At 64.7% G+C, this 112,605-nt stretch carries 112 protein-coding genes, 2 other RNA genes and 1 pseudogene (1 of these 115 only partly in view); 71 read left to right on the top strand and 44 right to left on the bottom strand.

The genetic code is table 11. From position 1 onward, the window contains the following. Together parC and C556_RS0100565 are read left to right on the top strand one after the other, a co-directional pair. A protein-coding gene (gene parC / locus C556_RS0100570) for a DNA topoisomerase IV subunit A (protein WP_018746273.1) crosses the window boundary here: on the top strand, positions 1-323 show its 3' portion. 2,050 nt of this gene lie to the left of the window's left edge; only the last 323 of its 2,373 coding nucleotides appear in the window; the start codon falls outside the window, past its left edge; it ends in the stop codon at positions 321-323. A gap of 16 nt (positions 324-339) precedes the next feature. After that, positions 340-867, top strand: coding sequence for a M15 family metallopeptidase (locus C556_RS0100565; protein ID WP_018746272.1), 528 nt, complete (start codon positions 340-342; stop codon positions 865-867). Positions 868-886: 19 nt separating this feature from the next. On the opposite strand, the gene C556_RS0100560 is transcribed toward C556_RS0100565, so the two are convergent. The 4 genes from C556_RS0100560 to thiD all read right to left on the bottom strand — a co-directional run bounded on the left by C556_RS0100560 (position 887) and on the right by thiD (position 4,074). Next, on the bottom strand, positions 887-1,399 hold the full coding sequence (locus C556_RS0100560) for a DUF1993 domain-containing protein (protein ID WP_018746271.1): 513 nt from the start codon (positions 1,397-1,399) through the stop codon (positions 887-889). A gap of 158 nt (positions 1,400-1,557) precedes the next feature. After that, a complete protein-coding gene (locus tag C556_RS0100555) occupies positions 1,558-2,133 on the bottom strand; it encodes a chloramphenicol phosphotransferase CPT family protein (protein WP_018746270.1) in 576 nt (191 codons plus the stop codon). 41 nt (positions 2,134-2,174) lie between these two features. Then, positions 2,175-3,017: an AraC family transcriptional regulator gene (locus tag C556_RS0100550; RefSeq protein WP_018746269.1), complete on the bottom strand. Its 843-nt coding sequence runs from the start codon at positions 3,015-3,017 to the stop codon at positions 2,175-2,177. A 229-nt stretch (positions 3,018-3,246) separates the two neighbouring features. Then, positions 3,247-4,074, bottom strand: a complete 828-nt coding sequence (thiD, locus tag C556_RS0100545) for a bifunctional hydroxymethylpyrimidine kinase/phosphomethylpyrimidine kinase (RefSeq protein WP_018746268.1) — start codon at positions 4,072-4,074, stop codon at positions 3,247-3,249. Positions 4,075-4,136: 62 nt separating this feature from the next. On the opposite strand from thiD, the gene C556_RS0100540 reads away from it, so the two are divergent. The 11 genes from C556_RS0100540 to C556_RS24005 all read left to right on the top strand — a co-directional run bounded on the left by C556_RS0100540 (position 4,137) and on the right by C556_RS24005 (position 15,119). Then, entirely contained in the window at positions 4,137-4,301 is a 165-nt protein-coding gene (locus C556_RS0100540) for a rubredoxin (RefSeq protein WP_026262689.1), read from the top strand. A gap of 22 nt (positions 4,302-4,323) precedes the next feature. After that, the gene (locus C556_RS0100535; protein ID WP_018746266.1) at positions 4,324-5,166 is read left to right on the top strand and encodes a M48 family metallopeptidase; all 843 of its coding nucleotides are present in this window, start codon (positions 4,324-4,326) and stop codon (positions 5,164-5,166) included. Positions 5,167-5,175: 9 nt separating this feature from the next. Continuing rightward, positions 5,176-5,598 carry a CopD family protein gene (locus C556_RS0100530; protein ID WP_018746265.1) on the top strand — a complete coding sequence of 141 codons (423 nt, stop codon included), beginning with the start codon at positions 5,176-5,178 and terminating at the stop codon, positions 5,596-5,598. Between the two features lie 9 nt (positions 5,599-5,607). Continuing rightward, positions 5,608-6,087 (top strand): CYTH domain-containing protein, encoded by a 480-nt coding sequence (locus tag C556_RS0100525; protein WP_018746264.1) that lies wholly within the window; start codon positions 5,608-5,610, stop codon positions 6,085-6,087. Then, a complete protein-coding gene (gene hemL / locus C556_RS0100520) occupies positions 6,084-7,376 on the top strand; it encodes a glutamate-1-semialdehyde 2,1-aminomutase (protein ID WP_018746263.1) in 1,293 nt (430 codons plus the stop codon). The genes C556_RS0100525 and hemL overlap by 4 nt, the downstream gene beginning before the upstream one ends. A 215-nt stretch (positions 7,377-7,591) precedes the next feature. Then, entirely contained in the window at positions 7,592-8,089 is a 498-nt protein-coding gene (locus tag C556_RS21245) for a GspH/FimT family pseudopilin (RefSeq protein WP_018746262.1), read from the top strand. Further along, positions 8,077-8,811 carry a type IV pilus modification protein PilV gene (pilV, locus tag C556_RS21240; RefSeq protein WP_018746261.1) on the top strand — a complete coding sequence of 245 codons (735 nt, stop codon included), beginning with the start codon at positions 8,077-8,079 and terminating at the stop codon, positions 8,809-8,811. The genes C556_RS21245 and pilV overlap by 13 nt, the downstream gene beginning before the upstream one ends. After that, positions 8,808-9,581, top strand: a complete 774-nt coding sequence (locus tag C556_RS0100505; RefSeq protein ID WP_018746260.1) for a PilW family protein — start codon at positions 8,808-8,810, stop codon at positions 9,579-9,581. The genes pilV and C556_RS0100505 overlap by 4 nt, the downstream gene beginning before the upstream one ends. Before the next feature lie 10 nt (positions 9,582-9,591). Next, positions 9,592-10,074, top strand: a complete 483-nt coding sequence (locus C556_RS0100500) for a pilus assembly PilX family protein (protein ID WP_018746259.1) — start codon at positions 9,592-9,594, stop codon at positions 10,072-10,074. Positions 10,075-10,163: 89 nt separating this feature from the next. Continuing rightward, a complete protein-coding gene (locus C556_RS18695) occupies positions 10,164-14,657 on the top strand; it encodes a pilus assembly protein (RefSeq protein WP_018746258.1) in 4,494 nt (1,497 codons plus the stop codon). Positions 14,658-14,675: 18 nt separating this feature from the next. After that, entirely contained in the window at positions 14,676-15,119 is a 444-nt protein-coding gene (locus tag C556_RS24005) for a type IV pilin protein (RefSeq protein WP_018746257.1), read from the top strand. Positions 15,120-15,125: 6 nt separating this feature from the next. On the opposite strand, the gene C556_RS22670 is transcribed toward C556_RS24005, so the two are convergent. Both C556_RS22670 and C556_RS0100480 read right to left on the bottom strand, forming a co-directional pair. Further along, positions 15,126-15,671: an energy transducer TonB gene (locus tag C556_RS22670; protein WP_157235668.1), complete on the bottom strand. Its 546-nt coding sequence runs from the start codon at positions 15,669-15,671 to the stop codon at positions 15,126-15,128. Between the two features lie 86 nt (positions 15,672-15,757). Beyond that, positions 15,758-16,225, bottom strand: a complete 468-nt coding sequence (locus C556_RS0100480) for a TlpA family protein disulfide reductase (protein WP_018746255.1) — start codon at positions 16,223-16,225, stop codon at positions 15,758-15,760. A 320-nt stretch (positions 16,226-16,545) separates the two neighbouring features. On the opposite strand from C556_RS0100480, the gene ylqF reads away from it, so the two are divergent. The 8 genes from ylqF (at position 16,546) to ptsG (ending at position 24,161) form a co-directional block, all read left to right on the top strand. Beyond that, positions 16,546-17,460 carry a ribosome biogenesis GTPase YlqF gene (ylqF, locus tag C556_RS0100475; RefSeq protein ID WP_018746254.1) on the top strand — a complete coding sequence of 305 codons (915 nt, stop codon included), beginning with the start codon at positions 16,546-16,548 and terminating at the stop codon, positions 17,458-17,460. Further along, entirely contained in the window at positions 17,457-18,326 is an 870-nt protein-coding gene (locus C556_RS0100470) for a helical backbone metal receptor (RefSeq protein ID WP_018746253.1), read from the top strand. Before ylqF ends, C556_RS0100470 begins: the two co-directional genes overlap by 4 nt. A 29-nt stretch (positions 18,327-18,355) precedes the next feature. Then, complete coding sequence (locus tag C556_RS0100465; protein ID WP_018746252.1) at positions 18,356-18,571, top strand: coiled-coil domain-containing protein; 216 nt, start codon at positions 18,356-18,358, stop codon at positions 18,569-18,571. Further along, entirely contained in the window at positions 18,568-18,873 is a 306-nt protein-coding gene (locus C556_RS0100460) for a cell division protein ZapA (protein ID WP_018746251.1), read from the top strand. Before C556_RS0100465 ends, C556_RS0100460 begins: the two co-directional genes overlap by 4 nt. A 26-nt stretch (positions 18,874-18,899) precedes the next feature. Then, a non-coding RNA gene (gene ssrS / locus C556_RS21975) (6S RNA) lies at positions 18,900-19,081 on the top strand. Positions 19,082-19,088: 7 nt separating this feature from the next. Next, entirely contained in the window at positions 19,089-19,688 is a 600-nt protein-coding gene (locus tag C556_RS0100455) for a 5-formyltetrahydrofolate cyclo-ligase (protein ID WP_245559199.1), read from the top strand. A gap of 245 nt (positions 19,689-19,933) precedes the next feature. Continuing rightward, the gene (gene ptsP / locus C556_RS0100450; RefSeq protein WP_040430017.1) at positions 19,934-22,456 is read left to right on the top strand and encodes a phosphoenolpyruvate--protein phosphotransferase; all 2,523 of its coding nucleotides are present in this window, start codon (positions 19,934-19,936) and stop codon (positions 22,454-22,456) included. A 256-nt stretch (positions 22,457-22,712) separates the two neighbouring features. Further along, positions 22,713-24,161, top strand: coding sequence for a PTS glucose transporter subunit IIBC (gene ptsG / locus C556_RS18690; RefSeq protein WP_018746248.1), 1,449 nt, complete (start codon positions 22,713-22,715; stop codon positions 24,159-24,161). A 58-nt stretch (positions 24,162-24,219) separates the two neighbouring features. On the opposite strand, the gene C556_RS0100440 is transcribed toward ptsG, so the two are convergent. Together C556_RS0100440 and C556_RS0100435 are read right to left on the bottom strand one after the other, a co-directional pair. Then, positions 24,220-25,470, bottom strand: a complete 1,251-nt coding sequence (locus tag C556_RS0100440) for an AmpG family muropeptide MFS transporter (protein ID WP_018746247.1) — start codon at positions 25,468-25,470, stop codon at positions 24,220-24,222. Positions 25,471-25,556: 86 nt separating this feature from the next. Continuing rightward, positions 25,557-26,330 (bottom strand): exodeoxyribonuclease III, encoded by a 774-nt coding sequence (locus tag C556_RS0100435; protein ID WP_018746246.1) that lies wholly within the window; start codon positions 26,328-26,330, stop codon positions 25,557-25,559. Positions 26,331-26,489: 159 nt separating this feature from the next. On the opposite strand from C556_RS0100435, the gene pyrE reads away from it, so the two are divergent. From pyrE to C556_RS0100325, 21 genes are all read left to right on the top strand, one after another. Continuing rightward, the gene (gene pyrE / locus C556_RS0100430) at positions 26,490-27,137 is read left to right on the top strand and encodes an orotate phosphoribosyltransferase (protein ID WP_018746245.1); all 648 of its coding nucleotides are present in this window, start codon (positions 26,490-26,492) and stop codon (positions 27,135-27,137) included. Positions 27,138-27,177: 40 nt separating this feature from the next. Beyond that, complete coding sequence (locus tag C556_RS0100425) at positions 27,178-27,771, top strand: DUF4124 domain-containing protein (protein WP_018746244.1); 594 nt, start codon at positions 27,178-27,180, stop codon at positions 27,769-27,771. Between the two features lie 213 nt (positions 27,772-27,984). After that, complete coding sequence (gene ppgK / locus C556_RS0100420; protein ID WP_018746243.1) at positions 27,985-28,761, top strand: polyphosphate--glucose phosphotransferase; 777 nt, start codon at positions 27,985-27,987, stop codon at positions 28,759-28,761. Between the two features lie 162 nt (positions 28,762-28,923). Beyond that, complete coding sequence (mnmG, locus tag C556_RS0100415; protein WP_018746242.1) at positions 28,924-30,831, top strand: tRNA uridine-5-carboxymethylaminomethyl(34) synthesis enzyme MnmG; 1,908 nt, start codon at positions 28,924-28,926, stop codon at positions 30,829-30,831. Further along, a complete protein-coding gene (gene rsmG, locus C556_RS0100410; RefSeq protein WP_018746241.1) occupies positions 30,831-31,493 on the top strand; it encodes a 16S rRNA (guanine(527)-N(7))-methyltransferase RsmG in 663 nt (220 codons plus the stop codon). The genes mnmG and rsmG overlap by 1 nt, the downstream gene beginning before the upstream one ends. Further along, complete coding sequence (locus C556_RS0100405; protein ID WP_018746240.1) at positions 31,490-32,275, top strand: ParA family protein; 786 nt, start codon at positions 31,490-31,492, stop codon at positions 32,273-32,275. The genes rsmG and C556_RS0100405 overlap by 4 nt, the downstream gene beginning before the upstream one ends. A gap of 3 nt (positions 32,276-32,278) precedes the next feature. Further along, a complete protein-coding gene (locus C556_RS0100400; protein ID WP_018746239.1) occupies positions 32,279-33,136 on the top strand; it encodes a ParB/RepB/Spo0J family partition protein in 858 nt (285 codons plus the stop codon). Positions 33,137-33,385: 249 nt separating this feature from the next. Beyond that, positions 33,386-33,751, top strand: coding sequence for an ATP synthase subunit I (locus C556_RS0100395; RefSeq protein ID WP_018746238.1), 366 nt, complete (start codon positions 33,386-33,388; stop codon positions 33,749-33,751). Positions 33,752-33,755: 4 nt separating this feature from the next. Then, on the top strand, positions 33,756-34,574 hold the full coding sequence (gene atpB / locus C556_RS0100390; protein ID WP_018746237.1) for a F0F1 ATP synthase subunit A: 819 nt from the start codon (positions 33,756-33,758) through the stop codon (positions 34,572-34,574). 81 nt (positions 34,575-34,655) lie between these two features. Further along, a complete protein-coding gene (gene atpE / locus C556_RS0100385; RefSeq protein ID WP_018746236.1) occupies positions 34,656-34,928 on the top strand; it encodes a F0F1 ATP synthase subunit C in 273 nt (90 codons plus the stop codon). Between the two features lie 44 nt (positions 34,929-34,972). Then, positions 34,973-35,443, top strand: a complete 471-nt coding sequence (locus tag C556_RS0100380) for a F0F1 ATP synthase subunit B (protein WP_018746235.1) — start codon at positions 34,973-34,975, stop codon at positions 35,441-35,443. Between the two features lie 7 nt (positions 35,444-35,450). After that, positions 35,451-35,987, top strand: a complete 537-nt coding sequence (locus C556_RS0100375; protein ID WP_018746234.1) for a F0F1 ATP synthase subunit delta — start codon at positions 35,451-35,453, stop codon at positions 35,985-35,987. Positions 35,988-35,998: 11 nt separating this feature from the next. Continuing rightward, positions 35,999-37,540, top strand: a complete 1,542-nt coding sequence (gene atpA / locus C556_RS0100370) for a F0F1 ATP synthase subunit alpha (RefSeq protein WP_018746233.1) — start codon at positions 35,999-36,001, stop codon at positions 37,538-37,540. Positions 37,541-37,570: 30 nt separating this feature from the next. Beyond that, on the top strand, positions 37,571-38,440 hold the full coding sequence (atpG, locus tag C556_RS0100365) for a F0F1 ATP synthase subunit gamma (protein WP_018746232.1): 870 nt from the start codon (positions 37,571-37,573) through the stop codon (positions 38,438-38,440). A 41-nt stretch (positions 38,441-38,481) separates the two neighbouring features. Beyond that, the gene (atpD, locus tag C556_RS0100360; RefSeq protein ID WP_018746231.1) at positions 38,482-39,861 is read left to right on the top strand and encodes a F0F1 ATP synthase subunit beta; all 1,380 of its coding nucleotides are present in this window, start codon (positions 38,482-38,484) and stop codon (positions 39,859-39,861) included. Between the two features lie 17 nt (positions 39,862-39,878). Beyond that, positions 39,879-40,301: a F0F1 ATP synthase subunit epsilon gene (locus C556_RS0100355; protein WP_245559198.1), complete on the top strand. Its 423-nt coding sequence runs from the start codon at positions 39,879-39,881 to the stop codon at positions 40,299-40,301. A 283-nt stretch (positions 40,302-40,584) separates the two neighbouring features. Next, positions 40,585-41,961, top strand: coding sequence for a bifunctional UDP-N-acetylglucosamine diphosphorylase/glucosamine-1-phosphate N-acetyltransferase GlmU (glmU, locus tag C556_RS0100350; RefSeq protein WP_018746229.1), 1,377 nt, complete (start codon positions 40,585-40,587; stop codon positions 41,959-41,961). A 189-nt stretch (positions 41,962-42,150) separates the two neighbouring features. Continuing rightward, entirely contained in the window at positions 42,151-43,239 is a 1,089-nt protein-coding gene (gcvT, locus tag C556_RS0100345; RefSeq protein ID WP_018746228.1) for a glycine cleavage system aminomethyltransferase GcvT, read from the top strand. A gap of 141 nt (positions 43,240-43,380) precedes the next feature. Then, positions 43,381-43,767, top strand: a complete 387-nt coding sequence (gene gcvH / locus C556_RS0100335; protein ID WP_018746226.1) for a glycine cleavage system protein GcvH — start codon at positions 43,381-43,383, stop codon at positions 43,765-43,767. 140 nt (positions 43,768-43,907) lie between these two features. Beyond that, positions 43,908-46,763, top strand: coding sequence for an aminomethyl-transferring glycine dehydrogenase (gcvP, locus tag C556_RS0100330; protein ID WP_018746225.1), 2,856 nt, complete (start codon positions 43,908-43,910; stop codon positions 46,761-46,763). A gap of 50 nt (positions 46,764-46,813) precedes the next feature. Continuing rightward, positions 46,814-47,317: a glycine cleavage system transcriptional repressor gene (locus C556_RS0100325; RefSeq protein WP_018746224.1), complete on the top strand. Its 504-nt coding sequence runs from the start codon at positions 46,814-46,816 to the stop codon at positions 47,315-47,317. A 53-nt stretch (positions 47,318-47,370) separates the two neighbouring features. Here C556_RS0100325 and C556_RS18685 read toward each other — a convergent pair whose 3' ends face one another. Beyond that, positions 47,371-49,140, bottom strand: coding sequence for a tetratricopeptide repeat protein (locus C556_RS18685; RefSeq protein ID WP_018746223.1), 1,770 nt, complete (start codon positions 49,138-49,140; stop codon positions 47,371-47,373). Between the two features lie 158 nt (positions 49,141-49,298). On the opposite strand from C556_RS18685, the gene ychF reads away from it, so the two are divergent. From ychF to C556_RS0100280, 8 genes and pseudogenes are all read left to right on the top strand, one after another. Further along, positions 49,299-50,390 carry a redox-regulated ATPase YchF gene (ychF, locus tag C556_RS0100315; protein WP_018746222.1) on the top strand — a complete coding sequence of 364 codons (1,092 nt, stop codon included), beginning with the start codon at positions 49,299-49,301 and terminating at the stop codon, positions 50,388-50,390. A 260-nt stretch (positions 50,391-50,650) separates the two neighbouring features. Next, positions 50,651-51,196: pseudogene (locus tag C556_RS24225) on the top strand (tyrosine-type recombinase/integrase); the annotation flags it as partial. Positions 51,197-51,241: 45 nt separating this feature from the next. Beyond that, positions 51,242-51,826 carry a tyrosine-type recombinase/integrase gene (locus C556_RS23995; protein WP_281164957.1) on the top strand — a complete coding sequence of 195 codons (585 nt, stop codon included), beginning with the start codon at positions 51,242-51,244 and terminating at the stop codon, positions 51,824-51,826. Then, entirely contained in the window at positions 51,813-52,226 is a 414-nt protein-coding gene (locus tag C556_RS22665) for a hypothetical protein (RefSeq protein ID WP_157235666.1), read from the top strand. The genes C556_RS23995 and C556_RS22665 overlap by 14 nt, the downstream gene beginning before the upstream one ends. 49 nt (positions 52,227-52,275) lie before the next feature. Beyond that, positions 52,276-52,623, top strand: coding sequence for a hypothetical protein (locus tag C556_RS0100305; protein WP_018746220.1), 348 nt, complete (start codon positions 52,276-52,278; stop codon positions 52,621-52,623). 108 nt (positions 52,624-52,731) lie between these two features. After that, entirely contained in the window at positions 52,732-52,953 is a 222-nt protein-coding gene (locus tag C556_RS0100300) for an AlpA family phage regulatory protein (RefSeq protein ID WP_026262681.1), read from the top strand. A gap of 293 nt (positions 52,954-53,246) precedes the next feature. Next, a complete protein-coding gene (locus C556_RS0100295) occupies positions 53,247-54,206 on the top strand; it encodes a replication protein (RefSeq protein WP_169338577.1) in 960 nt (319 codons plus the stop codon). 1,328 nt (positions 54,207-55,534) lie between these two features. After that, entirely contained in the window at positions 55,535-56,194 is a 660-nt protein-coding gene (locus C556_RS0100280) for a DNA-binding protein (protein ID WP_018746215.1), read from the top strand. Between the two features lie 115 nt (positions 56,195-56,309). Here C556_RS0100280 and C556_RS0100275 read toward each other — a convergent pair whose 3' ends face one another. The 11 genes from C556_RS0100275 to C556_RS0100220 all read right to left on the bottom strand — a co-directional run bounded on the left by C556_RS0100275 (position 56,310) and on the right by C556_RS0100220 (position 65,663). Then, positions 56,310-56,903, bottom strand: a complete 594-nt coding sequence (locus tag C556_RS0100275) for a hypothetical protein (protein WP_018746214.1) — start codon at positions 56,901-56,903, stop codon at positions 56,310-56,312. Further along, positions 56,897-57,388: a hypothetical protein gene (locus C556_RS0100270; RefSeq protein ID WP_018746213.1), complete on the bottom strand. Its 492-nt coding sequence runs from the start codon at positions 57,386-57,388 to the stop codon at positions 56,897-56,899. Before C556_RS0100270 ends, C556_RS0100275 begins: the two co-directional genes overlap by 7 nt. Positions 57,389-57,404: 16 nt before the next feature. Continuing rightward, positions 57,405-58,526, bottom strand: coding sequence for a M23 family metallopeptidase (locus C556_RS0100265; RefSeq protein ID WP_018746212.1), 1,122 nt, complete (start codon positions 58,524-58,526; stop codon positions 57,405-57,407). Between the two features lie 14 nt (positions 58,527-58,540). Then, positions 58,541-59,344: a hypothetical protein gene (locus C556_RS0100260; RefSeq protein ID WP_018746211.1), complete on the bottom strand. Its 804-nt coding sequence runs from the start codon at positions 59,342-59,344 to the stop codon at positions 58,541-58,543. Beyond that, complete coding sequence (locus C556_RS0100255) at positions 59,337-59,822, bottom strand: hypothetical protein (protein ID WP_018746210.1); 486 nt, start codon at positions 59,820-59,822, stop codon at positions 59,337-59,339. The genes C556_RS0100260 and C556_RS0100255 overlap by 8 nt, the downstream gene beginning before the upstream one ends. Positions 59,823-59,836: 14 nt before the next feature. Then, on the bottom strand, positions 59,837-60,106 hold the full coding sequence (locus C556_RS0100250; RefSeq protein WP_018746209.1) for a hypothetical protein: 270 nt from the start codon (positions 60,104-60,106) through the stop codon (positions 59,837-59,839). A gap of 11 nt (positions 60,107-60,117) precedes the next feature. Continuing rightward, complete coding sequence (locus tag C556_RS0100245; protein WP_018746208.1) at positions 60,118-60,552, bottom strand: FliH/SctL family protein; 435 nt, start codon at positions 60,550-60,552, stop codon at positions 60,118-60,120. After that, positions 60,549-63,374 carry a DotA/TraY family protein gene (locus C556_RS18680; RefSeq protein WP_018746207.1) on the bottom strand — a complete coding sequence of 942 codons (2,826 nt, stop codon included), beginning with the start codon at positions 63,372-63,374 and terminating at the stop codon, positions 60,549-60,551. Before C556_RS18680 ends, C556_RS0100245 begins: the two co-directional genes overlap by 4 nt. 517 nt (positions 63,375-63,891) lie before the next feature. Continuing rightward, a complete protein-coding gene (locus C556_RS0100230) occupies positions 63,892-64,524 on the bottom strand; it encodes a hypothetical protein (protein ID WP_018746205.1) in 633 nt (210 codons plus the stop codon). Continuing rightward, positions 64,524-65,207, bottom strand: coding sequence for a nucleotide-binding protein (locus C556_RS0100225; RefSeq protein ID WP_018746204.1), 684 nt, complete (start codon positions 65,205-65,207; stop codon positions 64,524-64,526). The genes C556_RS0100230 and C556_RS0100225 overlap by 1 nt, the downstream gene beginning before the upstream one ends. Before the next feature lie 12 nt (positions 65,208-65,219). After that, entirely contained in the window at positions 65,220-65,663 is a 444-nt protein-coding gene (locus C556_RS0100220) for a hypothetical protein (RefSeq protein WP_040430038.1), read from the bottom strand. 347 nt (positions 65,664-66,010) lie between these two features. Here C556_RS0100220 and C556_RS0100215 point away from each other — a divergent pair, with 347 nt between their 5' ends. The 3 genes from C556_RS0100215 (at position 66,011) to C556_RS0100205 (ending at position 69,475) form a co-directional block, all read left to right on the top strand. After that, positions 66,011-66,331, top strand: coding sequence for a plasmid mobilization protein (locus tag C556_RS0100215; protein WP_018746202.1), 321 nt, complete (start codon positions 66,011-66,013; stop codon positions 66,329-66,331). Beyond that, positions 66,328-69,021 (top strand): TraI/MobA(P) family conjugative relaxase, encoded by a 2,694-nt coding sequence (gene traI, locus C556_RS0100210; RefSeq protein ID WP_018746201.1) that lies wholly within the window; start codon positions 66,328-66,330, stop codon positions 69,019-69,021. The genes C556_RS0100215 and traI overlap by 4 nt, the downstream gene beginning before the upstream one ends. 202 nt (positions 69,022-69,223) lie before the next feature. Next, the gene (locus C556_RS0100205; RefSeq protein WP_157235662.1) at positions 69,224-69,475 is read left to right on the top strand and encodes a hypothetical protein; all 252 of its coding nucleotides are present in this window, start codon (positions 69,224-69,226) and stop codon (positions 69,473-69,475) included. Positions 69,476-69,524: 49 nt separating this feature from the next. Here the strand turns inward: C556_RS0100205 and C556_RS18675 are convergent, their stop codons facing one another. Both C556_RS18675 and C556_RS0100195 read right to left on the bottom strand, forming a co-directional pair. Beyond that, positions 69,525-69,863 (bottom strand): hypothetical protein, encoded by a 339-nt coding sequence (locus C556_RS18675; protein ID WP_018746199.1) that lies wholly within the window; start codon positions 69,861-69,863, stop codon positions 69,525-69,527. Between the two features lie 82 nt (positions 69,864-69,945). Continuing rightward, on the bottom strand, positions 69,946-70,380 hold the full coding sequence (locus tag C556_RS0100195; protein WP_018746198.1) for a hypothetical protein: 435 nt from the start codon (positions 70,378-70,380) through the stop codon (positions 69,946-69,948). 243 nt (positions 70,381-70,623) lie between these two features. Here C556_RS0100195 and C556_RS0100190 point away from each other — a divergent pair, with 243 nt between their 5' ends. From C556_RS0100190 to C556_RS0100175, 4 genes are all read left to right on the top strand, one after another. Beyond that, positions 70,624-71,211: a recombinase family protein gene (locus tag C556_RS0100190; RefSeq protein ID WP_018746197.1), complete on the top strand. Its 588-nt coding sequence runs from the start codon at positions 70,624-70,626 to the stop codon at positions 71,209-71,211. 16 nt (positions 71,212-71,227) lie between these two features. Beyond that, positions 71,228-74,482: an Eco57I restriction-modification methylase domain-containing protein gene (locus tag C556_RS0100185; RefSeq protein WP_018746196.1), complete on the top strand. Its 3,255-nt coding sequence runs from the start codon at positions 71,228-71,230 to the stop codon at positions 74,480-74,482. Between the two features lie 91 nt (positions 74,483-74,573). Then, positions 74,574-77,228, top strand: coding sequence for a TrlF family AAA-like ATPase (locus tag C556_RS0100180; RefSeq protein WP_018746195.1), 2,655 nt, complete (start codon positions 74,574-74,576; stop codon positions 77,226-77,228). Between the two features lie 81 nt (positions 77,229-77,309). Further along, positions 77,310-77,885, top strand: a complete 576-nt coding sequence (locus C556_RS0100175; protein ID WP_018746194.1) for a hypothetical protein — start codon at positions 77,310-77,312, stop codon at positions 77,883-77,885. A 140-nt stretch (positions 77,886-78,025) separates the two neighbouring features. On the opposite strand, the gene C556_RS0100170 is transcribed toward C556_RS0100175, so the two are convergent. From C556_RS0100170 to C556_RS0100150, 5 genes are read right to left on the bottom strand one after another with little or no spacing between them, the layout of a single operon-like run. Continuing rightward, positions 78,026-78,586, bottom strand: coding sequence for a 3'-5' exonuclease (locus C556_RS0100170; protein WP_018746193.1), 561 nt, complete (start codon positions 78,584-78,586; stop codon positions 78,026-78,028). Continuing rightward, complete coding sequence (locus tag C556_RS18670) at positions 78,583-79,080, bottom strand: HAD domain-containing protein (RefSeq protein ID WP_018746192.1); 498 nt, start codon at positions 79,078-79,080, stop codon at positions 78,583-78,585. The genes C556_RS0100170 and C556_RS18670 overlap by 4 nt, the downstream gene beginning before the upstream one ends. Then, entirely contained in the window at positions 79,077-79,646 is a 570-nt protein-coding gene (locus C556_RS0100160; protein ID WP_018746191.1) for an HAD family hydrolase, read from the bottom strand. The genes C556_RS18670 and C556_RS0100160 overlap by 4 nt, the downstream gene beginning before the upstream one ends. Before the next feature lie 10 nt (positions 79,647-79,656). Further along, the gene (locus C556_RS0100155) at positions 79,657-79,860 is read right to left on the bottom strand and encodes a hypothetical protein (protein ID WP_018746190.1); all 204 of its coding nucleotides are present in this window, start codon (positions 79,858-79,860) and stop codon (positions 79,657-79,659) included. A gap of 1 nt (position 79,861) precedes the next feature. Then, positions 79,862-80,422 (bottom strand): hypothetical protein, encoded by a 561-nt coding sequence (locus C556_RS0100150; protein WP_018746189.1) that lies wholly within the window; start codon positions 80,420-80,422, stop codon positions 79,862-79,864. 30 nt (positions 80,423-80,452) lie between these two features. Between C556_RS0100150 and C556_RS21235 the strand changes: the two genes are divergently transcribed. Further along, on the top strand, positions 80,453-80,866 hold the full coding sequence (locus C556_RS21235) for a CppA family protein (protein ID WP_018746188.1): 414 nt from the start codon (positions 80,453-80,455) through the stop codon (positions 80,864-80,866). A 412-nt stretch (positions 80,867-81,278) separates the two neighbouring features. Here C556_RS21235 and C556_RS21230 read toward each other — a convergent pair whose 3' ends face one another. Continuing rightward, positions 81,279-83,837 carry a sensor domain-containing diguanylate cyclase gene (locus C556_RS21230; RefSeq protein ID WP_018746187.1) on the bottom strand — a complete coding sequence of 853 codons (2,559 nt, stop codon included), beginning with the start codon at positions 83,835-83,837 and terminating at the stop codon, positions 81,279-81,281. 703 nt (positions 83,838-84,540) lie between these two features. Here C556_RS21230 and C556_RS0100135 point away from each other — a divergent pair. The 5 genes from C556_RS0100135 (at position 84,541) to C556_RS22660 (ending at position 88,722) form a co-directional block, all read left to right on the top strand. Beyond that, positions 84,541-85,215 (top strand): YiaD family glycine zipper/OmpA-like lipoprotein, encoded by a 675-nt coding sequence (locus tag C556_RS0100135; protein WP_018746186.1) that lies wholly within the window; start codon positions 84,541-84,543, stop codon positions 85,213-85,215. 259 nt (positions 85,216-85,474) lie between these two features. Continuing rightward, entirely contained in the window at positions 85,475-85,747 is a 273-nt protein-coding gene (locus tag C556_RS0100130; protein ID WP_018746185.1) for an oxidative damage protection protein, read from the top strand. 210 nt (positions 85,748-85,957) lie between these two features. Beyond that, complete coding sequence (gene ppk1, locus C556_RS0100125; protein WP_018746184.1) at positions 85,958-88,036, top strand: polyphosphate kinase 1; 2,079 nt, start codon at positions 85,958-85,960, stop codon at positions 88,034-88,036. Positions 88,037-88,091: 55 nt separating this feature from the next. After that, entirely contained in the window at positions 88,092-88,532 is a 441-nt protein-coding gene (locus C556_RS0100120; protein ID WP_018746183.1) for a SixA phosphatase family protein, read from the top strand. 43 nt (positions 88,533-88,575) lie between these two features. After that, on the top strand, positions 88,576-88,722 hold the full coding sequence (locus tag C556_RS22660; RefSeq protein WP_157235658.1) for a hypothetical protein: 147 nt from the start codon (positions 88,576-88,578) through the stop codon (positions 88,720-88,722). A 329-nt stretch (positions 88,723-89,051) separates the two neighbouring features. On the opposite strand, the gene C556_RS0100115 is transcribed toward C556_RS22660, so the two are convergent. The 5 genes from C556_RS0100115 to C556_RS0100095 all read right to left on the bottom strand — a co-directional run bounded on the left by C556_RS0100115 (position 89,052) and on the right by C556_RS0100095 (position 94,598). Further along, entirely contained in the window at positions 89,052-90,251 is a 1,200-nt protein-coding gene (locus C556_RS0100115) for a heme biosynthesis HemY N-terminal domain-containing protein (RefSeq protein WP_018746182.1), read from the bottom strand. Then, the gene (locus C556_RS0100110; RefSeq protein ID WP_018746181.1) at positions 90,248-91,294 is read right to left on the bottom strand and encodes a uroporphyrinogen-III C-methyltransferase; all 1,047 of its coding nucleotides are present in this window, start codon (positions 91,292-91,294) and stop codon (positions 90,248-90,250) included. Before C556_RS0100110 ends, C556_RS0100115 begins: the two co-directional genes overlap by 4 nt. Beyond that, positions 91,291-92,058 carry a uroporphyrinogen-III synthase gene (locus C556_RS18660; protein ID WP_018746180.1) on the bottom strand — a complete coding sequence of 256 codons (768 nt, stop codon included), beginning with the start codon at positions 92,056-92,058 and terminating at the stop codon, positions 91,291-91,293. The genes C556_RS0100110 and C556_RS18660 overlap by 4 nt, the downstream gene beginning before the upstream one ends. Beyond that, entirely contained in the window at positions 92,055-92,987 is a 933-nt protein-coding gene (hemC, locus tag C556_RS0100100) for a hydroxymethylbilane synthase (RefSeq protein WP_018746179.1), read from the bottom strand. The genes C556_RS18660 and hemC overlap by 4 nt, the downstream gene beginning before the upstream one ends. 144 nt (positions 92,988-93,131) lie before the next feature. After that, entirely contained in the window at positions 93,132-94,598 is a 1,467-nt protein-coding gene (locus C556_RS0100095) for a catalase (protein ID WP_018746178.1), read from the bottom strand. Between the two features lie 449 nt (positions 94,599-95,047). Here C556_RS0100095 and C556_RS18655 point away from each other — a divergent pair, with 449 nt between their 5' ends. Next, entirely contained in the window at positions 95,048-96,739 is a 1,692-nt protein-coding gene (locus C556_RS18655) for a SulP family inorganic anion transporter (protein WP_051083186.1), read from the top strand. A 179-nt stretch (positions 96,740-96,918) separates the two neighbouring features. On the opposite strand, the gene C556_RS0100085 is transcribed toward C556_RS18655, so the two are convergent. The 6 genes from C556_RS0100085 to msrQ form a co-directional block, all read right to left on the bottom strand. Beyond that, a complete protein-coding gene (locus C556_RS0100085) occupies positions 96,919-97,638 on the bottom strand; it encodes an anaerobic ribonucleoside-triphosphate reductase activating protein (protein ID WP_018746177.1) in 720 nt (239 codons plus the stop codon). A 23-nt stretch (positions 97,639-97,661) separates the two neighbouring features. Further along, positions 97,662-97,841 (bottom strand): anaerobic ribonucleoside-triphosphate reductase, encoded by a 180-nt coding sequence (gene nrdD, locus C556_RS0100080; RefSeq protein WP_018746176.1) that lies wholly within the window; start codon positions 97,839-97,841, stop codon positions 97,662-97,664. Positions 97,842-97,941: 100 nt separating this feature from the next. Beyond that, positions 97,942-99,939, bottom strand: a complete 1,998-nt coding sequence (locus C556_RS0100075; protein ID WP_018746175.1) for a ribonucleoside triphosphate reductase — start codon at positions 99,937-99,939, stop codon at positions 97,942-97,944. 177 nt (positions 99,940-100,116) lie between these two features. Then, positions 100,117-100,572, bottom strand: coding sequence for a threonine/serine exporter family protein (locus C556_RS0100070; RefSeq protein ID WP_018746174.1), 456 nt, complete (start codon positions 100,570-100,572; stop codon positions 100,117-100,119). Continuing rightward, on the bottom strand, positions 100,569-101,327 hold the full coding sequence (locus C556_RS21225; RefSeq protein ID WP_018746173.1) for a threonine/serine exporter family protein: 759 nt from the start codon (positions 101,325-101,327) through the stop codon (positions 100,569-100,571). Before C556_RS21225 ends, C556_RS0100070 begins: the two co-directional genes overlap by 4 nt. Before the next feature lie 9 nt (positions 101,328-101,336). Beyond that, positions 101,337-101,912 carry a protein-methionine-sulfoxide reductase heme-binding subunit MsrQ gene (msrQ, locus tag C556_RS18645; RefSeq protein ID WP_018746172.1) on the bottom strand — a complete coding sequence of 192 codons (576 nt, stop codon included), beginning with the start codon at positions 101,910-101,912 and terminating at the stop codon, positions 101,337-101,339. Positions 101,913-102,004: 92 nt separating this feature from the next. Between msrQ and proB the strand changes: the two genes are divergently transcribed. Then, entirely contained in the window at positions 102,005-103,123 is a 1,119-nt protein-coding gene (proB, locus tag C556_RS0100055) for a glutamate 5-kinase (protein ID WP_018746171.1), read from the top strand. 273 nt (positions 103,124-103,396) lie between these two features. Here proB and C556_RS0100050 read toward each other — a convergent pair whose 3' ends face one another. The 3 genes from C556_RS0100050 to C556_RS0100040 form a co-directional block, all read right to left on the bottom strand. After that, positions 103,397-104,548 (bottom strand): glycerate kinase, encoded by a 1,152-nt coding sequence (locus C556_RS0100050; protein ID WP_018746170.1) that lies wholly within the window; start codon positions 104,546-104,548, stop codon positions 103,397-103,399. A gap of 411 nt (positions 104,549-104,959) precedes the next feature. Then, positions 104,960-105,562 (bottom strand): CNP1-like family protein, encoded by a 603-nt coding sequence (locus C556_RS0100045; RefSeq protein ID WP_018746169.1) that lies wholly within the window; start codon positions 105,560-105,562, stop codon positions 104,960-104,962. Positions 105,563-105,605: 43 nt separating this feature from the next. Beyond that, positions 105,606-106,655 (bottom strand): cation diffusion facilitator family transporter, encoded by a 1,050-nt coding sequence (locus tag C556_RS0100040; protein ID WP_018746168.1) that lies wholly within the window; start codon positions 106,653-106,655, stop codon positions 105,606-105,608. Positions 106,656-106,835: 180 nt separating this feature from the next. Between C556_RS0100040 and C556_RS24220 the strand changes: the two genes are divergently transcribed. The 4 genes from C556_RS24220 (at position 106,836) to rnpB (ending at position 109,062) form a co-directional block, all read left to right on the top strand. After that, entirely contained in the window at positions 106,836-107,063 is a 228-nt protein-coding gene (locus C556_RS24220; protein WP_018746167.1) for a sulfurtransferase TusA family protein, read from the top strand. 1 nt (position 107,064) lies between these two features. Next, a complete protein-coding gene (pyrC, locus tag C556_RS0100030) occupies positions 107,065-108,099 on the top strand; it encodes a dihydroorotase (protein WP_018746166.1) in 1,035 nt (344 codons plus the stop codon). A 5-nt stretch (positions 108,100-108,104) separates the two neighbouring features. Next, entirely contained in the window at positions 108,105-108,575 is a 471-nt protein-coding gene (locus C556_RS0100025) for a hypothetical protein (RefSeq protein ID WP_018746165.1), read from the top strand. 10 nt (positions 108,576-108,585) lie between these two features. Further along, positions 108,586-109,062: RNase P RNA component class A (gene rnpB / locus C556_RS21350), an RNA gene on the top strand. 326 nt (positions 109,063-109,388) lie between these two features. Here rnpB and C556_RS0100020 read toward each other — a convergent pair. Both C556_RS0100020 and C556_RS0100015 read right to left on the bottom strand, forming a co-directional pair. Further along, entirely contained in the window at positions 109,389-109,838 is a 450-nt protein-coding gene (locus C556_RS0100020; RefSeq protein ID WP_018746164.1) for a GNAT family N-acetyltransferase, read from the bottom strand. Between the two features lie 111 nt (positions 109,839-109,949). Continuing rightward, entirely contained in the window at positions 109,950-110,210 is a 261-nt protein-coding gene (locus C556_RS0100015) for an accessory factor UbiK family protein (protein WP_018746163.1), read from the bottom strand. A 257-nt stretch (positions 110,211-110,467) separates the two neighbouring features. Between C556_RS0100015 and glnK the strand changes: the two genes are divergently transcribed. Together glnK and amt are read left to right on the top strand one after the other, a co-directional pair. Continuing rightward, the gene (gene glnK / locus C556_RS0100010) at positions 110,468-110,806 is read left to right on the top strand and encodes a P-II family nitrogen regulator (protein ID WP_018746162.1); all 339 of its coding nucleotides are present in this window, start codon (positions 110,468-110,470) and stop codon (positions 110,804-110,806) included. Between the two features lie 23 nt (positions 110,807-110,829). After that, a complete protein-coding gene (amt, locus tag C556_RS0100005; protein WP_018746161.1) occupies positions 110,830-112,335 on the top strand; it encodes an ammonium transporter in 1,506 nt (501 codons plus the stop codon). The last annotated feature ends 270 nt before the right edge of the window (positions 112,336-112,605 follow it).

Raw genomic sequence — 112,605 nt, 5'->3', positions numbered from 1 at the left:
TGCGCGTCACCACCTTTGTTCCACGTGAAACGTCGGTGGTGGCCTGTCTGTCGAAGGCCGGCAAGCTGCACCTGTTCCCGTACGCCGAGTTCAAACAACTGGCCGGCGGTGGGCGTGGAGTGATCACCATGGCGCTCGACGACAAGGACCAGCTGGCCGCGATCACCGTCTCCGATGGCGACACCCTGCGCCTGACCGGCACCGGCCGCGGCGGCAAGCCGACCGAGCTGATCCTGGATGCCAACGAAATGGCGCCCTACGTCGGCAAGCGGGCGCGCAAGGGCAAACCCATCAATGCGGGATTGAAGTTCCCCGGTTTCTGATCGTGGAGGAATGCCGATGAACGAAGCACTGCGCGCAAGCTGGGCGACGCTCGGCATTCCCGAATCGGTACTGGTGGAAAAACGTCTCACCCTCTACGACGAGGCGGAAGCGCTGGTCGACGCCGAGATCGGCGAGGACGGCCGCGTCTGGCAACTGACCCCCGCGGCCGCGCTGGCGTGGCACGCCATGCGCGATGCCGCGGCCGAGGACGGCATCGTGTTGCGCATCGCATCGGCGTATCGCGGCACCAGCCGCCAGGTGGCGCTGATCCAGCGCAAGCTGAACGCAGGCCAGCCGATCGACGCCATCCTCCAGGTGCTGGCCCCGCCAGGATGCAGCGAACACCACACCGGCCGCGCCATCGACGTCTACACCCCCGGCGGCCCGGTGGTCGAGGAGGCATTCGAAACCATGCCGGCATTTGCCTGGTTGCAGGCCAATGCCGGCCGTTTCGGCTTTACGCTATCGTTCCCGCGCGACAATCCATATGGCTACGTCTACGAGCCATGGCACTGGTGCTTCCAGCCCACCTTGCTCGCCTGAACTGCGCGCGGGCATCCGCTCAGGGGCGCTCGATGCCGCCGATGTAGTCGGTCTTGCCCAGCGCCACGCCGTTGTGCCGGAGAATGGCGTAGGCCGTGGTCACGTGGAAATACACATTGGGCAGCACGAAGTGCAGCAGGTAGAAATCGCCCCGCATCGGGTGATCGGGCATCCACGGCATGGTGATGATCTTGTCCGCGGCATCGTCGAGCGCACTCGGGGCGATGGTATTCAGGTAGGAAACCGCCGTGGCGATGCGTTCCTTCAACTCGTCGATGCGGGTTTCTTTGTCGTCCAGCTTCAACGGCTCCAGCCCCGCCAGGCGCGGCCCCACGCCCTTGGCCTGATCGGTGGCGATCTGCACCTGCTTCACCAGCGGAAACATGTCCGGCGCCAGCCGGGCGTTGAGCAGCACGCTCTCGTCGACGTTGCGGTCGGCACAGAAGGCGGCGGCCTTGTCGAGCAACGCGGACAGATTGCCGAGCATGCGCACGAAGACGGGAATGGAAACCTGGTAGTAGGACAAGCTCATGGATGACTCCGTGAAGGTCGTCCGAAGGCAGCCGGCTCGACGAGCAGCCCGGCCCGTCGGACGAGATGGGGGAAACGGTTTCGTCATCCTAGCCGAAGCCTGCAACCATCCAGCGCGTTGTCAGGAAAGTTAATCCGCCGATACCCAGGCCGTGCGGTTCAGACGGCGTCCAGCTTCAGCAGCGTCTCGGCCACGCCATGCAGCGACACCGCCTGCATCAACGCCTCGCGCAACGCCGATGCGGCCTGTTCCGGCATCTGGCCGCCGGTATCCACCTCAAGGTCGTAGCTCATCCACGCGTGCACCCGTGGCAACTCCCAGGCCGCCAGCCCGGCGGCGCGATCGCCACGCCGGGCCTCGCGCTGGGCCAGCAGCGCCGGGTCGCAATGCACGCCGACCAACGCCACCGAGTAACCGGCAAGTTCGGTCAGCAACTCACGGATTTCGCCGGGTTCGCACCAGGCATTGTCGACGATCAGTTTGACCCCGGCCTGCAACAACGACGGCAAGGCATAGTGGTAGGCGCGCACCAACGCATCCCAGTCGTAGCCGGGCCGGGAAATCGGCTCGCCCCGCTGCATGCGCGCCAGGTCGCTGGGGGGCAGCGCGTAGAGCACGCTGTCGATGGAGAAGTTGAGGTATTGCTCGGGCAGGCATTCCTGCAAGGCGCGCGCCAGCGAGCTTTTGCCGGAACTGCTGGTGCCGTTGAGCACGATGACTTGGGGCAGGTTCATCCGGCGATGGTAACGCGGCGCCGCAGCGCCGCGTCAAAGGATCACGCAATCAGCGGCAGGCAGAGATCGTAGCGCTCGTCGTGGAAGTAATGTTCCAGCCGGGGGCGGGACGGATCGGGCACCAGCCCGGTCTGCGGCAGCCAGGTCAGCATCAGGTCGCGCCAGCGCGGGCCGATGTCGTCCCCTGTGCCGCCATGATGGAACACCGCCCAGCGTCCGGCGGGCAGGCGGTACTCGCCCATGCCGCGCGGAATGCGTACTTGCGGGTTGATCTCGGTGGCCGCGTCGTAACGACGGCGGCCGGCCGGCGTGGTCGCCGGGTCGCTCCAGATCAGGCCGAAGCGTCGATCCGGATTGAACTCGATCTGGTGCAGGCGGCACTGCGCGTCCAATTGTTCGTACAAGCGGCTCAGGTGAATGCCGTAGTCGCCCACTTCGCGCACCGTCAACATCCGTGCGGCGGGCCAATCCTCGATCGAGATGCGCGTCGCCACCTCGGCGAACGACCATTGGTAATCGGCATCGGTGCCGGCAATTTCCTGACCAGGGGTATAAGAAATCGGGCCGAGATTGGTGCGCAGCCACTCGCGCGCCGGCGGCGTGCCCTTACGCCAGGCGCTGGGCGTGAAGCCGAAGGTGCGGTTGAAGGCGCGGCTGAACGTGGCGGCGGAGGAGAAGCCGACCGCCAGCGCGACGTCGCCGATCGGCATGCGTGGCGCCCAGTGCAGCAAGGACGCGGCGACTTCCAGCCGCAAGCGCCACAGGAAGGCCTGGGGCGTGGTCTGGTAGTGGAGCTGGAAGCGTCGGACCAGGTACCACGGCGAATAATGAGCGGCTTCTGCCAGATCAGCCAGAGTCAGCGGGGCGGCAAGATCGCGCACCATCCGGTTGATCGCACGTTCCAAGCGGGGGCAAGGGGCGGGGGCGAGGATAGATCTGGGGGCATTCATGATCGTATTCCACAACCGCCAAGGGCGGTAATCGATCGATAGACCGTCAATCTTGGATCAAGCAGAGAACGAAATGGGTGGCAACCCTAAAGATACGCAACATGAGCAAAAAATTATGTAAGCCCGAGGGGAAATTTGGCTTTTGCCTCAAGCTGATACGCCACTATTCTTCGGCTTTTGTATCTTCCGGTCGCGCCCAGAACATGCGGTCGGGTACCAGTTGTCCCATGCCCGGACGGTACGCGTTCACCAGCGTCTGCCACACGTATTCCTGGGCATCGTGCACCGCGGTGTTGAGCTCGACGCCGCTGGCCAGCGCCCCGGCCAGCGCCGCCGACAGCGTGGCGCCGGAACCGTGGTAACGGCCGGGCAGGCGATCCCACATGTCGCTGCGCACGCGGCCATTGCGCGAATACAGCACATTGCTCACCTTGCTGGTGTGCTCCTGCGCCCCGGTGATCAGCACGTATTCGCAGCCGCAATCGATCAGCCGGCTCGCGGCGGCGTCCAGCGGCAGGTCGTCCTGTTCCTCGGCATCATCCGACCCCAGGCGCCGCGCTTTGCTGCTATTGGTACAGACGATGAACGAGTTGGGCAGCAGCAGCTCGCGGATCGCGGCGGCGAACTCGTCGGTCGAGTATTCGTCGCGCTGGCTGTGTTCCAGCACCGGATCCAGCACCAGCGGCACATTGGGATAGTCGGCGACGATCTCGGCGATGACGGTGAGGTTCTCGATGCTGCCGGCCAGGCCCACCTTGATCGCATCCACCTGCATGTCTTCCAGCACGTACCGCGCCTGCTCGTTCACCCAATCCGCCTCGATGGCCTGAACTTCCAGCAGCCCGGCGGTGTCCTGCACGGTGAGCGCGGTCACCACCGGCAAGGCATGACAGCCCAGCGATGCCAGCGTGGTCAGATCGGCGGCCAGGCCGGTGCCGGCGGTGGGGTCGTTAGCGGCAAAAACCAGAACCAGAGGTGGGGTGGGGCGCATCGCGAGGGGTGTAAGGGATGGGGTAGAATCCGATTCTAAACCAGCCCCCTGAAGGTCATCGGATGAAAAAATACATGTGCTTGATTTGCGGTTTCATTTACGACGAAGCGGAGGGCCGCCCGGAAGACGGCGTTGCTCCCGGCACCTCGTGGGATCTGGTCCCGATGAATTGGACCTGCCCCGATTGCGGCGCCCGCAAGGACGATTTCGAAATGGTGGAAATCTGATCCATCCGCCAGGAGTCTCGCGATGAAAAAACTGTTGATCACGGGTCTGGTGGCCCTGGCCGTCGCCGGTTGCCAGCAAGTGAGCACCACCAGCGGCGGCGCGGTCGGCGTCAGCCGCAAGCAGACCATGAGCTCGCTGCTGTCCGAACAACAGGTCGAGGAGATGTCCGCCCAGTCGTACCAGGAAGCGCTGGCCAAGGCCCGCGCCAAGGGTACGCTGAACACCGATGCCAGGATGGTGTCGCGGGTGCGCGTCATCGCCGATCGCATCATCCCGCAGACGGCGGTCTACCGCGCCGATGCCGCGCGCTGGCAGTGGGAGGTGAACGTCGAGAAAAGCGAACAGCTCAACGCCTACTGCATGGCGGGCGGCAAGATCATGTTCTACTCGGGCATCATCGACAAACTGAAGCTCACCGATGACGAGATCGCCCAGATCATGGGTCACGAGATCGCCCACGCCCTGCGCGAGCATGCGCGCGAACGGATGAGCCAGGCGTATACCAAGCAACTGGCGCTGCAAGGACTGTCGATCTTCACCGGCGGCAAGTACGACGACTACCTCGGCATGGCCGACCAGCTGACCGAGGTCGCCTACTCGCTGCCCAACAGCCGCGAGCATGAATCCGAAGCCGACACCATCGGCCTGGAACTGGCCGCCCGCGCCGGCTACAACCCGCAGGCCGCCGTCACCTTGTGGCAGAAGATGGCCGCCGCCAGCAGCGGCGCGCCACCGCAGTTCCTGTCCACCCACCCGTCGAACCAGACCCGCATCGCCGACCTGCAGGCGCGCATTCCCACCGTGGAACCGCTCTACCAGGCCGCGCTGGCACGCAATCCCGCCCCCAAACCCAAGAAAAAGTGAGTCGGCCACGTGCTCTGGGCCAAGTCCTTTCACCTGATCTTCGTGATCTGCTGGTTCGCCGGCCTGTTCTATCTGCCGCGGCTCTACGTCAACCACGCCCAGGCCGAGGATGCCGTCACCGCGTCGCGCCTGTTGCAGATGGAGCGCAAACTGCTGCGCTTCATGACGGTGCTGGGCGTGCTGGCGCTGGGCTTCGGCGTGCTGACCTGGTCGTTCTACGACTTCTACGCCGGGCGTGGCTGGTACTGGATGCACGCCAAGCTCACCCTGGTGGCCGCGCTGGTGGTCTATCACGGCTGGTGCTGGAAGCTGTACCGCGATTTCGCGCGCGGCGAGCGGCGGCACGGCCATGTCTGGTATCGCTGGTTCAATGAATTCCCGGTGCTGATCCTGTTCGCGGTGGTGATCCTGGCCATCGTCAAACCCTTCTAGGCAACGTCGATGGCCACCGAAATCGAACGCAAATTCCTGCTGCGCCACGATGGCTGGCGCGGGCAGGTCAGTCGGTCCGTCCGCATCGCCCAGGGTTATCTGTGCACCGATCCCGAGCGCACGGTAAGGGTTCGCCTCAAGGGCGAGCAGGGCTTCCTGACGATCAAGGGTCGCAACGAGGGCATCGCCCGCGCCGAATTCGAATACCCGATCCCGCACGACGACGCCGAAGCGCTGCTGCGGCTGTGTCCGCAGGTGCTCGACAAGACCCGCCACCTGCTGCAAGCCGATCCCCACACCTGGGAGATCGACGAATTCCACGGCGGCAACGCCGGGCTGATCGTCGCCGAGATCGAGTTGCCCGCGGTCGATGCCGCCTTCGCGCGGCCGGACTGGCTGGGCGACGAGGTGTCGCACGATCCCCGCTACTTCAACAGCAATCTTTCCCGGCATCCCTACAGCCGCTGGAATACGGAGTCCCCACGATGAGCCACAACAACGCCCTGTTCGCGCGCGCCCGGCATCACATTCCCGGCGGCGTCAACTCGCCGGTACGCGCCTTCGGCTCGGTCGGGGGCACGCCGCGCTTCTTCGCCCGCGGCGAAGGTGCACATGTCTGGGATGTCGATGGGCGGCGCTATATCGATTACGTCGGCTCATGGGGGCCGCTGATCCTGGGCCATGCCCACCCCGCCGTGCTGGAAGCCGTGATGCGCGCGGCGCGCGACGGGCTGTCGTTCGGCGCGCCGACCGCGGCCGAGGTCGACCTGGCCGACCTGCTATGCGAACGGGTACCCAGCATGCAACAGGTGCGGCTGGTTTCCAGCGGCACCGAGGCTACCATGAGCGCCATCCGCCTGGCGCGCGGCTTCACCGGCCGCGATAAACTGGTGAAATTCGAAGGCTGCTATCACGGCCACGCGGATTCGCTGCTGGTGAAGGCGGGCTCCGGCCTGCTCACCTTCGGCAACCCATCGTCGGCCGGGGTGCCGGCCGCCGTCGCCGCGGATACCATCGTGCTGCCCTACAACGACGTGGCCGCGCTGGAGGCCGTGTTCAGCGAGCAGGGCGACCGCATCGCCGCCCTCATCGTCGAGCCCATCGCCGGCAACATGAACCTGATTCAACCCAGCCCCGCATTCGTTACGGCAATGCGCGCGCTGACCGAAGCCCACGGCGCGGTGTTGATCTACGACGAAGTGATGACGGGTTTCCGTGTGGGGCCGCAATGCGCGCAGGGCCTGCACGGTATCAAGCCGGATCTGACCTGCCTGGGCAAGGTGGTCGGCGGCGGCATGCCGCTCGCCGCCTTCGGCGGCCGCGCGGACATCATGGCCAGACTGGCGCCGCTGGGCCCGGTCTACCAGGCCGGCACGCTGTCGGGAAACCCGGTGGCTGTCGCCGCAGGGCTGGCCACATTGCAGGAAATCGACCGCCCCGGCTTCTTCGAAGCCTTGGGACAACGTACGACGGAACTGGTGGAAGGCTTGAGCAAGGAAGCCGCAAATCAGGGGCTTGCGTTCAGTGCCCAAGCAGTTGGCGGGATGTTTGGCATCTACTTCAGCGCCACCGTGCCGCAAGGTTTTGCCGATGTCATGGCCAGCGACCGTGATAACTTCAATTTATTCTTCCACGCCATGCTGGAGCAAGGTGTCTACCTGGCCCCGTCAGCGTTCGAGGCCGGCTTCGTATCCGCCTGCCATGGCACCGAGGAACTGGAAATGACGTTCGTCGCGGCGAAACGCGCGTTTGACCAAATCAGGAGAAAACCGCAATAAGTAGTTGCATATACAGGGTTTTCTCCTAGCCTGACTTCGTCGGCCAGCGAGGAACCGAAGCCCCGACCACTCGACATGTCATCTCGGCACGCCTGTCAGAGGCGCTTGCCAAGCGTATCAGTCACTGCTGATATCATTAGCGCATACTGATAAATAGTGTTTAGCTGAAACCGGCTGAACCTCGAGATGAACAGCACATGTAGGGGAGTGGCATCATGCGTCAAGGGGGCTTCACACTGATCGAGGTGATGGTGGTCATCGCCATCATCGGCGTGGTGTTGGGCATTGCCGCGCCCAACTACCAATCCCTGGTCCGTAACAGCCGGCTGTCCTCCGCGTCCGAGGAACTGCTCACGCACCTGATGCTGGCGCGCACCGAGGCCATCAAACGCAACGCCAGCGTCGAAGTCTGTGCGTCCGCGAATCCGGCCGCCAGCGAACCGGAATGCGACGGCAGCGACTGGAAAGACGGGTGGATCGTGCGCGTGGTGGGCGAAACCCAGCCGCTGCGCGTCGGCACCGCGCTGGAGGGCGTCGATTCGCTCAGCGTTTCGGGCGCGTCCTCCAACAAACTCACCTTCCGCTCGTTCACCAACGCCAGCAACCAGGTCGCCACCTTCACCTTCTGCATTCCGGGCATCCAGGCCCGCGAGGTAGTGGTGGAACGTTCCGGCCGGGTTTCCCGCCTGTTGGGTGACACATGCGACAGCTGAGCCACCATCGCGCCCAACACGGCATCATCATGATCGAGGTGCTGGTGGCCTTGATCGTGCTGGCGCTGGGCATCCTGGGCCTGGCGGGCTTGCAGGTGTATTCGCTGAAGAACAGCCAGAGTGCCTACGCGCGCTCGATCGCCTCGGATCTGGCCAACGATCTGGCCGAGCGCGTCCGCGCCAATCGCACTCCTGAACTGGCCGGCAACCCGCAGATCAAGGTCGCCAGCGAAGCGTCGATGGCACAGGCGGCGTTGCCGCCCGACTATCCGGCGTTCAATTGCGGCGACAACGCCAGCGGCGTGTTGTCCTGCACCGCGCCCAGCGACGGGCATCCCGGCAATACGCTGGCCAGCAAAGAACTGGCATCGTGGATGCGCCTGGTGCGTGCGTCGCTGCCGGTCGGCGACGAGGGCGGCGGCCTCATCTGCCGGGACGACGACATCACCAACGGCGTCGACGTGCCCGATGCGGCAGACCATGGCGGTCCGATTTACGACAGCAGCGACAGCGAATACGAAGCCAAGACCGGCTGCCTGGCGCCCACCAACGCCAGATACGCGCAGGCGCCGCTGGTCATCAAGATCTGGTGGCAGGATCTGGACCAGAGCGGCAAGCGGGTCGCCGGCGCGCCATTGCAGCTGTTCAGCACGCCGCTCGGCGACAACCTGGCGGCCCTGGTGGTGCCCACCGCGGCCCCGGCCTCGGGAGGCGCGCCATGATCCGTCAACGCGGTTTCACCATCGTCGAGCTGATGGTCGGGCTGGCCCTGGCGCTGATTCTGGCGCTCGCCATCGCCAATGTGTACGTGCAGACGCGCCAGACCTTCCGGGTCCAGGCCGCGCAAAGCCGGGTGTCCGACGATGGCCACTACGTGCTCGACATCTTCAAGCGCATCCTGTCGCAGGCGGGCTATCGGCCGCTGGCCAAGGCCAACGCCGATTTCAAGAGCAGCTTCCCCGCCGCCACCCCGTTTGCCGCCGGCCAGGTGATCAGCGAAACCGCCGGTGCATTGTCGGTGCGGTTCTACGGCGAAAACCTCGACGCCTCGGCTCCGGGCGACGGCAACATCATCGGCTGCGACGCCGCCGGCGACCCGTTCCTCAAGGACAACTCGCTCTATACCTTCCGGCTGAGCCACGACGGCACCACCGAACAGTTGAAATGCAACGACACGGTGTTGGTCGACAACGTGCTCGACTACAGCCTGCGCTTCGGCGTCTACGACAGTTCCAATCTCCAGGCGGTCAAGGACAAGGGACGCATCGTCACGCAGTACATCGCCACGCCGACCAACTGGCAGGACGTACTCGCCGTGCGCATGTGCGTGGTCCTGGTATCCGGCGCGGCCAGCGGCAACAACCTGGCCCCCGAGCCGATGACCTACCAGGACTGTTCGGGCAACACCGTGACCGCGAGCGACCGCCGGATCTATCGCAACTTCACCTCGACGTTCCAGCTGCGCAATCTGGCGTCGAACCTGCCGAGCTGAGGTGGACGACATGACACGGCACAACCGATCGCAAACAGGGTTCATCCTCATCACCAGCATCATCTTCATGCTGGTGCTGACCGTGGTGGTGGTCTACGCGGTGCGTTCCGCCACCGTCTACGAACGGGTAGCGGGCAACAACCGCAATCGCAGCATGGCGGTGCAATCGGCGGAATTCGCCTTGCGCGAATCGCAGGCCCGCCTGCTCTCCGAGCTGTACGTCGCCGGCAACGTCGCCAATCCGGTCGCCAAGACGATCACCAACAGCGAGTACGCCAACTTCGACGATCCGGCGCACTGGAGCAACTCGAATTCCCACGAAGTCACCGGGCAGATCACCGGCATCGCGACCCGGCCCCGTTACGTGGTGCGCAACGAGAACGTGTCGGCGGAAGAAGGATGCAGCTATTACGGCGTCAAGTCGCTGGGCAGAGGCGGTAGCAGCACCAGCGTCGTCGTCCTCGATGCAGTCGTCAAACGCTGCATGCGATAAGGGTTGAAACCATGAAGAACAATGCGCTTTGGGCTGTCGCCCTGACTCTCCTGCTCGGCCACCCCTCCGCGGCGATCGCCGGGAAGATAATGCAGAGCAATCTCGACCCGTTTCGCCCGCTGGCGATCCAGAGCACCTCGGCACCGCTGAACATGCTGGTGCTGGGGCGCGACCACAAGCTGTGGTACGAGGCCTACAACGACGCGTCGGACCTGATGGAAACCGGCGTCTACGACGTCGGCTACAAAGGCTGGAAGCTGCTGAATGCCACAGAAGGCGCCAAGCAGGGCAACTTCTACATCGACTATTACGGCTATTTCGATTCCTACACCTGCTACACCTACAACGCCACCAACCACCGTTTCGAACCCAGCGAAAAGACCGCCACCAAGAAGTGCACCAGCAAGTGGAGCGGTGACTTCCTCAACTACCTGACCACCTCGCGCATGGATGCGCTGCGCAAGGTACTGTACGGCGGTACCCGCTCCACCGACACCGCGACGGAAACAGTACTGCGCCGGGCCTACATTCCGCAGGACGCCCATAGCTGGGGCAAGGAATACACCAGCCAGGCGGTGGATGGTTACCTGATCTCCGACTACACCCCGCTGGCCGCGCCCAGCGCCAACAAACGCCACCTGTTCGCCAACACCACCGCCAACGGCACCAATGGCGGTATCGCCAACCTGCCGCTGCTGCGCTTCCTGCCCAACCGCGCCGAGCGCGTGTGGAACTGGGTCAGCAAGAACGCCCCGGTATCGGGCACCACCATCACCACCGCCACTGGCGAAGACACCGTCAGCTTCACCGAAAACCGCACCACCTTGACCGACTCGCTCAAGGGCGGTTTCTGGAACGTACAGGTCCAGGTCTGCAAGAGCGCGACGCTGAAGGAAGACAACTGCAAGCAGTACGGCACCAGCTGGAAACCGACCGGCCTGTTGCAGCAGTACGGCGACAGCGACGCCATGCGCTTCGGCCTGTTGACCGGCAGTTACAGCAAGAACCTGGCCGGCGGGGTGCTGCGCAAGAACATCGGCCAGTTCTCCGACGAAGTCGATGCAAGCAACGGCGTGTTCCTCAAGCCGGCCAAGGGCATCGTCACCGCGCTGGACGCACTGCGCATCCATGGCTTCGGCAGCGGCAACTCCTACGATTGCGGTTGGAACTTCGCAGCCAAGGAACTGGAAAACGGTAACTGCCTGTCGTGGGGCAACCCGGTCGGCGAAATGCTGGAAGAAACCATGCGCTATTACGCTGGTGGTTCAGCTACCAGCAGTTTCACCGGCGACAGTGCGGGCACCGGCATCGGGGTACCGGAAGAAACGACCTGGCTGAATCCGTACCGCTCGACATCCTCCGGCGGCAACGACATCTGCGCCAAGCCCTACGTCACGCTGATCTCCGACATCAACCCGTCGTGGGACAGCGACAACCTGACCGGCTCGGTGGGCGGGCAGACCATCAACTACAGCAGCCGCGGCAGCGCTTTGTGGACCAGCGAGTTCGGTGGCAGCGGCAGCGCCATCCTCGGCGGGGTCACCGGCAACATCGACGGCGCTCCTACCGCCAAGACGCTGTCCAACTTCAACAACGTGCGTGGTTTGCCGGAAGAGCCCAACAAGAAGGGCAGTTATTCGTCGGCGCTGGTGGCGGACTTCGCCCGCAACAATGCCTTCATTTCCGCCAACAACCGCCTGCGCGTGGCCACCTTCGCCGTGGCGCTGGCTTCGCCGCTGCCGGTGATCAAGGTACCGGTCGGTACTGGCGCCAACAAGCACGTGGTCACCTTGACCCCGTTCGCCAAGTCGGTGGGCAACTTCGGCATCACCAACACCAAGGGGCAGTACCAGCCGACCAACCAGATCGTCGACTTCTACATCGACACCATCGTGAACATCGGCGGCGGCTTCCCCAACGACGCCAGCATCAACGGCGGCCGACCTTACTACAAGTTCCGCATCAACTACGAGGACGTGGAATACGGCGCCGACCACGACATGGACGCGATCGGCGAGTACACCATCCAGCTGACCGCCGACAACCAGGTCGAAGTCACGGTGGCCTCCACCTACGCGTCGGGCAGCATCATCCAGCACTTGGGCTACACCGTCTCGGGCACCACCGCGGACGGTCCCTACCTGGTGGTGCGCGACTGCGACACGGCTCCCAAGGTCACCGGCGAACCCTCGCAATGTGTCTTCACGGCTGACGCCGGGGTGGCCAGCGACGTGAGCTACTGGCTGGACAAACCGGCCACCGGCTATCCCAAGAGCAACCCGACCCGCGGCCTGCCGATGCTCGACACGCGTCGCTTCGTGCCTTCCACCACCGCCAGCGCACTGGTCGATCTGAAGGATCCGCTGTGGTACGTCGGCAAGTGGGGCGGTACCGATCCGGCGGATTGGGACAAGGACAACAACCAGACCCCGGACAGCTACTTCCTGGTGACCAACCCGCTCAAGTTGCAGGAACAATTGTCGAAGGCCTTCGCTTCGCTCGATTCCAACGCGCGCAATGCGCAGATCGGCGCCGGCGCCGGCGGTGGCAGCGAGAACTCGCAACGCCTGTACAAGGCCGACTACATCCAGGAGCGCTGGTCGGGCGATCTCACCGCCTACATCAACTCGGGCATGGATTTCGGCGAAGTGGCGTGGCGCGCCACCGACAAGCTGCTGGCCCCCAACAACCGGGTCATGGTGTCGTGGCGCTATAGCGACAATACCGGCGTCGCATTCCGCCCCGCGTCGTACCAAAGCTCGGCGGCCCCGCAGAATCTGAGCGCCAACCTGATCAACTACCTGCGCGGCGACAACACCAACGAGAGCAAAACCGGCTTCCGCCAGCGTCAGCAGGTCGGTGGCCAGAGCAACTATTACGGCGACATCCTCGATTCGCGCCCCATGGCCATCATGGGCGGCCCGTCGCCGGAATATCGTCCCGACGACGCCGGCTATTCCGATTACGCCGAGACCAATGCCAACCGCAAGCAGGCGGTCTACTTCGGCGCCAACGACGGCACGCTGCATGCCATCGACGACAGCTACGACGTCAACACGCTCAAGCCGGGCACCAACGCCGGCAAGGAAATCCTCGCCTACGTGCCGGGCTTCCTGTTCAGCAAGTTGTCCAAGCTGTCGGAACAGAACTACCAGCACCAGTTCTACGTCAACGGCCAGACCTCGGTACAGGACGTGCAGACGACCAGCGCGGCCGATAGCTGGAAGACCATGCTGGTCGGCAGTCCAGGCTTCGGCGGCAAGGGCATCTTTGCGCTGGACATCACCGATCCGGCCCTGTTCAGCGAAAGCAACGCCGCGTCGCTCGCCCTGTGGGAGTTCTCCAGCGCCGATGACGCCGACATGGGCTACTCGCCGGGCTCGGCCGTCATGGTCAAGACCAACGACGGCAAGTGGCGGGCCATCACCGGCAACGGCTACAACAGCACCACCGGCAAGGCGGTCCTGTTCCTGCTGGAGGCCCGCGGCCCGAATAACGGCTCGTGGACCAACCGCATGGTCAAGATCGATACCGGCGTCGGCGACAACACCGCAGCGGCCCATTTCAATGGTCTGTCCGCCCCCACCTTCGCCGACCTCGACAACAATGGCACGGTCGACGTGGTCTATGCCGGCGATTTGAAAGGCAATCTGTGGAAGTTCGACCTGCGCAGCAAGAACCCGGCCGACTGGGGTGTCGCCTTCAGCGGCGCGCCGCTGTACACCGCGATCGGTGCCGATGACAAACCCCAGCCGATCGCCAACTGGCCGGAAGTCGCCTTCCATCCCACGCAGAACCAGGTACAGAGCAGCAATGGCGTCGTCACCAGCGATGGCCACTTGCTGGTGTTCTTCGGTACCGGCAAGTTCTTCGAGGATTGCGATCCGGAGCTCAATTGCGAGGGTGAATCGAATTCGAACGCCTTCTACGCGATCTGGGACAAGGGCGAACCCGTCACTGCGAGCGATACGCTGCTGGAACGCTGCTACGGCAACTTCACCCAGAGCGATGTCGATGCCTACAACGCGGATCTCGCGGCCAGCGCGCAGATCCGGCTGAGCGACGTGCGCAACCTGCTGCGCCTGCAACCGTGCGCCGGCAAAACCGAGATCGGGAACATCGACTGGACCACCGACAAGGGCTGGTTCATGAAGATGAAGGGCAGCTATCCGCGCATGGCAGGCTCACCCCGCATCGTGGGCGGTACGGTCGTATTCAACTTCACCAACCTGACCAGCACCTCCGGCAATGAGTGCACCATCAACGGCGAAACCACCACCATGGCCCTCGACTTCGCCAATGGCGGGCAAAGCGAAAACCGTTTCGGTGCCCAGACGGTCAACGGCAAGCTGGCAGCCCTGGCCAATGTGGGCGTCGTGCAGAGCGTGTTCCTGCCGGGCGGCACCACCACGCTGATCAACCAGCGGCCGGCCGGCATCAACGACGACAATGGCGGCGGCCGCGACTACGGCGCCAAGCATCGGCCCAAGACCTGCATCGCCAAGGGATCGCCGACCGGCACCGACACCCAGTCCGCGCGCTGCATGATCGTGCCAGTGAATTGGAAGGAAATTCTGAAATAAACCGGGAATGCCCGTCGAATGGCGGGCATCTTCCATGATGGGCGACACATGATGAAAACAAAATCGCAGGGGTTCACTTTGGTCGAGCTGATGGTCGTGGTCGCGATCATCGGCATCCTGGCGGCCATCGCCGTTCCGAATTATCGGGACTACATCACCAAGACGCGCCGTGCCGATGCCCAGTCGGTGCTGTTGCAAAACGCCCAGATCATGGAGCGCGGGTACACGATGAACAACCGCTACACCTGTAGCAGCCCGCCCATCGTGACCGAAGCGCCCGTGGATGGCAGCACCAAGTACTACGACATCGCGGTCGACGAGGACACCTGCACCACCGACTATTACCGCCTGATCGCCACGCCGAAGAATGGTCAATCCGGCGATGGCGAGCTTTCATTGGATTCCGCTGGCCTGCGTCGGTGGAACAAGCATGGCGGTGGTTGGCAGAACAGCTGGAAATAATCCGCGCTATTCCCTCGGCGGGTCGGTCAGGCGCTTGACGCTCGGAACCGGCCTGCCATCCTCGCGTGCGGGCGTGAACAGCGTCCGATAGACCTGCCGCACGATGGCCGCCGTCTGACGGCCTTCCAGCACGCTGGAAATCACCTCTACATTCTCCACCTCACCCCGTTCGCTGATCGACACGTCCAGCTCGATCAGCGGCGGTGCGTCCGCATCCCTGGGTGGCAACTGGAAGTCCGGTTCGACGATGGCATCGGCTTCGACGTATTGCCGGGTATTGACCTGCCCGCTGTCCGTAGTCAGCCACTTAGGTAGTCCACCTTCCCATGCAGGTAACGTCGAAGCGATCAATACGTGTTGTTGAGCCGGCTTTTCCTTCGGTGGAGTAACCACCGCAGGTGCTATGGGCTGGGCGGGTGCTGTAGCAAAGACTTCCTTCTGCAAGCTGGGTTTTGCTTTGGGCTGCAAGTGGATTTCCAGCGGCGCGGGTATGGAATGCGGTACCCAGACCGTGGGATGCAATGCCATCCCCAGTCCGATCAGTAGATGCAAGCTGATGGACCAGCAGCCGGCGAGCGCCAGCAAGTAACTGGGTGAGGGGGAAGGTTTCAGCGGGTCTGCCGGCAAGCTCACAATGCTCAGATCAGGCTGCGGATCTTGGCTTCCAGCGTGGCCATGTCGGGTTCGCCGACGTACCGTTGGATGATTCTTCCTTCCTTGTCGAGCAGGAAGGAAGTGGGTGTCAGCTGAATATCGCCAAAGGCTTCCGAGATCTGGTCAGTAGTGTCATGGGTGACGATGAAGGGAAGTCCTGTCCTGGCGACGTAGTGATCGATGCGTGCACGATCGTCGTAGCTCATCGCAACAGCGAGTGTCTTGTAGGGCTGACTTTGTAGTTTTTGTTGCAGGGCAACCAGCTTGGGCATCTCGGCCATGCAGCCGGTGCAGGTGGTGGCCCAGAAGTTGACCAGGACCACATTTCCTTTCAGATCAGCAAGTTGCTGTTGCTTACCTTGAAGTGTCGTCCAGTTGGTTGCAGGTCGATCGCGTTGCTGTCCGAACAGCAGGTAGCCGATGCCACCGACGATCACGAGCAGAAGAAGCATCCATCCGAGGCGTTTCATAGGCGAGAAGACTTTCGGGTTATACAACCATATGGAAATAGAAAGACTAAGAACAGTTAATAAGCCTGGCCCAAGTCTGTGGATAACGCGGATTCTACTGAATAATCATACTGTTGTCGTTTGGCAAACTTGCCCTGGGCCCAGGGAGTTGCCTGTGGATGAAACGGTGATGATTTCCCGGTTCCGGTCGTGGAGCGGGTTTTCCACAAACCAGGCTGGCTTGTCCACAGAACAAGCTGTTGATTTCGTGCCTTCTTTCCCCGCGGCGGTATAATCGGGCGCTTTTTCAGCAAGGAGCGCGCATGTCGATCCAGTGGTATCCCGGGCACATGCATGCCGCCCGCAAGCAGATTGCCGAAACCCTGGCCAAGGTCGATCTGGTCATCGAGGTCCTGGATGCCAGGTTGCCGGGCTCCAGCACCAATCCGATGATCGAGCAGTTGCGGCGGGCTCGCCAGCGTCCGGCGCTGAAGATCCTCAACAAGGCAGATCTGGCCGACCCGGCGCTCAACACGCGCTGGCTGGAGTGGTTCCGTGCCCAGCCGAGTACCGCCGCCATCCTGATGGGCGAGGACAACAAGCAGGGGCAGGCCCGGAAGCTGCCCAGCTATTGTCGGGAGCTGGCGCCGCATCGCACCGGCGCGGAAAAGCCGTTGCGCGCGCTCATCATGGGCATTCCCAATGTGGGCAAGTCCACCTTGCTCAACGTGCTGATGAGCCGGCGCATCGCCAACGTCGCCGATACCCCGGGGGTGACCAAGTCGCAACAGCGGGTGGAGACCGGCGAGGGTTTCATCCTGTACGACACCCCTGGCCTGCTCTGGCCGAAGATCGAGCGCCCGGAATCCGGTTACCGGCTGGCCCTGGCGGGCTCGGTGGGGCGCAATGCCTACAACGAGGAAGACGTGGCCTGGTTCGCGGTCGAGACCTTGCAGCAGCGCTATCCCCGTTTATTGGCTGAGCGCTACAAGCTCGATGAGCAGACCCTGTCGCTGCCGGCGGATCAGCTGTTCGAGGTGATCGGCAGGAAGCGCGGTGCCATGCTCGGGGGCGGCCGCATCGATCGGCAGAAGACCGCGGAACTGATCCTGACCGATTTTCGCAGCGGCATATTGGGGCGCATCACGCTGGAAACGCCGGACGATTTCCTGCTGCCGCCGGAGCCGCTGGCGCCAACCGACCATAGTGGCGATCCCGAGGAGGATCAGTCCGAGTGAAATCCTGGTGGTGGGTGGTCGTGTGCTGTGTGGGATGGCTGAGCCCTGCGTGGTCCGCCATCACGGTCCGCGACGATGCCGGGCGCACCGTCAGCCTGGAGCGGCCGGCGACGCGCGTCGTCACGTTGGCCCCGCACGCGACCGAACTGGTGGCCAGCCTGGCGCCGAATCTGCTCGTCGCGGTCGATCGCTACAGCAACTATCCACCGGCGGTACGCAAGCTGCCCCAGGTGGGCGATTACGTGACCATCAATCTGGAAGCGCTGATCGCGCTCAAGCCCGATCTGGTGGTGCTCTGGGAAGGCGACGCGGCTGCCGCGGCCATGCAGCGGCTGGACCGCCTTGCGATTCCCGTGTTCGTCAGCCGTCCGGCATCAGCGGAAGGGATCGCCACCAATCTGGAGCGCCTGGGCAGATTGCTCGGCAGAGCCGATCAAGCCCGGGCGTTGGCCACAAAGTTGCGCAAGCAGATGCGGGCGCTGCGGCAACAGTACGCCGCCAAGCCGCCCATCCGGGTGTTCCTGCAACTGGGCAACAATCCCATGTTCACGGTGTCGCGCAAGGCTTTCCTGGGCCAGGCGCTGGCCGATTGCGGCGCGACCACGCCTTATCAGGACGAAGCCGCAATCTCGCCCCAGGCCAGCCTGGAGGTCGTGCTGCAATTCGCACCCAGGCTGATCCTGGTCGATGGCCCGCAGGACGCGGTGGATGCCTGGCAGCGTTTCCCGCAATTGCCGGCGGTGGCCCATCAGGCGGTCCAGCGATTCGGCGACGACCGCTTCGTGCGCCCCGGCCCGCGTTTTGTCGAAGGGATGGCCGAGTTGTGCCGGCGGGTCGATTCGGCGCGGGCCCGCAAAATACCTTAGAATCGATTCGGGTCAACGGAGGCCGTTCGATGGATGCCGAACTCGCGATGCTCGACGACAAGATCGGGCAACTCATTCACCTGTGCCAACAACTGAAGTCGGAAAACCACGCGCTGCGCCAGCAGGTGCTGTCGTTGCAGCAGCAGAAGCAGCTGCTCAGCGCCAAGGTGGACGGTACCAAGACGCGGGTGGCGGCGATCCTGGCCAAGCTGCCGGCCGAGGATGACGAGGAGAACGACGAATGAGCGAGATCAAGCAGCTCGACGTCACCATCATGGGCCGGGAATTCCGAGTCGCCTGCCCGGTTGAGGAAGAGGACGCGCTGCTCGAAGCGGTGCGCATGCTCGATGCCAAGATGCACGAAATCCGCGAGAGCGGAAAAGTGATCGGGATCGAGAAGGTGGCCATCATGGCCGCGCTCAACTTCGCCCACGAGTACCTCCATGTGGAGGCGGGCGGTTTTGACATTGCAGCCTATCAGCGTAGAATCAACCGCATGAATGCAGCGCTCGACGCGGCGCTCCAGGATCAGGCAGAACTGTTCTGATCCTTGCCGCGACGAGACAACCCGTTGCTTTCCTGCGGTGTTTGTCCGGCTTTTATATTCCTTGAACCGATAAGCTTGCATCGGTTGCCGGCATTCCAGTCACCTGTTGTGAGCGTTCCTCCGTCGAACGCACCTGAAGGTGGCAAGCTGGTGACACTTGAACCCCAGGGTTCAGGATGCTGAGCCGGACGGCACTCGCGGGAAGCCCTCCTTCCGTGTCTCCCCCCTCGATCTCCCCCGACGACAAACTGACGCTGCGGCGCATGATGCGCACGCGGCGCGCGGCATTGTCCTCGGCACAACGCCACGCGGCGAGCGTCGCGACGGCCAAGCGGGCCATGCGCCTGTTGCGCGCCAGCCGACGCATTGCCGCCTATGTGCCCACCGGCAGTGAACTTTCGACCTGGCCGCTGATGCTGCATGCATTGCATCGTGGCTGCGAGGTGTATCTGCCACGCGTGCCGCGCCGGGGGCGGCGCATGTCGTTCGTCAAATGGGATGCGTCGTCGGATTGGCGCCTCGGCGCCTACGCCATTCCGGAACCGGATCACCCGGAAATCGTCGGTGCCCGATCGCTCGATGTGGTGTTCGTGCCCCTGGTGGCGTTCGACGCGAACCTGGCCCGCCTGGGCCAGGGCGGTGGTTACTACGATGCCACTTTCCACTTTCGCCGGATGCGCCGTCATTGGCACAAGCCATTGTTGGTCGGGCTGGCCTTCGACGAGCAGCGGGCCGATGACCTTCCGGTCGAGCGCTGGGACCTGCACCTGGACCTGGTCATCACCCCCAGCGGCATCTTCCGACGCCCCGCTTGACACTGCCTTGGCCCCAGGCAGTCCGCTGGCCGTCTTCCCGGTTTCCCGCGCCTGTCTATTGGCCGCGCTTAGTGATATACCTTAGTCATCGAAGAGTCCGGGTTCGACTTAAATCAAGATTACCCAGGATTAGCATGACAACCGGAAAAATTTCACAGCCCCACCCTTCGACTGGCCCTACACTTGCCGGCAAACGCTAATACACGGCGAATCTATTCGCATTCACGCTTCCGAGGTAGTCCTCCATGTCTAGCCAGCGCATCGAATTATTGGCCCCTCTTACCGGCCTGATCGTCCCGATCGAATCCGTTCCTGATCCCGTGTTTGCCCAGAAGATGGTGGGCGATGGCGTAGCGATCGACCCTACCTCCAACGTGCTGGCTGCTCCGACGGGTGGGAAGGTCAAACAACTGCATTCGTCGCATCACGCCATCACCCTGCTGACCCCCGAAGGGCTCGAAGTGCTGTTGCACATCGGCCTGGATACCGTGATGCTCAAGGGCGAAGGCTTCAAGGCGCTGGTGCGCGAAGGCGAAGAAGTCCGTACCGGCCAGCCGCTGATCGAGTTCGATGCCGAACTCATCATGAAGCGCGGCAAGAGCATCCTCACCGAAATGGTGGTCACCAATGGCGACAAGGTCAGCGCCTATCTGCCGGGCAACGGTTTCGCGCGTGTCGGGCTGACCCCGGCATTGACGCTGGAACTGGTCGGTGGCGCGCCGAGCGCGGCCGCGAGCGTGGCGGAAGGCCAGTTGTCCGACGCCGTGAAGGTGCCGAATCCCACCGGTTTGCACGCCCGCCCCGCAGCCGTGCTGGCTAACGCCGCCAAGACCTACAAGAGCGACATCAAGCTGGTGCGCGGCGGCGACGACGCCAACGCCAAGTCGGTGGTGTCGATCATGGGCCTGGAGGTCAAGCACAACGACGAAATCAAGATCAAGGCCACCGGCCCGGATGCCCAGGCGGCCATCAAGGCGTTGACCGAACTCATCCGTTCAGGCTGTGGCGAGGATTGTGGCCCCGGCGTGCCGGCCGGCAAGCCCAAGACCGTGATCAAGCCAGTGGTCAAGCCGCATTCAGACGATCCCGACGTGCTGGTCGGTGTATCCGCCTCGCCGGGCCTGGCGGTCGGCCAGATCTTCCAGGTGAAGCAGGACGTGATCGAAGTGCGCGAGCAAGGCGACAATGCGGAAGTGGAACGTCGCCGCCTGGACGACGCGTTGAAGGAAGCCAAGCAACAGCTCGAAGCGCTGAAATCCGAGATCGAGGATCCGGGCAAGGCGGAAATCTTCTCCGCGCACCAGGAACTGCTGGCCGACCCCGACCTGCTCGACATTGCCATTTCCGGTGTGAGCGAGGGCAAGAGCGCCGGCTTCGCCTGGCGCAAGGCGTTCACCACTTACGCCGACAAGCTGGCCAAGTTGCAGAACGAAGTGCTCGCCGGCCGCGCCAACGACATCCGCGACGTGGGCCGTCGTGTGCTGCGCCTGCTGGCCGGGGTGAAGGAAGCCGAACTGGTCGTGCCCGACAACGCCATCCTGATCGCCGAGGAACTCACGCCGTCCGATACCGCCAGCCTGGACCGCACCAAGGTGCTCGGCTTTGCCACTACCGGCGGCGGCGCGACCAGCCACGTCGCCATCCTGGCGCGTTCGCTGAACATCCCCGCGATCTGCGGCATCGAGGACGCGGTGCTGCAATTGCCCAACGGGGTGCCGGTGATCCTGGACGGCACGCGCGGCACCTTGCGCAAGAACCCCAGCGAAGCCGAGGTCCAGCAGATCCGCGACAAGCAGGCCACGCTGGCGCGCAAGCGCGCCGAGGAACAGGCCACAGCGCATCAACCCGCGATCACCCGCGACGGCACGCGCGTCGAGGTGGTGGCCAATATCGGCGGGCTGGACGAAGCCAAGCAGGGTGTCACGCTGGGTGGTGAAGGCGTCGGCCTGCTGCGTTCCGAGTTCCTGTACCTGGAGCGCACCGATGCGCCCACCGAAGAGGAACAGACCCAGATCTACAGCGACATCGCCAAGGCGCTCGGCACCACCCGCACGCTGGTGATCCGCACCCTGGACGTGGGCGGCGACAAGCCCCTGCCGTACCTGCCGATGCCGGCCGAGGAAAACCCGTTCCTCGGCGTGCGCGGCATCCGCCTGTGCCTGGCCGCGCCGGAGATCCTGCGCACCCAGTTGCGCGCCATCCTGCGCGCCGCGCCGCTGTCCAAGCTGCACATCATGTTCCCGATGATCGCCTCGCTGGAGGAAGTACGCGAAGCCAAGGCCATCGTCGCCGAGGAAAAGGCCGCGCTCGGCGTGACCGCCGACGTCAAGGTCGGGATCATGGTCGAAGTGCCGTCTACCGCGGTGATGAGCGAGATCTTCGCCCGCGAGGTCGATTTCTTCTCCATCGGCACCAACGACCTGACCCAGTACACGCTGGCGATGGACCGCGGCCATCCCAAGCTGGCCAAGCAGGCCGACGCGCTGCATCCGGGCGTGCTGCGCCTGATCGCCATGACGGTGAAGGGGGCCCATGCCCACGGCAAGTGGGTGGGCGTGTGCGGCGGCATTGCCTCCGACCCGCTGGCGGTGCCGGTGCTGCTGGGTATCGGCGTGGACGAGTTGTCGGTCAGTGTGCCGGCCATCCCGTCGATCAAGGCGCTGGTGCGCAAGCTCAACAAGTCCGACTGCGTGAAGCTGGCCAACGAAGTGCTGCAACTGGGCACCGCCGCCGAAGTGCGCGCCCGCCTGGCCTCGCTCGCCGACTGATCCCGGGCTATCGCCCCCGACGCCGCCCGCGCTTTGCGCCGGCGGCGTTTTTCTTGGCGCTCGTGCCCGACGATGGTGCGCGATCGCGCGGGCCAACAACCGGACAGCGCCTGGCTAAATCGTTTTGGCTTGTCGGGTTGGTCGATTTTGATCCAAAACAAGCAAAACGCCCCTTACTAGAGCAATCACCTGATGGTTGAGTGCACAAAGCTGGGCGGATGATCGGCGGCAGCTCAACAAGAAAGGGGTCGAAACCATGTTCAAGCACGCGTTCGCGATCTTGCAGAAGATCGGCAAGGCTTTGATGCTACCGGTGGCGGTGCTGCCCATCGCCGGCCTGTTATTGGGGATCGGGGCGTCCAATTTCTCGTTCCTGCCGGCGGTGGTGTCACAGATCATGGCGCAGGGCGGTGGCGCGATCTTCGGCAACCTGCCGCTGATCTTCGCGGTGGGCGTGGCGCTGGGGCTGACCGAGAACGACGGTGTCGCGGCGATCGCCGCAGTGGTCGGCTTCGTGGTGATGATCGCCACCATGGGGGTGATGGCGGTGGCGTGGGGCATCGAACCGGCGACGGTGATGGGCATGAAGTCGATGGAAACCGGCGTGTTCGGCGGCATCATCATCGGCGGCGTCGCGGCGGCCCTGTTCAACAGGTACTACCGCATCGAACTGCCGCAGTACCTGGGCTTCTTCGCCGGCAAGCGCTTCGTGCCGATCGTGACCGGCGTGGCCGCGATCTTCGTCGGTGTGGCGCTGTCCATCGTCTGGCCGCCGATCCAGCGCGGCATCGAGGTGTTCTCGCACTGGGCCGCCTACAGCGACCCGCGTACCGCCGCCACGGTCTACGGCTTCGTGGAACGGATGCTGGTGCCGTTCGGCCTGCACCACATCTGGAACGTGCCGTTCTTCTTCGAGATCGGCAACTTCACCGATTCGGCCGGCAAGGTGGTGCACGGCGACATCAACCGCTTCTTCGCGGGCGACCCCACTGCCGGCATTCTTTCCGGCGCCTTCCTGTTCAAGATGTTCGGCCTGCCGGCCGCGGCCATCGCCATCTGGCATACCGCCAAGCCGGAAAACCGCATCAAGGTGGGCGGCATCATGATCTCCGCCGCGCTGACCTCGTTCCTGACCGGGATCACCGAGCCGATCGAATTCGCCTTCCTGTTCGTCGCGCCGCAGCTTTACCTGATCCACGCGGTGCTGGCGGCCACCACGCAGTTCATCGCCAACACCCTGAACATGCACATGGGCTTCACCTTCTCGCAGGGCGGCATCGACTTTCTGCTGTTCAACGCCTTCGGCAAATACGCGCAGAACTGGTGGCTGGTGCTGATCCTCGGCCCGATCTACGCCGCGATCTATTACGGTGTGTTCCGCTTTGCCATCCTGCGGTTCAACCTCAAGACCCCTGGCCGCGAGCTGGAAACCGGCGAGGAAGTGCTGGAGCACCAGCTCGGCGAAGGCGACCGCACCCGCGATCTGGTCCATGCCTTTGGCGGCGCGGAGAACATCAAGGGCCTGGACGCCTGTATCACCCGGTTGCGCATCGTGGTGGACGACGTGACCAAGGTGGACCAATCCAAGCTGAAGTCGATGGGCGCCGCCGGGGTGATGGTGGTGGGCAGCAGCGTGCAGGCCGTGTTCGGCACGCTGTCGGAGAACATGAAGACCGACATGGCCAAGTTCCTGGGTCGACACTGACCGTCGGCGGGAACCCAAGCAAAACGGAGCGCCTTGCGCTCCGTTTTTCGTTGTTTGGTCAGGCCGCCGGATCGTGGTCCAGCGCGCGGATGCGCTCGCGCATCCACCACACCAGCGCCACCCCGGGCAGCGCCACCAGCACGCTGATGACGAAGAACTGTGCCCAGCCGAAGGTATCGACGATATAGCCCGACGCCGGGCCGACATAGACGCGGCCGAATGCGGCCAGCGCCGACAGCAGCGCGTACTGGGTGGCGGTGAAGCGCACGTTGCACAACGCCATCAGCAAGGCCACCGACGCGGTGGTGCCCATACCGCCTGCCAGGTTCTCCAGGCCGATCGCCATGAACAGCAGTTCCTTGCCCGGCGCCGGCGTGGTGGCGATCAGCCAGTAGCCCAGGTTGGTCAGCGCCTGGGCCAGCCCGAACCACAGCAGCGAGCGGTACAGGCCCAGCCGCACCATCAGCACCGCGCCGGCAAAGCCGCCGAAGATGGTGGCGATCATGCCGAATACCTTGTTGGCCTGGCCGATCAGGCTCTTGCTGTAGCCCATATCCAGCAGGAACTTGGTCGACAGGCTGCCGGCAAAGGCGTCGCCCAGCTTGTAGGCCACCACCAGCGCCAGCAGGATCAGCGCGCCGCGCCGGGAGAAGAACTCGCGCAGCGGCTCGATCACGGCTTCTTCCAGCGTCAGCGGCGGGCGGACGGCCACGGTGGGCTCGGGGGCCAGGAAGCTCACCACGACCATGACCGCCATCAGCCCCGCCATCGCCCAGTAGGTCTGCTGCCAGCTCAGGAAGCCGTCAGCCAGGATCAGTGCCAGCGCACCCGAGGTCAGCATCGCCATGCGATAGCCGAACACGTTCACCGCCGCCGCCGCGCCGCGTTCCTCGTGGTGGACCAGCTCGGTGCGGTAGGCGTCGATCACCACGTCCTGGGTCGAGGAAAAGAACGCCACCAGCAAGGCCAGGACCGCGAAGGTGGGTAGATGCTGCTGTGGATTCAAGCCGCCCATTCCCGCGATGGCGAGCGCCAGCAGCAACTGCGTCAGCACCATCCAGCCGCGTCGCCGGCCGAGGAACGGCATCGGGAAACGGTCGATCAACGGCGCCCAGAGGAATTTCCAGGTATACGGCTGGCCGACCAGGGTGAACCAGCCGATGGTCTTGACGTCGAGCCCCGCGTCACTGAGCCAGGCTTGCAATGTCGAGCCGGTGAGGGCGAGCGGCAGGCCGGACGCGAAGCCCAGGAACATGGCCGCGGCGATGCGGCGGTTGCTGAAGACGGCGAAATAATTGGCAAGGCGCATTGGGCGGCGGCCGGCAAACAAATGGCCGCCAGTATCGCACGGGCGGCCAGGGCATCGCGGACGATGCGAACGATGAGGACGGCTGATCAGAACGGGTAGTCGTAGTCGACGATCAGCGGTGCGTGATCGGAGAATTTCACGTCCTTGTAGATCGACCCGGCGCGCGCGGTCTGCGCCAGTCCTCGGGTGCCGATGTGGTAGTCGATGCGCCAGCCCACATCCTTGGCATAAGCCTGGCCCCGGTTGCTCCACCAGGTATAACCGGGGACCTCGGGGTACAACGTGCGCCAGACATCGACCAGGTTCAGCTCGGCGAACACCCGGCCGATCCACGCGCGTTCCTCCGGCAGGAAACCGGAGTTCTTCAGGTTGCCCTTCCAGTTCTTCAGGTCGATCTCGTTGTGCGCGATATTCCAGTCGCCCAGCAGCAGCACGTCGCGGCCACATGCCGCCAGGTCGGCCAGGTGGGGCCAGAAGGCTTTCATGAAGGCGAACTTCACCTGTTGCCGTTCCTCGCCGGACGAGCCGGAGGGCAGGTACAGCGAGATCACGCTCAGGTTGCCGAAGCGCGCTTCCAGGTAGCGGCCTTCGCTGTCGAACTCGGGCAGTCCCAGGCCCACCACCAGCTCGTCCGGCTCACGACGACAATACAGGCCGACGCCGCTATAGCCCTTCTTCTCGGCATAGTGGAAGTAACCGCGGTAACCGGCCGGTGCGCGCATCGCGTCGGTCAGGTCGCCGTCCTGGGCCTTGAGTTCCTGCAAGCCGATGACGTCGGCGCCGGATTGCGCCACCCAGTCCAGGAAGCCCTTGTTGGTAGCCGAACGGATACCGTTGAGATTGGCGGAAACGATGCGCACGAAAGCTCCTTGGGTGGTCGGGCGAGGGGGCTTGCGCCACGTGATATGCTGTTTTTCGTCACATTGATCCCGAAATGCGGCACCTTGACGCGATGAACGGCAGGCGCGCGGGCCCGGCCGGTTTCGGGACGAATTCCCACTTAGCAGGAGCCAGAATCGATGTCCGACTTTCGCCAGGAATTCATTGAATTCGCCGTGGCACAGAATGTGCTGAGCTTCGGCGAGTTTATCACCAAAGCCGGTCGCAACTCGCCGTACTTCTTCAACGCAGGCTTGTTCAACGACGGCGCTTCGCTCGCGGAACTGGCACGCTTCTACGCCCAGGCCGCGCTGGCGGCCCAGGTCGAGTTCGACGTGCTGTTCGGGCCGGCCTACAAAGGTATCGTCCTCGCCGCGGCGACCGCGGTGAAGCTGGCCGAGGCCGGGCAGAACGTGCCGTTCGCCTACAACCGCAAGGAAGCCAAGGATCACGGCGAAGGCGGCGTGCTGGTCGGCGCCAAGCTCGCCGGTCGCGTACTGATCATCGACGACGTGATCTCGGCCGGGACCAGCGTGCGCGAATCGGTGGAGTTGATCCGCGCCCACGGTGCCGAACCCGCCGGCGTGCTGATCGCGCTGGACCGGATGGAACGCGGGCAGGGCGAGTTGTCCGCGGTGCAAGAGGTGGAACAGCGATTCGGCATCCCGGTGATTCCCATCGCGACGCTGGACGATCTGCTGAGTTATCTCGCGGCGCGTCCCGGCATGGTCGACAATTTGACAAGAGCCGAGGCCTACCGGGCCCAGTACGGCATCCAACGGCGCTGAGGCGGTTTCCGCTCGGCGCCGTGGCATCGAGAGGAAAAGCATGAACAGATTGACCTTGCTGATGGGGACGCTGCTGCTGGTATGGGCAGCGTCGGCCGAGGCGGTGCTGTACCGATGGGTGGACGAGAACGGCAACACCCAATACAGCGACAAGCCACCGGCCAACCAGCCCAAAGGGGGCGTCACCGAGCTGGACAAGCGCGGCATCGTGCGCAAGACGCCTCAACCGCAAATGAGCGAAGAGGAGCGGCAGCGCAAGCAGGAAGCCGAGCGGCAGGCCAACGAGGCACGCCGCCGCGACCGAGCGCTGTTGCAGTCGTTCTCGCGTCCCGAGGAAGTCGATCTGCTGCGCGATCAGCAGATCGACGCCATCCAGGCCAGCATCCAGACCAACAAGATCAAGCGGCAGAACGCGTCGGCCAAGCTGGATCGGCTCAACGAGCAGGCCGATCGCTACACCAAGCGCAAGAAGCCGCTGCCCACCGATCTGGAAACCGACATCGCCCTCGCGCAGAAGGAGATCGGCGACATCGACCTCGACACGCAGAAACGCCAGGGCGAGATCGTCGAGGTGAAGAAGCGCGCCGAAGCCGACAAGAAGCGTCTGCAAGAGCTGCTCGCGGGTCCGCGCTGAGCCTGCGGCGGGCCGCCATTGCGCGGCTCGCCGTTTGTTTTGCGGCAAAAGAGGCGGGGCCCGCAGTCGTTACCCTGCCTATCATTGCGTAGAATGGCCGCCGCGTCGGTGGCCGCGAAAACGGCCGCCCGGCCGCTAGGTAAATCTCCGTAGTTCGGCCTCGCGGTGGAGCGGGCAAACTGCGCGCGCAGACAGGACACAGGATTCGGCGACATGACCCAGACCAGCGTGAAGGCTCCCAAGGCCGTACTCGGCATCGATATCGGCGGCAGCGGCATCAAGGGCGCGCCGGTCAATGTGGAAACGGGCGAACTGCTCGGCGAGCGGGTGCGGCTGGATACGCCGCAGCCTTCCACCCCGCAGGCCGTGGCGGCCACGGTCAGCGAGCTGGTCAAGCAGTTCGACTGGAAAGGTCCGCTGGGCTGTACCTTCCCCGCCATCGTGCATAACGGCGTCACCCTGTCCGCCGCCAACGTGGACAAGAGCTGGATCAACGCGCCGGCGGAGCAGATCCTGGCCGATGCGGTCGGCCTGCCGGTCAAGCTGGTGAACGATGCCGATGCCGCCGGCCTGGCCGAGGTGGTGTTCGGCGCCGCCAAGGGCAAGTCCGGCAAGACCCTGGTGCTGACCCTGGGCACCGGCATCGGCAGCGCCTTGATCGTCGACGGCAAGCTGATCACCAATACCGAATTCGGCCACGTGATCTTCCCCAAGGACGAGATCGCCGAGAAATACTGCTCGGCCAAGGTCAAGGACGATCTCGACCTGAAGTACAAGCAGTACGCTGCGCGTCTGAACCAATACCTGCTGCACCTGCAACTATTGCTTTCGCCGGACCGGGTCATCATCGGCGGCGGCATCTCCAAGAAGCACGAGAAGTTCATCCCCGAGCTCACCGGCCTGCGTTTCCCGGTGGAACCGGCTGCGCTGAAGAACGACGCCGGCATCGTCGGCGCCGCGCTGGAAGCCGCCCACACCTTCGGCCTGTAGCCATATCACGTCCGGCGTGGCGGCTACGGCGCCGGCTGACGGGATGATACCCACAGGTTTTCGGCGCTTTTTCCCGCCTCATCCCGACGTGAAGCCGCTTCATAGTGCAAGTGCCTGTTTTGCCGTAGAATATTGGCCCTTTGCATCGTGGTGCGGCACATCATGCTTTATCCCACTCGTTACGACGTCATCGTGGTCGGCGGCGGCCACGCCGGCACCGAAGCGGCGCTGGCCAGCGCCCGCATGGGCCGGCGCACCCTGCTGCTGACCCACAACATCGAAACCCTGGGCCAGATGAGCTGCAACCCGTCGATCGGCGGCATCGGCAAGGGCCATCTGGTCAAGGAAGTGGACGCCCTCGGGGGCGCCATGGCGCTGGCCACCGACCTCGGCGGCATCCAGTTCAAGACGCTGAATTCCAGCAAGGGCCCGGCGGTGCGCGCCACCCGCGCCCAGGCCGACCGCATCCGCTACAAGGCCGCCATCCGCGGCATGCTGGAAAACCAGCCCAACCTCGATCTGTTCCAGCAGGAAGTGGCCGACCTGATCGTCGACGGCGATCGCGTGATCGGTGCCGTGACCGCCATCGGCATCCGCTTCGAAGCCAGCGCCGTGGTGTTGACCGCCGGCACCTTCCTGGGAGGCAAGATCCACGTCGGCCTGGAGAACCAGGTCGGCGGCCGCGCCGGCGATCCGGCATCGTTGTCGCTGTCGGCGCGCCTGCGCGAGTTGCAATTGCCGGTGGGCCGGCTCAAGACCGGCACGCCGCCGCGCATCGACGGGCGGACCATCGATTTCTCGGTGCTGGAAGCCCAGCCCGGTGATGTGCCGGAGCCGGTGTTCTCGGTACGTGGCTCCCGCGCCATGCATCCGCGCCAACTGCCGTGCTGGATCGCCCACACCAACCTGCGGACCCACGAGATCATCCGCTCCGGGTTCGACCGCAGCCCCATGTTCACCGGCAAGATCGAAGGCGTGGGGCCGCGCTACTGCCCCAGCATCGAAGACAAGGTGAACCGCTTTGCCGACAAGGACAGCCACCAGATCTTCCTGGAGCCGGAAGGGCTGGATACCCACGAGTTCTACCCGAACGGGATCTCGACCAGCCTGCCGTTCGATGTCCAGATCGCCGCGGTGCAATCGATCAAGGGCCTGGAACACGCACGCATCCTGCGCCCCGGCTATGCCATCGAATACGACTACTTCGACCCGCGCGCGCTGAAGGCCAGCTTCGAGACCAAGGCCATCGCCGGCCTGTTCTTCGCCGGCCAGATCAACGGCACCACCGGCTACGAGGAAGCGGCCGCGCAAGGCTTGTTCGCCGGCATCAACGCGGCGCTGTCCGCCAGCGGCCAGGAGCCCTGGACGCCGCGCCGCGACGAAGCCTACCTGGGGGTGCTGGTGGACGACCTGATCACCCGCGGCGTGACCGAGCCGTATCGCATGTTCACCAGCCGCGCCGAGTTCCGCCTGCAACTGCGCGAGGACAACGCCGACCTGCGCCTGACCGAGGCCGGGCGCGCGCTGGGCGTGGTGGGCGACGAACAATGGGCCCTGTTCTGCCGCAAGCGCGACGCGGTGGAAGCCGAACTGCAACGCCTGAAATCCACCTGGATCAACCCGCGCCTGCTGGAGGCCGCCGAAGCCGAGCGCGTGCTGGGGCGCGCCATCGAGCGCGAATACAACTTGGCCGAGCTGCTGCGCCGCCCCGAGGTCAGCTATGACAGCCTGCTGACGCTGGCTTGCGCCCAGCCCGGCGAAGGCCAGGCCGTGGTCGACGATCCGGCGGTGGCCGAGCAGGTGGAGATCCAGGTGAAGTACCAGGGCTATATCGAGCGGCAACAGCACGAAGTGGCCAAGCGCGACAACCTGGAGGATTTCAGGCTGCCGCTCGACCTGGATTACGCCCAGGTGGTGGGCTTGTCCAAGGAAGTGCAGCAGAAGCTGAACACCCATCGACCCGAATCGCTGGGGCAGGCCAGCCGCATCTCCGGCGTGACGCCGGCCGCGGTGGCGCTGCTGCTGGTCCATCTCAAGAAAAAACAACTCATCGACCACAAGGCCGCTTGATGACCGTCGTTACCGTACACCCGCTGGCCGATGCGCTGGCCGCGGGCCTCGCCGAACTGGGGCTCGCCCTTTCCTCCGATCAGCAACACACCCTGCTGGCCTATGTCGACCTGCTGGCCAAGTGGAACAAGACCTACAGCCTGACCGCGATCCGCGAGCCCGAACGCATGGTGTCGCACCATCTGCTCGATTCGCTGGCGCCGCTGCCCAGGCTGAGCGGCGAAGCGGGCTGCCGGGTGCTGGATGTCGGATCGGGCTTCGGCACGCCGGGCATCCCGCTGGCGATCGCCCGACCGGACTGGCAATTGTTCCTGCTCGATTCCAACCACAAGAAGACCACCTTCCTGCGGCAGGTGGTGGTCGATCTGCAACTGCCCAACGTCACCGTGCTGACCGAGCGGGTGGAAGCCTACCGCCCAGAGGCCGGCTTCCAGATCATCACCTCGCGCGCCTTCGCCGATCTGGGCGAATTCGTGAAGCTCACCCGCCATCTGCTGGCGCCGGGCGGCGAGTGGGCGGCGCTCAAGGGCGTCTACCCGTACGAGGAAATCGCACAATTGGCGGTGGACATCCGCGTGGCGAGCGTCGATCATCTTGCGGTGCCCGGCCTGGAGGCCGAACGGCACCTGGTGCACCTGAAGATGGAGAACGCGGCGGCATGAAGATCCTGGCGATCGCCAACCAGAAAGGCGGGGTGGGCAAGACGACGACGGCGGTGAACCTGGCGGCCAGCCTGGCGCACCTGGGACGGCGCGTCCTGCTGGTCGACCTCGATCCCCAGGCGAACGCCACCATGGGTTCCGGACTGGACAAGTCCAAGCTCAAACATACCGTCTACACCATGCTGATCGGCGAATCGTCGCTGGCGGATACCCGGCAGGTGTCGGAATCCGGCGGCTTCGACGTGCTGCCGGCCAACCGCGAGCTGGCCGGGGCCGAAGTGGAGCTGGTCGAGGCCGAAGCGCGCGAATCGCGGCTGAAGGACGCACTGACCGCCGTGGCCGGCGACTACGACTTCATCGTGCTCGACTGCCCGCCGGCGCTGAACCTGCTGACCCTCAACGGCCTGGTCGCCGCCGACTCGGTGATGATCCCCATGCAGTGCGAGTACTACGCGCTGGAAGGGTTGTCCGACCTGGTGAACACGCTGCGCCGGGTGAAACAGGGTCTCAACCGCCGGATCGAGATCGAAGGCTTGCTGCGCACCATGTTCGACCCGCGCAGCACGCTGGCGCAGCAGGTCAGCGATCAACTGGTCAAACACTTCACCTCCAAGCTGTACCACACGGTGATCCCGCGCAATGTGCGCTTGGCCGAAGCGCCATCGTACGGGCGGCCGATCCTCTCCTACGACAAGTCCTCCAAGGGCGCGCAAGCGTACCTGCAACTCGCCGAGGAACTGCTGGCGCGGCATAATCCGGCCGAAGCAGCTCACCCGGTCTAATCAATGGTCAGCAAGAAATTCAAAGGGCTGGGTCGCGGCCTCGACGCCCTGATGGGCGGCGACGCGCCCGGCGACACCCTCCAGCAACTGCCGCTCGACAGCCTGCAGCCCGGCCGTTTCCAGCCGCGCGTGCATATCGACGAGGACGCGCTGCGCGAACTGGCCGAGTCGATCAGGGCCCAGGGGCTGATGCAGCCGGTACTGGTGCGTGCCATCGAGGATGGCCTGGAAACCCGTTACGAGATCATTGCCGGCGAACGCCGCTGGCGCGCCAGCCGGCTGGCCGGGTTGACCGAGATCCCCGCGCTGGTGCGCGAGGTGCCGGACGAAGCCGTCGCGGCGATGGCGCTGATCGAGAACATCCAGCGCGAGGATCTCAACCCGCTGGAAGAAGCGCAGGGCCTGGCCCGGCTGATCGAAGAATTCGGCATGACGCACGAAGCGGTCGCCCACGCCGTGGGCAAGTCGCGCGTGACCGTCACCAACCTGCTCCGCCTGCTCAACCTGGCCGAACCGGTGCGTGAAATGTTGCTGGCCGGCCAGCTCGACATGGGGCACGCTCGTGCCCTGCTGGCGCTGGACACCCTGCCTCAGCTCGACGCGGCCAAGACCGTGGCGCTGAAAGGGTTGTCGGTGCGGGAAACGGAAGGCCTGGTGAAGCGGCTGTTGCAGGGCGAACCTGCGGCCGCGGCGCAGAAGAAGGCAGACCCCGACGTGCGGCGCCTGGAAGAGGAAGTCTCGGAGCGCTGGGGCGCGCGGATCCAGATCAAGCAGGGCAAGCAGGGGCGTGGCCGCGTGACCATCGATTACAGTAGTCTCGACGACCTGGACCGGCTGCTGGGCCGCTTGAAACAAGAGTGACTGACAAAACCCTTCTGGCTGCGCCGCGCTGTCTGCGTTTCGCGCGTCTTGCCAGAACCGCTACGCTGGGTTTTGTCGGCCGCTCCAAAGGCCGTTTCCCACGATGACACGGCACCAAATTGGTGCCGCTAACATACTTTCAGAAAACCTTCATAGAGCGAGGACAAAAGCATAGTTTCCGTCAATCGGTAAAATTGACGGCGCGCAAACCCGCTCCGTATAATCCCGGGGTTTTTCCCCAAGGAAGCTATGGTCAAGCGGCCAGAAATCCGCCGAGTCATCCGCCTCAAGCTGGTGCTGACGATTGCCGTTTCGGTGCTCGTCTGGGCTTTATGGGGAGCGGTCGCCGGGATTTCAAGTGCGTTGGGTGGCGGCATCTCGCTGGTGGGTGCCCTGATCTATGCGCGTATCGCTTACCCCGGCGGCTGGGGATCCCCTCAAGCAATGCTGTCGCGGCACTATGCGGCCGAGATGGCGAAATTTGGTTGGACCATTACCGGATTCGCGCTGGTGATCGTGACGATCCCGGTGCACGGCCTGGGGTTGCTGTTGGGCTACATCGCCGCGACGGCGGCCTACTGGCTGGGCTTATTCGTAAAACTGGAAAAGAACTGAGCATATGGCTGCCGAACAAAGCGCAACGGGCTACATCGTCCACCACTTGACGCACTGGCGTCTCGAAACCGACGGCTTCTGGTCCGGTTTCCACCTCGATACCTTCTGGGTTTCCCTGGCCCTGGGCTTCGTCTTCGCCGGCGTGTTCGGCATGGTGGCCCGTCGTGCCACGTCCGGCGTGCCCGGCCGCTTGCAGAACTTCGTCGAGCTGATCGTCGAGATGGTCGACAGCCAGATCAAGGATGCCTTCCACGGCAAGAGCAAGGTGATCGGCCCGCTGAGCCTGACCATCTTCGTCTGGGTGTTCCTGATGAACTCCATGGACTTCCTGCCGGTCGACATGCTGCCCGTCGCCGCCCAGGCCATCGGTCACTACGCCTTCGGCATGGATCCGCATCACGTCTACCAGCGTGTGGTGCCCACCGCCGACGTCAACATGACCTTTGCGTTGTCGCTGTCGGTGCTGCTGGTGATCATCGGCTTCTCGATCAAGGCCAAGGGCATCGGCGGCTGGATCAAGGAACTGCTGACCAAGCCGTTCCACGCGGAAGGGCTGGCCCTGAGCATCGTCCTGGCGCCCGTGAACCTGGTGTTCCAGGCCATCGAACTGCTGGCCAAGCCCATTTCGCTGTCGCTGCGGTTGTTCGGCAACATGTACGCCGGCGAACTGATCTTCATCCTGATCGCCCTGCTGCCGTTCTGGGCGCAGTGGGTGCTCGGCGCGCCGTGGGCGATCTTCCACATCCTGATCGTGACCCTGCAGGCCTTCGTCTTCATGATGCTGACCATCGTCTACCTGTCGCTGGCGGTGGAAGACCACTAAGAATCGCGCCGGGCGGCATCGGCCGACCAGCTCGTGTTTCAACCCTTGTATTAACGACCTTTCCTATTAGGAGATATAGAAATGGCTGCACCTGAACTCATCGCCGGCATCCAGAGCATGACCGTGATCGCGGTTGCGATCATCATCGGTCTTGCCGCCATCGGTACCGCGCTGGGCTTCGCCATTCTCGGCGGCAAGTTCCTGGAGTCGTCCGCTCGCCAACCGGAAATGATCCCGGTTCTGCAAACCAAGCTGTTCATCATCGCCGGTCTGCTCGACGCCATTTCGATGATCGGTGTCGGTGTCGCCCTGCTGTTCACGTTCGCCAACCCGTTCCTCGCCGCGCTCGCTTAATCGGTCGGTTTAAGAGAAAACCCTTAAACCTGGAGGACTAGTTCGTGGAACTCAATGCATCCCTCATCGGGCAGGCGATCACTTTCGCCATCCTGGTGTGGTTCACCATGAAATTCGTCTGGCCTCCGCTGACCCGGATGATGGATGAGCGCGCTGCGCGCATCGCTGACGGTCTGGCTGCCGCCGACCGTGCCAAGCAAGACCTGGCCAATGCGGAACGCGCATCGGCAGACCGTCTGCGCGAGGCCAAGCAGCAAGCCGCCGAACTCATCGCCCAGGCCGAGAAGCGTGCGGCCCAGATCGTCGAAGAAGCCAAGGATCAAGCCAAGGTGGAAGGCGAGCGCCTCGTCAAGGGTGCGCAAGCCGAGGTGGACCAACAGGTCCAGCAAGCCAAGGAAGTGCTGCGTCAGCAGGTGGCGACTCTCGCCGTCGCTGGTGCGGAGAAGATCCTGAAGCAGGAAATCGACGCCGCCAAGCACGCCGATTTGTTGGCATCCATTCAAGCGGAACTGTAAGACAGTCATGGCAGAACTCATCACCGTCGCAAGACCCTACGCCGAGGCCGTCTTTCGTCTGGCAAAGCAGGAAGGCAAGCTCGAGCAATGGTCCGAGGTTCTGGCCAATCTCGCTGCCATTGCCCGTGACGAGACCGCGCTGGCCGTAGTGGCCGATCCCAAGTATTCCGCCGCACAGCTCCAGCAATTGCTGGTGGGCCTGTTGGGCGGCAACGTCGGCGCCCAGGTCGAGAACTTCATCGCCGTGGTGCTGGAAAACCGCCGATTCGCCGCATTGCCGGACGTCGCCGAACTCTTCGAGTCGCTCAAAGTGGCCGAGGAAGGCGAAGTGAAGGCCGTGATCGCTTCCGCGTTCCCGCTCAACGACGCCCAAGTCGCTCAGCTCCAGAGCCTGTTGGCCTCGGAACTCAAGCGCAAGGTGGAAGCCGAGGTGCAGGTCGATACCGACCTGATCGGCGGCGTGACGGTGACGGTCGGTGACCTGGTGATCGACGCTTCCGTGCGCGGCAAGCTGACAGCGCTGGCGACAAGCCTGAAGAGCTAGGAGATTTTTGTATGCAACTCAATCCGTCTGAAATCAGTGAACTGATTAAGGCTCGGATCCAGAACCTGTCGGAAGGCGCAGAAGTCCGTACCACCGGTACGGTCGTTTCGGTCACCGACGGCATTGTCCGCATCCACGGCTTGTCCGAAGTGATGCAGGGCGAAATGCTGGAATTCCCGGGCAACACCTTTGGCCTGGCCCTGAACCTCGAGCGCGATTCCGTCGGTGCCGTGGTGATGGGCGAATACACCCACATCGTCGAAGGCGACGAAGTGAAGTGTACCGGCCGCATTCTGGAAGTACCGGTCGGCCGTGAACTGGTCGGCCGCGTGGTCAATGCCCTGGGTCAGCCCATCGACGGCAAGGGCCCGCTGGGTACGACCGAATCCAGCCCGATCGAAAAGATCGCCCCGGGCGTGATCGCCCGTCAGTCGGTGTCGCAGCCGCTGCAAACCGGCCTGAAGTCCATCGACACCATGGTGCCGATCGGCCGCGGCCAGCGCGAGCTGATCATTGGCGACCGCCAGACCGGCAAGACCGCCGTCGCGCTCGACACGATCATCAACCAGAAGGGCACCGGCGTCATTTGCATCTATGTCGCCATCGGCCAGAAGGCATCGTCGATCGCCAATGTGGTGCGCAAGCTGGAAGAGCACGGCGCGATGGGTCACACCATCGTCGTGGCCGCCGCTGCTTCCGAATCTGCCGCGCTGCAATACATCGCCGCCTACTCCGGTTGCACGATGGGCGAATTCTTCCGCGACCGCGGCGAAGACGCGCTGATCGTCTATGACGACCTGTCCAAGCAAGCCGTGGCCTATCGCCAGATCTCGCTGCTGCTGCGTCGTCCCCCGGGCCGCGAAGCGTTCCCCGGCGACGTGTTCTATCTCCACTCCCGCCTGCTGGAGCGCGCTGCGCGCATCAACGCCGAGGAAGTCGAGAAGCTCACCGGTGGCGCAGTGAAGGGCAAGACCGGTTCGCTGACCGCGCTGCCCATCATCGAAACGCAGGCCGGCGACGTGTCCGCGTTCGTGCCGACCAACGTGATCTCGATTACCGACGGCCAGATCTTCCTGGAAACCGACCTGTTCAACGCGGGTATCCGTCCCGCCATGAACGCCGGTATCTCGGTATCGCGCGTCGGTGGCGCCGCTCAGACCAAGGTCATCAAGAAGCTCGGCGGCGGTGTGCGTCTGGCGCTGGCCCAGTACCGTGAACTGGCTGCGTTCGCGCAGTTCGCCTCGGATCTGGACGAAGCCACCCGCAAGCAGCTCGAGCGCGGCAAGATGGTGACCGAGCTGATGAAGCAGGCCCAATACAGCCCGCTGAAGGTTGCCGAGCTGGGCGTGACCCTGCTGCTGATCGCCAAGGGCGTGTACGACGACGTCAAGGTCGAGAAGGCACTGGCATTCGAAGCCGCCTTCCTGGCCAACCTGAAGGCTAACCACGCCGACGTGCTGGCGCGGGTGGAAGAAAAGGGCGACCTGTCGGCCGACGACGAAGCGACCATCCTCAAGGCGGTGGAAAGCTTCAAGTCCGCCAGCGCCTACTGATTCGAACCCGTTTAGAAAAGGAATCGAATCATGGCTGGCGGTAAGGAAATTCGCACCAAGATCAAGAGCGTCAAAAACACGCAGAAGATCACCAGCGCCATGGAAATGGTGGCGACGTCCAAGATGCGCAAGGCACAGGAGCGCATGCGGTCGGCCCGCCCCTACGGTGAAAAGATCCGCAACGTGGCGGCCCACCTGTCGGTGGCCTTCGTGGACTACGCCCACCCGTTCCTGCAGAAGCGGGACGAGGTGAAACGCGTCGGTCTGATCGTGGTGACGTCGGACAAGGGCTTGTGCGGTGGCTTGAACACCAACGCCCTGCGTCTGGCGCTCAACAAGATGAAAGAATGGCACCAGAGCGGCCGCGAAGTCGCCGTGACCGCCATCGGCAGCAAGGGTCTGGGGTTCATGAGCCGCAGTGGCGCCAAGGTCGTTTCCTCGACCGTGGGCCTGGGCGACACCCCGCACCTCGACCAGCTGGTCGGGCCGCTGAAGGTCATGGTGGATGCGTTCATCGCCGGTGAAGTGGACGAAGTGCACCTCGTGTACACCAAGTTCATCAACACCATGAAGCAGGAGCCCGTGGTAGAGCAGCTGCTGCCGTTGTCCGGCGAGGCCTTCGGCCAGCCCGAGCACGGTTACAACTGGGAATACCTGTACGAGCCCGATGCCAAGACCGTGATCGACGAGCTGATGGGCCGCTACCTCGAAGCCCTGGTGTACCAGGCGGTGGCGGAGAACATGGCGAGCGAGCAGGCGGCGCGCATGGTGGCGATGAAGGCGGCAACCGACAACGCCGAAAAGGTGATCGGCAATCTGCAACTGCTGTACAACAAGACGCGTCAAGCGGCGATCACCAAGGAACTCTCCGAGATCGTCGCCGGCGCCGCTGCGGTTTGATGCAGGTCGCTCCCCGAATTGAATGAATTAGGAACCCTAAGATGAGCCAAGGGAAAATCGTACAAATCATTGGCCCGGTGGTCGACGTGGAATTCCCCCGCGACAACCTGCCCAAGGTGTATGACGCGCTCCTGCTCGTCGACCAAGACCTGACGCTGGAAGTCCAGCAGCAGCTTGGCGACGGCATCGTGCGTGCCATTGCCATGGGCTCGACCGATGGCCTGAAGCGCGGTCTGGCGGTGGGCAACACCCACGCCCCGATCTCGGTGCCGGTCGGCAAGGCCACGCTGGGCCGGATCATGGACGTGCTGGGCAAGCCGGTGGACGAAGCCGGCCCGGTCGAAGCCGAAGCCAAGCGCGCCATCCACCAGTCCGCACCGAAGTTCGACGAACTGAACCAGACCATCGACCTGCTGGAAACCGGCATCAAGGTGATCGACTTGGTCTGCCCGTTCGCCAAGGGCGGCAAGGTCGGCCTGTTCGGCGGCGCCGGTGTCGGCAAGACCGTCAACATGATGGAACTGATCAACAACATCGCCAAGGCGCACAGCGGTCTGTCCGTGTTCGCCGGCGTGGGCGAGCGTACCCGCGAGGGCAACGACTTCTACCACGAAATGAAGGACTCCAACGTCCTCGACAAGGTGGCGATGGTGTACGGCCAGATGAACGAGCCGCCGGGCAACCGCCTGCGCGTCGCGCTGACCGGCCTGACCATGGCCGAGCACTTCCGTGACGAAGGCCGTGACATCCTGTTCTTTGTGGACAACATCTACCGTTACACCCTGGCCGGTACCGAAGTGTCCGCGCTGTTGGGCCGGATGCCGTCCGCGGTGGGTTACCAGCCGACGCTGGCCGAGGAAATGGGCGTGCTGCAAGAGCGCATCACCTCGACCAAGACCGGTTCGATCACCTCGATCCAGGCCGTCTACGTGCCTGCGGACGACTTGACCGACCCGTCGCCGGCCACCACCTTCGCCCACTTGGACGCAACCGTGGTGTTGAGCCGCGACATCGCCGCGCTGGGTATCTACCCCGCTGTCGATCCGCTGGCCTCCACCAGCCGCCAGCTCGACCCGCAGGTCGTCGGCGACGAGCACTACCAGGTGGCGCGTGGCGTGCAATCCACGCTGCAGAAGTACAAGGAACTGCAGGACATCATCGCGATTCTGGGTATGGATGAACTGTCCCCCGAGGACAAGCTCACCGTGTCCCGCGCGCGCAAGATCCAGCGTTTCCTGTCGCAGCCGTTCCACGTGGCCGAAGTGTTCACGGGTTCGCCGGGCAAGTACGTGCCGCTCAAGGAAACCCTCAAGGGCTTCAAGGGCATTCTCAACGGCGATTACGATCACCTCCCCGAGCAGGCCTTCTACATGGTCGGCGGCATCGAGGAAGCGCTCGAAAAAGCCAAGACCTTGCAATAAGGGGATAGGCGATGGCCATGACCATGCACGTGGACGTGGTGAGCGCCGAGGAACTGATCTATTCCGGCACGGCCGAGTTCGTCTCGGCCCCCGCCGAGAAGGGCGAGATCGGTATCCTGCCGCGCCATGCGCCGCTGCTGTCCCGGATCCGTCCGGGCGCGCTGCGCATCAAGCCGGCCAACAGCAACGATCCGGACGTAGTGCTCTACGTCTCGGGTGGTTTGCTCGAGGTGCAACCGCATGTGGTGACCGTACTGGCCGACACCGCGATTCGTGGTGCCGACATCGACGAGGCCAAGGCACGCGATGCCAAGGCTCGCGCCGAGGAAGCGCTGAAGAACAAGAGCAGCTCGATGGACTTCGCCATGGCGCAGGCCGAACTGCTCGAAGCCGTGGCGAAGCTCGCCGTGGTGGATAAGCTGAAGAAGCGTGGTCACTGATTCTTCCCTGGAAGAACGTTGAAAAGGGCAGCCGCAAGGCTGCCTTTTTTCTTGGCCACGACGGCGATGTTCCACGTGGATCATTCCGTGCTGGTGGGCGGGCGACCTGCCCGCGACACGGTGACTGCGTATTTTTGACGCCCGGCGTCATATCCGTGCCGGATACCATTCGCATGCCTTGCGCCGATCAGCGGAACCTCGTCAACCTCCGGCTCTGCCGTCTTTGTCCTGTCAGAGCGCGCCGGTACAATCGGCCCCAATTCCTCCCCATCTCCCGACGCCCATGACCCAAACCACCCTCAATGTCGTCGTGCTTGCCGCTGGCCAGGGCAAGCGCATGTATTCCAAGCTGCCCAAGGTGTTGCATCGCCTCGCGGGCAAGCCTCTGCTGGGCCATGTGCTCGATACCGCGCGCCAGCTCGGGCCGCGGCAACTGGTGGTGGTATTCGGCCACGGCGGCGAGCAGGTGCGCGCCGAATTCGCCGACGCGGCCGATCTGGCCTGGGCGCACCAGGCGCAACAACTGGGCACCGGCCACGCGCTGGCTCAGGCGCTGCCGCAATTGCAGGGCGGCACCACGCTGATGCTGTACGGCGACGTGCCGCTGACCCGGCTGGAGACGCTGCAACGCCTGCTCGACGCCAGCCAGGGCGGCAAGCTCGGCATCCTGACCGATCTGCTGGACGACGCCACCGGCTACGGCCGCATCGTCCGCAACGCCGCCGGCGACGTGCAGGCCATCGTCGAACAGAAGGACTGCACCCCCGAGCAGGCCGCGATCCGCGAAATGAACACCGGCATCCTCGCGCTGCCCACCGAGCGCCTGGCCGGCTGGCTGGCCGAGCTGAAGAACGACAACGCCCAGGGCGAGTACTACGCCACCGACCTGATCGCGCTCGCCGTGCGCGATGGCGTGCCGGTCGCCACGGTGCAGCCGGCCCACCACTGGGAAGCCGAGGGCATCAACAACAAGCTGCAACTGGCCGCGCTGGAGCGCATCCACCAGGGCGAAGTGGCGCGCGCGCTGCTCACCGCCGGCGTCGGCCTGGCCGACCCCGCCCGCATCGACGTGCGCGGCACGCTGGCCCACGGCCAGGACGTGCTGATCGACGTGAACTGCGTGTTCGAAGGCCGCGTGGTACTGGGTAACGACGTGCGCATCGGCGCCAACTGCGTGCTGAAGAACGTCACCGTCGGCGACGGCGCGGTGATCCATCCGTTCAGCCACCTGGAGGACGCCGAAGTCGGCCCCGGCGGGCTGATCGGCCCCTACGCGCGGCTGCGCCCTGGCGCCAGGCTGGGCGACGGCGTGCATATCGGCAACTTCGTCGAAGTGAAGCAATCGACCATCGGCGACGGCTCCAAGGTGAACCACCTGAGCTACGTCGGCGACACCACCATGGGCTCTGGCGTCAATGTCGGCGCGGGCACCATCACCGCCAACTACGACGGCGTGAACAAATTCCGCACCGTGATCGAGGACGGCGTGCGCATCGGCTCCAACAACGTGCTGGTCGCCCCGGTGACCATCGGCGCCGAAGCCACTACCGCCGCCGGCTCGGTGATCTCGCGCAATGCCCCGGCCGGCAAGCTCACCGTCGCCCGCGCCAAGCAGGTGACCATCGATGGCTGGCAGCGGCCGGTGAAGATCCAGAAGTAGTACGCGTCGACCGCCATTGCGGCGGCCGATAGCACCATCCGGCGCGGGCTACGGCCCGCGTCGGCGTTTCCGGCCAGATACCAAGCTGCCAGGCAGCGCGGAGGAAAACCCTGGCAGCCGGACGAAGCACCGCGCAAACCCAAGGTTTGCCCCTTATAATCGCGGCAATTTTCACGTCCGGGCGCCGCCATGCCGCAACGCACACCGCTGTACGAAGCCCACGTCGCCGCCGGCGGCAAGCTGGTCGATTTCGCCGGCTGGGAGCTGCCGATCCACTACGGCTCGCAGCTCAAGGAGCATGAGATCGTCCGTGCCGACGCCGGTATGTTCGACGTATCGCACATGACGGTGCTCGACATCACCGGTCCGCAGGCGACGGCCTTCCTGCAACAGCTGCTGGCCAACGATGTCGCCCGCCTGGGCGTCGAGGGCAAGGCGCTGTACTCCGCCATGCTGACCCCGGACGGCGGCGTGATCGACGACCTGATCGTCTACCGCACCGCGTGGGACTACCGGATGGTGGTCAACGCCGCCACCCGCGCCAAGGATCTGGCGTGGATCGCCGCACGCGCCGCCGCCTTCGACGTGACCGTCACCGAGCGCTCCGAACTGGCGATGCTGGCGATCCAGGGCCCCAACGCCCTGGCCAAGACCCGCGCCGCCGCACCGCAGCTGGCCGGCCTGATCGACAGCCTGCAAGTGTTCCAGGGGCTGGCCGCGCCCGAAGTCGACGGCGGCTGGTTCGTCGCGCGCACCGGCTACACCGGCGAAGACGGGCTGGAGATCATGCTGCCCGGCGAGCAGGCCATCGCGTTGTGGAACGCGCTGCTGCTGGCCGGGGTTTCCCCGGCCGGGCTGGGCGCCCGCGATACGCTGCGGCTGGAAGCCGGCATGAACCTCTACGGCAGCGACATGGACGAAACCGTCTCGCCGCTCGCCGCCGGCATGGGCTGGACCATCGCCTGGCAACCGGCCGAACGCGACTTCGTCGGCCGCGTCGCGCTGGAGGCCGAGCGCGCCGCCGGCCCCGCCTGGCGTCAGGTCGGGCTGGTACTGCAAGGCAAGGGCGTGCTGCGCGGCGGCCAGCCGGTGCGCACCGACGTCGGCGACGGCGTCATCACCAGCGGCACCTTTTCGCCTACGCTGAGGCTGTCGGTCGCCATTGCCCGCGTGCCGGCCGGATGCGGCGAACAGGTCGAGGTGGACATCCGCGGCAAGCTGGAGCCGGCCCGCGTGGTCAAGCTGCCGTTCGTACGCCACGGCAAACAGGTCTTTTAAAACAGGAAGGGGGAAGGGAGAAGAGGGAAGGGGAACTTCGAGGCGCCATCACGGATGGCGATGCTGTTGTGGTTCTCCCCGCTCTCTTCTTCCTGCCCACTGCCCGAACCAAACATCGCAACCCCGAATCCGGAGCACCCCATGAGCCAAGTCCCCGCCGAACTGAAATATGTCGATACCCACGAATGGCTGCGCCGCGAAGCCGACGGCAGCATCACCATCGGCATCACCGACCATGCGCAGGAACTGCTGGGCGACGTGGTCTACGTCGATCTGCCGCAGGTCGGCTCCCGCCTCAACCGTGGCGACACCGCCGGTGTGGTGGAGTCGGTCAAGGCCGCCAGCGACGTCTACGTGCCGCTGGAAGGCGAAGTGGTCGCCGTCAACCAGGAACTGGTCGACGCGCCCGAACTGGCCAACACCGAGCCCTATGGCGGCGCCTGGTTCTTCCGCATCAAGCCGGCGCATCCGGCCGATTACGACGGCCTGCTGGACGCCGACGCCTACAAGGCACTGATCGGCGCCTGAGCCGGGCCCGGGGTTGACGGCGCGCCGATGGCGCCCGCGCGTCGCCCGCACTGGCCCCACCAGCCGATCCGTCCCGCGCCTCTCATGCCCGGCCGCTGTTCGCCGGGCTGATTCCGTCCGCATTCCACTCGACCTTGCCCATGACCGCCCTCAACCGACTCGAAGCCCACGACGAATTCATCCAGCGCCACATCGGCCCCGACGGCGAAGCGCGTACGGCGATGCTGCAAGCGCTGGGTCTGCCGTCGCTGGAAGCGCTGGTGGATGAAACCATTCCCGCCGCGATCCGCCTGCCCGCGGATCTGCCGCTACCCGCGCCGCGCCGCGAAGTGGACGCGCTGGCCGACCTGGCCGCGCATGCGCGCCGCAACGTGATCCGCACCTCGCTGCTGGGCCAGGGCTATTACGACACGCACCTGCCCAAGGTCATCCTGCGCAACGTGCTGGAGAACCCCGGCTGGTACACCGCCTACACCCCGTACCAGGCCGAGATCGCCCAGGGCCGGCTGGAGGCGCTGCTCAACTACCAGCAGATGGTGATCGACCTGACCGGGCTGGCACTGGCCAATGCCTCGCTGCTGGACGAAGCCACCGCGGCCGCCGAGGCGATGGCCATGGCGCGCCGCGTCTCCAAGTCCAAGTCGAACCGCTTCTTCGTCGATGCCGCGGTGTTCCCGCAGACGCTGGACGTACTGAAGACCCGTGCCCATGGTTTCGGCTTCGAACTGGTGGTCGGCGAGACGGCGCAGGCGGCCGGGGCCGACGTGTTCGGCGCGCTGCTGCAATACCCGGGCGACGATGGCGAGGTGCGCGACCTGGCGCCGGCCATCGCCGCGCTCAAGGCGCGCGACGCCGTGGTGGCGGTCGCCACCGACCTGCTGGCGCTGGTGCTGCTCAAGTCGCCCGGCGAACTGGGCGCCGACATCGCGCTCGGATCGGCGCAGCGCTTCGGTGTGCCGATGGGCTTCGGTGGCCCGCACGCCGCCTTCTTCGCCACCCGCGACGAACACAAGCGCGCCGTGCCCGGCCGCATCATCGGCGTGTCGGTCGATACGCGCGGCAAGACCGCGCTGCGCATGGCGCTGCAGACGCGCGAGCAGCATATCCGCCGCGAGAAGGCCAATTCCAACATCTGCACCTCGCAGGTGCTGCTGGCCAACATCGCCGGCCTGTACGCGGTCTACTACGGCCCGGCCGGGTTGCGCCGCATCGCCGAGCGTACCGCGCGGCTGACCGCCATCTTCGCCGCCGGCCTGCGCCAGGGCGGCGTGCGCGTGCTGAACGACAGCGCCTTCGACACGGTGCGCGTCGCCGTGGCGGATGCCACCGCGCTGTGCAACGCCGCCGCCGCCGCCGGCTACAACCTGCGGGGGGTCGATGCCGCCACCGTCGCGCTGTCGTTCGACGAGACCACCACCCGCCACGACCTGGCCGCGCTGTGGCCGCTGTTCGGCGTGACGGCCGAGGTCGACGCGCTGGACGCCATCGCCCCGTCGCTGTTGCCGGTGGCGGCGCTGCGCCAGGACGCGATCCTCGGCCACCCGGTGTTCAACCGCTATCACACCGAGCACGAGATGCTGCGCTACCTGAAGCGCCTGGAGAACAAGGATCTGGCACTCAACCATTCGATGATCTCGCTCGGCAGTTGCACCATGAAGCTCAACGCCACCAGCGAGATGATCCCGGTCACCTGGCCCGAGTTCGGCCGCGTCCACCCGTTCGCCCCGGCCGACCAGACCGAGGGCTACGTGGCGATGATCGAAGAGTTGTCCGAGTGGCTGCGCATCGTCACCGGCTTCGACGCGGTGTGCATGCAGCCGAATTCCGGTGCTCAGGGCGAATACGCCGGCCTGGTGGCGATCCAGCGCTACCACGAGGCGCGCGGCGACGCGCAGCGCCGCATCTGCCTGATTCCCAAGTCCGCCCACGGTACCAATCCGGCCACCGCGCAGATGATCGGCCTGAGCGTGGTGGTGGTCGATTGCGACGACGCCGGCAACGTCGACGTCGCCGACCTGCGCGCCAAGGCGGAAAAGCACGCGGCCGAGCTGTCGTGCCTGATGCTGACCTACCCTTCCACCCATGGCGTGTTCGAGGAAGCGGTGCGCGACATCTGCCGGATCGTGCATGCGCACGGCGGCCAGGTATACATGGACGGCGCCAACCTCAACGCCCAGGTCGGCCTGACCGCGCCCGGCCACATCGGCGCCGACGTCAGCCACATGAACCTGCACAAGACCTTCTGCATCCCCCACGGCGGCGGTGGCCCCGGCATGGGGCCGATCGGGCTCAAGGCGCACCTGGCGCCGTTCGTGCCCAACCACGCGGTGCGGCCGGTGCCGGGCGCCAGCGTCGGCCAGAGCGCCGTCTCCGCCGCGCCGTACGGCTCGGCGTCGATCCTGCCGATCTCGTGGATGTACATCGCCATGATGGGCGGCGAGGGCCTCAAGCGCGCCACCCAGACCGCGCTGCTCAACGCCAACTACCTGGCCGCCCGCCTCGGCGCGCACTACCCGGTGCTCTACACCGGCCGCCAGGGACGCGTGGCGCACGAGTGCATCCTGGACATCCGCCCGCTCAAGGCCGCCACCGGCATCAGCGAGGTGGACATCGCCAAGCGCCTGATGGACTACGGCTTCCACGCCCCGACCATGAGCTTCCCGGTGCCCGGCACCATCATGGTCGAGCCGACCGAATCGGAGTCGAAGGCCGAGCTGGATCGCTTCGTCGAAGCGATGATCGCCATCCGCGGCGAGATCGCCCAGGTGGAAAGCGGCGCGCTGCCGGCCGACGCCAACCCGCTCAAGCATGCGCCGCATACCCAGGACGACGTGATCGGCGGCTGGGATCGTCCCTACAGCCGCGAGCAGGCGGTGTTCCCGCTGCCGTGGGTGCGCGACAACAAGTTCTGGCCCAGCGTGAACCGCATCGACGACGTGTACGGCGACCGCAACCTGTTCTGCGCCTGCGTGCCGATTGACGAATACGCCAACTGACGCGCCGGCGAGCCGGCACCGAATCACCGCAGCCTTACCGGAGTCAACGCATGCCTTCCATCCTTGTCCTGACCGTGCTGGGCGCCGACAAGCCCGGCCTGGTGGAACAACTGGCCAACGTCGTCGCCGACCATGGCGCCAACTGGCTCGAATCGTCGATGAGCCGCCTGGCCGGGCAGTTCGCCGGCATCCTGCGGGTCGAGGTGGCCGCGGAGCACCGCGCCGCGCTGGAGGCCGCGCTGGCGGAGCTGGCCGACCTGCGGGTCACGGTGGTGGAAGGCGGGGTCGGCGAGGATTACCCGCACGAGTTCACGCTGTCGGTGGTGGCGCACGACCGCATCGGCATCGTCAAGGAAGTGACGCAGGTGCTGGCGCGTCACCGCGTCAACGTCGACCAACTGGCCACCGAGGTGATGCCGGCGGCGATGTCGGGCGAATCGATGTTCCACGCCGACGCGATCCTGCGCGCGTCCGCCGACTTCGACGAAGCCGCCTTGCAGCGCGACCTGGAGGCGCTGTCGGACGATCTGGTGGTGGAGTTCGGCGCAGACTGAGCTTTTTTGAAGCGGCTAACCAAGCGCTTCTGGCTGGGTCTTGCTCGCCGCGCTCAGCGTGCGCGCTGCGCCAGCAGCGCTGCCATCCGCGCCAGCGGTTGCGACCAGTCGCCCGGGCTGGTCTGGCGGAACAGCCGCATCACGTCCGGATACCATGGCGTATCGTCGCGTCCGCGCAGCCAGCGCCAGTCGGTGCCCGCCGCCGGCAGCAGCACCCAGCAAGGCCGCCCCAGCGCGCCGGCCAGATGGGCGACCGCGCTATCCACGCTGATGACCAGGTCGAGCTGCTCGATCACCGCCGCGGTGTCGGCAAAATCGTCGAACATCGGCCCGAGCGGCAGCCAGTCCATGCCGGTGGGCACGTCCTCGGCCGGCGTCGGTTGCAGACCGATCCAGTGCACGCCGGGCACCGCCGCCAACGGCGCCAGCGTCGCCAACCCCGGCAGCGAGCGCTGGCGGTCGTTGTGATGCAGCGGGTTGCCGCGCCAGGCAACGCCCACCCTCAGGCCGGAGCCGGGCACGCGCCCCTGCCAGCGCGCGCGCCGCGCCGCGTCGGCCGCCAGGTACGGCAGGTGGGCGGGCAGGGTGTCGGGCGTGCCGCCGGCATGGCGCGGCACGTCCATCGACATCGCCCAGCAATCGATGCGCAGGCCGGCGTCGCGGGTTTCGTCGTGGGGCAGCACCCGGTCCACGCCGCGCAACGAGCGCAGCAGCGCCACCAGCGGCGGCTGGCAGGCGACGGTGACGCGGGCCGCGCCCAACTCCTTCAGGCGTGTCGCGTAGCGACAGAACTGGATCTGGTCGCCGTAGCCCTGTTCCAGCCATAGCAGGATCGACTGTCCGGCGAGCGATTCGCCCTGCCAGCGCCGGCCGGGCAGGTGGCCGGGGCGCGGGGTCGGATGTTGCAGGCCCGGATCGAAGCGCGTTTCGTGCTCGACCCAGCCCGCCTGCCACTGGCCGCGCGCCAGCAGCAGGAAGGCGCGGTTCAAGCGTGCGCGTGGATGGCCGGGCGCCAACGCCAGCGCGGCGATGAAGGCATCCTCCGCCTCGGCATCGCGCCCCTGGCCCGCCAGCAGCACACCCAGGTTGGAATGGGTGAGCGGCACGCGCGGGTCCAGCGCCAGCGCGCGGCGGTAGGCGGCTTCCGCTTCGGCCAACCGGCCCTGTCGCGCCAGCAGGCCGGCGAAATTGGCATGGATCGGCGCCGCCTCCGGCGCTCGGGCCAGGGCCACGCGATACCACTGCTCGGCTTCGTCGTCGCGCCATTGTCCTTCCAGCAACAACGCCAGGTTGGCGGGCGCCACGGCGTCGTCCGGGACGAGTGCGATGGCCTGGCGGAAATGCTGCTCGGCGGCCTGTACTTCGCCGCGTCGCGCCAGCAGGTCGGCGAGCGCCAGGTGGACCGGCGCGGGCTCGGATGCCTGGAGCCCGGCGCGTAGCGCCGGCAGCGCGGCGTCATCCTGGCCGAGCGCGGCCAGCGCCAGGCCGTGGCGCGCCTGGACCTCCACATCGTCGGGCGCCAGTTCGGCGGCGCGGCGCCAGTGCGCCGACGCCTCGGCGTTGCGCCCGCCCGATTCCAGCAACTGCGCCAGATTGAAATGGAGATCCGCGTTATCCGGCTGCCCTTGCAGCGCCAGCCGCCACCAGCGCTCGGCCTGTACCGCATCGCCCAGCGTCTGGGAACAGGCGCCGGCCAGCCGCGCCAGCAGCGGATCGCCGGGAGCGTGGTCCAGCGCCGCGAGGACCAGACGATAGGCATCGAGCGGGCGTTGATCGGCCAGCAAGGCGCGGGCTTGTTCTGCGACGGTGGTGAGCAGGGCCATGGTGTGGCGGTGGATGTGTGGGGCCGGCGTTGCCGACAGGATTGTGGCCCGCCGCGGGCGTCCTGTCAGTACGTGCCGGGCAGGGCGACGCGCGGGTGGTAGAATCGCGCCTGTCCGAGATCGCCACGGCGCGATCCACCTTTTTCCGGGAATGCACCATGAGTCTGAAATGCGGCATCGTCGGCCTGCCCAATGTGGGCAAGTCGACCCTGTTCAACGCGCTTACCAAGGCCGGCATCGAAGCCGCCAACTATCCGTTCTGCACCATCGAGCCCAATGTCGGCGTGGTGGAAGTGCCGGATGCGCGCCTGGGCCAGTTGGCCGCCATCATCAATCCGCAGCGCATCGTCCCGGCCATCGTCGAATTCGTCGATATCGCCGGTCTGGTGGCGGGCGCCAGCAAGGGCGAGGGCCTGGGCAACCAGTTCCTGGCCAACATCCGCGAAACCGACGCCATCGTGAATGTGGTGCGCTGCTTCGACGACGACAACATCATCCACGTGGCCGGCAAGATCGACCCGATCTCCGACATCGAAGTGATCGGCACCGAACTGGCGCTGGCCGACCTGGCCACCGTCGAGAAGGCGATCCAGCGCGACGGCAAGAAGGCCAAGAGCGGCGACAAGGAAGCGATCAAGCTGGTGGCGGTGCTGGACAAACTGGTGCCGGTGCTCAACGAGGGCCGCCCCGCCCGCGCCGCCGGCCTGTCCGACGACGACAAGGCGCTAATCAAGCCGCTGTGCCTGCTGACCATCAAGCCGGCCATGTACGTGGCCAACGTGGCCGAGGACGGCTTCCAGAACAACCCGCTGCTCGACCGCGTGACCGAGTACGCCAAGGCTGAAGGCGCGCCGGTGGTGGCCGTCTGCGCCGCCATCGAAAGCGACCTGGCCGACATGCCGGACGAGGACAAGGCCGAGTTCCTGGCCGAACTGGGCCTGGAAGAGCCCGGCCTCAACCGCCTGATCCGCGCCGGCTACCAGCTGCTGGGCCTGCAGACCTACTTCACCGCCGGGGTGAAGGAAGTGCGCGCCTGGACCATCCACGTCGGCGACACCGCGCCGCAGGCCGCCGGCGTGATCCACACCGACTTCGAACGCGGCTTCATCCGCGCCCAGACCATCTCCTTCGCCGATTTCATCCAGTACAAGGGCGAACAGGGCGCCAAGGAAGCGGGCAAGATGCGCGCCGAAGGCAAGGAATACGTGGTGAAGGATGGGGATGTGCTGAACTTCCTGTTCAACGTCTGACTCGGTTTGCTGAACCTTGCTGAACCTCCATGAACCACAACAATGCGCCAACATGTTGATTTTGCTTTTGTTTTCAGCAGATTCAATGTTCAGCGAGGTTCAGTAGTGTTCATGGCATTCCAGGAAAATTTGGGGTAGTCTTTGGGGTATGAGCCGAGTTGAGTGGGGGTACGCCACTCTCTTGACGGAGCCCCCAGGATGCCCAAAGACCTTCTCAGTGACGCCAAGATCAGGACCGCCAAGCCAGACGCGAAGCCTACAAGCTCAGCGACGGCGGCGGTCTTTTCCTGTTGATTCAGCCCTCAGGCAGCAAGCTGTGGCGCTGGAAGTTCCGGCTCAACGGGAAGGAGAACCTGTTCGCTGTCGGCTCCTATCCAGAGGTTGGCCTAGCCGATGCACGCGCAGCTCGCGATGCAGCTCGTGATCTGGCGAAACAAGGCATCAATCCTTCTCAGCATCGCAAGGACGAGCGGCAGCGCAACATCGACGCCGCAGCAGCCCGCAAGCACGCCGAGGCCCTGGCCCTGGAAATCTCGTTTGCCAAGGTCTCCGCCGCATATCTGGCCGAGGTGAAGGCGAGCTATACGCTGGGCTCCTACCGGGCGAAGGAGTCCCGCATTCGGAAGTACCTCGCCCCCAAGCTCGATGATCTACCCATCACCGAGATTAGCGCCAAAGAAATCCGGCCAATCTTGGAGGCATGCAAGGCATACGGCGCCTGGGCGGGCATCCACGTCAAAGGAGACCTGTCGGCGATTTTCCAGCACGCAGTCGTGAGGGGACTCGTTGACTCCAACCCCATCCCCGGTCTGCGTGGCCTGCTGAAAATTCCGTCGAGCCAAAGCAAGGCCGTGCTGACGGCCGACCAGATTCGCGCCTTCTATCGCGCGCTGCGTGCCTACAGAGGCTATCCCGAGACGGCCCTTTGTCTTCGCCTCATTGCGTTCACCGCTTGCCGCCCCGGCGAGGCCGCCGATGCGGAGTGGAGCGAGTTCGACACCGAGGGGAAGCTATGGCGGCGGCCGGCAGCCAAGATGAAAGCGCGGCGCGACCACGTATCGCCGCTCTCCGAGCCAGTCCTAAAGCTGCTTGAAGAGCTACGCCCCATCACTGGGGCTGGGCGCTACCTGTTTCCACATCGTAGCGGCGAAGGCTTCACGACACCGAACCGGCTGACCTACGCGATGCGGGACATGAACCTCGGCGAGCGCACGACACCGCACTGCTGGCGCACCACCTTTTCAACATGGGCCAACGAACAGGGCTTCCGACCGGACGCCATCGAACGCCAACTGGCGCATGTTGAAAGCAACCGGGTGCGGGCTACGTACAACAAGGCCCTGTTGTTAAACGAGCGGCGCGAGATCATGCAGGCATGGGCCGACCATCTTGCCGCCTTGGCTCACGCAGGGAGTACCAGCGATGCCGCCAATTGACGCAGCACTTGTCTTTGAGGCCATTCGCTATCAGGCCGCCTACCGTGCCGAGGCGCGGCAGAACCACCATCGAAGCATTCCTGGCCCACTGGTAGCGGAGCTTCTCCGTTACATCGAGGGCAGTATGGAAGGCATCACCCAAAGCGAGCTTGAGCTACTGCTCTTGTCGTCTCGTACTGCGCGCACGACGCGCCTGGACGGCGACAACTTGGGTGCCCAGTGGCGCGCCTATGTCGCTCACCGGGGTCGCGACGTTCACGAAAAGAAAGAATGGCGTACTTGGTATGGCAAGTACGGCAAGAAGGAAGCAATCCGAAAGCTCGCCGTCACCCGATCCTTTCCTCATTCAAGAGCCACCCCTGCCACGCTTGGACTCGGACGAAGATCAAAGCCCCGCTGAGTTGCCAGTGAGGCCGCAGATGAGAGGATTGCCGCAGGACGGGCGGCCAATGAAGTTCCACAAGATGCGAGACATCTTGGCGCGGTGGACGGCCGCGCTCATGCAGCGGGCCATTGAGCAAGTTGCTTGCTTGCCAGACGAGGAGCGGACCCGCGCCCTGGTGAGATCGCTGCAACGAGTGCAAATGCGCCTGCATCCCATAGTGGAGATGGTGAACGCATGGGAAGCAGCCAATGAGTTGCTTGCCGGTGGCATTCGGTTGGAAACACCGAATGACCTGCCCGCTGATTTCTCCATCGCCTTGGCTGGCGTCGAAGCGCGCGAGGCGCGCAAGCAGCAAGAACTCGTCGCGTATTGGGAGAGACGATTTCCCACCCTACTGAACAGCATTCCCTGACCACCGTTTGACCCGCTGCTGGTGAAGCAGTCGAAACTCGTTCTCTCTGCTTTTCGGGCTCGCTTTTACTGTGATCGCATCGTTCATCGAGGTGCGGTGAGGTTCACAGTGGAAAACAACAAAGAACAACAGGATGTCGTCATCCTTCGTCGGCCGCTGGTCGAGAAGAGAACCGGCTTAACGAAATCCGGCATTTACTTTCTCATCCGAGAGGGTAGCTTCCCGCGCCCTGTCCGTCTCGGGGTGCGCGCCGTGGGTTGGATCGAAGCGGAGGTCTCTGCCTGGCTGATGCAAAAGGCCGACCTTCGCTCAACATCTGTTCGCTCGTGATCGCGCCGGACACAGATCGCAAATCGGGCGATCCAGGCGCAGAACATCAAGCCAGTCTCTCATTGCCCGAGAGCACGACAGCGCCACTCTCGGGCCAAGGTCGGAAGCGAGCCAAGGCGACGCGCCGTCGCGCTGTCGCCCCACCACCCGATGGGGCCTTCGAGGCCCGGCAGTTGTGCCTCTTCCAGACCTTTCTGGCGAACACCGATCAGCAGCGCAGCGCATTGTCGAACGCTTGCGATTTGTGGGACTGCATACCGCGCTACACAGTCTCCCGCTCACGCATGAACAGCATGCGAACACCCGAAGGATTCCTCGAAGTTCTTGAGGTTCCGTTTCACTACAGGCAGCGACAGCTCACTGCCTTGATCTATCCCGCACGAGTTCGTGCGGCGGATGGCCGCCGCATCAGTTACTACCCAAGCGCCCGCGAAGAACTGATTGAGCACGCCCTGCGGAAGTTGGCCACCGAGCAGCAGGCGGGTTTCTTTGACCGACCGGACTATCGCAGCGGGGTGCGGTTTTCATTGCATCGACTCCGGCGAGAGCTGGAGCAGCAGGGGCACAGCTTGCGATACGACGAATTGGTCGAAGGACTGGACATCCTCTCGCTCAGCAGCATCGAGATCATCGCCAAGGGTGCTGACGGTGAAGAAGGCTTCGCCCGCGCTACGTACCTGACCGCACTCGCGGGCGTGAGCCGCAGCGACTATGAAGCTGATCGAGATGCCCGCTGGCTGGCCCAGTTCCATCCGCTGGTGACGCGCAGCATCGATGAGGTGACCTATCGGCAGTTCAACTATCAACGGCTCATGAATTGTGATGCGCAGCTTGCTCGCTGGCTCCTCTGCCAACTTGTCCTCAAGTACACGCAGGCATCAATGATCGACGGATTTGACATGCGCTTCAGCACGATCAAGCGTGACAGCGCACTGCTGAATGGCTACGGGCGAGTCCGAGATGCTGTCGCGGCACTTGATGAAGCATGGGATGAGCTGAAATCGCTGGGTGCGCTGCACAGCATCGACAAGAAAGAACACCGAGGCGGCCGCAACAAAATCGAGGATGTGACCTACACGATCAAAGCTGCCCGTGATTTCTCGGCCGAACAGAAAGCCGCAAACCGCCGCCGCAACGATGCCCAACGAGGTGCCTCCCAGTCATCGTCAACAGCCGGATCGAGTGCCGGGTGGCTACGTGCCGGCAACGTCGTGGCGAGCGCGCTTCACCTGCCTCGCCCACGGGTGGAATAGGTCGCGCGTGAGACCGAGCATCGGGGGGAATGGGTCGCAGGTTGCAGGGGGAACTGGTCGCGGGACGGCTTTTGACGAGGGGTTTGACTCGCGGGAGCCCTCGCCCCCAGGGGGGATAGGTCGCAGGTCGCGGGGGAGTTCAGGGGGAATGGATCGCGAGTCGTTGAAATCGCAGGGGGAATGGGTCGCAGGTCGCGCCGGAAGCCCTTGGAGGCGGCAGAAGCTGTGCATAAGTCGGCGGATTTCCGGCCTCTCTTCGACGTGCAGCAGGGGGAATGGCTCGCGGGTGACTTCTGCTATGTTGTTGATACGACAGAAGATTGCGGCGAATTTCTGCACCCCTATCCTTTTACCCTTGTTCTTATCCTTTAAGACTTATCCTTGGTCGGTGCCGCCTCGCCCGCACCGATGACGCTCCAGGCTGTCTCGAAGACTCAACACGGGCAGCTCCCTTCGCTGACGCTGCGGGCCGGGCTGTTGCGCTGCGCGTCGAGCCATCTACGGAGTCTCGCCCCTTCGGGCCGCCATCCCTCTCTCGCCAGTGCTCGGCTGCCGCTTGCGGCCTTCGGCGGGGGCACCCCCTACGGGGGTTCCCCCTCCCCCAAATCGTGGCCCCCGCGGGGCAACATTGCTTGAAGGGCGGACAAGCCGCTTGGTGGTGTTCGACGACCTGTGCGCCGTGGCATGTGTTCGGCGGGCTACGCTAAAAATCGGCTTGGGCCGATTTTCTTCACGCTACCGCCTCAGCCCTGAGTCCCCCGGACTCAGGGCCAAGCACGGTATGCCCCGGTGAACCATCTGGTGATGCGCACAGGCCGATTGGTCTTTAGAAAAGGGGGGGGCTGCCGCCGTCTCTGCTCGAAACGGACGTGCACGAAGGTGCAGAGGCCCAGCAAGGTGCCTTTGAGGCATGGGAGTGGCCCGGCCGCCACGACGCCTCCGCCTCGCCTCGGCGCTCGACATCACCAACGTGCGGGCCGGATGGACGCCCTCGGCGTTAGTCCGAGGGCGCATGGCTTACTTCTTGAGCAACAGGACGATGTGGTGCGTGATGCCCGTTGCGAGCAGCACGGCGTTCTCGTTGTTGCAGAACGGATAGCCGTTGTGCTTGATGACGATGATTTCCATTGTTTTCACCTCCTTTCTGGGCAGTCGCCTCACATCTATTTATGCGGCAGCACCAAAAGTCGGTGAAAAAACCTCGCCATCGGCGGACGCCCCTTGCAGGGGCCGCACCCCGCAAGCGACGGGCGACACTGCCATCACGTCCCCTTGCTCCCCATTATCGTAATTACGATAATTATCGTAATACACCGAAGGGGAACGACATGGCGAAGGCGGTAGCGACACAGGAGGCCGTATTTGCGGCAGCAGACGCCCTCGTTGCCGAGGGCAAGGAACCGAGCATGACGCTCGTGCAGGAGCGCACGGGCGGCTCGTACACGACCGTGAAGCGGCACCTCGAAGCGTGGGTGGCCAAGCGCAAGGGCGAGATCGCCGCCGTCGATCTGCCCGTCGACATCGAGGCGCGTGGCCGGGACTTCGTGCAGGCTCTGTACGCACATGCGCTGCATGGTGCGAAGGCGGCCGTCGCTGAGCCGCTCGCGCTGGCCGAAGCCTCCCGCGACAAGGCCGAGGGACTGCTTGCCGGTGCCGAGGCGGAAGTTGCCCGGCTGGAAGGCGTCGAGCAAGAGCAGATCGGCCGAATCGACGCGCTCACCCAGCGTGTGCGCGAGCTTGAGATGAGCACGGCGGCCCAGCAGGCGACGATTCAGGAGAAGGTGGCATCGGTTGCGCGGCTCGACGCCCAGCTTGCGGAGGCGCAGAACGCCCTTGCAGCACGCGATCAGGAGTTGGCTGGACTCCGGGCCTCGGTCAAGGCCGTCGAGGGCTTGCAGGGGCAGTTGGATGCCCTGCAACGCACCGTTCAAGGACTGACCGCTGCGGCGGGCGCTGGTGCGCCCTCGGCCAAGGGAGGAAAGAAGTGACCAGGCCGAGCCGCATCGAGGCGCTGATCGCCGACCTGCGGCTGACGGCCGCGAGTTTGCAGCAAGTTATCGATGCCTGCCAGGTCGCCGGGCCTGGGTCTGAACTGCTCCAGCACTACCCCAAGATGCTGTGTGAGCTGGCGACCCGCTGGGAAACCGAAGCCGAGCGGGTGGTGTGGCCCGAGGACTTGCCGCGCGAAGAGGTTCTCACGCCTGCCGAGGTGGCGGCCATTGAGGCGACCGAGGCCTTGCTTGGCAAGCTGCGCGGCGACGACTCAACCGGCGTGCAGCGATAGGTCGAGAGGGATCGAGCCAGACGGCGGGCCGTGTCCACGCTGAACGGCTCACCGATGACCACCACCCGCTTTTCGCCGAACTGCTCGCGGGCCGTTTCGCCCCATGCCGGGGGCACCAGACACACCACTGCCTCGCACTGGGCCAGCGTGCCGTTGTGCCGCAAGGCGGCAAAGACGCATCCGGCCTCGTAGCTGATCCAGAACCTCAGATCGCGGTCGCGCGGCGTGTCCGGCGTCAGCATCAGGCGCTCGCGCAGCTCGGGCGGGTAGGCCTCGCAGACCTCTGCGGCCGAAAGCTTGGCCGAGTGGAACACCGCCACGTTGATGTTCGGACGGTGGGCGACGAAGGCCGCCAAGCTGCGGCGGGCCTCGGGCGTGGACAGAATCGAATCGTGCTCAATCAGCATCAGCATGGCAGGGCCTCCCCCAGTGTTTGCCGGAGCGGACGGCGAACACCGCTGACCAGCTCCTCGTTGAAAACAACACGCGCCACGGCGGCTTGCAGCCGCTGCGCAGCTTCCTCATCGAAACCGCAGGGGCACAGGATCAGCGGCGCACCCGAGCGGGACGCCTGCTGGATGTAGCCCTGTGCATCCCAGTTCGGCACCACGGCCGCCCAGTAGAGCTGCCGCGTCCGGCGAAGCGTACCGGTGATCTCGCGTTCTGGCTGCTCATCCGAGCGCACCGGCCGGTGCGCCACGTCGTTGATGCGGTCGCCCAGTTCGGGCACCTCACCGCGCACGTCATCGACTGATCGCATCGCTCCAATGCGCCACCGAGTCAGCACGAGATCCACCTGCGGATAGGGCATAAGTACCTTGGCGAGCCGGGCAGCAGGCCCGATGCCGCCGATGGTCTGCCCGTACAGCAGCCGCTCGAAGTCGAAGAACAGGATCATGGTGTGGCCTTGGCTATCACTGGATCGATCGCTGCACGTCGGAGCGCTGCGCCCGCTCGCGGGCGGCGTCCACCTGTTGCCGCTTGGCGGCGAGCTTTTGCGAGGTGTAGAGCGCCATCAAGGCTTCCATGCGCTCTTTCTTCTGCCGGATCGCTGCGTTGAGCTGTGCAGACACACCCATCGCGCGCAGATAGTCCAACCAAAGAGCGCGGCTGCTGACTTGCGTGATGGACTTGTTCCATTCCGAGTCCGCGAAGCGGCGCATAGCTTCGGTGCTCATCATCTCGGCGGGCGACATGGTTTCGTAGTCACCGATGGGTGGCGACGGCAGTGAGCCGTAGCCGTCCGCGTCGTTGAGCACGCTGGAGATCGAGGTCGCGCCCTTGGCGGCGGCCTGCAAGGCGTCCCCGTTGGCGGCGGCCACCTGCACCGGATCGAACTGCGTGGACGGCGGCACGCCCATCGGCGGGGCCGCGCCAAACAGCTTGTTGTATTGCGCCATCGTGTCGCTGCCCAGCACCGGATACAGGCCGTCGTTCTGGATCGGATAGGTTTTGCAGAAGTAGGGCGACGGGTCGGTCGCGTAATTGAAAGCGCTGTTCTGTTTAGTGATGGCGTTGGGGAGCTGGGCTGGGTTGAACGTCGGGTTCTTGTTGGCGTCGGCCGAGAAGGTCTTGGCGCGGGCGTCATCCGAGTTCGGCACCCCGTAGATGAAGTGCAGGTGAACTGTGCCGCCCGGCTGCATCCCAGTGGCACCAGCACGGCCGATCTCTTGCCCTGCCTGCACCTTGTCGCCTTCCTTCACGGCGATGTAGCTCAGGTGGTAGTACACGGCCGACTGCCCGTTGTCGCGCTTGATGACCACGGTATTGCCCGCGCTGCCGCGCAGCTTGGCCCACGTCACAGTGCCCGCCGAGGTGGCATAAAGCGGGGCGGTTTGTCCGCTGGTCGAGAAGTCGAGGCCGTCGTGCATGTGCGGCTTGGTGTTGCCCGAGCCGAAGTTGGCGGCACTGCCTTCCCGGAATTTGCCGAAGCGGCCGGAGACTTGCTCCTTCGAGGTAGGCGACACCATGCAGGTGTCAGCGAATGCGCTGCCGCTGATCGCCAGCGCGAGGGTCAAAACGAGCGGCTTGCGCATCTCTCAGTCCTCGGTCAGTTGAAGAGGCTCGAAGCCCAGCTCGTGAAGCTCTGGGGTTCGGTCTGTGTGGGTTGAGCCTGCTGGCTGGCCTGCGGCTGTACCGAGGTCGAGGGCGCGGTCTGCACACCCTGCTGGGTGCTGGCCCCCGTGTTGAACACGGTCTGGTTCGAGGCGAAGGCGTTGGCGTTCACGCTGTAGGTAGTCGCGGCCGAGGCGGGCTTGTAGCCACTGCCGAGCTGCGGATCGAGGGTACTCATCGAGCCGCCCACGGCGCTGTTGGCCATGCCGTTGATGTCGGTGAACTGCTGGCCCAGCGTGTTCCATTGGCCGATGGCCTGATTGATAGGCGACGTGACCATGCCGGACACCTTGCCCACGGTCGAGCACACCTTCTTCTGCGCGTACTTCAAAACCGCGTCCTGCGCCGAGGACAGGATCGAGCCGAGCGAAGGAATTGAGAACGACAGGTCGATGATCTGGCTCACGCTCGCGAAGCACTGATCGTTCACGTCGAAGAGGCTTTCGACGTTCGGCGTGGCCGAGGCCATCTCGCTGTGCGCGCCGATGGCGGTCTTGATGCTTGCACCGATCCCCACGTCGTCGCAGTTCTTGAGATCGTCCTGCATCTTCTGGTTCATCGCCGCGTCCACAGCCGCCATCGACGCTGACACCCCGGTAGTGGCTCCGCTGCCACCCGTCGAGAAAATGGACGAGAACCAGTTGCCGCTGGTCTGGGACGCGCCCGCGCTGGCTGCCAGCGCGAGCGAGGCGCCCACCAGCACGCCGATGGCGGGCTTGGTGAGGGCGGCTTTATTCATGGCCGCCTCCACGGATGCAAGCGAGCTGGACGGTGCCGGGCTGCAGCTCGCTGGCTTCGAGTAGGCCACCCTTGACCTTGCGGATGAAGCGCGGGCCGTCTTTCTTGAGGACTGCCGCCTTCGCCACGTCGGCCAGCTTCGTGCCTACCGGCTGGACGGTGTACGAGCTGCCTTCATCTTCGTCGCCGTGGAAGATCGAGATGGCCGACACCTTGAGCGAGCCGAATACGGTCAGCGCCTCGGGTAGCTTGTGATCGCCATCAAGCTGCCGGTTTGTCAGGCCGAAGATGCCCAGCACCGACGAAGCAGAGGGCAGCGGTTCGCGGCACTCGATGGCGGCGCGCAGGATTGCCGAGGCCTTGGCCCAGTCACCGACTGCGGGGGCGTTTGCATCACGTAGGGCGGCGGGCATCTGAGCGCTGGCAAGCGTAGCGACCAGCAGGAGGGTGGAAGCGATCAGGGCGCGGGTGGCTTTCATGGTGAGCGGGCCTCTCAAGCAGCTTGGTAGGACACGGGCACGCGGTCGCGGCCCAGAACGACAGAGGCGAACTCGCGCAGCCCCGGCAGGTCGCCGAACGTGCTGGCGATTCCGCCCGGAGAAGTCAGCACCCAACGGTCGGTGCTGCCTGCGAGCGTCGCGTGCAGCTCGTAGCCGTCATTGGTGGCCACGATGCGGGCCGTGCGAACGGCGGAGGGGGTGACGCGGCGAACCCGGCTGTTGAGGTGGGTGGCGTGGAGGAAGGTGATTGAGGGGCGGCGCATGAGGTGACTCCTTACGGGATAGGGGATTCAGTCGCTTGCAGGCATGCCCGGCGCGACTCATCGACGAGACGCATGACCACGGACAGACCGGCGAGCTGGGGGTTGTTGTGGGGCGCAGTGCGGATCAGGCCTTTCGCCATCGCCTTGTCGAGCCGGTCGGCGTACTTCAACGCGAAGGCGACCTTGGCAGCGTCGTCGGCGTGTAGGAGGGCGTCCGCAGCGGCAGCCAGAATCTGGGCCATGCCCTGCACCATTTCATTGGCAGCATTCAGTTGCGGCTGAACTTCGGCCCATGCCTCCTGACGACCCTGTTGGATGCCCTGATTCATGCCCTTGCGGAAGCCTTCATTGAGGCCACGCTGATGGCCCGCTCGCTGCCCATCCTGATAGCCGATGCTTTCCATCTCGCGAGCAGCGGCAGGGGGGCTCCAATAGTCGTGGGTCATGCTTCCTCCTTCGGTGTTGTGGCGTCGCCCGTGTTGATCGGGCCATCGGGTTCGGCTGCGTCACCGGGAGTGCGCTTCGCTTCAATCGCGGCGGCGACGCGCGAATCCGCTCCCTCGTTGAACGCGGCGACAGCTTCCTTGCCGATGGTTGGTGCCGTGCGCTTGAGGGCTGCTGCTGCACCAGTGACGGCGGCAACCCCACCGTTCACGAGTGCGTCACCGGGGCCATTGGCTTGTCGCATGGCTTGAGCGGCACGGCCAGCGCTCTCGCTGACGGTCGAAGCCGCTGCCATCACTGCATGGCCCATGCCGACGCCAAGTGCATCGGAGACGCGATTGCTCATCGTGCGGCGAGGCTCGCCACCTTCCGACTCAATCGGAGGGGTGTCACCCGCCGACAAAGGGCGCGACGACTCGACATTCGATCCGCGAGCGGCACCTGCGGAGGCAACACCACTGCGGGCGGATGCCATAGATGCCCCAGTGCCCTCGGCGGCTGCATCCAGAGGCGGGGCCACACCTTGACCACCCACGTTCACAGGAGTCGTTCCGGCACCACCGCCACCACCAAGGCGGGGCGTGCCCCCACCGGAAGAAGGGCCACCAATGTGGCCGCCATTGCTGGAGCCGCCATCCTTGTCCTTGGGTAGCCCCTGCACCAACGGAGAGCGTGCCTGAGACGACAGGTTGGAACGCATTTCGCTGGATGCGCTGGTGGCACCGAGGTCATGGACACCCACGTTCAGCCATGCCAGCACGCGATCCGGCAGCACTTGGGGTAGGCCGTAGATCATGAACAGCACAGGCAGCAGCAGGCCGCCGAAGGCGATAAACCACCAGAAAAACTGGTTGAACTGGGCAAGTACACCGACCCAGCCGGTCGAAGCCGCAACGTCGCCGCGCATGGCGAAGAACGCCTTGGCGATGTAGTCAACCAGAGGGTCAGCAACCAACGTCGCAGCGAACAGGCCAATGACAGCCAGCGCCGGGCGCACGAAGAGCGCCATCAGTAGCAAGTAGCCTTGAGCTTCTGAGCCGACGAAGGTCTGACTCGGGCGCATGTGCATCACAGCCCATAGCGGTGCGGCGATGACCGTTTGCAGCACACCCAGTACCCAGCCAACAACCGTCACCATGAAGATGGTGTAGGGCAAGCTGGGCAGAAAGACGCCAAAGTAGAAGGCCAGCAGGCCGATGTAACTCTCCAGCTTGGCGAAAACCTTGAACGGGACCTCAATCAGCCAATCCCAAATGGGGTCGGTCACACCACGGAAATCGGCCTTGTTCCCCAAGATTTCGACCCCGCCTGCTGCGCCAACCACTACGCGAGCCGCAGTCATCGTGGTTTTGATGGTGAACTCGGCCGCCCACAGCATGGTTTGGTAAGAGGCCAGCAGGTCGCCGGTCAACTTCATCCGAGTGATGGCATCCGTGCCTGATCCGCTGCCGATGGCAAGGTCGGTCGTCTTCTTCATCAGGTCGTTCATTAAGAGCGTGGTCTTGGTGGACATATCTGCATCCAGCGAGCCGACATTCACGTCACTGTTCTTGTCCCGAGGCAGCAAGCTCGCCATGTCCTCAGGCTTGACGGTGGTCGAACCGGCATAGCCATTGCCAGCTTGCTCGGCCTTCTTGACGATGGTTTCAGCGATGGTCGTCACGCTTGTTTTGAGCAAGCTAGACCGGGCGTCGTCCGGGAGGCCTGCCAGTGACGGCGTGGTGACGCCGCCCACCGATTCACTGGTGATCGTTCCCACCTTGGTGCGCAACAGGCCAATGCGCTGATACCAGCCACCGGCCATTGCCCAGCCCTCCTTCGTCATATCCGCGACGAAGGCAGTAACGCCGTTGTTGATTGCGGACTCACCGGAGGTCATCTGATTCGCAATCGCGGCGACGATCTGATCCTCTCGGTTCTTCACGATGGTGTTGAACTGCGACGACTGCACATTGGTCCAGCCCGGCTGACTGACGTCGCTGGGCATCGTGTTGACCCAGTTGTCGATGTCTTGCATCAACCCCATCGCAGCAGCGGCCTTCTGGCTTGCCAAACCTGCGCGCACGTTGTCGAGTGCGGCTTGTGTTCCCGAGGTGTCGCTGTAGTTGCCAGAGGGGGCATAGGTGGTCAATGTGACGGTGCCGCAGATCGGCTCACCGCCGCCGAGATTGGTCGCCGCGTTGCGATCCTTGATATAGAACGTGTAGTCCGTGCGCGTGCCGGTGACGAACTGCTTGTCTGCTGCGGCCGAATCCGCCATCACAGCGGGATTGCCTGCTGCATCGGCGTAGATGGTGTTGGCAGCGCGGGCGCAGTAAGCCGCCGCGAGGTACTGCTTGGCGAAGTCCCGCAGCCCGAAGTAGGTGCCAGTCTGGTAGGAGGTTGCGACGATGCCATCGGGTTTGAGTAACCCCATGCCCATGCCGACGTTGTAGACGGTGTTGGCGAATCCGATGCTCCACAGCGAGATCATCAGCACGAGCATCTGGATGAAGCTGTAGCCACTGGTCGAGGGCAGGAGCACTGCGCCACCAGCCACGATCCGCACGGGCGTCCAGACCGTGCTCCACGCCTTGCCCATCGCCTCGCCATCGTTGGCCGTGTTGATCGCGCCCATCGATGCCACGTAGGACACGATGATCGAGCCGACGACCAGGACACCGGAGTTGAAAACGCTGAACACCGCCGCCAGCAAGTTGCTTGCTGCGGCGACGGTGTTCGGGTCTTGCCCCTTCACCAGCACGTCGATGATGGGGCCGAAGATGTGACCAAGGATGCCGACCGTCACGTCATCCGGCGAAGGTGAGAAAGGCATCTGGGCCATGTGTTCGACTCCGATCAGTTCTTTTGCGCTTGGAAGAATCTTAGGCCATGCTGCATACACGCGCAACTATACGCACCAAAAGCAACAAGCCTATGTTTTTTGAGCGACACACAATGTTTATCACAGTGTTTGCGCACTGTTTGACACATTGTTGAGGTGTCGAAGTTGCGCTAGAAAATCGTCTTTTTTGAAGGAGAGAAAAATGCAGATTGCGACTGTTTCCGGGGCCATACAGGTGCCCGACCTGAAAGCACGGGCTGGGGCCGCGCACGAGCGCGTGAGGATGGTTGGCGCGGCCGTCGTACGTCCCGCCAAGGAGCTTGGAGCGCGTCTAAGCGCTGTTACCCGAAAGCCGTGGTTTTTCCCGGCGCAGGTGGTGGCGGTCTTGGGCCTGTTGTGGCTGCAACAGCACGGCTACTTGCATGTGCCAGTGACGATGTGCGACTGGGCCAGAGTCGGCAAGTAGCTTGTCATCGGGATGCGAGGGCGCTGCTTCCGCAATGCTCCCTCGCCAGCGTCACGGCAGTGCCCATCCGTGCAAACTGCCGTCCGCATCTGGGTAGGGCAGGCAAGCCCCGTTTTTCACCTTCCAGCCCGGTGCGCTGCATCTTGCTACCTGCTGCAAGCTACCCACCAGAGCCAAGCGATATGCCAGTTGCCCCTCTGGCGTGTTCGCCCAAGTGGCTGCTGCGGATTCATTCCGCGCTACTTTGATGGCTGCGCCATATCCTGCTTCTTTCCCTTGATCGAAGGCCATCCAGCCAGTTATCAGTAAGCTGATTGAGGCTGCTCCGATCCCGATGGCCAGCGCTTTCCACTGCTGTTTTCTTGCGGTGTCACTGGCCACTTGGTTGAGCGCTTTGCCGAACTGCTCAACGAGGTCGCTGTGTGCCAGTTGAGCTGCCGTAGCTGCCACCTGCCGGGTTGTTTCTTTCGTCTCGCGGACTACTGTCTTGGCTGCCGCCTCGATGCGGCCCGGCATGCTGCTGTACAGCCCGTTGTAGAACTCCAGCACGATCATCAACACCATGATGGCGTCGTTCTCGCGCACATCCAGCACGTTCATCACACGGGCAAGCCGATCAACTTCTTCTTGTGGCGGCTTTCGCTGGAAAGCCGCCTCGAAGGCGGCAGCAACAGCCAAGGTCATCACATCACCTGCGCAAGCGACTTGAATGCTTCGTCACGCCACCGGATCAGTTCGGCCCTGTGCCCCAGCGGCATCTCTTTCATTGCTGCCTGTATCGTCAGACGTTGCGTCGCCATCTGGTCCGCTACCCTGTCCGCGAGGTCGGGAAAGTCCAATGTGTGGCCGCCGCCCTCTTCGATCCGCTTCTTCAACTGACTGCCGTTGTAGAGCTGGAACTTTTCAGTGCTGCCGTAGTACCCGTTGCGCACCACATGCACCTGATGGTCTTTGCCCACGGGCATTGCATCAAGGTAGTCGGCCAGCAATTCCAAACTGTCCCTTTGTCGGTTGATGACCCACATCGTGACCATCGTCCTGCCGAGTTCCCCCAAGGTGCTTTTCAGCGTCTGCCCGTAGCGTGCTACCCCCGCGCTGTTTCTTGCGGCTGTGTTCACGATGACCGGGATGCCGCGAGCCTTGTCGAGCGAGTTGATCATCTCAATCCACCCATCCGCTTCGTCGAGGCTCATGGCCGCGCACTGGACTGTCTCCGAGTGCGCCTTGAAAACGTCTGGGTTCGCGTCATCAGTTTCGATCACAAAAGGCTCAATGCCACGCTGTAGGAAAGCGTCGATCAAGGCGGTTGCCACCATGCTCTTTCCGGTTCCGCCCTTGTTACCGGCGCACAGATAAATCTTGTTCATGTCATTGCTTCCTCAGAGTTGTTGGCGATCAGGCCGGGTGATTGCAGCGGTTGCGCTGCTGGTGGTGCTCGGTGCTTGCGATAGAGCCGCTGCTGCGCGCTCCCCAATGGTGGGTGCGGATGCCAAGTTTTCACTGGGGCGCGATGCGTGTGGCGTGCTATCAGGGGTGGCGCTGGTGGCTACCGCCTTGCGCTTCCCCGATGGCTTCTTGCTGTTGGCCTTGCTGCGCTGCAAGTAGCTCTTCAAAGTAGGAGCCCCTATCTCAAGCCCTTCCGTCGTGAGGTATTCGGCCACCTGTTGAATCGTCCAATTGCGCTCCCGGATCAATGCCAGGATGTCCGCCGCAAGCAACCTGACCTCTTCCTGTTTGCTGATCTCCCGAGTCTTGTTTTCCACCGCGGGCAAGGCGCGCAATTTCGCCGCAAGTTGCTCCGCTTGTTCAATCGTTCTCCGCATTTCCATACGCTCCTCAAATGCTCTGTTCGTGCATCGTAGGAGCGACGTGCTGGGTTGAACATGCTTTAGCTGGCCGTGGGAAAAATTGTTCTGTCTGGATTTGTTTTCAGGGAAAGAGGCGTCTGCATACTGACTGCTACTGGGGTGTGCCATAACCACGTAACAGGATGGCCCTTGTCGAACACATAGCGCTCCGCGCCATGTGCCCGCCAAGGGACGCCGTGTCCTCGACGCTCCGCGTCTCGATCCGTGGCTCACCTCATCCTGCCCTGCCGGGGGCCGGTGACAACGATGTAGACAAACAGACACACCCCGCCGCCCACGGGGCCAGTTGAAGGAGCCCGCGAATGCCGTTTGAGGTCAAAGAAGGAGAACCGCTGACGCAGCGGGTCGGTGTTCGCTTTACCGAGAAAGAAAAGGCAAAGTTGCAGAAGCTGGCTGATGACGCTGGCTTGACAGTCAGTGAGCTGGTTCGTCGCATCACCTTTGGGCGCAAGCTCATCACCGACTTGGAAGAGCAACACATCCGAGAACTCAACCGACTCGGAGGCTTGCTCAAGAAGCTCTACCTACAGTCGGGTGGCGTGAATGCAGCAGAAAGCGCCAGGGTGCTGCGACGCATCTATGCCGTTATCGACGAGCAGGCCAATCGGGCGAGCATCCGATGATCCTCAAGAAGATTCCTGTCGATCAGGACAAAGCCGGGCGCAAGTCAAAAGCGACCAACATCAGTGACCTGACCGAATACATCGGTGCGCCGGATGACGCGGCCCGTCTGACCCGGCTCGGGTATCACATCGACGACGATGGCGTGATCCACGGCGGAGACGGTGAGCAGCCGGAGAAGGTTCTTTATCTGACGACACGCGGCTTCAATACCAGTACCTTCAAGGGTCAGCAGGCAGAGATGATTGCTCTCTCAATGGAGTGCAAGAAATCGAAGTACCCGATTCAGCACTGGGTGGCGAGCTGGCATGAGGATGAGCAGCCGACACCTGAGCAGGTGGAGGAACTGCTGGACATGTTCCTTGAGCAGCTTGGGCTTGAGAAGCACCAAGTTATCGCGGCGTTGCATCGCGACACTGACAACATTCACCTGCACATCGCAATCAACAAGGTCAGCCCCGAAACCTATCAAGTGGTCAAGCCTGCGAAGGGCCGAGACAAAGAGGCGGCACAACGCACGCTTGCAATCATCGAGCATCGCCAAGGGTGGCGGCCTGAAAGAAGAGCACGCTACACGGTGATGGACGATGGCACCGTCGCCCGTGTCGGCAGGCTGGATAGCACGCCCAGCGTGCCGACCCGCGCGGGGGACATGGAGAACCGCACGGGCCAGAAGAGCGCGGCACGAATCGCCATCGAAGAGGCTGGCGAACTCATCCGGGCTGCATCGAACTGGACCGAGCTGCATCAAGGCCTCGCCGAGCGCGGAATGCGCTACGTGAAGGCCGGTGGCGGTGCGCATATCTACGTGGGCGATCAACCCGTCAAAGCGAGCACTGCGGGCCACTGGTGCAGCTTGCCGAAGCTCACCAAGCGGCTTGGTGCATTCGAGCCCGCCGCCTCCGCTGTCGTAGCGGTTGAACGCAAGCCAGAACCGTTGCGGCCAGACCTGCCCGGCTGGGATGACTACATTGTCGCTGCGACCGATCACCGCGCACACCTCGCGCGGAAACTGCTTGAAGAGAAGGAGCGCTACGAGCGCGAGCTGGCCCAGTTCCGGGCAGAGAAGGCAGAGCGCAGCGCGGCCATCGCCGCCCAGAACTGGAAGGGCAAGGGTGAGCTGTTGAATGCCATGCGCAGTGTGGCGGCAGCAGAAGCCAAGAAGGTTGAGCTGGAAATCAGGGAGCGGCATCGGCGCGAAGCCAAGGCGCTGCGAGATGCCCGCGAAGCATGGCCCGAGTACCACGACTGGCTTGCCAAGTGGTTCAGCGCCGAAGATGCGGGGAACTACCGATACCACCGGCACGAACCGCTGCGCCTCGAAGGTGACGGCGACAATGAGGCCTTGCCGCGCGATCTCCGTGCCTTCGCGGGCGAGATCGTCGGCAGTGCGGTGGAGTACCGCCGCCAAGGGGCGGCGGGGGGTGTGTCTGAGGCAGTGTCATTCACCGACCACGGCCGTCGCATCGACGTGCAAGAGGCGCACGACGTGGCTGCAACCTTGGCCGCCCTACAGCTCGGGGCCGCCAAGTGGGGCAAGGTCAGCGTATACGGCTCGGACGAATACAAGGCCACATGCGTTCGGCTTGCTGCGGAGCATGGCATCCGCATCGCCAACCCTGAACTTCAAGAACAAGTTGAGGCGGCCAAGGAAGCACGCCGGGTAGCACGGGAGGAAGCAATGCGCGCACCGCAGATGAGGCTCTTTGCGCAGTACCACGAAGCAATCGGTGCGGACAGGTACACGCTCACGTCGATCAAGATGGCGGCCGATCATCGCAAGGCCTTTGTCTTGGGTGGCAAGGACGGAGTGGAGGCCGCAGTGGTGGAGCGACGGATGCGGGAGCTGTTGCGCTTCCACGCACGCGGCGAGAACCTGTACTACACCCCGCGCAGCGAGAGGATGCACCATGTGCTGCTCGATGACTTGAGCGACGCCAGCCTGCGCCAGATGCTCGCTGACGGCTACCGGCCTGCCGTGGTGATGGAATCCAGTCCGGGCAAGTTGCAGGCCATCCTGAACGTGCCCAAGCTGGGCCGCCCGGACGATCAGGACGTGGGCAATCGCCTGATCGTCGCCCTCAACAAGCAATACGGCGACCCCAAACTGCAAGCCTGCATCCATCCACACCGCGCGCCGGGCTTTGAAAACCGGAAGTGGGAGCCGGGTGCGCCTGCGCCGAAGTACCAGCGGCCTGATGGCACCTTTCCGGTGGTGGAGCTGCGGCACACCGTGGCCTGCACCTGCGATAAGGCATACGCGCTGAGCTGTGTCGTTGCTCGCCAGCTTGACGAGGAAGTCCGGATGGCACAGGACCGGATGCCTGCCCTGCCCGTTGCGGCGCGTACTGCACTGTCCAGCAGTGCCTACGAAGCCCACTATCGCGACATCGCTGCGCGCCACAAGGGCGACGGCATCGACCTGTCGCGCGTGGATTCGATGATCGCCGTGCGGCTCCGGGCCACAGGGCACGGTCAGGACGAGATCGCGACCGTGCTTGAGGCCTACGCGCCGTCGATCCGTACCGCAGACGAGGGCCGCAACTGGCATGACTATGCCCAGCGAACAGCGCGCTATGCCTTTGGCCCGGACGGCTCGCGGATGCTCGCCAAGATCGAGCGCTACCGCGAGCAGTTCCAGCGCCTTGAAGGCCGTGATCCAGCCCATGAAGGGCCGAGAATGGGGGGGTGATGTCCCGCGCTGAAACACTCACACCTGCACTGCCACAAGGCTTTTCGGCCGACGAGCTTGCAGCCGCTGCCCACTGGGTGGTGGCCCGTGCTGGCCCTGCGGCAAGTGGGCCACGTATCGCCGCCACGTTGGAGGCCTTGCAGGCGGTTGCGCGTCGGGCTCGCCGTGGGCCGGTCTGCTTTCGCCCGGCTCTGGTTTGGAGGTGCTGCACATCCCGGCCGACAAGCCAGGCATGGGCCAGTTGGCCAGCTTGACCGGGGAGGTCGACCAAGCGGCTTTACGCGACATCGGTCGCGCGCTGCGAGCCGAGTTCGTGGCCTGCGGCACGGACATGTTGCGGGTGCAATTCGATGATGGCGCGGAAGTGATCGTGTACGCCATCGAGGTGCGGGCCATCGTGATGGCCGCCGCCAACATTCAACTCACTGACGGAGGTGCCAACTTCCAAGCATGAGTAGTCGGTAGGTATGTGCATACCTACCGAGATTGCTCATCAGCTTGACTCAAGAGGCAAGACCAAGATCGCCCTCGGCGTCAGCAACGCCTTGTTCGCGGATCAGAGCACCGGTCTGCTGCTTGGTAAGCGCGGAACGCGTCTTGTTGGCAGCGTGGAGCTTTGCAATGGTTGGCATTTCGTCGGCGGTGAAGGTAACAGGCGAGTCCGGGTTGTTTTTCTGGCTGTTCTTGGTCATCTGGAGTGCGATGACTTCGGAATCAACGCCGTTGGCCAGCGCAGATGCGACGCGGGCGGCGGCGTGGCCAGTACGGCTGGTTTGCGTAGAAGTGAGTTCTTCCCATGCGTCTGCTGCGCCGTCAACAATGTTGTTCAGATCAATGCTCATCTTTAGCCTCTCTTAAGCTGGTGCTCGCGCCATAGCAAGCGGGTTGTCAACAGCGGAGCTGACAATGCCGCTGGTTCTTGTGTCACGACTTCATGCTCTTTGTGATGTCTGAAATCGTGGGTTGTGTCACGCCATACTGATCGGCGAGTTGTCCTTGCGTGTACAAGCCGGAGCTGTAGAGGCCCTGAATTTCCTTGCGCTCTTTGTCCGTGAGTCGAGCCGTGCTTGCATGAGGAAGGCAGTTGCTAAGCTGCTGCTCAAGCGAGTTCAGTTGCTGTTGAACTGAATTCAGTTGCTGTCGCTGTTGCCATGCTGCTTCAAAGGCTTCCTTGGCACAGTCGGGGCTTGTTGCTGCAATTTGCAAGATCGCATTGCTCAGCTTCTGGGTTTGGTCTTTCAAATCTTGAACCGCGCGCCTTGTCGTTGCGATGTCGCTGCGTGAGAAGCTCTGCTGCTGTGCAGCTTGCATAACTTGCACCGTCGGTGCTTTGGGGGTGATGTCGTCTTCGGGCGGCATTTCGTTTTCCTTGCGGCAAGGCGTTTCCACATAAAACACATACGGATTATATGTGTTTTATGTGCGCATGCCAAGTGGCGCTGCGACAGTCCCGAAAACGGTGGTTTGTTGGACGGTTACCGCAGGGGCCGGTTTGCCCTGTCCAAAGCGTCCTCCGGCTGTTAAAATTGCCGTCAATTTATCAACGTCCAGCAAACACACCTTTGCTGGACATTTTTTGTGTCTGGAAGGCGGGATCGGCCAATGGGGCAGCGCATCGGGTACGCCCGAGTCTCGACGGATGACCAGAACCTTGATTTGCAGCTCGACGGGCTGCACAAGGCTGGTATTACCGACGACCACCTCTATTCCGACACCGCAAGCGGCAAGGATGCCGAGCGCAAAGAGTTGGCTGCGTGTCTCAAGGCGCTGCGCGAAGGTGACACCCTCGTCGTGTGGCGGCTGGATCGCCTCGGCCGCAGCCTGCCCGACCTTGTGCGCATCGTCGGCGAGTTGGAACAGAAGGGTGTCAGCTTCGAGAGCCTGACGGAGAAGATCGAGACGGGGAGCGCGGCAGGCAAGCTGGTCTTTCACGTCTTTGCTGCGCTCGCTGAGTTCGAGCGCAACTTGATTCGCGAGCGTACTCAAGCCGGGCTTGCCGCAGCTCGGGCTAGGGGTCGAAGCGGAGGCCGCAAGCCCAAGCTCGATACGCAGCAGATCAAGGAAATCATGCGACTGATGTCTGACCCGTCGATTCCGGTTAGCACCATCGCCAAGCGATACCAAGTGTCGCGCACCACAATTTACAAGGTAGCTCCCGTTAGGCGGCCCGAGCCGAAGCGGCAGCCCTGAAAACAGAAGGACAAGAATGGACACCAATACCAAGAAGGGCTACGACCTCATCAACCGACGCCGCAAGCAGTGGGTCAACGAGGAAGAGGTACGTCACGCATGGATGAAGGGGCTTGAGGAGGCTTTGCAGATCGACTTGGATGCCGAGCGAGCCAAGCGCGACTCCAGCTACAACAATGTCGTTATCGAATTCAAAGGCCCCGGCCTTTTCAAGGGCAGTGAAACGAGTCCGAAGTTTATTGAGGCAACCGATGGTCGCCTCTTGAAGTACATCCCTCGCTTGGCATCCGAGCAAGGGCTGGACGAGAAGGACTACATCGGCATTGCCATCGACGGGGATCACGTGGGCTTTGCCCAGGTGCAGGACGGAACGATTGTCCACCAGCCGCTGATGCCGTTCTCGACTATCACCTTCCAGATGGTGGTCGATGCGCTGAGGGCCAACTTCCGGCGAGCCATCACATCCGAGAACCTGGCCGAGGACTTCGGGCATCTCTCCAGCACCGGCCGAGAGTTCATGCAGGAGCTGTCCAACGCCCTCGCTGACGCCCTTGGGCGACCAGGCAATCGCAAGATCAAGATGCTTTTCGAGGAATGGGCAACCCTGTATGGGCAAGCCGCCGACCTCAGCATCCAGCAGCGTAAGAAGATCAACGGGTCGTTGGGCTTTGACTTCGCTGGCCCGGCCGCCATTGACCTGCCCGCCAAGCTTTTCGTCACCCACACCTTCCATTCGCTGCTGATGAAGTTGATCGCAGCCGAGATCGTGGCTGCGCACGGCATGGCGTCCAGCACGTCCCTGATCCATGAGCTGCTGGCTCTCGGATCGGACGAAGCGCTGATCGACGCCCTGCGCTCGGATGTCGAGAACGGCGGGTTCTTCAACGCAGTCGGCTTGCATGGCTTCGTCGAAGAAGCAATCTTCAGTTGGTATCTGGACGCCACAACCAAGAAGGCCATTCGCACGTCGATGTGCCTGGCGATCCGCACCCTGCTGGCCCAGCTCTCGGTCTATCGCTTCGACACCATCAAGAAAACCGGCCGCTCGCGCGATGTCCTGCGTGACTTCTATCAGGACCTGGTGCCGGAGGAATTGCGCAAGAGCCTTGGCGAGTTCTACACGCCGGACTGGTTGGTCGAGCACTCCGTAGCCAAGCTCGGCTACAAGCGGGACAAGTGGCTTGCAGCTAGGCTCCTTGACCCGACATGCGGGTCTGGTTCGTTCTTGCTAGAGGCCATCGAGCAGAAGCGCCGAGCGGCCCTGACGGCGGGATGGACTGCTGAGCAGACCGTGGACATGCTGACCACGACGGTCTGGGGCTTCGACCTCAACCCGCTTGCGGTGCAATCCTCTCGCGTCAACTTCCTGATCGCCATCGCAGACCTGTTGCAGCAGTGCAAGGGCAAGGACGTTGAGATTCCCGTGCTCCTGGCAGATGCGGTGTACTCCCCGGCCCCGCATCCAGACGGCGACCAAAAGGTTGTTGAGTACAGCATCGGCAGCCAGCAGGCCAATCTACAAGTCGTTCTCCCTGTCGACCTGGCACGTGATCGTGTGCTGCTGGACAAGGTATTTCAGCTCATGGGTGAAGAGGTCGAAAACGACACCGAGTACCCTCCTGTCGCGAAGGCGCTGGTGAAGGCTCGAATCCTGAGCAAGGCGCAGGCCGACGAATGGCATGACCACCTCAAGACGACCTATGACCAGGTGCTCGCCCTGCACCGGCAGAACTGGAATGGAATCTGGTTCAGGATCGTGCGCAACTTCTTCTGGTCAGCCACGGCCGGGCAGTTTGACGCCATCGTTGGCAACCCGCCTTGGGTGCGATGGTCGAACCTCCCCGAGGCGTACCGGAACCGAGCCAAGCCGACCTGCGAGAAATACGCCATCTTCTCGGACACCAAATTCCACGGTGGCAACGAGCTAGACATCTCCGCCATCATCACCTACACGACGGCCGACAAGTGGCTGGTCGAGGATGGACGGTTGGTGTTCGTCATCACGCAGACGGTTTTCCAGTCCCCTTCGTCGCAAGGCTTCCGGCGTTTCCGCATCAACGCAACCGACCGCTTGGTGCCGATCTCCATTGATGACATGAAGGAGCTAAAGCCGTTCCCAGACGCGGCCAACAAAACGGCCGTCGCTATGTTCACGAAGAAGGTTCGGGGAACGACCCGCTATCCGTTGGACTACCGGGTTTGGCTTGGCAAGCCCAAGACGGACGATGCAGGCAATCCGAAGAAGGGGCGTGGCGGTCAGGTGGCCCGCTTGAAGGCCATCGACCCACGCTTGCATCGTGCCGAAGTCATCGACCTTGTGGAAGTGATCCAGATGGAGGCCAATCCCGTCTCCCAGACGATGGAGGGGGCACCCTGGGCAATCATGAAGCCGGGACACTTCGCAGCGTGTCAGCCAATGTTCGGAGCTTCGACTTGGGTCAACGGCCGCAAGGGCATTACGACCGACCTCAACGGGGTTTATTTCGTCGATGTGATCGACTCGAACCCTGTGGCACAGACGGTCAAGGTGCGCACCAGGCCGCACGAGGGAAAGACCGACTTGGGCCAGCCGCGCGAGTTCTGGGTTGAGGCTGAGAGCTTGTTTCCCCTCGCGAAGGGCGCAGGCGACTTGCATCCCTGCTACTTCCTGCCGGAGAACACCCTATATGCGTTTGTGCCCAACAAGGGCATTGACCGCGCCTCGTTGGACACCGCAGCGGCGTGCTACAGCAGCCACACGAATCCCAAGACCTTCAAGTTCTTCAAGGCGTACAAGTCTTTCCTGGAGTCCCGTTCCACTTTCAAGACGCGCATGAAGGGCGCACCCTTCTTCGCGATCTACAACGTGGGCGATTACACCTTCGCGCCCTACAAGGTCATTTGGGCTGAGATGACGGGCGACTTCTCGGCGGCCGTGGTGGCGTCAGGCTCGGTGCCGGGCTACGGGCCGCGTGTCTATGTACCTGACCACAAGCTCTACTTTGCCGACTTCGACCAGCCGGAACCGGCTTACTACCTGTGTGGCCTGCTGCACTCGGAAATCGTCAAGGAGATGATCGAGGCGCACAACGTGGCGACCAACATGGGCGACATCTTCAAGCATGTGAGCTTGCCGGACTATGACGCAACGTCGGCCGACCACATGGCGCTTGCCGAGCTGGTGAAACAGGCCCACCAGGAGCATGACTCCAAGGCTCGGGCCAAGATCGTTGCCAAGGTTCGAGCCGCGGCTGCAAAGATCATCGACGCGGAGATTGCACTGCGCCGGTGATGCGTTTGAAAGGACACGACCAGTAGCAGGTGCTATCAAGCGGCCCTACAGCGCCGTCATGCATCGTCATCGTAGGAAGCCAGGGATAAATATGAGCGATCAATACACCTACGCGAAATTTTGGCGCTGCGCCCTACAGGTCAACCCTGTCGGCTACAACGGCACTTACAGGGGAGCCGATCACGGACTGGATGAAGGCGGATACAACCAAGCCCTACTCCAAAAGTGTCTTGAGCTGGGCATCACGGTTGTGGGCCTAGCTGATCACGGCAGCGTGGCCAGCGTCGATGCCTTGCGTCAGGTTCTACAGCCTCGTGGGATCGTGGTGTTCCCCGGCTTCGAGATCGCCTCGAATGACAAGACCCACTACGTTTGCCTGTTTTCCGAGGAAACGACGGGACAGCAACTCGAACGCTACCTGGGCAATCTCGACCTTCTTGACCCAACAGACGGTGTTCGCCCGTCTCGATTGAGTTCCGAGCAGTTGATCGAGAAAGTCGATCAACTCGGAGGCTTCATCTACGCTGCGCACTGTACGTCGGACAGCGGCCTCCTGAAGAACCGGCTCAACCATGTGTGGAAGCTCCCCAAGCTGCGCGCGGCCCAGATACCGGGGCCGATAGATGACTTGGCGGGGGTGGAAGGTGACTTCTACCGCAAGGTGCTGCTGAACAAGGATGATGCCTACCGGCGTGAGCGGCCCGTAGCAGTCATCAATGCCAAAGATGTCGCCAAGCCGGAGGACTTGGAGCAGCCGGGGGCCACTTGCCTCATAAAGATGACGCGCCCCAATTTCGCTGCGTTCAAGGTCGCCTTCCTTGACTCAGGATCGCGCATCCGCCTGAACTCCCAGCAGGCCGAAAGTCCGATTGGCAAGGTGGTCCGCATGACTGTCACGGGCGGCTACCTTAATGGCGTCCGGGTCGATTTTTCCGACCATCTCAACACGGTGATCGGCGGCCGTGGAACGGGTAAGTCAACCTTGCTCGAATGCCTGCGCTTCGCCTTGGACTTGCCACCCAAAGGCAAACAGGCTCAGAAACTCCACCAAGAGATCATCAAGGAGAACCTTGGTCGCTCGGCCGGTCGGGTTGAGCTGACAGTGGTGTCCTCTGCCCAGAACGGCAAGCAGTACACCATCTCGCGCCGTCATGGCGAGCCGCCGATGGTGCGTGACATGGATGGCAATGTCTCCACCCTGCTCCCGCGCGACTTGCTGCCGGGCATCGACATCTATGGGCAGAACGAGATTTACGAGCTGGCCCAAGATGAAACCAGCCGGGTGCAGTTGCTGGGTCGCTTTCTTCCCCAAGACGGGGAGTACGAGGCGAAGAGCGCCGACGTGCATAGGCGCTTGAAGGACAACCAGCAGAAGCTCACGAAGTCCCTGACCGATCTTGATGAGTTGAATGCACAGGTTGAGCGCTTGCCTAAGCTGGAAGAGCAGCTTCGCGGTTTTGATGAGCTGGGGATCAAGGAGAAGCTGGCCACGACCTCATTGCTCGCACGCGAGCGAGAGATTGCCAAGACCGCTACTGATGGCGTGCAGAGCTTTCGCGACGCGCTTTCAGACCTGCGTGACAGCTTGCCTGACCTTGACTTCATCAACGATGAGGCTCTTGAGGGGTTGCCTGACTCTGCCCAGTTGCTCGCCATGCGCACGACGCTGGATGGACTCAAGCAGGGGTTCACCGACCATCTGACCGCCATGCAGGTCTTGCTTGATGACAAGGCAGGACAGTTCACCACCCAGCATGGCGCATGGCAGCAGGCGATTCAGGCGCACGATGCCGAGTTGGAGAAGGCGCTGCGGACGTTGCCCGCCACTGCTGGAAAGAGCGGGCAGGAGATCGGTGTTGCCTATCAGAAGTTGATGGAGGAGATTGAGCGCATCAAGCCCATGAAGTCGCGGGCAACTAATCACGAGTCCCAGCGCAACGCCTTGCGTCAGGAGCGGCGCAACTTGTTGGCTGAGCTGTCCGATTTGCGTGGGCAACGCATACAGGCGTTGCAGAAGGCCGCGAAGAAGCTGAACAGGCGGCTTGAAGGCAAGCTCAAGGTGGAAATCGTGCCGGAGGCTGACCGCACGCCATTGGTGACGTTCCTGCTTGGTTGCAAGCTGGACGGTGTGGGTGAAAAGCGGCTTGCGTTCATTGAGGACGCCGAGACGATCAGCCCGTTGTCGCTGGCCCAGTCGATTCAGAAAGGGTCTGCCGACGTGCAACTCGATTGGGGCGTCACGCAGATGGTGGCCGACGCACTCACCAAGCTCCAGTCGTCTCAGCTCATGGAGCTGGAGGCCTTGGAGCTGGAGCATCGCGTGGACATCTTCTTGAATGTCGCGCACGGCCAAGCCGATCCGGTATTCAGGCCGCTCAACAAGCTCTCTACGGGCCAGCAGTGCACGGCAATCCTACACATGCTGCTGCTTGAGAACGTCGATCCCCTTCTGATGGATCAGCCGGAGGACAACCTAGACAACGCTTTCATTGCAGATCGGATCGTCGCCGAGTTGAGGGAGGCAAAGACCAGTCGGCAGTTCTTGTTTGCGACACACAACGCGAACATCCCGGTGTTCGGTGATGCCGAGTGGATTGGCGTGTTCACGGCCGCTGAGAACCAAGGGTGTCTCGGGCTGGAAGCACAAGGCTCGATTGACGTTCCCGTGATTCGAGATCAGGTGGCCAGCATTCTGGAAGGCGGGCGCGATGCCTTCATTCAGCGCAAAGAGAAGTACGAGTTCTAGCCAGACCGTCGCGCCTGGCGGTCATTGCCTCGTCGAGGAATTGCACCACGGCCAGGCCGAGTTTCCCAAGGAATTGATCCAATGACCGCAAGCAAATATGCCGCCGAGTGGGCCGCTGCTATCGAGCGTTCCAAGCGCTTCAACCTCACCGTCCCCACTCACGAGTTGAAGCCCGCGCACCGCTACTTAAACGACGCCCGGCATGCCGAGTTCCCCTATGTCGTGCAGAAGGGCCTCGGCGACTTAGATTTCCCAGACGTGGTGGCGCAATGCCTATCGCTCCACTATCGCCTTGTCCCGGTTTTGGAGGCATGGTTGGGATGCCCCGTACTCTATACCCTCGGGTGGGTCGATGATGGCACGGACAAGGGCATGTTCAAGTTCGACGAGCCGTTCATCGCTGAGAAGCTCCAGAGCGGGCACGTCGGAGGCACCGTCAACATGCACGCATGGCTCACGCTGCCAAGTTTGGAGGTAATCGATGTAGCCTTGGTGACTTCCCTTGCTGTCTTAAATGGCTGGGACGAAGGGCATGGTGCTGTGCTTGCCAAGCACGCGGATGAGGTCACCGGCATGGCTTACAAGCCAATGTTGATCGGCCCGGACTTCTTGCGGAAGACCGGCCTCATGGTGGAGTGGGGCGTATACACGCTCTGATCGCTCGCTGTGCTCTACCACTGCGCGTCAGGTCAGCCGCCAAAGTCCTCGCAGTGATAATTGAGGTGACTGCCCTGTAGCGGCGTTTTCCTCCCTGACGCCCGCAGTCTTGGCCGCCCCACTTAGTCGGGGCGGCTCTTTTATACCGACCAAGGCAGCAGTTTGGCGATGTTGCGTGCGTCGTCGAGGCCTCGGTGGTGCGCGCCATCGAGCGGCAGGCCGACCATCTGCAAGGCTCTGGCCATGCCGACTTCCTTGATCTTTCTGGCCTTGGCGAACCGGCGCTTGAGGTTCACATGCTCGAACGCTGCGAGCGGGTGCTGGATGCCGTGGCGCTCGCAATCTCGAACAAGCTGCTTGGCATCGAACTGGCCCCAGCTCCCCCACGTTGCGCCCGGTACTAGATGGCGTTGGGCGAAGCTGGCCAACCGTGCCGCGACCGCTGGGAACAGCTCTGCACCGCCCACGTCGGCCTGCTGGATGTTGGTGAGCTGCCGACAAAACGGGGTGAGCTCAGGGCGCACTACGGGGCGCACCAGCTCCTGAAACGTGTCGAGCACGGTGCCCTCGGCCGTGGCCCAGACCGCGCCGATCTCGATGATCTCCATTTCGCTTGCCGGGAGGCCATCGCCATCGTCGCAGGTGGCCTCAAGGTCGATGACCAGCACGGGCACGCTGGTCAGCAGCTCGGCAGCCGTCATGGCTGCCCCCGCAGCAGTTCGGCCAAGCGCGACAGCGCGGCCGGGTCAGAGAGGCCGGCGTCGGCCTGCGTGTGAACCAAGTGCGTGCGGTCTGCATCGTCCCAGCCGTCTGCGTCGTCGTCGATGGCAGCCCAGCGACGCAGGCGATGCAACGTGACCCAGCGGCGCACTTGTTGGTGGCGGGTTGCGTCCTGCCAGTACGAGTACGGCAGGCCATGCGAATTGGCGGGATCGGTCTGGATGCGATGCCACGTTGATCCCACCACGCGGCGGCGCAGCGCCATCGGCAGGAAGTCGCGCACCTCCGCGAAAGGCAGACGCCGTGCCCAACTCGTGGAGAGCACGAGCTGGACGTGCGGATTCGCTGCCAGCAACGAGGCCAAGTTGTCCGCCCACATGAACAACTCGCCGTCCCCGACCAGCGCCGGGCCGTGCTCACCCATCACCACCAGCGAGGGATGCCGCACGCCGTCGTAGTCGAGGAAAAGGATCAAATGACCCCCTTGAGGGCGTCGAGCAGCGACTGTCCTCCTCTGCGATCCAGCCAGCGCGCCTGCATCCCGTAGGCCTGCGGCCCGTCGAAATCGCACCGCTTGCTGTCGCCCACGAAAACCGCTTCGGACGGGGCGCAGCCCAACTCGGCGCAGGCGAGCCGGTACATCGTTGGGTGTGGCTTGGCTACGCCCACTTCGTAGGACAGCACGTAGGCGTCCAGATCAGGCACAAGGCCGCGCACGGCAGAGCCGTACTCGTGGGCGAGGTTCGAGCAGACGGCCAAACGCAAGCCTGCGGCCCGCGCCTTGGCCAGCACGTCGGGCACTTCGGCGAACAGGCGCAACCCGTGCAACTCTTCGGCCAAGTCGGTCGCCATCAAGTCCATCTCATCCCCCACGCCTGCCTCGATGGCGAGGGTTGCCAGCGGCACGTCGCGCGTCAGGCAGGCGAGTCGATCCATCGGCCGCCCGCTCTCGTCCAGCAGACGCCCATAGGGCGAAAGGCGGACGGTGTAGCAGATCAGCGTGCCGAAGGCGTCAAAGACAATGGCTCTTGTAGTCTGCATGTATAGATACCTACTCGAACAGCTCGCGCTCGAACTCGACGCCTGCCACCATGAGCGGCTCGCCGCTGGGCCAACGCTTAGGCGGCTGGTGGTCGCAGATGACCTGTACGTCGGTATCGTCGTTGACCACTGCCACGTCGGCCGCGTGTAAAGCGGCTTGCTTGCTCGCGCGCTCAAAGCGGCAGGTGTTGGGGTTGAATGTCCAGTAGCGCATGTCAGCATCCTTGGTGATGTGCTTTCTGCCGCTCGTGCTCATCGAGCAGTCGTTGGTACGACTCATACGCTGGCGTGCCACGTGGCGCGAAGTTGGGCAGCAGCGGAATCTCGAACTCTTCTTCCTTCTCCGGGCGGCCACGCACTGGCTCGGGCATTAGGCCCAGCTCGTTGAGCACGCGCATCAGTGCCCTGACCTCCTTGCGGATGGCCACGGCGTTTTCGGTGGTAGTGATGGCGTAGCCCTTAGCCAAGCCGATGCGGGCCACTCGCGCGCTTTCAGCCAGCGTGTCCAGCTCGAATTGGGCAGCCGCCTTCAACTGCTCTTCGTCCTCTTTGACTCGCCACTCCTTCCACTCTTCGACCTCGGTCGGGGTGAGGATGGCAAGCACATCCGCAGGCAGTTCGCGCGCTTCACGGTCGAACTTGGCTACCACGCGCTGCACGTTCTTCCCCTCGGGAAAATCCGGCGTTACTTCGCGAACCCGGCGCAGGCACTGGACACGGTGCCCCTCTCTGTAAGTGCCTTCCTTGTCGCGGTGGCGGATGATCTTGAACTGCATCTGGGGTTCTCATTTTGTGGTTGCTTGCGTATGCTAGAAAATATACGCAAAAATGACGCTCTTCGCTACGACTTCCTCCTCCTAGGGTGTTTCTTGGGTTCGATACTTTCAAAAACGTCGGCGAGCGAGCCAGCAGGCGAGTCGCCGTCCGCAGCCGGTCAGCAGACCGGCGAGGGCAGTGCGAAGGGCAGCAGCCCGGAGGACTGCATCCTTGTGCTCAACGACCGCGATAGGCGCACGTTGGCTTGGTTGCGCAGTCAGGTGAGCGATGAGGCCATTGCTGCGGCCGTGGAGCAACTGGCCGGGGCCAGAAAACCGTTTGTCTCGAACGTCGCCAAGGTGCTCGGGTTGAGCATCCCGGAAGGGATGGAGCGTTCAACGCGCGAGGAAGCGCTACGGCATTTGGCCGCGATCCGCGCCAAGCTCAAGATCGGTGGTCGTTGAACGATTCGGGCGAGTCCCTGCGGGCCGGGCTTTTCGGTCATTGTCCAGAGCTTCATTCCTCGCTCAGCCATTCGACCCGCAACCGGGACGTGTTGCACTTAGCGTCCACTCGCGTCAAGCTAGGATGCTCATTGATGAGCGCAGCCCCGCCCTTGTTGGGGTACGGTGTGCCAAGCTCGAAAAATTGGGGGTATGAATGGGGGTATATCTTGACTACCAACAGCGCTGCTCGCGTCGAAGCCCCCGTCTTTCCTAGCGTTGACGCGGCAGTTCCGCATCAACGTGTGACTCTTCCGTTTTAACGTCTTTCTAGCAAGCCGTTTCAGGCGATTGCATCTGCTTCCGTAACGCCCCATGCAAAACGCCCGTCCTGCGACGGGCGTTTTGCATGGGGGCCTGGCCGAGCGCTCGCTCAGAACAGCTCCACCCGGTTGCGTCCGCGGTGCTTGGCCTTGTACAGCGCCTTGTCGGCCTTGTTGACCAGGGTTTCGAACGATTCGTCGCTGGTGGCGTACTCGGCGACGCCCAGGCTGATCGTCACCCGCAGCGGTGTCTCCCGGTACTGGAACACCGCCGAGGCGATCTTACGGCGGATGCGTTCGGCCAGCCGGCTGGCGGCGCCCAGTGAGGTCTGGGTGATGAGGATGATGAATTCCTCGCCGCCGTACCGCGCCAGCAGGTCGTAGGGACGCAGCACGCTCTGCGCGGTGGCGGTGACCTCCTTGAGGATCACGTCGCCGGCGCTGTGGCCGTAGGTGTCGTTGATCACCTTGAAGAAATCCAGGTCGAACATGATCACGCACATCGGGCTGTCGGTTTCCAGGCACTTGCGGTATTCCTTTTCCGCGTGCTCCAGGAAGAAGTGCCGGTTGTAGGCGCCGGTGAGATTGTCGGTGAAGGCGATCTTCTCCAGCTTGTTCAGCAGGGTGATGGTGCTCTTCAACTCGCGCAGGTCGCGGGTGTAGCCGGCGACAATGTCATGGTCGCCGCGCCGCACACGTACCAGAGTGATTTCGGCGGGGATCGGCTCGCCGTTCAGCTTCTGGTGCATCCATTCGAAGCGCACCCGGCCGGTGGTGAAGGCTTCGTTGATCTTGATCTGCGCCTTGTCGCGCGACAGCGAACCGTCGGGCTGGTATTCCGGCGACAGCTCGAAGAAGCGGTCGAGGTATTCCTGTTTGTCCTTCAGCCCGAACAGGTTCACCGCCTCCTGGTTGCAATCGATGTTATGGTGGTTCTCGTCCCAGAAATTGCAGCACATCGGGGTGGCGTCGAGCATGATGCGGGTGCGTTCGTCGGCCTCGCGCATTTCGGCCAGGCTGGCCTTCAGCTCGCGCAGATCGCGGGTATAGCCGGCGACGATGTAGTGGTCGCGCCACTTCACGCGCACCAGGGTGATTTCGGCGGGCACCGGCTCGCCGTTCAGCTTCTGGTGCATCCACTCGAAGCGCACCCTGCCGTCGCGGAACGCCTGGTGGATGTACTCCGCCGCCATCTCTGCCGTGGGCCGGCCATTGGGCTGGAACTCGGGCGACAGCTCGAAGAAGCGGTCGAGGTATTCCTGTTTGTCCTTCAGCTCGAACAGGTTCACCGCTTCCTGGTTGCAATCGATGTTGTTGAGCTGTTCATCCCACAGGTTGCAGCACAGCGGCGTGGCGTCGAGCATGATGCGGGTGCGTTCGTCGGCTTCGCGCATCTCGCTCAGCATGCTCTTGGTTTCGCGCAGGTCGCGGGTATAGCCGGCGACGATGTAGTGCTCGCCGTATTTGACGCGCACCAGCGTGATTTCGGCGGGAATGGGTTCGCCGTTCAGCTTCTGGTGCATCCACTCGAAGCGGATCCGGCCATCGCGGAACGCCTGCTGGACATACTCCAGCGCCATCTCATCGGAGCGTCGCCCGTTCGGCTGGAACTCGGGCGACAGCTCGAAGAAGTGGTCCAGATATTCCTGTTTGTTGTTCAGCTCGAACAGGCCGATCACTTCCTGGTTGCAATCGACGTTGTGCAGGCTTTCGTCCCAGAAATTGCAGCACAGGGGGGTGGCCTCGAACATGATGCGCGCGCGGTCGTCGGCTTCGCGCATCTCCGTCTGGCTGGCGATGATCTGGCGCAGGTCATGGATGTAGCCGGCGACGAACACCTTTGCGCCGTGCTCGATCCGTACCAGGGTGATATGCGCGGGGATGCGTTCGCCGTTCAGTTTCTGGTGCATCCAGTCGAAGCTCACCTGGCCATCGCTGACCACCTGCCGGGTGTACTCGTCGGCCTGTTCCTGCGAGTTGCGGCCGTTGGACTGGAACTCGGGCGACAGGTCGTAGAAGCGCTCCATCAGTTCTTGCTTGCTCGACAGATCGAACAGCCGCACCGCGGCGTCGTTGCAATCGATGATGTGCGAGTCGGTGTCCCAGAGCGTGCAGCCCAGCGGGGTGGCGTCCAGCACCAGCCGCAGGCGCTCGTCCGCTTCCTGGAGCCGCGTTTCCCTGGCCTTGGTCTCCCGCAGATCGCGCATGTAGCTGGCGACCAGATAACCGTCGCCGTGCCGCACCCGTACCAGGGTGATCTCGGCGGGCACCGGTTCGCCATCCAGCTTGCGGTGCATCCACTCCAGGGTCAGCGTGCCCACTTCGATGGCCTGGGCGATGGCGTGGGCGGCGGCCTCGTGCGAGGTGCGCCCGTCCGGCTGGAATTCGGGCGACAGCTCGTAGAAGCGGTCGAGGTATTCCTGCTTGCCGGACAGTTCGAAGAACGTCGCCGACGTGCGGTTGCAGTCGATCGGCCTGGCATCGGCGCTCCAGACGGTGCAACACAGCGGCGTCGCATCGAGCATGATCTTCATCCACTCGTATGCGTCGGAGTCCTCCGCCTGAGCGGAGCTGAACGGGATGGGGCGCGGCAAATCCATGGCGCAGGCGCTGATTTCCGATGATTGCCACACCGGCAACACGCCGGTGGCGTCGTGCTCGCGTTTCATAGGGTCGTTGGCCGATCCAGGGGACCAACAAGGCAAGGCGTACGCCATCGCCGATGCCTCGCGCGCCGTCGAGGTGCACGGCGCGCACAGCTGGCGATCCGGCAAACGCCGCTTCCCACGCCAACGGGCGGCGGGATCCTCCGTGCACCGACGTATTCCGCGCGGGCTTGTGGCCTGGAGGCGAACGACGGGATGCGGGAACGGCTTGCTGATCGAGTTATCAGCGTAGGTTATTGCTTAGAAAAGACAAAAACCCCCACCGAACGAGAGGGCCCCCCACCGAAATAGGCGACGAGAGGTAGATAGTCCAGTGCAATCAGTGGGCTTGCGCAATGTAGACGACGACCTGGCTGACACAGATGTGACAGATCGACCATCATGAGCGGCCTGAAAGATAAGGTGTGGTTATCGGGCCAATCGCGGCTGACAAAACCCTCCTGGCTGCGTCGCGCTCGCTTGCCGTACTACTTGTACTGTCTGCGTTTCGCGCTCCTTGCCAGGGCCGCTACGCTGGGTTTTGTTGGCCGCTCGAATCGCGTCATCCCTTGCCGTTGCCGATATCGCCGGCATGCAGCGGAAGCAAGCCCGCCGGTGGCGGGCTGTGGCGACCGTCTCTCCCACCATGTGATCTTTTACGACCCCGGCCGGCGCTGCTGTCCACGATAATGCACGCCATCCGTGCCCGATAAGAAAGGAGAACATCATGCGCAAGACCGTATCGCTCACCGTTATCGCCGCCCTGTTGCTGTCGGCGTGCGCCACCAACGATCTGGGGGACAAGCGCGACCTGAACAACACCGAGAAGGGCGCCATCATCGGCACGCTGGGCGGCGCCGCCGTCGGGGCGCTGGTCAACCACAAGAACCGCGGCAAGGGCGCGCTGATCGGCGCCGTGGGCGGTGGCCTGGCCGGTGGCGGCATCGGCTACTACATGGACAGCCAGGCCAAGGATCTGCAAAAGCAGCTGGCGCCGGAAATCTCGCGCGGCGAGATCTCGATCCAGAAGCAGACCGATAATTCGCTGCTGGTGAGCATGACCTCCAACACCGGCTTCGACACCAATTCGGCGGTGCTCAAGTCGGGCTATACCCCCACCCTGGACAAGATCGCCCGCGTGGTGAACCAGTACGGCAAGACCATGATCACCGTGGTGGGCCACACCGACAGCGTCGGCAAGGATGCCTACAACCAGACCTTGTCCGAGCAGCGCGCCCGCGCCGTGGTCGACTACCTGGTCGGCCGCCAGGTGAACCCGGTGCGGCTGGATTCGTATGGCAAGGGCAAGACCGAGCCGCGCGCCAGCAACGATACCGAGGAAGGCCGTCGCCTCAACCGCCGCGTCGAACTGTGGATCATGCCGGTCAAGGCCGGCAACTGATCGCGCTTTGCCGCACAGCCACCCGCGCTTCGGCGCGGGTTTTTCTTTTTGGGGCCGCTGATCCGCGCGCCGGCGGGCCCGAGGCGGGCATCGGCGGAGGGACAGTCCGTCGGCGTGGCGTGCGCCGCGTCGTCCGCCAAGGAACGGCGGTACAATCATGGGTTGCCGACGAGGCGGCGGTGGAACACCGTATCGCCGCACTTGTCATCAAGATGCAATATCTTTGTCATTCAATACCGACCGAATCCGGAGTCCGCCAATGAGCCGTACCGTGCAATGCGTCAAACTGGGCCGCGAAGCGGAAGGTCTCGAGTTCGCCCCCCTGCCTGGCGAACTCGGCCGCCGCGTCTATGAACAGGTGTCCAAGGAAGCATGGGCCGCCTGGGTCAAGCACCAGACCATGCTGATCAACGAAAACCGTCTCAACCTGGCCGACCCGCGCGCGCGCCAGTACCTGCAACAGCAGCTGGAAAACTATTTCTTCGGCGGTGGCGTCGATCAGCCGGCCGGCTACGTTCCGCCGCAGGCCTGATCGCCGCCACCGGGCGGCCGCAGGGCGTCGGTCCATGCGCAGATGCGCGGCGCGCAGCGCCGGGCGGTCTTCGCAGCATCGGGCCGCGCCACGGTGACGGCGGGTGCCGGGGATCGCGAGCACGCCGGAGCGATCCATCGGGCCAGGGAGTTCGACCGCAACTTATCCATAACTGATCGGTGATCAGTGCAGAACAGGCTCTGGAGCGCCATGACCTACAAACCCGCCGACAACCAACTGCTGCTGAACCGCGAACTGGGGCTGCTGGAGTTCAACCGCCGCGTGCTGGCCCAGGCCGAGGATCCGCGCAACCCGCTGCTGGAGCGGCTGAAGTTCCTGTGCATCGTCTCCAGCAACCTGGACGAATTCTTCGAAGTGCGGATGGCGTGGCTGAAGGAAAACGTCCGCCAGTATCCGACGCGGCTGCTGCCCGAGGGCATGACGCCGCATCAGGCCTACGAGCTGATCGGCAAGGAATCGCACCACCTGGTCGAATCGCAGTACCGCGTATTGCGCGAGGTGATGTTTCCGGCGCTGGCCAAGGAGGACATCCACTTCTTCCGCCGCAGCCTGTGGACCGACGCCCAGCGCGAGTGGGTGCGCGACTTCTTCTTCCGCGAGCTGATGCCGGTGCTGACGCCGATCGGGCTCGATCCGTCGCACCCGTTCCCGCGCATCCTCAACAAATCGCTCAACTTCATCGTCGAGCTGGAAGGCCGCGACGCCTTTGGCCGCAATGCCGAGATGGCCATCGTCCAGGCGCCGCGCATCCTGCCGCGCTTCGTCAAGATGCCGCGCGAAGTCACCGGCACCCAGCACGGTTTCGTGTTCCTGTCGTCCATCCTGCACGCGCACGTCGATGAGTTGTTCGCCGGCATGCACGTGCTCGGCTGCTACCAGTTCCGCGTCACCCGCGATTCGGACGTCACCGTGGACGACGAGGACGTCAAGGACCTGCGCGCCGCGCTGGAGGGCGAACTGTCGCAGCGCTCCTACGGCGAAGCGGTGCGGCTGGAGGTCGCCGACAACCTGCCGACGCACCTGGTCGAATACCTCAAGGAGCAGTTCCGCCTGGAGGATGCCGATGTCTACCGCGTCAACGGCCCGGTGAACCTGGTGCGACTGATGCAGGTGCCGGATCAGGTGGATCGCCCCGACCTCAAGTTCGAACCGTTCATGCCCGGCGTGCCGGTCGAGTTGCGCAAGCAGCCGGACCTGTTCGCCGCGATCCGCCATGGCGACATCCTGCTGCACCACCCGTACCAGAGCTTCACGCCGGTGATCGACCTGGTGTTGCAGGCCGCGCGCGATCCGCACGTGGTCGCGCTGAAGATGACGGTCTACCGCACCGGCAGCGAGTCGGCGCTGATGGACGCGCTGGCCGAGGCCGCGCAGCGCGGCAAGGAAGTGACGGCGGTGGTCGAGCTGATGGCCCGCTTCGACGAAGAGGCCAACATCAATTGGGCGGCCAAGCTGGAGCGTGCCGGCGTGCACGTGGTGTACGGCGTCTACGGCTACAAGACCCACGCCAAGATGCTGCTGATCGTGCGGCGCGAGGAAGGCAAGCTCAAGCGCTATGTCCACGTCGGCACCGGCAACTATCACCCGCGCACTTCCAAGCTCTACACCGACTTCGGTCTGCTGAGCGCCAACGAGGACCTCAGCAGCGACGTCAACGACGTCTTCATGCAGCTGACCGGCCTGGGGCTGGCGGGCGACCACAATGTGCTGTGGCAGGCGCCATTCACGCTCCAGCCCAATTTCATCAAGGCGATCGACCGCGAGATCGCCCACGCCAAGGTCGGCCGCAAGGCGGTGATCATCGCCAAGATGAACGCGCTGCTGGAGCCGTCGATCATCGAGAAGCTGTACGAGGCCAGCCAGGCCGGCGTGACCATCCACCTGATCGTGCGCGGCGTGTGCGCGTTGCGGCCGGGCATTCCGGGCGTGTCGGACAACATCCGCGTGCGCTCGATCATCGGTCGCTTCCTGGAACACCACCGCGTCTATTACTTCTACAACGATGGGCAGGAGGACGTGTACCTCTCCAGCGCCGACTGGATGGGCCGCAACCTGTTCCGCCGCATCGAGATCGCCTTCCCGGCGCTGACCACACGGGTGAAGCGCCGCGTGATCCGCGAGGCGCTGCGGCCATATCTGGTGGATAACGTGCAGGCGTGGGAAATGCTGTCGGACGGCCGCTACCGCCGCAAGGCGACGCGCTCGGCCAAGGCGCGTTCCGCGCAGGACATGCTGCTGACCGAAATGGGCGCCAAGCAGCGCAACTGACGGCTTCGCCCTTCGCACCCGCGCCTGAAGGTCGAATCGCCGTGGAGGTGTCGCAATGGAATTGATCCTGTGGCGTCATGCCGAGGCCGAAGACGGTGCCGACGATCTGGCGCGGGCACTGACCGAGCGTGGGCACAACCAGGCGGCACGCGCCGCCGCCTGGCTGAAGGATGCGCTGGGCAAGCACCATCCACGCGTCGTCGCCAGCCAGGCCCGGCGTGCCCAGCAGACCGCGGCGGCCTTCGCCACCGAGGTCGAGATCGATGCCCGCATCAATCCCGACGCCCCGGCGCGTGGTTACCTGGAGGCCGCCGGCTGGCCGCGCGGCGGCGGCACGGTGGTGCTGGTGGGACATCAGCCGACGCTGGGCGATGCCGCCAGTCTGGCGCTGGCCGGTAGCGAACTCGGCTGGCAGATCAAGAAAAGTGCAATCTGGTGGCTGCACTATGACGAGGCCGACGGTTCGGTGCTGCTCAAGGCGGTCTACGCGCCCTGAGCGCTCCAGTATCGGGCCCCGGCAACCGTTTCGGAGCCCCGTCATGAAGCCATTGCCGACCACCATTCCGTCCCGACCGCAGGCCCAGCCGCCGCTGCGCCAGGGCTTACCCGACTTCCGCACCCGCAACCAGCATCTCCAGCCGTTTTCCTGGATTCGCCTGAGCGCGGCATCGCCGCAGTCGGCTTGAACCGTGCATAAGAGCCTGTTCAAGATCTTTTCGCGGCAGCGCCGAGCCGGAAAAAGGTCAGGCACAAGGCGTGCGACGCAGGCAATAACCGGTTATTTCCAAGGAGCACAACGCAGTGGATGACCTTTTTCCGGCCCGGCCCGAAGGGTTCGGGGCATTGCCGGCGCGCTGCCGCGTTGCACGCCGCTCACGGTATTCATACCGCAGCGCGTCCTGCGCCTTGCCGCACACCGGCAATGCCCCGAACGCTGTCGTGAAAAGATTTTGAACAGGCTCTAAGGCAACGGCCGCATCGAGCGGCCGTTGTTGTTTGCAGCGTTGGGAGCGGCTCAGCGCGTTGTGGCCAGCGCCAGCGCCAGGCTGGCGCGGAAATGGCGCGCCGCGTCCTCGTGGCGATCCAGCGATTCCAGCAGCTCGGCCAGTTCGGCGTGCGCGATGGCGGTCGGCTCGACCGCCAGGCTGGCTTCCAGGTAGGTCTGGGCCTTGCCCCACAGGCCGCGCGCGCAGCACAGCCGGCCCAGCGTCAGCAGCAGCAGATGGTCGTGCGGATGCGACTTGAGCCATGCCTCGGCCTGTTGCAACTGGCTGGTCGCCGCTTCGCCTTCCAGGCCCAGCGTGCCGTAACGTTCGGCCAGTTCGCCCGACCAGTTGCTGGCCAGCGCTTCCTCGATGGCCTCGCGTGCCAGCTCCGGTGCACCGTGGGCGCGGAAAGCATCGGCCACGGCCAGCACCAGCGGCGGCGCGGCGCGCTCGTGGTCCGACAGCTTGCTCCACCAGTCCTTCAGTTCCTTCAGCGTGCGCGGCTTCAGCGAGAACGCCTCCAGTTGCGCCTGGATGCGCAGGCGCCGGGCCTGCTGCGCGTCGATGGCCTCGCTCTTGGCGAGCTGGTCCACCAGACGGATCACCGCCTCCGGGTTGCCTTCGCGCTGGCGCAGGCGCAGTTCCAGCTTGAGCGCGGCGGTCAGCTTGGGCGACAGTTCGCGCGCCTCGCCCAGCGCGCGGTCGGCGTCGTCATAGCGGCGCTCGTCCAGATACAGCTCGGCCATGGTCATCGCCAACGCCAGGTGCCGTGGCCCCAGCTTGCCGCGCAGGCGCTCGAAGTAGTGGTCGCGCTTGGCGAAGTCGCGCATCGCGTGCGCCGCGCGGGCGGCCAGCAGGCCGTTCACCGCATACGACGCCGGATCGGCGCTGGCGGTGAAGGCGTCGGCGGCCAGGCGCTCGGCGCGCTGGTAACGGCCCTCGAAGAAGGCGATGCGCGCTTCGCGCTCCAGCTCGACGCTGGCGCGGCGGCGGCGGTCGGCGCGGTAGGTGCGCACGCGCTCGGGCAGGCCGCCCAGTTCCACCACCAGCCGCAGCGCGCCGAACAACACCAGCACCAGCAGCAGCAGTGCAATGACGAAGGCGTTGAGCGATACCTCGATGCGCCACGGCGGAACGAACAGCAGCGCGTAGCCGGTGTTCAGGCGGGCGAACAGTGTCAGGCCGACCGCCAGCGCGAACAGGCCGATGATCCAGCCGAGGGCCTTCACGGACGCACCCCCTTGGCTTCGGTGCGCGCACCGCGCACGGCGGCCAGGCTTTCGGCCAGACTGGGCAACGGGATCGCCAGCGATTCCTCGGACAGTTCCTTGAGCGAGGCGGCGGTGCTGCGCGTCTGCGGCGCCGAGCCGTCGAAGTAGTTCTTCAGGTAGTCGCCGGCGGCGGACAGGTCGGCGCGGAAGGCGCCATCGTTGCGCAGCAGCAGCGCGGTGCGGGCGTCGAGCAGGCGCAGCTTCACGTTCTCGCGCAGGAAGAACGACTGCTCGGGTGTCAGCAGCATGGCCTCGGGTTTGTCCATCTCGCGGATGCGCACCAGCTGTTTCAGGTCGTTCCAGGCTTCCAGCGCCAGGCGCTTGAACCAGTGCCCCTCGGGGGCGGTCGGTGCGCTCGCCTGCGGCTGGCGGTAGCCGTCGACTGCCAGCGGCAGCTTGTCGATGCCGGCGACCAGGGTGTCGAGTTTGGCGGAGATCCCCACCACGTCCAGGTAGGGTTGGCTCTTCAGCTTGTCGATGTCGCGTGCCACGGCCTTGCGCACCGGAATCAACTCGGGGCGGTCCAGCTGGGCCAGCTTGTCCTGCACCGATTCGAGCCCGACCAGCGCGGCGCTGACGTTGCCGGCGAGTTGCAACTGCTGGCTGGCGAAGGAGAGCGTCTGTTCCAGCTCCGCCAGCACGCGCTGGGTCTCGTTGCGGGTAAGCGCTTCGTAGAGTGCGGTCAGCGTGGCCTGCTGGCCCTGGGCTTCGGCCTGTTTGCCGGACAGCAGCGCGATCTCGCGCTCCAGCGCGCGCAGCCGTTCGGTGGCGGCCTGCTCGCGCGCGCCGGCCTCGTCGGCCTTCTGCGCGTAGCTGGCGAGCTGCCGGCCCAGTTGTGCCTGCACCTTGTCGTTGGATTGCTGCTGGTACAGCCACAGCCCGCCGCTGGACAGCAGCGCGAGCACGGCGACCACCAGCGCGGGCGACGGCGCCGGGAAACGGCGGGCGCGGCTGGGCGGGGTGGAGAAGGCGGCGGAGAGGGAGTCTTGTTCTTGCGTCATGGCGAGGGCCTGGCGAAATGGCGGCAAAGCGTGTCGACGATGCCGGCGTCACCCGCTCGGGTGAGCACGGCGGATGCGCCATGCTCGGCGAGTGCCGCGATGATCCGGGGGTGCGGCGCAAAGTACAGCAGCGATTGTAGCCGCTCGCGCGTGGCGTCTCCAGCCAGCGCGAACAAGTATTGCGCCGCTTCGGAGCTGGAAATCACCGCGCCGTCGCAGCCGGCGTCCAGCTCGCGGCGCAGTCGCGCGTCGTCGAAGACGGGCGGCAGGCGGCGGTAGGCGGCCACCGTGGTCAGCGCCAGTCCGCGCGCGGCCAGCCCTTGCGGCAGCTCGTCGCGGCCGCCGTCGCCGCGGAACAGCACCGCCCGCCGGCCGGCCCAGCCGCCCAGGCGGTCCAGCTCGGCCAGCAGTCCGGCCCCGTCGTACTGCTCGGGCGGGGCGATCACCGGGGCGATGCCCAATTGCCGGGCGCGTTCCGCGCTGCCGGGGCCGACCACCGCGGCGGCGGTCGTGGGGGGCCAGGGACGATGCAGGCGGGTGGCGACCGCGTCGAGTGCGGAAGGACTGACGAAGACCGCCAGCGCGAAATCGTCCAGCGCGGCGAGCGCGGCGTCGAGCAGCGCGGGATCGGCCGGCGGGGCGATCTCCAGCAACGGCAGCCGCACCGCGACGGCGCCCTGGCGCGTCAGCGCGTCGGTCAGCGCGTCGGCCTGCGCGGCCGGTCGGGTGACCCAGATGCGGCGGCCGGCCAGCGCTGCGCTCATGGGTGGGCCAGGGCCTCCAGGATGTCGGCGGCGCCCTCGGTCAGCAGCAGTTCGGCCACCTTCAGGCCCAGCCCTTCGGCGGCGGCACGGGTGCCGTTGGCTTCGCCGTGCACGATGTGGCTGCCGTCGGGCAGGCCGACGCAGCCGCGCAGGCGCAGGAAGCCGTCGTCGTCCTCGGCATAGGCCGCCAGCGGGATCTGGCACGAACCGCCCATGCGCCGCGACAGCGCGCGCTCGGCGGTGACGGCGGCGGTGGTGGCCGGGTGGTCGAACGGCGCCAGCAGCGCGGCGAGGTCGGCGCGATCGGCGCGGATCTCCAGCCCCAGCGCGCCCTGGCCGGGAGCCGGCAGGCTGTCCTCGGGCGAGAGTTCGGCGCGGATGCGTCCGCCCAGGCCCAGGCGCTTGAGGCCGGCGCTGGCGAGCAGGATGGCGTCGTAGTCGCCGGCGTCCAGCTTGGCCAGCCGGGTGCCGACGTTGCCGCGCAGCGGCTTGACCGTCAGATGCGGAAAGCGCGCGCGCAACTGCGCCTCGCGGCGCAGGCTGGAGGTGCCGACCACGGCGCCGGCGGGCAGCTCGGCCAGGGTGGCGTAGCGGTTGGACACCAGCGCGTCGCGCGGGTCCTCGCGTTCGCCGATGGCGGCGAGGGCGAAGCCGTCGGGCATCACCATCGGCACGTCCTTCATCGAATGCACCGCCAGGTCGGCGCGGCCGTCGGCCAGTGCCTGTTCCAGCTCCTTCACGAACAGCCCCTTGCCGCCGATCTTGTTCAGCGTCACGTCGAGGATGCGGTCGCCCTGGGTGGTCATGCCCAGCAGCTCCACCTTCAGGCCGGGATAGCGGGCGGTCAGCCAGGCGCGCACGTGCTCGGCCTGCCACAACGCCAACGGGCTTTCTCGGGTGGCGATGACGAGCTGTTCGGGGAGTTGCATGGCAGGGGCCTTCGGCGAGCGGGAAACGGCCGCAAGTTTATCAGGGAAGCCGCGCCGGGCGCGGCTGGGGGAAGGCGCAACGGCCACCCGCGAACAGAAACGCCCGGCGTGGGCCGGGCGTTTCTCCTCATTGCGACAGCGGGATCAACCGCCGTAGGCGGCTGGGGCGACACCCAGTTGCCGGGCGATGCCGGCAGCCAGTTGCGGATGCACCTTGTGGAAATGGCCGAGCTGGCGCACCACCACGCCGTCCTGGGTCACTTCCTTCATCGAGCCGGCGATGTTGTCGATCAGCAGTTGCTGCTGCCCGGGGTCCATCAGCTCGAACAGGGCGCGCGGCTGACTGTAGTGGTCGTCCTCGTCGCGGTGGCTGTACTGCCAGGCCGACACGTCGCCCAGCGGCAGCGGCGGTTCGCGGAACTGCGGCGCTTCGGCCGGAGTGCCCGGCACGCTGTTGGGCTCGTAGTTCGGCCCGCTGCCGCCGTTGCCGTCGAAGCGCATGCTGCCGGCGCGCTGGTAGTTGTGGTACGGGCACTGCGGCGCGTTCACTGGCAATTGCGCATAGTTGGTGCCGATGCGGTAGCGGTGGGCGTCGTTGTAGGCGAACAGCCGGCCTTGCAGCATCTTGTCCGGGCTGAAGCCGATACCCGGCACCACGTTGCCCGGCGACAGGGCGGCCTGTTCCACTTCCGCGAAGTAGTTCTGCGGGTTGCGGTTCAGCTCCATCTCGCCCACTTCGATCAGCGGGTATTCGCCCTGCGGCCAGGTCTTGGTCAGGTCGAACGGATTCCAGCGGAAGGTCTTGGCCTGTTCCTGGGTCATGATCTGCACGCAGACGCGCCACTTGGGGAATTCGCCGCGCTCGATGGCGTGGAACAGGTCGCGCTGCGCGTAGTCGGGATCGGCGCCCGCCAGGCGGCCGGCCTCGGTCGGATGCAGGTTCTTGATGCCCTGCCTGGTCTTGAAGTGCCACTTCACCCATACCCGTTCGCCGGCGGCGTTGTACAGGCTGAAAGTGTGGCTGGAGAAGCCGTGCATGAAGCGGAAGCCATCCGGCGTGCCGCGATCGGAGAACAGGATCACCACCTGGTGCAGCGCCTCGGGCGACAGCGACCAGAAATCCCACTTGGCGTTGGCATCCTTCAGGTTGGTGTGCGGATTGCGCTTCTGGGTGTGGATGAAATCGGGGAACTTCAGCGGGTCCTTGAGGAAGAACACCGGCGTGTTGTTGCCGACCATGTCCCAGTTGCCTTCCTCGGTGTAGAACTTCACCGCGAAGCCGCGCGGGTCGCGCTCGGTGTCGGCCGAGCCGGATTCGCCGCCGACGGTGGAGAAGCGCACGAAGACCGGGGTTTCCTTGCCGATCTGCGAGAACAGCTTGGCACAGGTGTAGCGGGTGATGTCGCCGGTGACGCGGAAGGTGCCGTGGGCGCCGGAGCCCTTGGCGTGCACCACGCGTTCCGGTACCCGTTCGCGGTTGAAGTGGGCCAGCTTTTCCACCAGGTGCACGTCCTGCAACAGGGCGGGGCCGCGCGGGCCGGCGGTCTGGGTGTTCTGGTTGTCGGCCACCGGTTGGCCGAAGTTGGTGGTGAGTATGGGTTTATCGCTCATTGTGGTTTCTCCTGGGAAAGACACTGCCGATTGAAACGAGCCGAAAGACCTGTCCGCTCCGTACCGCGCCGGTACCATGCGTGCCGGATACTGCATCGGTGCGCGCGTGCATCCGGATCACCCGCGAAGGCGATGTGTCGGCGTGAGCCGGAACCCGGACGCGCGGCGGACGGGCGCAAGCCCAACGCGAAATCCAATGGTTGTAACCGATATAAACACGGTTGTTCGCAAGGCGACGTTGCTTTGCAACAAGCTTCACTGATTGTTGGACCCACCCCATCCAGAAAGGAAATTGAATCTGTTATTGGGGGCGATAGCGCGGCGCTATGCGTGTTGTAGACCGTTGGCATGAACACGGATGAGGTCGCTGCGTGGCGCGACCGCCACGCGGCCGGTGCTGAGAAGCATTGGCCTTCTCCGGCCGTCGATGCGCCGGTTATGCTGCGACGATGAAGAACAAGATCCTTGCCCTGCTCAATGCCTGGATGCCCGGCCTCGATAACCTGCTGCACTACCGGCGGGAATGGTTGCGCGCCGACGTGCGTGCCGGGCTGTCGGTGGCGGCGGTGGCGCTGCCGGTCGGCGTCGCCTACGCAGAGCTGGCCGGGATGAGCCCGGTGGCCGGACTGTATGCCAGCGTGCTGCCGATGATGATCTATGCGCTGTTCGGCACCTCGCGCCAGTTGATCGTCGGGCCGGACGCGGCCACCTGCGCCATGGTGGCCGCCACGCTGGTGCCGATCGCCCACGGCGACGCCGAGCTCTATATCTCGCTGTCGGTGACGCTGGCCTTCCTCACCGGCGTGATCTGCCTGATCGCCAGCCGGCTGCGGCTGGGCTTTCTGGCCGACCTGCTGTCGCGGCCCATCCTGCTGGGCTTTCTCAACGGCGTGGCGATCAGCATCGTGGTCGGCCAGCTGGGCAAGGTGTTCGGTTTCCAGTACCAACACGCCAACCTGCTGGAGCGGCTGGGCGAACTGCCGGCCAAGGTGTTGCAGACCCACTGGCCGGTGCTGCTGGTGTCGGCGGCGGCACTGGCGCTGCTGTGGGCGTGCGGGCGCTGGCTGCCGCGCCTGCCCGGCGCGCTGGCGGCGATGGTGGGCTGCGGCCTGGCGGTGGGGTTGCTGGGGCTGGAGGCGCGGGGCGTGGCGGTGATCGGCGATGTGCCGGCCGGCCTGCCGCGATTGCATTGGCCATCGCTGCCGCTGGGTCACCTGGGCCAGTTGCTGGGGGCGGCGGCGGCGCTGGCGCTGGTGAGCTTCAACAGCGCCATGCTGACGGCGCGCAGCTTTGCCGCCAAGAACCGCTACGACGTCGATGCCGACCGCGAATTCCGCGCGCTGGGCACGGCCAACATCGCCGCCGCGCTGTCGCAGGGCTTCGTCATCAGCGGCGCCGATTCGCGCACCGCCGTGAACGACGCCAACGGCGGCCAGACGCAGATGGTCAGCGTGGTGGCCGCGCTCGCCATCGCGCTGGTGATGCTGGCGCTGACCGGGCCGCTGGCCTACGTGCCGCAGGCGGCGCTGGGCGTGGTGCTGATCGTGGCGGCGCTCAAGCTGGTGGATTGGCGCGGACTCTGGTCGTTGCGGCGCTACAGCCGCGGCGAGTTCCTGCTGGCGCTGGGCACCACCGTGGGCGTGGCCTTCGTCGGAGTGATGCCCGGCGTGGGGCTGGCGGTGACGGTGGCGGTGCTGCGCTTCCTGATGCGGGTGGCGCGACCGAAGGAAAGCCTGCTCGGTGTCTATCCCGACCGCGACAGCTTCCACGACCTGGCGATCCACCCCGGCGCCAAGGCGATCCCGGGGATGATGGTGTACCGCTTCGAATCGCCGTTGACCTTCTTCAACGCCGGCTACTTCAAGCAGCGGGTGCTGGCGCTGATCGATACCGCCGAGACGCCGGTGTACTGGCTGGTGATCGATTCATTGCCGATCACCCAGTTCGACCTGACCGCGCTGGCGATGCTGCGCGAACTCAACGCCGAACTGGCCGAGCGCGGCGTGACCCTGGCGTTCGCCGGGCGGCGCGAGGAATGGCTGAACTGGTTCCGCGAGCGCGGCAAGACCCCGGACGAGCGCCACTACTCCACCTTGCAGGCGGCGCGGCGCGACTTCAACGCCAAGATGGCGGGACGATGAGAGGGCGGCGTTGAAACCCCACATCTTGAAACACAGAGGACACGGAGAACACAGAGAAAAACGGGAGAAACCCAACGCCAAAATCATTCCTGAGGCGGTCTTGGTCTTCTCTGTGGGACTCTGTGTTCTCCGTGCTCTCTGTGTTTCAAGATTTGAATTTGCCTTTTTCCCTGCTCCCCTCAACCGCGCAGGGTGAAGCGTTCGAAGGCGTTTTCCAGGTGGGCGAGGGTGGCGGCGTCCGGCGGCAGGGCCGGTTGCTTCAACAGCGCGTCGTCGTGGCAACCGTCGCTGCGGAACAACTGCAAGGCGAAGTCGCGCACGCCGTAGCCGGCCAACTGGTCGGCCAGCCGCCGCAGTTGCTCCGGGCTATGCAGGCCGGGGTGGGTGGTGGTGCGGCACTCGAATGGCACGCCGCTGGCCTGCACCATCGCCAGCGCGCGCCGCGCCGGGTCGCCGCTGTTGCGGATCAGGGTGACGCCCGGGTAGAGGTCGAACTGGTGCTTCACGTCGAAGCCCACCCAGTCCACGTAGGGCAGGCACGCTTGCAGGCGGTCGGGATAGGCGCCGCCGGTATGCAGGCCCACCTTGAAGCCCAGCGCCTTCACCTGCGCTGCCATGCGCGGCAGCAGCGGCTCCGCCAGCGGCTCGCCACCGCAGAACACCAACCCGTCGAGCAGGCCCTCGCGCAGCGGCAGCCATGCCAGGATGTCGTCCCACGACGGCAGGCCGGGCTGGTGTTCGCGCTTTTGCAGGTGCGGGTTGTGGCAGTAGCGGCAGCGCCACGGGCAGCCGGCGGTGAAGACCACGCACGCCAGGTGGCCGGGATAGTCGCAGCTGGAGAACGGAACGAAGCCACCCAGCTTGGGCGTGCGTGGCCGGTCCTGGTGCGCGTCGTGCATCGGTGCTTCCCGCATGGAGGTGCTTACTGTTCCTTGAAGAACTTGCGGTCGGCGAATTCGCCGCGCTTGCCGACGTTGAACGCCGAGACCGGGCGGTGGTAGCCCATCACGCGGGTCCAGACTTCGCAGCGGGTACGGTCCTCGTCCTTGAGCGCGCTGGCGGCTTGCGGTTGCAGGTACTGTTGTTGCGACAGATCGGTCATGACGTTGCTCCTGGTTCTCGAAAAAAGAAGCGGGGCGGGCAAGGTGTCCGCTCGCCCCGCAAGGCTCACCAACTTTGACTTGCGTGTTCGGCGAACGTGCTCACGGGCACGCGCAGCGGTTCTGGCGCGCCAGCAGCTCGGCGTCGCACTTGGGGCAGAATTCGTGATGCCCGCTCAGGTAGCCGTGCTTGGGGCAGACCGAGAAGGTGGGCGTCACGGTGATGTAGGGCAGGCGGTAGTGCTCCAGCGCGCGGCGTACCAGTCGGCGGCAGGCTTCGGACGACGATACCGCTTCGTTCATGTACAGGTGCAATACCGTGCCGCCGGTGTACTTGCGTTGCAGTTCCTCCTGCCGCGTCAGCGCCTCGAACGGATCGTCGGTGAAGCCCACCGGCAGTTGCGTCGAGTTGGTGTAGTACGGCTGGTTGACGGTGCCGGCCTGCAGGATGTCCGGGTAGCGCTTGCGGTCTTCCTTGGCGAAGCGGTAGGTGGTGCCTTCGGCGGGGGTGGCTTCCAGGTTGTACAGGTGGCCCGTTTCCTCCTGGAACTGCACGATGCGCATGCGCACGTGGTCCATCAGGCGCACCGCCAGCGCGTGGCCTTCCACGGTGGTGATGTCGTCGTGGTCGCCGGTGAAGTTGCGCACCATCTCGTTGACGCCGTTCACGCCGACGGTGCTGAAGTGGTTGCGCAGCGTGCCCAGGTAGCGCTTGGTGTACGGGTACAGCCCGGCGTCGATCAGGCGCTGGATCACCTTGCGCTTCAGCTCCAGCGATTGCTTGGCCAGCTCCAGCAGGTGGTCCACCCGGTGCAGCAGGCCGGCCTCGTCGCCCTTGAACTCGTGGCCGATGCGTGCGCAGTTGAGGGTGACCACGCCCAGGCTGCCGGTCTGCTCGGCGCTGCCGAACAGGCCGTTGCCGCGCTTGAGCAGCTCGCGCAGGTCCAGTTGCAGGCGGCAGCACATCGACCGGACCATGTGCGGTTCCAGGTCGGAGTTCAGGAAGTTCTGGAAGTACGGCAGACCGTACTTGGCGGTCATCTCGAACAGCAGCTCGGTGTTGGGGTGCTCCCACGCGAAATCGCGGGTGATGTTGTAGGTGGGGATGGGGAAGGTGAACACCCGGCCCAGCGCATCGCCTTCCATCATCACTTCGATGTAGGCGCGGTTGATCATGTCCATCTCGGCCTGCAGGTCGCCGTACTGGAACGGCATCTCCTTGCCGCCCACGTAGGGCACCTGTTCGCGCAGGTCTTCCGGGCAGATCCAGTCGAAGGTGAGGTTGGTGAACGGCGTCTGCGTGCCCCAGCGGCTGGGCACGTTCAGGTTGTAGATCAGCTCCTGCACGTACTGCTTCACCTGCGAGTACGACAGGTTGTCCACGCGCACGAACGGCGCCATGTAGGTATCGAACGAGCTGAACGCCTGCGCGCCGGCCCATTCGTTCTGCAAGGTGCCGAGGAAGTTGACGATCTGGCCGATCGCCGCCGAGAAGTGCTTGGGCGGGCGGGCCTCCACCTTGCCGGGCACGCCGTTGAAGCCTTCGTGCAGCAGCCGGCGCAGTGACCAGCCGGCGCAGTAGCCGGACAGCATGTCCAGGTCGTGGATATGGATGGCGCCGCTGCGGTGCGCTTCGCCGACCTCGGGCGGGTAGACGTGGTTCAGCCAGTAGTTGGCGACCACCTTGCCGGCGGTGTTGAGGATCAGGCCGCCCAGGCTGAAGCCCTGGTTGGCGTTGGCGTTCACCCGCCAGTCGCTCTGTTCCAGGTATTCGTTGATGCTCGACGCCACGTCCACCACGGTGCGGGTGTCCTGGCGCAGCCGGCGGTGCGCTTCGCGGTAGGCGATGTAGGCGCGGGCGGTGGCCAGGAAGCCGGCCTTGAGCAGCGTGCCTTCGACCGCGTCCTGGATCGATTCGATGTGCGGGGTGCGCCCCGTCGGCAACAGCGCGATCGCGGCCGTGGCCAGTTCGTCGGCCTTGGCGGCGTCGAATTCACCGGTGACGGTGCCGGCGCGCAGCAGCGCATCGGCGATCTTGGTGCCATCGAACGGCACGATGCGGCCATCGCGCTTTTCGACGTACTGGGGGAGAGAGCTCATCGACAATCCTCAATATCTTGTATCGGTTTGAGTGACCAACACAATATATTGTGGATTAAGGGCGGTTGGGAGGGGCCGGCGACGGCAAAGGGCGGCGCTTTGATCTGAATCAAAAGTGCGCGGCAGGCCCTCGCTGCCGGTTGGCAACCGTGTTCGGGAAGGGGAGTGGCGTGTTGCCTAGCGCCGCGGCCAGAGCAGCATCGGCGCGGCGATGCCAATGGCCAGCGCCAGCATGATCATCACCGCCTTCACCGCGTAGACGCCGGCATCCAGCAGGAAGGCTTCGCCGCCGACACTGGTCTCCACGCCGGCGATGCCCAGCAGCGCCTGCGCCGCCTTGTACATCGATACCCCGGGTACCAATGGAATGGCCGCGCTGATGCTGAAGATCTCCGACGCCTGGCGGGTGCGGCGTCCCCACCAGCCGGCGGCGACGCCGATCAGCAAGGCGGCCACCAGCGTGGCGAGCACCATGTCGCTGCCGGCCACCACCATCAGCCGCCGCGCCACATGGCCCACGATGGCCAGCAGACAGGCCGGCAGCAGGGCGCGCGGCGGCACGTTGAACAGGATGGCGAAGCCGAGCGCCGCCGGCGCCGCCCACAGTTCCGCCCACCAGCTCAGCGCGCTCAATGGAACACCCGCAGGGCAAGGCTGACGCCGACACCGATGCCGGCGATGATGACGGCGCTCATGGTCAGGCGCACGCCGCCGTTCAGGTAGTTGCCCGACAGCATGTCGGCCATGGCGTTGATCAGCGGCACGCCGGGGATCAGGAACAGCACCGACGCGGCGATCGCCGGCTCCGGCGTGTAGGAGAGCCAGGCGGCCAGCAGCCCGACCAGCAGCGTGGCGACGGTCGAGCTGGCGATGGCGAAGATGAACGGCTTGTAGTGACGCGAGGTCATCCACAACCGTACCCAGCTGCCCAGGCCGGCGCCGACCAGCGTGGCCAGCACGGCGGCCAGGTCGCCGCCGAACAGCGCGGCGAAGCCGCCACAGGCCAGCCCTACGGTGAGGGCGGTGAACCAGCGGGGATAGTAGTGGGGGCGGCTGGCGAGGTCGTCGAGCAGCGTCTCGAAGGCGGTGGGGCCGATGCGGCGCGCCTCCAGCGCGTTGACCGCGCGGCTGACGCCGGTCAGCGTGCGGAAGTTGACGCCCATGTGCGGCGCCTTGTGGAACACCGTGCGCTGGCGGCTGTTGAGTTCCACGGTGATGCCCAGGTTGAGCGACGACACCACGGTGTGGACGTTCTCCGCGCCCAGCGCGCGCGCGGTGCGGGTCATGATGTTGGCGGTGCGTGCCGTGTCGCCGCCGGACTGATGGACCAGCGTGCCGGCGAACAGCACCAGGCGGCACAGATGAGTGGGGTCGCGCACGGTTTTCATGCGGTCATTCTAGGCAAGCGCCTTGCGCCTGCGTTGCCACGCGTCAACTCTCCAGACCAGCAGTATGGCCAGGATCGCGCCGTAGATCGCCGGCTCGGTCACGTCGCGCTTCACCAGCCACCAGAAATGCAGCACCGCGAGTACGGCCACGGCGTAGACCAGCCGGTGCAGCCGCGCCCAGTTGCGTTTCAACCGCCGCATCATGGCGTCGGTCGAGGTCGCGGCCAGCGGGATCATCAGCACCAAGGCGCTGAAGCCCACCGTGATGAACGGCCGCTTGAGCACGTCGTGCCACATCGCCGCCAGGTCGAATAGATGGTCCAGCCCCAGCCAGACCAGGAAATGCAGGCAGGCATGAAAGAAGGCGAACAGGCCCAGCATGCGCCGCAGCCGCAGCAGTTCGTTGCGGCCGGTGATGCGGCGCAACGGCGTGATCGACAGCGTGATCAGCAGCAGGATCAGCGCCCACAGCCCGGTCTGGTGGGTGAGGTATTCCACCGGGTTGACCGCGGCCGGCAGATGCCAGGCGGTCCAGGCCAGCGGGCCCAGGCAGAGCAGGAACAGGGCGATCTTCAGGTAGCGCATCGTCGGGAACGGCTCCGGGTTGGTGATGCTGCGGCGCGCTGTGGCGACGCGGATGGCGCGGCTATAATCGGCGACTTGCCAAGGAACCCATCATGAACAGTATCGTCCAGTCCGCACAGCGCATCGTCGTCAAGGTCGGCTCCAGCCTCGTCACCAACGAAGGGCGCGGCCTGGACCATCAGGCGCTGATCCGCTGGGCTGCCGAGATCGCCGAGCTGACCCGCCTGGGCAAGTCGGTGGTGCTGGTGTCGTCCGGCGCGGTGGCCGAGGGCGTGGCGCGCCTGGGCTGGAAGGAGAAGCCCAAGGCGGTGCACGAGAAGCAGGCCGCCGCCGCAGTCGGCCAGATGGGATTGTGCCAGGCCTACGAAACCGCGTTCCGCCAGCATGGCCTGAAGACCGCGCAGGTGCTGCTGACGCACGAGGACCTGTCCGACCGCACCCGCTACCTCAACGCCCGCTCCACCTTGCTGACGCTGCTGACGCTGGGCGTGATCCCCATCATCAACGAGAACGACACCGTGGTCACCGCCGAGATCCGCTTCGGCGACAACGACACCCTGGGCGCGCTGGTGACCAACCTGATCGAAGGCGACGTGCTGGTGATCCTGACCGACCAGCAGGGCCTGTACACGGCCGACCCGCGCCGCGACCCCGCCGCCACGCTGATCCAGCAGGCGGTGGCCGGCTCCACGGAGCTGGAGGCGATGGCCGGCGGTGCCGGTTCCAGTGTGGGCACCGGCGGCATGTACACCAAGGTGATCGCCGCCAAGCGCGCCGCGCGCAGCGGCGCCGCCACCGTGATCGCCTGCGGCCGCGAGCCGCAGGTGCTGACCCGGCTGGCCGGCGGCGAGGCCATCGGCACCGAGCTGGTCGCGCAGACCACGCCGCTGGCCGCCAAGAAGCAGTGGATCGCCGACCACCTGCAACTGCACGGCAAGGTCACCGTCGACGACGGCGCCCGCCGCGCCATGGTCGAGCGCGGCTCCAGCCTGCTGCCGATCGGCGTGGTGGCGATCGAGGGCGAATTCCATCGCGGCGAGGTGGTCAGCTGCGTCGATGCCGACGGCCGCGAGATCGCCCGAGGACTGGTGAACTACGGCGCCAGCGAAGCCCGCCGCATCGTACGCCTGCCCACCGGCCAGATCGAAGCGGTGCTGGGCTACGTCGACGAAGCCGAACTGATTCACCGCGACAACCTGGTGCTGGTTTAGAGCGGCTAACAAAACCCTCCTGGCTGCGTCGCGCTCACTTGCCGTACTCGCGTACTGTCTGCGTTTCGCGCTTCTTGCCAGGACCGCTTCGCTGGGTTTTGTTAGCCGCTCTTGGTCCTTGAACCCACACTTCCAAATCTTGAAACACAGAGAGCACAGATAACACAGAGCGACACGGAGAAAACCCAAGGCAAATCGCGATCGGCAAGAGTGATCCTCGGTTTGACCTGTTTTTCCTCTGTGACCCTCCGTGTTCTCTGTGCTCTCTGTGTTTCAAGATTTGGAATTCAACCCCGCCTCCCTTCCCAACCATCCCCCCAGTCGCAACGTCGCCGCGACGTTGCGGGCGGTGGTGCGCAGGTTGGTCGCGGCGTCGCTCAGCGCCTGTTCGCGGCTGCATGGGCCGGGCACCACCGGGAACACGGCCTGGAAGTGCGCGGCTAGTTCGCCGACGCCGTCGCCCAGGCTGCCGGCGATGCCGATCACCGGCGTGCCGTGGCGGGCCGCCAGTTGCGCCACCGCGTAGGGCGCTTTGCCGCGCAGGGTCTGCGCGTCCATCCGGCCTTCGCCGGTGATCGCCAGATCTGCGTCGGCCAGCTCGGCATCCAGGCCGACGCGTTGCAGCACGTGTTCGGCGCCGCCGACCAGCCGGGCGCCCAGCGCCAGCAGCGCGGCCGCACAGCCGCCGGCGGCGCCGGCTGCTTCGAGCGGGATGTCGCGCAGGTCGCGCCGCAGGACGGCGCCGTAATGCGCGAGCGCGGCGTCGAGTTCGGCCACCTGCGCCGGCGACGCGCCTTTCTGCGGCGCGAACAGCACGGCGGCGCCCTGCGGCCCGGTCAACGGAATGGCCACGTCGCAGATGGCGTCGACGGTGCAGTCCGCCAGCCGCGGGTCGAGGCCGCTGGCATCGAGGCGTGACAACCGCGCCAGCGCGCCGCCGCCGAAGCCGATGGGTCGGTCGTGCTCGTCGAGCAGGCGGATGCCCAGCGCCTGCAACAGCCCGGCGCCGCCGTCGCAGGTGGCGCTGCCGCCCAGGGTGACGGTCAGGCGCCGTGCGCCGGCATCGAGCGCGGCGCGCATCAGCTCGCCGACGCCGTAGCTGGTGGTGCGGGTGGGATCGCGCAACGCCGGCGGCACCAGCGCCAGTCCCGCGGCCTCGGCCAGTTCGATCAGCGCGGTATCGCCGGCCAGGCCCCATTGCGCCGCCACGCACTCGCCCAGCGGCCCGGTGACGCCGTGGCGTCGCCGCTCGCCGCCCAGGCTGGCGAGCAAGGCGTCCAGCGTGCCTTCGCCGCCGTCGGCAACGGGGCGCAGCACGAATTCTGCGTCGGGGAAGATGTCGGCGAAGCCGTCGCGGATGCACGCCGCCACGGCGGGCGCGGCCAGGCTTTCCTTGTAGGCGTCGGGGGCGATGACGATCTTCATTCGGCCTCCGGGGTGTGGTGCCCAGCGGTGGTGGACCGGGCGCGGTGGAGCCCCCGGCAAAGCCGGGCGCGAGACGGCGGCGATATGCGGGTAGCGGCCTCCCGCTTGATCGATTCCACTCCCCCCGCCCTCGCCGCCGCGAGGGGGCCTCGCTGCGCTCGGGATGTGCGTTGCCCCCGGGGTGTGGTGCCCGGCGGTGGTGGGCCGGGCGCGAGACGATCATGATGCGCCAATCCGGCCTCCTGCCTGATCGATTCCACTCCCCCCGCCCTCGCCGCCGCGAGGGGCCCTCGCTGCGCTCGGGGCGACGTTGAAGCCTGGAGCGGGGCGCCGGTCGAAACCGGCGGCGCGGGGCTGAAACGTCGCGCGGGGCTGTCGCCGGTGCTGTGTCGGAGTGCGCTGGTCTGGCGGTCAGCCGCGCGAGCGGCAGCCGATGCAGTCGCCGGGTTGCTTGTCGGTGTCGCGCAGTTGCTTGTCGATCTCGGGCACGGGGTAGGCGGTGCCGCCGTTGCACATCACATCGTAGAACTCGCCCTGGTAGGCGTTGCGGGTGTTCTTCAGCAGGCGCTTCCAGCGCTGGTTGCCGTCGATCCACTTCTTGCCGGTCTCGTCGCCGTAGGCATAGACCCGATACTGCCGGGTCTTGCAGTCGATGCCCTCAAAGCTGATGTTCTTCAGCTTGCCGCGCTTGGGCAGCACGGCGGCGGCGTAGCGCACGATGCCGTCGTCCTCGCCGACGCTCAGGCTGTCGAGGGCGATGTAGTAGTCGTTGTTGCGCAGGTCGTAGCTGGCGTTGAATTGCTGCCACAGCTTCAGGTCGGCCAGCGGCGGCTTGGTGAAGGCTTGTTCCGGCGGCGGCGGCGGGGTGTCGCTGCCGAACACGCGGTCGAGCACCTTGTCGGTGGTGCTGTCGTTGCCTTTGATGTCTTCCGGGCGCATGCCGGATTCGCCGTAGGCGCCGGCGAAGGCCGTGGTGGCGGCCACGAGGGAGAGCAGGGCGATCAGGGATTTCATGGCGTTACTCCGCAAGAGCGGCTGATGCTAACCGGGCCGCCGCTCAGTGTCGATGGCCGGAGTGGTGATGATCGTGCTCGTCGGTGTGGTGATCCGCATCGGCGGTCGCCACCGGCTTGATCGGGATATGCCGTCCGCCCGGATGCGGCAGGAACCAGGTGGGTTGCAGTGTCACGTGGGCAATGCCGTAGCGCTCGCTCAGCATGCGGGTCAGCCGCGCCAGCAGCGCCGGCCATTGCCGGGGCGATTCGATGACCAGGTGCGCCGACAGCGCGATTCGCCGCTGCGCGATCTGCCAGACGTGCAGGTCGTGCACCTGGGCCACGCCGTCCTCGCGCGCCAGGCTGTAGCCGATCTCCTCCAGCTTGAGATGGCTGGGTACGCCCTCCATCAGCAGGTGGGTGGACTGGCGCAGCAGGCGCCAGGTGGAGCGCAGGATCAGCAGCGACACCGCCACCGACAGGATCGGGTCGATCGGGCGCCAGCCGGTGTAGTAGATCACCGCGCCGGCGGCGATGGCGGCCACCGAGCCGAGCAGGTCGCCCAGCACGTGGATCAGCGCGCCGCGGCTGTTCATGTTGTCGTGGTCGTGCGACAGCGACCACGCCGAAATCACGTTCACCAACAGCCCGATCACCGCGATCACCATCACGCCCAGGCCGTTCACCGGCGACGGGTTCAGCAGGCGGCTCACCGCCTCCACCGCGATCCACACCACCAGCGCGATCATCGCCAGGCTGTTGATCAGCGCACCGATCACCTCAGCGCGCGAATAACCGTAGCTCTGCCGGGTATCGGCCGGGCGCTGGCCGACGACATTGGCGATCACCGCCAGCAGCAGCGCGGCGGCGTCGGTGAACATGTGCCCGGCATCCGAGATCAGCGCCAGCGAGCCGGTCCAGACCCCGCCGACCAACTCGACGATGCCGAAGCCGCCGGTCACCGCCAGCGCGATCAGCAGCCGCTTCTGCGAGGACGGCGCGCCGTGGTGGTGATGGTGGTGCACGTGGTCGAAATGATGGTCGTGATCCTGGTTGTGCCCGCCCGCCGCGTCGTGCGGATGGGGGTGCGGATGCTGATCGGTCAGCGCCATGCCTGACAGGCTCCGGGTCGAATGAAAAAAACAGAGCGTGCCCCCATCGCCGGCCGTTGGCAATGCCCGGCGGCGCGTGGCCGGCAGCGCGGCGCGCGCTGTGCCGACCGCAGGTTCCGCGCGGCGGCGAGGCGCGGGGGCGCGATGGTAAAATCGCCTTTTCCTTTTTGTCCCGCCGCCATGACGCCCGCGCTCGCCATCGATCTTTCCGGCCTCAACTGCCCGTTGCCCATCCTGCGCACCAAGAAGGCGCTCGCCAATCTGGCCAGCGACGAACTGCTCGCGGTGACCTGCACCGACCCGGCCACGCCCACCGATTTCGCCGCGTTCTGCCGCCAGACCGGGAACGAACTGGTCGAATCGACGACCCAGGACGGCAAATTCCATTTCCTGATCAAGAAGCGCTGACATGACCACCACCCTCACGCTCACCCGCCCCGACGACTGGCACCTGCACCTGCGCGACGGCGCACTGATGGCCTCGGTGCTGCCGCACACCGCGCGCGAGTTCGCCCGCGCCGTCGTCATGCCCAACCTCAAGCCGCCGGTCACCACCGTGGCGCTGGCCGGCGAATACCGCCAGCGCATCCTGGCCGCCCTGCCCGCCGGCAGCGACTTCCAGCCGCTGATGACGCTGTATCTCACTTCCGGCCTGACCCCCGATGAAGTGGTGCGGGCGCGCGACAGCGGCTTCGTGCATGGCGTGAAGCTGTATCCGGCCGGCGCCACCACCAACTCCGAGGCCGGCGTCGCCGGGCTGGACGGCGTGATGCCCACCCTGGAGAAGATGGCCGAGATCGGCCTGCCGTTCCTGGTGCACGGCGAAGTCACCGATCCGGCGGTGGACGTGTTCGACCGCGAGGCCGCGTTCATCGAGCGGGTGATGGCGCCGCTGCTGCAACGGCTGCCGACGCTGAAGGTGGTGTTCGAGCACATCACCACCCGCCAGGCCGCGCAGTTCGTGCTGGAGTCGGGCGACAACGTCGGCGCCACCGTCACCCCGCAGCACCTGTTGATGAACCGCAACGCGCTGTTCCAGGGCGGCATCCGCCCGCATCACTACTGCCTGCCGGTGCTCAAGCGCGAGGAACACCGCCGCGCGCTGATGACCGCGGTGGCGTCGGGGTCGCGCAAGTTCTTCCTCGGCACCGACAGCGCGCCGCACGCCCAGCACACCAAGGAGACCGCGTGCGGCTGCGCCGGCATCTACTCGGCGCACGCCGCGCTGGCGTTCTATGCCGAAGCGTTCGAAGCGGCCGGCGCGCTGGACAAGCTGGAGGCGTTCGCCAGCTTCAACGGCCCGGATTTCTACGGCCTGCCGCGCAACCAGGGCCAGGTGACGCTGGTGCGCGAATCCTGGCAGGTGCCCGCGTCGTACCCGTTCGGCGAGCACGACGTGGTGCCGCTGCGCGCCGGCGAAGCGCTGGCCTGGCGCCTGGCCTGACCACCGTGCGCATCGTCCACCGCATCGCCTTCCGCCCCAACTGGTGGATCGCCGCCGCCCTGCTGGTCGCCGCCGGCTGGTGGGGGCGGCCGCTGCTGTCCGGCGCCAGTTTCGAGCACGGCTTCTTCGGTCTGTTCTGGTACACCATGCTGGCGCTGGCCACGGTGATCTGGGCGGTGCCGGCCGAACAGGGCTGGGATGGTGAGGCGCTGTACCGTCGCTGGCGTCTGCTGGGGCTGCTGACCCTGCTCGAACATCGCCATGCGCCGGGCGAATTCAGCCGCATCGTGCTGGAGCGCGAGGCCCACGCCTTCCGCCGCGACAGCGTGTGGCTGGTGTTCGAGGGCGGGCAGCGTTTCGTGTTCGGCCACTGGCGCGCCGGCGCCGCCAACCTCGCCTGGGCCGAAGCGCTGGCGCGCCAGTTGTCCGCCGCCACCGGCCTGCCGTTTGCCGAACCGGGGGCCGAGGCCGGATAATGGCGCCCGCAAAGCAGGACGGACCGTCGCTGCCGTGGTGACACGGGGGAGGAAAGTCCGGGCTCCATAGGGCAGGATGCCGGCTAACGGCCGGGCGGCGAAAGCCGACGGACAGTGCAACAGAGAGCCGAACCGCCGATGGCGCGGACACCGAGCGCAAGCGAGGTGGCCGCCCGGCCTGGGCCGAAAGGGCCAGGCCGGCCGGGTCGAAGGCGCGACTGAAGCGCGCCGGACCGGGATCAGGCAAGGGTGAAAAGGTGTTCCCGTCGGGGAGCCCCCGCAAGGGGGTGGTAAGAGCGCACCGCAGGACTGGCAACAGGACTGGCTGGGTAAACCCCATCCGGAGCAAGACCAAGCAGCAGGCGACGAAGCGGCCCGCCGAGCCTGCGGGTAGGTTGCTGGAGCGCCGTGGCAACGCGGCGCCTAGAGGAATGACGGTCACCCTCGCAAGAGGGTACAGAACCCGGCTTACAGGCCTGCTTTGCAACTTGATTCAAACAACAACGCCACCCCTTGGGGTGGCGTTGTTGTTTGGGAAGGGGGAAGGGCAACAGCGTAAAACCACTTCAAACCCCACATCTTGAAACACAGAGAACACAGAGAACACGGAGTTACACAGAGAAAGGCTTGAATGGGCGAGCTGCTTTGTTCAAGTAGAAGAGCGCCTTGCCCGAAAGCGCACTTCCGGGACCCGTCCTGCTTTACCTCGGTTTTCTCTGTGACGCTCTGTGCTCTCTGTGTTCTCTGTGTTTCAAGATTTAGGGTTTGGGTGTTGCCCTTCCCCCTTCTCTCTTCCCCCTTCCCACCTCATCCCTACAGCTTCAACACAAACTGCAAAAACCCCATCTCGCGGCGGAAGCCCTGGCTCTGGTACAGGCGTTGCGCGCCGACGTTGTCGGGGGCGGTTTCCACGCGTAGTTGCAGCACCCCGGCGCTGCGTGCCGCCACTTCCACCCCTTGCAACAGGCGGGTGCCCACATGCCGGCCACGCTCGGTGGGAGCGACGAAGATGTCGTTGAGGATCCAGATCGGCCCGGCGGCGAGCGACGACAGGCTGGGATACGCCTGGGCGAAGCCGGCCAGGCCCTGCGCGCCGTCGACGACGAACAACCTGGAATCGCGCAGTTCCAGGCGCAGCGCGACGAAGTCGCGGGCCAGCGCTGGATCGGCCGGGCGCCCGTAGAACTGGCGGTACTGGTCGAACAGGGCGGCGAGTGCGTCGAGATCGCCGGGAGTGGCAAGGCGGGGCGGGGTCGGGTTCATGGTGGAGCCTGGTCGGTGGATGCCGGAATGCGGCGCAAGCCGAAGCAAAAAGAATGCCGCGTGGATGGAACCTCCCGCGGCATCTTCGGTGACGGTGGGCGATCCGGCCCTTTACAGCCCGTCCTGTGGGTTGTTGGCGTGCAGTTTGGCTTCCAGCTCGGCGATGCGTGCTTCCAGTTCGTTGAGCTTTTCCCGGCTGCGGGCCAGCACTTCCTGCTGGATCTCGAATTCCTCGCGGGTGACCAGATCCATGCGCGTGAACGCCGACGACATCATCGCCCGCACGTTCTTTTCCACATCCTTGGCCGGGCTGTTGGCGATGGCGTCCGAAATCTTGCTGGCGATCTCGTCGAAGATTTTCTCTTTCAGCATGTGCACCTCCTCATGTTGGTCGGAAACCAGTGTAGCAGACGACACGGCGACTACCGCTGCTTGGACGCCGCCCATGGCCGGGCGTTCCGCGCACCAAACAGGTGCCGCGCCCGGCACGCGGGATCGCCCGCTGCGCCGCCGCGGTGCGCCCGGCGCGGCATGTCGGCGCGCCGGCCCGTATCGGCGCGGTTTTCGGGGATTGGCACGCTTTCTGCTGACCTTGCCGTCGTCATCACCCGGCCTACGAGGAATCAACCATGAAATTCGTTACCGCCATCATCAAGCCGTTCAAGCTCGATGAGGTCCGCGAGGCACTGTCGGCCATTGGGGTTCAGGGCCTGACCGTGACCGAAGTGAAGGGGTTTGGTCGTCAGAAGGGGCACACCGAGCTGTATCGCGGTGCCGAGTACGTCGTCGATTTCCTGCCCAAGGTGAAGGTGGACGTCGCCATCGCCGACGACCTGGTCGAGCAGACCATCGAAGCCATCGAGAAGGCCGCGCAGACGGGCAAGATCGGCGACGGAAAGATCTTCGTGTTCGACCTGCAGCACGTAGTGCGCATCCGCACCGGCGAGACCGGCGAATCCGCCATCTAAGCGATTCAGGGAAGGAGATACCAATGAAAAAGCTGTTTGCGTCGCTCGCGCTGTTCGGCGCGATGCTGTTGGCGGCCCCGAGCTTCGCCGAGGAAGCCTCCACCGCCACCGCGGCCTCCGCGCCGGCGGCCACCGCCAGCGCCGCCGAGGCCAAGCCGGCCGCCACGCCCGCCGCCGCCCCGGCCAGCGCACCCGCCGCCGCCGCGGCGCCCGCGCCGTCGCTCAACAAGGGCGACAACGCCTTCATCATGATCTGCGCGGCCTTCGTCATCCTGATGTCGATCCCCGGCCTGGCGCTGTTCTATGGCGGCCTGGTGCGCTCCAAGAACATGCTGTCGGTGCTGATGCAGGTGTTCACCGTGTTCAGCCTGATCAGCGTGCTGTGGCTGGTCTACGGCTACAGCCTGGCCTTCACCGAGGGCAATGTCTTCTTCGGCTCGTTCGGCAAGGTGTTCCTCAAGGGCGTGACGCCCGATTCGCTGGCCGCCACCTGGAGCAAGGGCATCGTCATCACCGAGATGATCTACGTGGTGTTCCAGGGCGCGTTCGCCGCGATCACCTGCGGCCTGATCGTCGGAGCCTTCGCCGAGCGCGTGAAGTTCGCCGCGGTGCTGGCCTTCGTGGTGATCTGGTTTACCTTCGCCTACCTGCCGATGGCGCACATGGTGTGGTACTGGGCCGGCCCGGATGCCTACACCACCGCCGACGCGGCCACCGCGGCGACGGCCACCGCGGGCTATCTGTTCCAGGACGGCGCGCTCGACTTCGCCGGCGGCACTGTGGTGCACATCAACGCCGCCGTGGCCGGCCTGGTCGGTGCCTACATGGTCGGCAAGCGCATCGGCTTCGGCCGCGAGGCGATGACCCCGCACAGCCTGACCCTGACCATGGTCGGCGCCGCGCTGCTGTGGTTCGGCTGGTTCGGCTTCAACGCCGGTTCCGCGCTGGAAGCCAACGGCATCGCCGCGCTGGCCTTCCTCAACACCGTGGCCGCCACCGCGCTGGCCGCGCTGTCGTGGACCGCCGCCGAGTGGCTGCTCAAGGGCAAGCCCTCGATGCTGGGCGCCGCGTCCGGCGCCGTCGCCGGCCTGGTCGCCATCACCCCGGCCTGCGGCTTCGTCGGTGTCGGTGGCGCGCTGGCCATCGGCCTGATCGCCGGCCCGCTGTGCCTGTGGGGCGTGCACGGCCTGAAGCGCCTGCTCGGCGCCGACGACGCGCTCGACGTGTTCGGCGTGCACGGCGTGGGCGGGATCTTCGGCGCGCTGGCCACCGGCGTGCTGGCCTCACCCAGCCTGGGCGGCACCGGCATCTGGGACTACGTGGGCAACGCCGTCGCCGCCGATTACTCGATCGCCGGCCAGCTCAAGATCCAGGCCATCGGCGTGCTGGTGACCATCGTCTGGTCCGGCGTGGTATCGATCGTCGCCTACAAGGTGGTGGACCTGGTGATCGGCCTGCGCGTGAAGGAAGACGAAGAGCGCGAAGGGCTGGATGTGACCAGCCACGGCGAGAAGGCGTACAACATGTAAGCCTCGGGAAGGGAGAAGGGGGAAGGGTAACCCCCTAACCCCCACATCTTGAAACACAGAGAGCACAGAGAACACGGAGATTCACAGAGAAAACCGAGGTAAAGCGGGGCGGGTCATGGAAGTGCTCTTTCAAGCAGCTTCCCCGCTCAAGCCTTGCTCCGTGTAACTCTGTGCTCTCTGTGCTCTCTGTGCTCTCTGTGTTTCAAGATTCAGGGTTTGCAGTGGCCTTAAGCTGTTGCCCTTCCCCCTTCCCCCTTCCCCCTTCCCCCT

Origin of the sequence: Chitiniphilus shinanonensis DSM 23277 (genome assembly GCF_000374805.1) — a bacterium.
Taxonomy (GTDB): Bacteria; Pseudomonadota; Gammaproteobacteria; order Burkholderiales; family Chitinibacteraceae; genus Chitiniphilus; species Chitiniphilus shinanonensis.
The sequence above is the reverse complement of the archived record's forward strand: the minus strand, read 5'-3'. Positions and strand labels throughout refer to the sequence as shown.

Excerpts from the sequence above, each read along its gene's own strand:
- C556_RS24220 (WP_018746167.1), top strand. The coding sequence starts at position 106,836 with ATGACGCCCGCGCTCGCCATCGATCTTTCCGGCCTCAACTGCCCGTTG.
- C556_RS0100540 (WP_026262689.1), top strand. The coding sequence starts at position 4,137 with ATGAAAAAATACATGTGCTTGATTTGCGGTTTCATTTACGACGAAGCG.
- C556_RS0100215 (WP_018746202.1), top strand. The coding sequence starts at position 66,011 with ATGCCGTTTGAGGTCAAAGAAGGAGAACCGCTGACGCAGCGGGTCGGT.
- thiD (WP_018746268.1), bottom strand. The coding sequence starts at position 4,074 with ATGCGCCCCACCCCACCTCTGGTTCTGGTTTTTGCCGCTAACGACCCC.
- C556_RS0100400 (WP_018746239.1), top strand. The coding sequence starts at position 32,279 with ATGGTCAGCAAGAAATTCAAAGGGCTGGGTCGCGGCCTCGACGCCCTG.
- C556_RS0100535 (WP_018746266.1), top strand. The coding sequence starts at position 4,324 with ATGAAAAAACTGTTGATCACGGGTCTGGTGGCCCTGGCCGTCGCCGGT.
- C556_RS0100425 (WP_018746244.1), top strand. The coding sequence starts at position 27,178 with ATGAACAGATTGACCTTGCTGATGGGGACGCTGCTGCTGGTATGGGCA.
- C556_RS0100465 (WP_018746252.1), top strand. The coding sequence starts at position 18,356 with ATGGATGCCGAACTCGCGATGCTCGACGACAAGATCGGGCAACTCATT.
- atpA (WP_018746233.1), top strand. The coding sequence starts at position 35,999 with ATGCAACTCAATCCGTCTGAAATCAGTGAACTGATTAAGGCTCGGATC.
- C556_RS0100180 (WP_018746195.1), top strand. The coding sequence starts at position 74,574 with ATGAGCGATCAATACACCTACGCGAAATTTTGGCGCTGCGCCCTACAG.
- gcvH (WP_018746226.1), top strand. The coding sequence starts at position 43,381 with ATGAGCCAAGTCCCCGCCGAACTGAAATATGTCGATACCCACGAATGG.
- glmU (WP_018746229.1), top strand. The coding sequence starts at position 40,585 with ATGACCCAAACCACCCTCAATGTCGTCGTGCTTGCCGCTGGCCAGGGC.
- rsmG (WP_018746241.1), top strand. The coding sequence starts at position 30,831 with ATGACCGTCGTTACCGTACACCCGCTGGCCGATGCGCTGGCCGCGGGC.
- C556_RS0100460 (WP_018746251.1), top strand. The coding sequence starts at position 18,568 with ATGAGCGAGATCAAGCAGCTCGACGTCACCATCATGGGCCGGGAATTC.
- C556_RS22660 (WP_157235658.1), top strand. The coding sequence starts at position 88,576 with ATGAAGCCATTGCCGACCACCATTCCGTCCCGACCGCAGGCCCAGCCG.
- C556_RS18660 (WP_018746180.1), bottom strand. The coding sequence starts at position 92,058 with ATGAGCGCAGCGCTGGCCGGCCGCCGCATCTGGGTCACCCGACCGGCC.
- C556_RS0100175 (WP_018746194.1), top strand. The coding sequence starts at position 77,310 with ATGACCGCAAGCAAATATGCCGCCGAGTGGGCCGCTGCTATCGAGCGT.
- ppgK (WP_018746243.1), top strand. The coding sequence starts at position 27,985 with ATGACCCAGACCAGCGTGAAGGCTCCCAAGGCCGTACTCGGCATCGAT.
- C556_RS21245 (WP_018746262.1), top strand. The coding sequence starts at position 7,592 with ATGCGTCAAGGGGGCTTCACACTGATCGAGGTGATGGTGGTCATCGCC.
- C556_RS0100015 (WP_018746163.1), bottom strand. The coding sequence starts at position 110,210 with ATGCTGAAAGAGAAAATCTTCGACGAGATCGCCAGCAAGATTTCGGAC.
- C556_RS0100040 (WP_018746168.1), bottom strand. The coding sequence starts at position 106,655 with ATGGCGCTGACCGATCAGCATCCGCACCCCCATCCGCACGACGCGGCG.
- C556_RS0100160 (WP_018746191.1), bottom strand. The coding sequence starts at position 79,646 with ATGCAGACTACAAGAGCCATTGTCTTTGACGCCTTCGGCACGCTGATC.
- C556_RS22665 (WP_157235666.1), top strand. The coding sequence starts at position 51,813 with ATGCCGCCAATTGACGCAGCACTTGTCTTTGAGGCCATTCGCTATCAG.
- C556_RS0100120 (WP_018746183.1), top strand. The coding sequence starts at position 88,092 with ATGGAATTGATCCTGTGGCGTCATGCCGAGGCCGAAGACGGTGCCGAC.
- C556_RS0100325 (WP_018746224.1), top strand. The coding sequence starts at position 46,814 with ATGCCTTCCATCCTTGTCCTGACCGTGCTGGGCGCCGACAAGCCCGGC.
- C556_RS0100220 (WP_040430038.1), bottom strand. The coding sequence starts at position 65,663 with ATGCGGAGAACGATTGAACAAGCGGAGCAACTTGCGGCGAAATTGCGC.
- C556_RS0100230 (WP_018746205.1), bottom strand. The coding sequence starts at position 64,524 with ATGACCTTGGCTGTTGCTGCCGCCTTCGAGGCGGCTTTCCAGCGAAAG.
- C556_RS0100190 (WP_018746197.1), top strand. The coding sequence starts at position 70,624 with ATGGGGCAGCGCATCGGGTACGCCCGAGTCTCGACGGATGACCAGAAC.
- C556_RS0100305 (WP_018746220.1), top strand. The coding sequence starts at position 52,276 with ATGAAGTTCCACAAGATGCGAGACATCTTGGCGCGGTGGACGGCCGCG.
- C556_RS0100095 (WP_018746178.1), bottom strand. The coding sequence starts at position 94,598 with ATGAGCGATAAACCCATACTCACCACCAACTTCGGCCAACCGGTGGCC.
- C556_RS21230 (WP_018746187.1), bottom strand. The coding sequence starts at position 83,837 with ATGAAACGCGAGCACGACGCCACCGGCGTGTTGCCGGTGTGGCAATCA.
- proB (WP_018746171.1), top strand. The coding sequence starts at position 102,005 with ATGAACAGTATCGTCCAGTCCGCACAGCGCATCGTCGTCAAGGTCGGC.
- gcvP (WP_018746225.1), top strand. The coding sequence starts at position 43,908 with ATGACCGCCCTCAACCGACTCGAAGCCCACGACGAATTCATCCAGCGC.
- C556_RS0100265 (WP_018746212.1), bottom strand. The coding sequence starts at position 58,526 with ATGCGCAAGCCGCTCGTTTTGACCCTCGCGCTGGCGATCAGCGGCAGC.
- ylqF (WP_018746254.1), top strand. The coding sequence starts at position 16,546 with ATGTCGATCCAGTGGTATCCCGGGCACATGCATGCCGCCCGCAAGCAG.
- pyrE (WP_018746245.1), top strand. The coding sequence starts at position 26,490 with ATGTCCGACTTTCGCCAGGAATTCATTGAATTCGCCGTGGCACAGAAT.
- C556_RS18695 (WP_018746258.1), top strand. The coding sequence starts at position 10,164 with ATGCAGAGCAATCTCGACCCGTTTCGCCCGCTGGCGATCCAGAGCACC.
- C556_RS0100405 (WP_018746240.1), top strand. The coding sequence starts at position 31,490 with ATGAAGATCCTGGCGATCGCCAACCAGAAAGGCGGGGTGGGCAAGACG.
- C556_RS0100195 (WP_018746198.1), bottom strand. The coding sequence starts at position 70,380 with ATGCCGCCCGAAGACGACATCACCCCCAAAGCACCGACGGTGCAAGTT.
- nrdD (WP_018746176.1), bottom strand. The coding sequence starts at position 97,841 with ATGACCGATCTGTCGCAACAACAGTACCTGCAACCGCAAGCCGCCAGC.
- mnmG (WP_018746242.1), top strand. The coding sequence starts at position 28,924 with ATGCTTTATCCCACTCGTTACGACGTCATCGTGGTCGGCGGCGGCCAC.
- C556_RS0100280 (WP_018746215.1), top strand. The coding sequence starts at position 55,535 with ATGGCGAAGGCGGTAGCGACACAGGAGGCCGTATTTGCGGCAGCAGAC.
- hemC (WP_018746179.1), bottom strand. The coding sequence starts at position 92,987 with ATGCAACTCCCCGAACAGCTCGTCATCGCCACCCGAGAAAGCCCGTTG.
- msrQ (WP_018746172.1), bottom strand. The coding sequence starts at position 101,912 with ATGCGCTACCTGAAGATCGCCCTGTTCCTGCTCTGCCTGGGCCCGCTG.
- atpG (WP_018746232.1), top strand. The coding sequence starts at position 37,571 with ATGGCTGGCGGTAAGGAAATTCGCACCAAGATCAAGAGCGTCAAAAAC.
- atpD (WP_018746231.1), top strand. The coding sequence starts at position 38,482 with ATGAGCCAAGGGAAAATCGTACAAATCATTGGCCCGGTGGTCGACGTG.
- C556_RS0100245 (WP_018746208.1), bottom strand. The coding sequence starts at position 60,552 with ATGACCCACGACTATTGGAGCCCCCCTGCCGCTGCTCGCGAGATGGAA.
- C556_RS0100225 (WP_018746204.1), bottom strand. The coding sequence starts at position 65,207 with ATGAACAAGATTTATCTGTGCGCCGGTAACAAGGGCGGAACCGGAAAG.
- C556_RS0100255 (WP_018746210.1), bottom strand. The coding sequence starts at position 59,822 with ATGAAAGCCACCCGCGCCCTGATCGCTTCCACCCTCCTGCTGGTCGCT.
- C556_RS0100395 (WP_018746238.1), top strand. The coding sequence starts at position 33,386 with ATGGTCAAGCGGCCAGAAATCCGCCGAGTCATCCGCCTCAAGCTGGTG.
- C556_RS0100355 (WP_245559198.1), top strand. The coding sequence starts at position 39,879 with ATGACCATGCACGTGGACGTGGTGAGCGCCGAGGAACTGATCTATTCC.
- C556_RS21235 (WP_018746188.1), top strand. The coding sequence starts at position 80,453 with ATGCTAGAAAATATACGCAAAAATGACGCTCTTCGCTACGACTTCCTC.
- C556_RS0100085 (WP_018746177.1), bottom strand. The coding sequence starts at position 97,638 with ATGCACGACGCGCACCAGGACCGGCCACGCACGCCCAAGCTGGGTGGC.
- gcvT (WP_018746228.1), top strand. The coding sequence starts at position 42,151 with ATGCCGCAACGCACACCGCTGTACGAAGCCCACGTCGCCGCCGGCGGC.
- ppk1 (WP_018746184.1), top strand. The coding sequence starts at position 85,958 with ATGACCTACAAACCCGCCGACAACCAACTGCTGCTGAACCGCGAACTG.
- C556_RS18680 (WP_018746207.1), bottom strand. The coding sequence starts at position 63,374 with ATGGCCCAGATGCCTTTCTCACCTTCGCCGGATGACGTGACGGTCGGC.
- C556_RS18655 (WP_051083186.1), top strand. The coding sequence starts at position 95,048 with ATGAAGAACAAGATCCTTGCCCTGCTCAATGCCTGGATGCCCGGCCTC.
- ychF (WP_018746222.1), top strand. The coding sequence starts at position 49,299 with ATGAGTCTGAAATGCGGCATCGTCGGCCTGCCCAATGTGGGCAAGTCG.
- C556_RS0100045 (WP_018746169.1), bottom strand. The coding sequence starts at position 105,562 with ATGAAATCCCTGATCGCCCTGCTCTCCCTCGTGGCCGCCACCACGGCC.
- C556_RS0100155 (WP_018746190.1), bottom strand. The coding sequence starts at position 79,860 with ATGCGCTACTGGACATTCAACCCCAACACCTGCCGCTTTGAGCGCGCG.
- ptsP (WP_040430017.1), top strand. The coding sequence starts at position 19,934 with ATGTCTAGCCAGCGCATCGAATTATTGGCCCCTCTTACCGGCCTGATC.
- pilV (WP_018746261.1), top strand. The coding sequence starts at position 8,077 with ATGCGACAGCTGAGCCACCATCGCGCCCAACACGGCATCATCATGATC.
- C556_RS0100260 (WP_018746211.1), bottom strand. The coding sequence starts at position 59,344 with ATGAATAAAGCCGCCCTCACCAAGCCCGCCATCGGCGTGCTGGTGGGC.
- C556_RS0100250 (WP_018746209.1), bottom strand. The coding sequence starts at position 60,106 with ATGCGCCGCCCCTCAATCACCTTCCTCCACGCCACCCACCTCAACAGC.
- C556_RS0100375 (WP_018746234.1), top strand. The coding sequence starts at position 35,451 with ATGGCAGAACTCATCACCGTCGCAAGACCCTACGCCGAGGCCGTCTTT.
- C556_RS0100185 (WP_018746196.1), top strand. The coding sequence starts at position 71,228 with ATGGACACCAATACCAAGAAGGGCTACGACCTCATCAACCGACGCCGC.
- C556_RS0100500 (WP_018746259.1), top strand. The coding sequence starts at position 9,592 with ATGACACGGCACAACCGATCGCAAACAGGGTTCATCCTCATCACCAGC.
- atpE (WP_018746236.1), top strand. The coding sequence starts at position 34,656 with ATGGCTGCACCTGAACTCATCGCCGGCATCCAGAGCATGACCGTGATC.
- C556_RS0100295 (WP_169338577.1), top strand. The coding sequence starts at position 53,247 with ATGCGAACACCCGAAGGATTCCTCGAAGTTCTTGAGGTTCCGTTTCAC.
- C556_RS21225 (WP_018746173.1), bottom strand. The coding sequence starts at position 101,327 with ATGAAAACCGTGCGCGACCCCACTCATCTGTGCCGCCTGGTGCTGTTC.
- C556_RS0100480 (WP_018746255.1), bottom strand. The coding sequence starts at position 16,225 with ATGCTTCTTCTGCTCGTGATCGTCGGTGGCATCGGCTACCTGCTGTTC.
- C556_RS0100565 (WP_018746272.1), top strand. The coding sequence starts at position 340 with ATGAACGAAGCACTGCGCGCAAGCTGGGCGACGCTCGGCATTCCCGAA.
- traI (WP_018746201.1), top strand. The coding sequence starts at position 66,328 with ATGATCCTCAAGAAGATTCCTGTCGATCAGGACAAAGCCGGGCGCAAG.
- C556_RS0100555 (WP_018746270.1), bottom strand. The coding sequence starts at position 2,133 with ATGAACCTGCCCCAAGTCATCGTGCTCAACGGCACCAGCAGTTCCGGC.
- pyrC (WP_018746166.1), top strand. The coding sequence starts at position 107,065 with ATGACCACCACCCTCACGCTCACCCGCCCCGACGACTGGCACCTGCAC.
- C556_RS0100505 (WP_018746260.1), top strand. The coding sequence starts at position 8,808 with ATGATCCGTCAACGCGGTTTCACCATCGTCGAGCTGATGGTCGGGCTG.
- C556_RS0100110 (WP_018746181.1), bottom strand. The coding sequence starts at position 91,294 with ATGACGCAAGAACAAGACTCCCTCTCCGCCGCCTTCTCCACCCCGCCC.
- C556_RS18675 (WP_018746199.1), bottom strand. The coding sequence starts at position 69,863 with ATGAGCATTGATCTGAACAACATTGTTGACGGCGCAGCAGACGCATGG.
- C556_RS0100075 (WP_018746175.1), bottom strand. The coding sequence starts at position 99,939 with ATGAGCTCTCTCCCCCAGTACGTCGAAAAGCGCGATGGCCGCATCGTG.
- C556_RS18685 (WP_018746223.1), bottom strand. The coding sequence starts at position 49,140 with ATGGCCCTGCTCACCACCGTCGCAGAACAAGCCCGCGCCTTGCTGGCC.
- C556_RS0100525 (WP_018746264.1), top strand. The coding sequence starts at position 5,608 with ATGGCCACCGAAATCGAACGCAAATTCCTGCTGCGCCACGATGGCTGG.
- C556_RS0100020 (WP_018746164.1), bottom strand. The coding sequence starts at position 109,838 with ATGAACCCGACCCCGCCCCGCCTTGCCACTCCCGGCGATCTCGACGCA.
- C556_RS0100270 (WP_018746213.1), bottom strand. The coding sequence starts at position 57,388 with ATGATCCTGTTCTTCGACTTCGAGCGGCTGCTGTACGGGCAGACCATC.
- C556_RS24005 (WP_018746257.1), top strand. The coding sequence starts at position 14,676 with ATGGCGGGCATCTTCCATGATGGGCGACACATGATGAAAACAAAATCG.
- C556_RS0100130 (WP_018746185.1), top strand. The coding sequence starts at position 85,475 with ATGAGCCGTACCGTGCAATGCGTCAAACTGGGCCGCGAAGCGGAAGGT.
- C556_RS0100560 (WP_018746271.1), bottom strand. The coding sequence starts at position 1,399 with ATGAGCTTGTCCTACTACCAGGTTTCCATTCCCGTCTTCGTGCGCATG.
- C556_RS0100150 (WP_018746189.1), bottom strand. The coding sequence starts at position 80,422 with ATGCAGTTCAAGATCATCCGCCACCGCGACAAGGAAGGCACTTACAGA.
- C556_RS0100170 (WP_018746193.1), bottom strand. The coding sequence starts at position 78,586 with ATGACGGCTGCCGAGCTGCTGACCAGCGTGCCCGTGCTGGTCATCGAC.
- C556_RS0100440 (WP_018746247.1), bottom strand. The coding sequence starts at position 25,470 with ATGCGCCTTGCCAATTATTTCGCCGTCTTCAGCAACCGCCGCATCGCC.
- C556_RS0100135 (WP_018746186.1), top strand. The coding sequence starts at position 84,541 with ATGCGCAAGACCGTATCGCTCACCGTTATCGCCGCCCTGTTGCTGTCG.
- glnK (WP_018746162.1), top strand. The coding sequence starts at position 110,468 with ATGAAATTCGTTACCGCCATCATCAAGCCGTTCAAGCTCGATGAGGTC.
- C556_RS0100275 (WP_018746214.1), bottom strand. The coding sequence starts at position 56,903 with ATGCTGATGCTGATTGAGCACGATTCGATTCTGTCCACGCCCGAGGCC.
- amt (WP_018746161.1), top strand. The coding sequence starts at position 110,830 with ATGAAAAAGCTGTTTGCGTCGCTCGCGCTGTTCGGCGCGATGCTGTTG.
- ptsG (WP_018746248.1), top strand. The coding sequence starts at position 22,713 with ATGTTCAAGCACGCGTTCGCGATCTTGCAGAAGATCGGCAAGGCTTTG.
- hemL (WP_018746263.1), top strand. The coding sequence starts at position 6,084 with ATGAGCCACAACAACGCCCTGTTCGCGCGCGCCCGGCATCACATTCCC.
- C556_RS0100550 (WP_018746269.1), bottom strand. The coding sequence starts at position 3,017 with ATGGTGCGCGATCTTGCCGCCCCGCTGACTCTGGCTGATCTGGCAGAA.
- atpB (WP_018746237.1), top strand. The coding sequence starts at position 33,756 with ATGGCTGCCGAACAAAGCGCAACGGGCTACATCGTCCACCACTTGACG.
- C556_RS0100050 (WP_018746170.1), bottom strand. The coding sequence starts at position 104,548 with ATGAAGATCGTCATCGCCCCCGACGCCTACAAGGAAAGCCTGGCCGCG.